This is a genomic window from Streptomyces akebiae (genome assembly GCF_019599145.1).
GTDB classification, from domain to species: Bacteria; Actinomycetota; Actinomycetes; order Streptomycetales; family Streptomycetaceae; genus Streptomyces; species Streptomyces akebiae.
In genome coordinates this window covers 9,803,792-9,917,116 of record NZ_CP080647.1, presented here as the reverse complement: position 1 = coordinate 9,917,116, position 113,325 = coordinate 9,803,792, and the positions used below count along the sequence as shown (strand labels likewise).

Genomic DNA, 113,325 nt, shown 5'->3' with positions numbered 1-113,325 from the left:
TAGGGGCCTCGCGCGGCGTGGAGTTCGTCGTGGGTACCGCTCTCGACCACACGGCCGGCGTCCATGACGACGACGCGGTCGGCGGTGGCGGCCTGGCTGAGGCGGTGGGCGACGATCAGCGCGGTCCGGCCGTCGACGGCGCGGGCGACCGCCTTCTCCAGGGTGCGGGCGCCGGCGCTGCCCGCCTCCGCGGTGGCCTCGTCGAGGATCACCAGGGGCGGGTCGGCGAGGATCAGCCGGGCCAGTGCGAGGGCCTGGGTCCGCTCGCCGCTGAGCCGGTGGCCGCCGTCGCCGACGACCGTGGCGAGCCCGTCGGGCAGGGCCTCGGCCCAGGCGAGGGCGTCGACACGGTCGAGCGCGGCGCGCAGTTCGTCGTCGGTGGCGTCGGGCTTGGCGAGGCGCAGGTCGTCGGCGAGGGGGCCCGCGAAGACATGGGTCTCCTGGGTGATCAGGGCGATCGTGCGGGAGGCGGCGGAGCCGAGTTCGGTGGGCGGGATGCCGCCGACCAGGACGTCGCCGGTGGTGGGCGGCTGGATGCCCGCGACGAGTCGCGCCAGGGTGGTCTTGCCGGCTCCGCTGGCGCCGACGAGGGCCACGCGTTCGCCGTGGTGGATCGTCAGGTCGGTGTCGTGCAGGACGGGGTGGCCCGGCCGGTAGGCGTGGCCGAGCCCTCGGACGGTGACGTCGACACCGCCGGCCCCGACGGTGCGCGTCGGCGGCGGGGCCTCGGGTTCGTCGGTGACGCCGACGAGCCGGGCGAGGCCCGCCGTGGCCGACTGGGCGTCGTCGAGGAGGGCGAGGGCCGCGTTGACGGGGCCGAACAGGCTGTGGAAGTACAGGGCGGCGGCGGTCGCCGTACCGATGCTGGCGGAGCCGTCGCGGACCAGCCAGTAGCCGGTGACGAGGACGGCGGCGAGCCCGATGTACTCGGCGATGTGCAGTCGGCTGTAGAAGCCGAGGACGAGGCGTACGCCGCGCATGGTCAGCGCCACCACGGACCACGACCGCTCGGTGACCCGCTCGGTGTGCTCGCGGCCCAGCCGGAACGCCCGCACGGTGGAGCTGCCGCCGATGGTGTCGAGCATCTGTTGCTGTTGGGCGCCGGCGGCCACCCGCTGCTCGGCGTAGAGCGGGATGGCACGGGCGACGTACCAGCGTGCGGTGGCCGCCTGCACGGGGACCGCGAGCAGCGCGGCCAGCAGGAACCGCCAGTCGAGCAGGGCGAGGGCGCCGAAGGTCAGGACGATGGTGAGCACCGACCGTCCGAGCGCGGGCAGCGCGTTGCGCACGGCGTCGGCGATGAGGGAGACGTCGGCGGTGACCCGGGCGGTCAGGTCGCCGGCGCCGGCCTTCTCCACCCGGTCCAGGGGAAGGGCGAGGGCCCGCTCGACGAAGCGTTCGCGCAGCCGGGCCAGCGTCGTCTCACCGAGCCGGGCGATCTGTGACAGCCCGAACCCGGCGCTGACGCCCTGGGCTACGGCGACGGCCACGAGGAGCACGGCGGTGGCGGTGATGGCGTCGGCGGACCCCCGGTCGGCCGCCAGGTCGACGATCCGGCCCAGGAGGGGCTGCACGAGCAGGCCGACAGCGGTGGACCCGACCATGACGCCGAACGCGGACAGCGCCAACCGCCGCTGTGGACGCAGCAGTTCGACGACCGCGGCGCGGGTCCGGGCGGGACTGGCGACGGGCAGCAGGACGGGCCCGGCATGGTCACCGCCCCGGCTCCCGGCCTCGACGGCCTCGACGGCTTCGGTGCCTTCCGCGACCTCGACCGGCTGGGCGGCCTCGGTGACCTCGCCGGCCCGGACGGATCCGGCACCCCCTACCGCCTCGACCGGCTCGACGACCGTTCCGAAGTCCGCGACCTGACCGGGCCGGACGGCAGCCACAGACCGCGCCTCTACGTCAGACCGGACGACTCCCACGGCCCGCACCTCTTCATCCGGCCGAACGACTCCCACGTCCTTCGCCCCCACAGCAGACCGCACCGCCTCCACCACCCGGGGGGCTTCCCCAGCCTCCGCAGCCCCTACAGGCTGCGCCCCCTCCGTGGCCTCAACCGCTTCGGAGGCATCGGCGGGCTCGGCGGGCTCGGCGGCCCTGGCGTGATCGGTCATGTGAGGACCGCCGTCCGGTAGTCGGCGCGCTCGTGGACGAGGCGTTCGTGGTCGCCGGTCGCGGCGACCCGGCCTTCGTGGAGGAGGACGACGCGGTCGGTGACGGCGAGCAGAGCGGGGCTGTTGGTCACCAGGAGGGTGGTGCGTCCGCCGCGGACGTCCCTGATGCCGGCGGCGATACGCGTCTCGGTGACGGCGTCGACGGCGGTGGCCGGTTCGTGCACGACGAGGACCGGCGCGTCGGCGGCCAGGGCGCGGGCCAGGGCCACGCGCTGGCGCTGGCCGCCGGAGAGTGAACGGCCGCGTGCGGTGACGGCGGTGTGGACGCCGTCGGGCAGCGAGCGGGCGACCTCGTCGGTACCGGAGGCGACCATCGCGGCGGTGACGCCCGCCGGTGCGGCCGTACCTCCCGTCCCCGTGTCTCCCGTCCCCGCGTCGGCGACGTCCGCCGGCGCGCCCGCCGTCGCTCCCCCGGGCCCGGTGGCTCCGACCCCCGCCGTGACGTTGTCCAGGACCGTGCCCTCGAACAGGTCGGCGTCGTGTTCGGCGACGAGCATCGCCGCGCGGACGTCGTCCGGTCCGAGTGCGGTCAGTGCGGTGCCGTCGAGTTCGACGGTGCCGTCGTCGGGGTCGGCGTGGCGGCCCAGGCAGCGCAGCAGCGCCGTGGCGTCGGCGGGGTCGGTGGTGGCGATGCCGACGGTCTCACCGGGGGCGATGTCGAGGTCGACCCCGCGCAAGGGGCCGTAGGTGAGGGCGCGCAGCGTGAGCCGTCCCTCGACGCCGGCCGGCGGTACGGCTTCGGCGGAACCCTGGGCGGGCACGGCGCCGGGGGCGTCCAGCACCTCGGCGATCCGGGCGGCGGAGGCGCGGCCCTGGGCGAGTTCGGCGTTGATCCAGGCGAACTCGGAGAGCGGGCCGACGATGAACAGGGCGAGCCCGACGGAGGAGACGAGTTCACCGAGGCCGATGTCGCCGCGTGCGGCGAGGCGGCCGCCGACGAGGGCGACCAGGGCGATGAAGGCGCCGGTGAGGATGGTGACGACGCCGTTCTGCCAGGCCTCGGCGCGGGCGGCGCGCAGCGTGGCGGCGAGGGAGTCCTGGCTGACGCGCCGGTAGCGGGCGACGGCCGCCTGCTCGGCGCCGATGCCCTTGAGCACGCGCACTCCGGCGACCAGGTCGGCGGCGACGCCGGAGGCCTGTGCGGCGCGGTCCTGTTCGGTCTCGCTGCGCCGTTCGAGCGGCTTGCTCAACAGGTGTCCCAGCCACAGCAGCAGGGGGGTGCCCAGGAGGACGAGCAGGCCCAGGACGAGCGAGACGCGCAGCAGGGCGACCGCGCTGACCACAAGCCCGGCGGTGGCCGCGAAGGCGACGATGAGGGCCATGGCGACGGCACCGACCCGCTTGGCGTCCTCGGTGGCGATGTTCGTCAACTCGCCCGGCAGCCTTCCCTCTTCGGCGCCGCCCTCGGGTGCGAGGACACGTCCGACGAGGGCGGTTCTCAGGTGGTGCGCGGCGGTGACGGCGGCGCGTTCCCCCGCCCTCGCGCTGAACCGGAAGCTGAAGGAGAGCCCGACGTACACGGCGGCCAGGACGAGCAGCCACAGCAGCAGCCCGGGGATGTCGCCGTCCACGACTCCGCGCTCGATGGCCAGTCCGATGAGCACCGGCACCAGGGCCTCGCCCGTCTGGTGTCCCATCCCCAGAACCGCGCCCAGCACGACGTCCCGACGCTGTCCGTCGACCGCGCGCCACAGGACGTTCCGTCCCGGTGGGTCCGCTTTTCTCACGCAACACTCCGGACCGGTTTCGCCAACACAGGAACCGTACAAGAAAACTTAGGTAAGGCTAACTACATTTGTCTTCCTGGACCAGCCCTGAGATGTCTTCGAGACCTGAGCGACCTCCCCGAACGCTGGGACATTGGCCGAACCGACCGTCAACTGGCGGGCGGAGCAGGCCACTTCACCGATACGAGAACGCACCGGGCGCCCCGCCCCGACCGGAAGGACCTGTTCGTGCTCAGCACCAGGATCACCAACGCCCGCATCGTCACGATGGTTCAGGACCGCCCGACCGCCCGGGAACTCGGCATCTGGCGGGGTCGCGTCGTCGGCCTGGACGAGGACGTGGCGGGCCTTCCGGCGCGGCGGACCCTGGACCTGGGCGGCGCCACCGTACTGCCGGGGTTCATCGACGCCCATGTGCACCTGGCGTGGGCGGGCTTGAAGGCCAAGTCACCCAGTGTCGCGCCGAGCCGGCGCGCCGACGACGTGCTCCGCGTGGTGGCGGAGGCGGTGGCCGGGGCCCCGGTCGGCGGCTGGGTGGACTTCGGCGGCTACGACCAGCGCACCCTCGACCGCCCGCTCACGGCGAGCGACCTCGACACCGTCAGCGCCGGGCGCAAGGTGTACCTGGGCCATCTCTCCGGGCACGCCTGCCTCGTCAACTCGGCGGTGCTCGAAGGACTTCCGGCGGAGGTGGCCCGGCCGGACGGTTTCCTCGCGGAGGGCGCCATGGGGGCCGCGCTGCGGTCCCGGCCGCCGCACTCGCTCGCCGAACTGGCCTCGGCGATCGAGCACGCCGCCCGCGTCTGCCGGTCCGAGGGCATCACGGGGTGCGCCGAAGCGGGCGTCGGGGCCCGGCTGTTCGGGCACAGCCCCATCGAGGGCGCCGCGTACCAGCTCGCCCACGAGTCGGGCCGACTGCCGCTGCGGGTACGGCTGATGGTGGCCGCCGACGCGCTCCGCCCGGTCCGCGCCGACGCCGAGGACACCACGAGCCGGGCGATCGACCTCGGCCTGCGCACGGGCTTCGGTGAGGGCACGCTCTCCCTCGGCTCGCTCAAGATCTTCACCGACGGCGGCATGATGGCCCGTACGGCGGCCCTCACCAGCCCCTACCTGGGCAGTGACGGTTCCGGTCAACTCATGCACGAGCCCGAGGTCCTGGAGAGCACGATCGTCGAGGGACACCTCGCGGGCTGGCAGCTCGCCGTGCACGCGATCGGCGACCGGGCCCTCGACGTCGCGCTGGACGCGCTGGAGAAGGCCCAGAAGCTGAGCCCCCGCCCGGAGGCACGCCATCGTGTCGAGCACGCGGGCCTGGTCCGCCCCGACCAACTGCCCCGGCTGGCCGCGCTCGGTGTCACCGTCGTCGTCCAGCCGAGCTTCCTGCGCTACTACGGTGACGACTACGCCACGATCATGGGCGAGGACCGGGCCGGCTGGCTGTACCGGGGCCGGGGCTTCCTCGACCACGGTGTCCGGGTCGCCGGCAGCTCGGACCGTCCGGTCGCGAACGGCGCCCCGCTGCGGGCGATCCAGTTCATGGTGGAGCGGGCCTCGGAGTCCGGCCGCCTCATCGGCCCCGCCGAGGCGATCACGGTCGAGGAGGCGCTGCGCGCGTACACCGTCGAGGCCGCCCGCGCCTGCCACTGGGACGGTGACGCCGGCAGCGTCACTCCCGGCAGGCGGGCCGATCTCGTCGTACTGGGAGACGATCCGCGCCGGGTGGACGTGTCCCGGATCGGGGACATCGAGGTGGTGCGGACGTTCGTCGAGGGCGAGGACGCGTTCTGACGGTCAGACCGGCGGGCGCCGAGCCGGGATGGTGCGCAGGAAGTCCGCCGACGGCACGAAGAACATGGTTCCGGTCACGGCCCGGGAGAAGTCCAGGATCGGGTCGTGACCGTTCGGCGGTTCGCCGAGGAACATCTTCCGCAGCATCGCCTCGGGGACCGAGGGGTCGCGGGCGTAGGCGATGAAGTACGTGCCGAACTCGCCCTGTCCGGGCCTGCCGAACGGCATGGCGGCGCGCAGTATGCGCTGCTCCGTGCCGTCGGGGCCGAGGAGGGTGTTGACGTCGACGTGCGAACCCTCCACGTCCAGTTCGAGGTTGGTCAGCTTGGTCCGGCCGATGACCTTCTCCTGGGCCTCGACGGGGAGTTTCTCCCAGGACTCCACGTCATGCAGGTACTTCTGCACGAGCACGTAGCTGCCGCCCCGGAAGTCCGGGTCCTCGTCACCGACCAGCACCGCTTCGGCCGCCACGCGCCCGACCGGGTTCTCGGTGCCGTCGACGAAGCCGAGCAGGTTGCGGGAGTCGAAGTACGCGAAGGCCTGGACCTCGTCCTCCAGGGTGACCGCGCCGCGCAGTTGCCGCATGATCTCGGCGGCCAGTGCGAAGCAGAGGTCCACGCGGGTCGCCCGGATGTGGAAGAGCAGGTCGCCCGGGGTGGACACGGCCCGGTGCCGGGCCCCGTCCAGCTGCGGGAAAGGGTGCAGGGCGGCGGGGCGGGGCGGACCGAAGAGGCGGTCCCAGGCCTCGGCGCCGATCCCGGCCACACAGCCCAGGGCGCCGTCGGGGCTGGAGAAGCCCACCGCCCGTTCCAGACCGGCGAGTCCTGCCAGCACCCCGCGCGCCGTCGACTCACCGCCGGGGACGACGCCGACGACCAGGAAGAGGGCGGCGGGCGTCAGCGGGCTCAGCATCGGCTGCGACAGAACGTCCTCGGGCACGACCGGCGGCACCATGGCTCCCCCTCTTCTCGCACCACACGTGTGCGGCACGCGTGGTGCGACATTCACAGAACGGCTCGGGGGCGGCGCCGCGGGCAGACGCACGACCCCGTCGTCGCGCACCGCCTGCCCCGGTCATGTTCCGCCCCCCTCACCATGCCCGGTCGGCGCGAGGACGATACTCGTCGGACCGCACTCCCCCTCAAACAATGATGAACACCACAATCCCCCACGCCACAAGGGCGGTTGGCGAAGTGCGGTCCTCGTTGTGTACGCGGCGACCCGCACGCCCAATACTGTGCGCAGACGTCACCAGGGGGGCTCGATGAAGTGGTTCCGACGCGACCGTGCGCAGCGACAGGCCCCTGTGGTGCCTCCTCCCGAGGTCGGCAAGAGCGACGAACCGCCCCGGCAGGCGCCACCGGTGCTCACCGCGGGCGACCCGGCACTCCAGCGGATCGGTGGCGACGGCGACAAGGTCGCCCGGCTGACGACCGGGACGGATCCGGTCATCCTCGACATCACCCACTCGGGGAACGGGCACTTCGTCGTGGACGCCCTGGACGGGAGGCTGCACTCGCAGAGCCAACTCGTCTACACCGACGGCCCCTTCTCGTGCCGTGCCCTGGTCAACGCCGACGACCGGCCGGTGCGGGCCCTCCGCGTCCAGGCGGACGGACCGTGGACGGTCGACGTGAGCCCGCTGTCGAGCGCGCTGCCCTGCGAGGGCCACACGCGACGTCCCGCCTCGGACGTGCTGCGCCACACCGGGGGTCCCGGGATCGCGACGCTCCGGTACGAGGGCGATCCGCGCTCCGACGACGGTGGGTACTTCCTCGTCGACACCTTCGAACCGGACGGCACCGGTTTCCTCGACGAACTGGCCAACCACGTGGGTCCCTGGCACGGCGAAGCCCCCGTCACCGGCCCCTGTCTCCTCTACGCCCGCTCCGACGGCCCCTGGTCGATCGTGGTCCGGCTCCTGGATCCGCCCACCTCGCCCTGACCCGACCACCGACTCGCCCCGCCTCGCCACCGCCTCGGCCCGACCGCGCCCCGGCGCGCGCCCTGGCCCCTCTCCACCGCCTGCCGCAGCCGACGGGCCACCTCCGTTACGGGGCTGCGCGCCCAGGCACGGCTGCTCGGCGGTGACGCCGCCGGGTGCCGGAAGACCCTGCCGGCGGGCATGGGCGACGAGCGGCCGCCCTGGTGCGCCGGTTCTCCCGGCCCTTCCTCCTCGCCCCGCCGACCACGGCCACACCGGCGTGCTCCAGGCGGAGGAGACACCAGGTCCGGACGGGCGGCGGCTGCGGGCGGCCGAGGACGCGCTGCCCGCCGGGGAGCCGGGACCCCGACAGGGCCCACCGTCCGGTGCAGGCCGCCGAGGCGCGGGGCGGCCGCGCGCGGGAGCCCACGCACTCACCGACAGCCGGGCCGCCCGGTCAAGCGGCGGAAGCAGGCGCCTCCACCGTGCCCGGGTCCCGCTCCTCCGCGCCCTGGCCCGGATCGGAGGTGGCCCGCGCGCCGGGGATGAACACGGCGACCGCCGCGGCGACCAGCGCGGCCCCGCAGCCGATCATCGGCGCGAGCGCCGACTGGACGAGGAGCGGGAGGGCAACGTCCGTACACTCGCCATGGTCCTGGAGGGCTGGTCCGACGAGGGCATCGCCGGGTTCGCCGACTATCTGAAGCGCCTCAACACGAGCATCGAGCGGTTGGCCGGAAAGCCGTGGCCGCGCCCGTAGCCGGGGTCCTGGAGGCGGGTAGCCTCGGGGGCATGCGGATCTCCGTCTCCTCGGACATGGACGAGCCCGTCGCACGTCTCCTCCTCGCGGAGTTGCGCGGCCGGGGCCACGACGTCGTCACGCACGGCGCGCTGCGCGCCGGGGACGACCCCCGCTGGGCCGTCTGCTCGGAGGCGGCGGCGCGCGAGGTCGCCTCCGGCGCGTCCGACCAGGCCGTCGTGTGCTGCTGGACCGGCACGGGCGCGTCGATCGCCGCGAACAAGGTTCCGGGCGTTCGCGCGGCGCTGTGCACGGACGCCTACACGGCCGACGGCGCTCGCCGGTGGAACGACGCCAATGTGCTGGCGCTCGGGCTGAGGCTGACCTCCGAGCCGCTGCTCAAGGAGATCCTTGACGCCTGGTTCGCCGCCGAGGCCGGTTCGGACGCCGACGACCGGGAGAACGTGGCCCACATCGCGCGGCTCGACGTCAGCCGGGGTGACGGCCGGACCGGATGAACACGGGTTCGGCCCATCGGGGCGGCTCGGGCGGGGCCTCGGTCGGTCCGGACGCGGTCGGCGTGACCGCCCGGGTCGGTGCGTGCCCCGGCGGGAAGCCCCGAGCCGTCCCGGCCGCCCGGAGCGCCGCCACGAAGGAGAGGCACGAGTCGTACCGGTCGTCCGGGGACTTGGCCAGCGCCGTCGCCATGACGTGGTCCACCGCGGGGGGCAGATCGGGGCGCACGCCGGTCAGCGGGGGCGGCTGGTCGTACTGGTGGGCCCACAACAGGGCCATGTCGTCGTCCCGCTGGAACGGCGGCCGGCCGACGAGTGTCTCGTGGACGACGCAGGCGAGGCTGTAGACGTCGCAGCGGCCGTCGACCGGCTTGCCCGAGATCTGCTCCGGCGCCACGTAGTCGAGCGTCCCCACGAACTGGCCGACGGTGGTGAAGCCGGTCAGGGACAGCGACTTCTTCGTCAGGCCGAAGTCGGTGAGATAGACGTGCTCGGGGTGGTCGCTGTCCGTGCCCTGCGCGACCAGGATGTTGCCGGGCTTCACGTCCCGGTGCACCAGGCCGTGGTCGTGCGCCGCGTCGAGCGCGGAGGCGACCTGGGCGGCGATCCGCGTCGCGGTCGTGACTGGCAGCGGGCCCTCCCGGTCCAGGAGATGCCGCAGATCGCTGCCGGCGACGTAGCGCATGGCGATGTAGAGGACGCCGTCCGTCTCGCCGGCCTCGAAGACCGGCACGATGTGGGGGTGGTCGATCGCGGCGGCCACCCGTGACTCGTGGGTGAAGCGGCGCCGGAACGTGTCGTTGCGGGCCAGTTCCGGGGCGAGCAGCTTCAGCGCGACCGTCCGCTCCAGCCGCAGATCCCTGGCCTGGTACACGACGGCCATGCCGCCCCGGCCGATCTCGCGCTCCACGCGGTAGCCGGCGATCTGCCGTCCGACCGGCTCGGAGGGGCGCCCCGCGTACGGCTGCGTGTCACTCATCGCGGGTCACCGGCGGGACCATGCGCGTGGGCTCGTCCTCGCTCGGCCCGTGGTCCGCCGGGCGGGGGGCGGTCGGCCTGGTGTCGGGAGGCCTGGTACCGGGGGGTCGACGGTCGGTCGGCCCGGAGTCGGGCGGGCTCCGGTCCGCCGGTTCGCGTACCGGGGCCCCCACGACCCTCGTGGGTTCCGGTGGCGCGGCGGGAGCGGCGGCCGGGGCGAAGCGGGGGACGGCCGGGGTCTCGCGCGGTTCGTCCACAGCGGCGAACGTGCTCAGCCGCGCCCCGTCGCAGTACACCCACCGCTCGTGCGCCGCGTCGAACAGCCACAGCGACTCGCCGTCGACGACGACCCCGATCCGCAGCCCCTTCGTACGCTCGCGGAAGGACTCGCCGTCGCGGTGCCCGGCGGCCAGGGCCTCCGCCTCGGTGCGGTAGCGCGTCAGGGCCTCCTCGGCCCGGGCCAGCAGCGGACGCGGGTCGGCCGTACGGGCGGGTGCCACGCCGGCGGCGGGCGGGTCCTGCGGTACGGCGACGAGGAGGCGGCCGTCGACCCAGGCGGACCAGCCGTTGGCGCACAGGACATGGCCCCAGTCGCCGCGCCGCTCCAGCAGCTGGACCGGCAGCAGCGCGTCGAGGGCCACGGTCGGATGGGCCGGGTCGGGGCTCTCCCAGGCGGACAGGCCGCCCGGAGGGACGACGTGGGTGGGCCGAAAGCCGGTGGTCGTCATGGCGGCTACTTCCGCATCACGGCGGGCTCACGGCGGCGCAGCAGCCGGGCGACGGCCCAGCCGCAGAGCAGCGAGAGGACGACGAGCATCCCCAGGTCGAGCAGCCACACGCCCGCCGAGTGCGCGAACAGCGGGTCCGAGGTGTCGGGGACGATCCGTTCCAGGTCGATCGTGCCGGCCATCGCGGCGAACGCCCACCGCGACGGCACCAGCCAGGCCAGCTGTTCGAGGACGATCGTGCCCCGCACATCCAGCAGGGCGCCGCAGAACACGACCTGGACGATCGCGAGGAGCACCAGCAGCGGCATGGTGACCTCCTCCTTGCGGACCAGCGCGGAGACGACCAGGCCCAGCATCATCGCGGTGAACGCGAGCAGTGCCACGGCGACCGTGATCTCGACCAGGGGCGGCATCAACACGCCTTCACCACCGGGGGCGTTGAGGTCTACGCCGAGCAGGGCGACCAGGGTGAGGACGATCGCCTGGAGGACGGTGACCGTGCCGAGGACGACGACCTTGGACATCAGATACGCGGATCTCGACAGGCCCACAGCCCGTTCGCGTCGGTAGATGACGCGTTCCTTGACCAGTTCGCGCACGGCGTTCGCCGCACCTGTCAGCACACCGCCCACACACAGGATGAGCAGCGCGTTCATGGCCGTCTCGCGGTCCAGGGTGCTGCCCGCCAGCGCCCTGGCCATCGCGCCCATCACGAACGGCAGCGCGATCATGATGGCGAGGAAGGTGCGGTCGGCGCCGAGCGCGGCCGCGTACCGGCGGACCAGTGTGCCGAGTTGGGCGCCCCAGCTCTGCGGCTTGGGCGGCGGCGCCACGGTGACCGGCTCCGGGGCGGCCTGGTAGGGCCGGCCCATGGCGGCGGTGACGTACTGGTGCCGTTGGGGCGAGTCGCGGTACTCCCCCGCCCAGTCCCGCTCCCCGTCCCGTTCGAAGGCCTCGAACGCCTCCGGCCACTGCTCGAAGCCGAAGAAGGCGAGGGTGTCCTCGGGCGGCCCGTAGTAGGCGACCTTGCCGCCGGGCGCGAGGACGAGGAGACGGTCGCAGACGTCGAGACTGAGAACGCTGTGGGTGACGACGATGACCGTGCGTCCGTCGTCGGCGAGGCCGCGCAGCATGTGCATCACGGAGCGGTCCATGCCGGGGTCGAGCCCGGAGGTCGGTTCGTCCAGGAAGAGCAGGGAGGGTTTGGTCAGGAGTTCCAGGGCCACGCTGACCCGTTTGCGCTGGCCGCCGGAGAGGCTGTGGATGGGCTGGCCGGCGCGCTGTTCGAGGCCCAGTTCGCGGATCACCTCGTCGACGCGGGCCTGCCGCTCGGCCTTCGCGGTGTCCTGCGGGAAGCGGAGTTCGGCGGCGTAGGACAGGGCTCTGCGCACGGTCAGCTGGGCGTGCAGGATGTCGTCCTGCGGGACCAGGCCGATGCGCTGGCGCAGTTCGGCGTAGTCGCGGTAGAGGTCGCGGCCGTCGTAGAGGACGGTGCCGCTGTCGGCGGGGCGCTGCCCGGTGAGGGCGTTCAGCAGGGTGGACTTGCCCGCGCCGCTCGGGCCGACGACGGCGAGGAGGCATTTCTCGCCGACCGGAAACGACACACCGTCCAGAAGCGTCTTCCGGCCGCGGTCGACGGCGACGGTGAGTTCCTGGACGTCGAGGGAGACCTCTCCGGTGTCGACGTACTCCTGGAGTTCGTCGCCGACCAGGCAGAACGCGGAGTGACCGATGCCGACGATGTCACCGGGAGTGACCGGTGCCCGGTCGACGGGGGCGCCGTTGAGGTAGGTGCCGTTGTGGCTGCCGAGGTCGACGATCTCGTACGTGCCCTCCGGACTCGCCCGGAGCTCGGCGTGCCGGCGGGAGACGACGAGGTCGTCGATGACCAGGTCGTTGTCCGCGGCCCGGCCGATGCGGACGGTCCGCTCGGGCAGCGGGTGGACGCTGGTGGGCTGCCGGAAGGTGCCGGTGGAGGCGGGGCGGTGGATACGGGAGAGTTGCTCGGGGGCGAGGCCGGTGAGCACCGCGCGGGGGCCGTCGGGGAGGCTCCCGAAGTGGATGACCGTGCCGGGGCCGACGTCCCACTCGTGGACGCGGTGACCGTCGGCGTACGTGCCGTTGGTGCTGTTCTCGTCCTCGATGGTCCAGTGGCCGGCCTGGGCCCGGAGCACCGCGTGGTGCCACGAGACCCGGTCGTCGTCGAGGACGACGTCGCTGAGCGGGTCGCGTCCCACGTGGTAGGCGTGGGACGGGGCCAGCACGGTGGAGCCCGACTCGGTCTCCAGCACGAGTGCGGGCGCAGTCGGCGCGATCGACCGCTCTGCCATACCGAAAATTCTACCGATCGGTCCCGATATGCGCGCCCGACCGCTTCGGCGTCGCCCCAGGAGGCGGGTGGACCGGGGGTCAGGCGGCGGGGGCGGCGATCCTCTGGGCGATGCGCTGCATGCGTACGGCGTCGACGGACTCCGCGAGCAGTTCGTACTCCGTGGTGTCGTCGTTGGTGGCGATCCGGACGAGATTCCCGGCGGCCAACTCCTCGGCGACCAGATCCTGTTGCGCGTCGTCGGCGGACCAGGCGCGCAGCTGGCTCGGCACGTCCGGTACGGTGTCGGCGACCGGAACGACCGCGTTCGGGGGGAAGTTCGGGTTCTCGGGTCGCGGGTCGAGGCGTTCGGCGATCCATAACGCGCGGTCGCGCATCCACCACAGCGCCAGCGCCAGGGTGGGGGCGCGATAGGTACCGAGGGGCACGCCGACGCGCTGACCGCCGCACCAGCCGTACGCGGTGACATGGCACAGGAATTCGTCGTGCACGCTTCGCTCCCCCGTTCGCACCGCCGAACCCGCCCGGCCCCACTCGCCGCGCGGACTTGCTCTCGCCTCGCAGACTTGCTGGTCGTGCGCATCCGGCGACAAGACCGTCACGCACGGTGACGTGAAGAGCGCGCATGGGTGCGCGTTCGTTCATGACTCAATCGCCCTGCCAGTTGAGTATCGCCACTCCTGACGCTCTGTCACCATGCCAATTCAGCCAGTCTCCTGGCATATGCGAGAGCGCGATTGGCTGAAACGCTGCGCAGGGCCCTGCGACCGGGCCTTCTCCAGAAGGAGGAGTGCGTGCGGGTGACGGCCCTGGGGCCGGTCCACATCTTCTACGCATGTCCCCGACGGAGCGTTCAACGATCAAGCCCGCGGTCCGGGACCGCCATCTGGAGTCGGACGCCGTCCGGCTGCCGTTCCCGGCCCACCCCGTCGGCGAGGAGACACGGTGGTTCCTGGGCCGCGACGTCCTCCTGCGCGACGACGAGGGCGCGACCGTCCGGGCTCGTGGCCGCACGGCGGGGTACCTCGACCGCGTCCGAGATCTGATCTCCGGCGACCGGCTCGACGACTGCCGCCGGCCGCGCCCCTCCTCGCCCGGCCCACCGCTCGCGATGAGTTTCCGCGCTCCCCGCGGTCTCCTGTTCGTAGCGCACCACCGGGAGCGGAGGAGACATCGTGAGCACGCTCGACGAGCAGTTCACCGCGGAGCTGCGGAAGAGCCCCGCCAAGGGCGGCTGGACCTATCTCGTGTGGCCCGGGTCCACCGACTTCTTCGGCACCCGCGGCCTGGTCAAGGTCCGCGGCACGATCGACGGCCACCCTTTCCGCAGCTCCTTCATGGCCCTGGGCGACGGCACCCACAAGCTGCCGGTCAAGGCCGATGTGCGCAAGGCGATCGGGAAGGAGGCGGGCCAGTCGGTGACCGTCCGCCTGGAGGAGCGGATCGAGGGCTAGGGCTGGGCCGGGGCCCTTCTTGCCCGGAGCCGATCCGGGCCCGGTCCGGTCCTGGCCTGGCCTGGCCTGGCCTGGCCTGGCCGGTGCGGGCCTGGCCGGTGCGGGCCTGGCCGGTGCGGGCCTGGCCGGTGCGGGCCTGGCCGGTGCGGGCCTGGCCGGTGCGGGCCGCACGTACCAGCCCCGTGCCCTCGATACCGAGGGCTAGCCCTTGCCCTCGATGATGGCGTCGATGCGGGCCAGCTCGTCCGCCTCGAAGTCGAGATGGGCGATGGCGCCCACGCTGTCCTCGATCTGTCGGGCGCTGCTCGCGCCGACGAGGGCGGAGGTGACCCGGCCACCCCGCAGCGTCCAGGCCAGGGCGAGCTGGGCCAGCGTCTGGCCGCGGGACTTGGCGACCTCGTCCAGCGCGCGCAGCCTGCCCACCAGGTCCTCGGTGACGGCGTCCGACCGCAGGAAGGGGCTGTCGCTCGCCGCGCGGGAGCCCTCCGGGATGCCGTCGAGGTAGCGGGAGCTCAGCAGCCCCTGCTCCAGCGGGGAGAAGACGATGGAGCCGACCTGCAGCTCGTCGAGGGCGTCGAGCAGGCCCTCGCTCTCGGGGCGCCGGTCGAGCATCGAGTAACGGGGCTGGTGGACGAGGAGCGGAGTGCCCAGCTCGCCCAGGATGCGGGCGGCCTCGCGGGTCTGCTCGGCCGAGTAGTTGGAGACACCGACGTACAGCGCCTTGCCCTGCTGGACCGCCGAGTGCAGCGCGCCCATCGTCTCCTCCAGCGGAGTCTCCGGGTCGGGACGGTGCGAGTAGAAGATGTCGACGTAGTCGAGGCCCATGCGCTGCAGGCTCTGGTCGAGCGAGGAGAGCACGTACTTGCGGGAGCCCCACTCGCCGTACGGGCCGGGCCACATCAGATAGCCGGCCTTGGTGGAGATGACGAGCTCGTCGCGGTACGGGGCGAAGTCGTCCTTGAGCGCCTCGCCGAGCGCGGACTCGGCGGCGCCGGGCGGCGGGCCGTAGTTGTTGGCCAGGTCGAAGTGGGTGACACCCAGGTCGAAGGCGCGGCGCAGGATCGCGCGCTGCGTCTCGACGGAACGGTCGGGGCCGAAGTTGTGCCACAGGCCGAGCGAGAGCGCGGGAAGTTTCAGGCCGCTGCGTCCGGTGCGCCGGTAGGGCATGTCCGCGTAGCGGTCGGGGTGTGCGGTGTACAACGCGACTCCAGAGAGGTTGGCACGGGGGGACGGGGTCCCTGAGAACCGGTGTCCACTCTTTCGCGACCTGGGGGCATTGGTCCAACAGAAGAATCCGATGGGATTCAGCGCCTACGCTTCTCAGTCATGGAACTCCGTCATCTCCAGCACTTCGTCGCGGTCGCCGAGGAGGAGCACTTCACCCGGGCCGCCGAACGGCTGCTGGTCTCCCAGTCGGGCCTGTCCGCCTCCGTCCGGGCCCTGGAGCGCGAGCTGCAGACACCGCTGTTCGTGCGGACGACCCGCCGGGTGATGCTCACACCCGCCGGGCGGGCGCTGCTGACCGAGGCGGAGCGGATCCTCGCGCAGGTGCGGTCGGCGCGGGAGGCGGTGGCTGCCGTGCAGGGAGTACTGCGGGGCATGCTGGCGGTGGGGTCCGAGCAGTGTGTGGCGGGGCTGCACGTGGCGGGGCTGCTGGCCTCGTTCCGGCGCCGCCATCCGGATGTGGAGATCTGTCTGCGACAGGCGGGCTCGGGCGCGCTGGCCGAGGAGGTCGCGGGCGGCCGCCTCGATCTGGCGTTCGCCGTGCGGGCGGAGCAGGAGGACACCGACCAGCTGCGCGTCGTACCGCTGTCCAGCGAGCCGATGACCGTCCTGTGCCATCCCAGCCATCACCTCGCCGCCACCGGCGCCGCGGTGACCCCGGAGGAGCTGGGCGGCGAGGTCTTCGTCGACTTCCACCCGGACTGGGGCCCGCGCCGGACCACCGACGCGGTGTTCGCCGCCGCCGGCGTCCGCCGGACGGTCGCCCTGGAGGTCAACGACGTGCACAGCCTGCTGGAACTCGTCGAGGAGAACCTCTGTGTCGCCGTCGTCCCGCGCCACTTCCGGCACAAGCGTGACTCGCTCGTCGCGCTCGCCGTCAAGGACACCGGCGAGACCGTGTACGAGACGGTCGCCCTGCTCCCGCCCCCGCAGGCCATGAGCCCGGCGGCGCGCGCCCTGATGGAGCTCCTGGACCCGCCGGTGGAGTGTGCTGAGGTCAGCCCGTGACGGGCGCCCACCGGCGGTTCATGGTGTCGTACTCGTAGCGCGGCAGGCCCTTGATCCCGGTCGTGCGGAACGGGCGGCCGTCGTCGTCGATCCGGACCGTCCCGGTACGGCCCTCGGAGGACCACTCCAGTTCCAGGTACCAGCTGCAGTCACAGGTCTCGGTCTCGGCGGAGATCATCAGCACCTCCGGGTCGTCGGCCGACACCCGGTACGGCAGGCGCACGGCCGGTATCCGTACGTCCAGGTCGGCGCCGTCGACCGGGCGGGCGATCGGCCGGTCCTTGTCCAGGTCCACGTCGAAGTACCGGGGGGTGACCCGTCCTCCGCAGCCCTGGTCCATCGCGTAGGCGTTGCCCTCGGCGGGCGCCGCGCGTCCGACGACACGGACCCGCAGCGCGGTCAGGACGACGGCCGTGGACTTCCGCCCCTGCACCGTGACCTCCACGATCGTGTTCCGGCCGTGCACCCCCCGCTGCGTCGCGGCCCAGACACCCGCGTCCTGCGGCGCCGGCGGCGGGGGCACCTCCTTCGGCGGCTTGGCGACGACGTAGTCGTGACCGCAGCCGAGGGCCCAGAGCTGGGAGTTCGCCGTCCAGGTGAGGGGCGCCCCGGTGGCCGGGGGCCGCCGCTCGGCGGTGTCGTCGTCCTTCGTGGGACTGCTTTCCGGCTCGGTGGGCGAGGGCGAGGGTGTGCCCGAAGGGCTCTTCGTGCCGCCGGCGCCCGGTGCGGGGGACGGGCTCGTGGGGGCGGTCGACGGACGCTGGGCCGCCGAGGTCGTACGGGACGGTCTCGGCTCACCGCCCTGGGCGCCGCCGTCGGCCGGAGGACCGCCTGACGGCAGCGCGGCGAGGCTGCCCGCGGTGGCGATGAGCACGGCGGCGACGGCCGCGCCGACGAGGGTGCGTCGGCGACGGTGCCAGGGGCGGCGGGTCGAGGGCGCCTGCGCCGACGCCGGCCCAGCGACCGGCTCGACCGGCTCCACCGGCTCAGCGGCAGCCCCGCCGGACGGCTCGGCGGGCTCGACCGCGGTCGGCTCTGTCCGCTCTGTCCGCTCGGTCGGCTCTGTCTGCCCGGTCGGCCCCGGTGACGGAGAGCCACTCGTCCCTCCCCCACCCGTACGTGCCCGCTGCCGTGCCGCCACGGCCGGCAGCCACAGCCGGTGCAGTTCGAGCCGCTCCGCGCCGGTCGCTCCGCAGAGCGCGGCGAAGCGCTCGACGGGCGCGAAGTCGAGCGGGACGGTGTCGCCCGCGCAATAGCGGTGCAGGGTCGAGGTGTTCATGTCGAGGCGACGGGCCAGCTGCCCGTAACTGCGGTCCGTGCGTTCCTTGAGACGCGTGAGCGCCGCCGCGAACTCCCGCACGTCGTCCGGTGCTGCCGACACTGTTCTCCACGTCCTCCCCGTCCCGGGACGGCATCCCAGGCACTCCATAGAGATGCACGTCAGAAGGACTGGGATGGTTCCAGGGCCACGGATCGGGCGTCGGCCGTTGCCCTCACGCCCGGTGACGGCCGATGCTCTCGGTGTCGCACCGACCAGGGCCGGACGGACCATCCGGCGTCAGCGGCGGAGCGGCAGCACTCCACTCATCCACGTACTCGTTCAGTACTCGTTCACGGGGGACACTCATGCCCAAGCACATTCGAGCCCGCACGCTCACCGCACTGGTCGTGGCGGGCCTCACCGCAGGCTCCGCACTCGCCGCCGGCGCCGTCCCGGCCGCCGCCGCGAAGGCGAGCGGCGCGCCGAAGTACCTGTCGGCCTCCGAGCTCCCGCCGCACCCCTCGTCCTCCTGGACGGCGGGCGGGATCGAGGACGGCGTCCCCGAAGAGCTCCAGTACTGCCTGGGCGACGCACTCCTCGCGTACGACATCAACCACCGCTCGTTCCGTACGGACCTGGAGACCAGTGCCAGGCAGCTGGTCGTCGTCACCGGCAGCGACAGCAAGGCCAAGGCGCTCGCCACGCGGCTGAACAAGGACTTCCGGGACTGTGTGAGCGACTCCTCCGACCCGGACATCGAAGCCGAGTACCGGGACCTCGGGGCACTGCCCGTCGAGGAGGGCGCCCGCGTCCACGGCGTGGCCACGGTCACGTCCTGGGGGGCCATGGACATTCGGCTCCTGTCGGTGGGCCGGGACGGCCGGACCGTCACCGTCGTGGACTGGGGGCAGATGGGCGGCTTCAAGGACGCGCCGGTCAAGGCCTTCAAGAAGACGACGACCACGGCCGTCAACAAGCTCCACTAGGGGTGGCTCACGGGGCCGGCGCCGCGGGGCGGGGACGGTGCGGGCACGGCCCCGATGCTCGATGGTGGACGTATGGATGTGAAGGACGTTCTCATCGACGCGTACGGCCGGATCAAGGAGGAGGTGCACGCCGCCGTGGACGGGCTGTCCCCGGCGGAGCTCCACTCCCGCCCCGCGCCCGACGCCAACTCCGTCGCCTGGCTGGTCTGGCACCTCACCCGCATCCAGGACGACCATGTGGCCGACGCCGCCGGACTCGACCAGGTCTGGCTGTGCCAGGGCTGGGAGCAGCGCTTCGGACTCGCGCTGCCGTCCCGGGACACGGGCTACGGGCACGGTGCGGCGCAGGTCGCCGCGGTGCGGGTCGACTCGGGTGACCTGCTGACGGGTTACTTCGACGCCGTGCACACGCGGACACTGGAGTATGTGCGCGGGCTCGGCCCCGACGACCTGGACCGCGTCGTGGACGAGCGGTGGACCCCGGCCGTCACCCTCGGCGTACGCCTGGTCAGTGTCCTGGCCGACGATCTCCAGCACGTCGGCCAGGCGGCGTACGTACGAGGGCTGCTCCGACACTAGGACGGCGAGGTGCCCGCCCCTCGTGACGCTCATGCCTGTCCCTGGCCTCGGACCGTCTGCGAGGCAATGGAGATCGTGGGTGCCACCCAGTCATTCAGGCACGCGAAGCGGGCATGCACTGCGGCAAGGGCGAAGTGCGCCCCGGCGGCTCCGTCCGGCTCCCCGTCGGCCACCCCCTTCGTCACACCCACAGTGCGCTTCTCGACGCGCAGGTAGAAACGTTATTCCTTCCTTTCGCGCATCATGATCGCCTCACGTTTCATTTTCGAGAACCGCGTGAGCCGCAGTGCGGATCTCTGGCCACCCGAGAACTTGGCATACGATCCCATTTTCTCTCGCGGTCTTGCTGCGGCATTCACCTGTGCACATAGCAGGTCGGCAGTGAACCGGCCTCCGGTTCCCAGCCGACCAGGGGCGGTCGTGCCACCGCATGTGAGGAGAAGTCATGAAGAAGGCCTACGAAGCGCCGACGCTGCTCCGCCTCGGGACGTTCCGGAAGAAGACCGGGCTCTTGCAGAGCTCCGGCAACGACCGTCTCATCCTGAGCAAGAACTGACGAGCGACGGTTCCTGAACCGACGTCATGACTGAACTGCACGAGAGTGCGGGGACGGGCCCCGGCGACGCGCACTTCACGGTCTTCACCGACCGGGAGGACGCGGCCGCCGTGGCCCGCTCCTTCGCCCGCCCCGGAACGCGAATCCTGCAGCACGCTTCGGGCCGGCCCTGGCTGGTGGGGCAGTGGCACGACCAGGAGATCGTCACCGCGCGCGCCGGCCGCACGGCCCTCGCCGTCATCGGCTGCTGTCCGATCGACGCCGCAGAGCTCGAGCGCCGGGCCGGGCGGTTACGTGATCTCGCCGAACTCGACGCACTGGCCCGTTCTCTCCCCGGTAGTTTCCATCTCGTCGCCGCGCTCGACGGGCGGCTCAGGGTGCAGGGCACCGCCTCCGGGCTCCGGCTGGTTTTCTGTGCCCTCGTCGACGGGACACAGGTGGCTGCCAGCCGCGCCGACGTACTCGCCGACGCGCTCGGCACCGACCCGGACGAGGAGCAACTGGCCGTCCGGCTGCTGTGGCCGGTCCCCCATCCCCTCGCCCAGGCGCCCATGTGGCGCGGCGTCACCGCCGTGTCCCCGCAGGACGCGCTGATCGTCTCGCCGGACGGCCGGACCGTACGCCACTCGCGCTGGTGGACACCGCCGGAACCGGTACGGACGCTCGCCGACGGCGCCCCTCTCGTCCGCGAGGCCCTGGCCGCGGCGGTCGACGCCCGTACCCGGCAGGGTGGCGTGGTCAGCTGCGACCTGTCCGGCGGCCTGGATTCCACCTCCATCTGTTTCCTGGCGGACCGGTCGCCGGCCCGGGTGGTGGCCAGCACCTGGCCGGGGCGCGACCCCGCCGACACCGATCTGCACTGGGCCGAACAGGCCGCCCGGTCGATGCCGGACATCGACCATGTGGTCTGGGACGCCGACGCTTCACCGCTGGTCTACACCGACCTGCTCGGCATCGACGACCTGCTGGACGAACCGACCATCGGGGTCATGGACCGATCAAGGGTCCTGCACCACCTGCCCCCCTTGGCCGAGCGGGGTAGTCGGTTGCACCTGACCGGCATCGGCGGCGACCACGTGGCCTGGTGCTCCGAGGCGTACTACCACCGACTGCTCCGCACCCGCCCGCTGTTCGCGCTGCGCCGGCTGCGCGGCTTCCGGGCCCTGTGGCAGTGGCCACTTGGCGGCACGGCACGCGCACTCGCCGACGCTCGGCCGTACGGGAAGTGGTTGGCCGACTCCGGCGGCCGCCTGCGAGAACCGCTACGCGCCACCGTCAGCACCAGCCTCGGCTGGGGCATGCCCCCTCGCCTCTTCGACTGGGTCACCCCCGACGCCGAACGGATGGCGCGACGGGCGTTGCGCGAGGCCGCCGTGACCGCCGTACCTCTGCACCCGGACCGCGGCCTGCACACCGACCTCGAACAGATCCTTTCCTGCACCCGCATCATCCGCCAGTGGGACCGGATGGCCGCCCGGGCCGGCCTGCCGATGGCCTCGCCGTTCCTCGACGACCGTGTCATCGAGGCATGCCTCGCCGTGCGCCCGAGCGAGCGCGTCACGCCCTGGCAGTACAAACCGCTTCTGACCGCCGCCATGAGCGGGATCGTGCCCGATGTGTGTCTGAGGCGCACCAACAAGGCCGCCGCTTCCATGGACGCGTCCAACGGACTGCGCGAGCACCGCGCCGATCTGCTGGCGCTGTGGGAGGACTCCCGGCTGGAACAGCTCGGCCTGGTCGATGGAGCCGCCCTGCGCCCTGGAACGGCCCACCGGTGTGCCCTTCACCCGGCGCCTGGCCGCCCGTCTCGTCATGCCCCTCGCCCTCGTGCTCTCGCTCCTGCCGCCCCGCCGGATTCGCGCCGTGCTCCACCTCGCCTGTCGCGGAGCCGCACCGGCCACCGCCACACAGGCGAAGAACGCACGGGACGCCATGTGCGCGGTGAGCCTGCGCTGCGCCGGGCCGAAAGGCTGCCTGCCCCGGTCTCTGGGAGCCGCGCTGCTGTGCCGTCTGGGAGGGAGCTGGCCGACCTGGTGCACCGGGGTGCGCGTGGTGCCTCCCTTCACGGCGCACGCCTGGATCGAGGCAGACGGCCACCTTGTGGACGAGGGTGTGCCCGACGACTACTTCACCCGGCTCATCACGGTCGCTCCCGGGAGCCGATCGGGCCGATGACCGACACCCTCGTGGATCAGGCGCAGCCGGCGGTGGAGGGGGACCGCTCCACCCGGGCCGCGGTCGCCACCATGTACCGGCTGACCGCCAGGCACCGGGCTTCGGTCCTCGTCGCCACCGTGCTCACACTGGTCGGCTCCGCTCTGGGGCTCGCTCAGCCGCTCGTCGCCAGACAGGTCGTGGACGCGAGCGGACGGGGACAGGTGTTGTGGCCCTTGCTGCTGCTCCTGGCCGTCCTGTTCGTCACCGAAGCGGCAACCGGCGCGGTGGGCCGTTTCGTCCTGGAGCGCATGGGCGAGGGCGTCGTACGAGGACTTCGACACAGTCTGGTGGCACGGCTTCTCCGGCTGGAGATGAAGGAGTACGACCGGCACCGCGGCGGCGACCTGATCTCCCGGGTCACCTCCGACACCACCCTGCTCAGAGAAGTCGTCTCCCAGGCACTGGTCGATCTGGTGACGGGTGCCCTCGTCGCCGCGGGAGCGATCGTCCTCATGGTGTGGATCGACCCGCTGCTGCTGCTCCTGGTCGCGGCGACCGTGGCTGCCGCCGCCGTGATCGTCGCCTCGCTCCTCAAGGGCATCCGCGCTGCCTCCGAACGCATGCAGACCTCCGTCGGCGCGATCGCCGCCGACCTGGAACGCGCCCTCGGCGCCCTGCCGATGGTCCGGGTTCACCGAGCGGAGGACCGTGAGGCGGCCCGCATCGGAGAACGCGTCGAGGCGGCGTACAGCGCCGGCGTGCGGACCGCGAAACTCGCCTCGGTGATGAGCCCCGCGGTCGAACTCGCGGTACAGGGCTCCTTTCTGATCGTCCTGGTCATCGGCGGCCTGCGGGTCAACGGCCACGCCAACTCCCTCGGCGACCTGGTCGCCTTTCTGCTGTACGCCTCCTACCTGGTCCTTCCGCTGTCCTCGGTCTTCCGGGCGGTCGGCCTGATCCAGCGTGGAATGGGGGCCTACCAGCGCATCGAGCAGGCGCTGTCCCTGCCGGCGGAGCCCTCCCAGGAGGAGCCGGCCGTCCGGGCACGCACGCGCGAGGCGGTCGGGCGGACCGTCTCGTCCCAGGAGCCCGCTCTCGCCCTGCGGAATCTCAGCTTCGGCTACGACCCGGACCGGCCGGTGCTGCGCGGCGTCTCGTTCACTGTCCCCTACCGGCAGCAGACGGCGCTGGTCGGCCTGTCGGGTGCGGGAAAGAGCACGATCTTCGCCCTCGTGGCCAGATTCTACGAACCGGACTCCGGGACCCTGCTGTTCGACGGGCGGCCCGCCACCGCACTGAGCCGCACCGCATGCCGCGGACGCATCGCCGTCGTCGACCAGAGCGCCCACGTCGTCCACGGCACCCTCTGGGACAACATCACCTACGCCACACCCGACGCCGCCGAGGCCGAGGTGCGGCGCGTCGTCGAGCTCGCCCGGCTGGAAGGGGTCGTGCGGCGGCTGCCGGGCGGCTTGTCGGGAATGCTCGGCGAGCGCGGCGGCACCCTGTCGGCAGGAGAGCGCCAGCGCGTGGCCCTGGCCCGCGCCCTGCTCGCCCGCCCCTCGATCCTCCTGCTCGACGAGCCCACGTCACACCTCGACACCATCAATGAGACCGCGCTCACCGCAGTGATGAAGGACGTCGCCCGGGAATGCGCCCTCCTGGTCATCGCACACCGGCTCTCCACGGTCCAGCACGCCGACCAGATCGTTGTACTGGACAACGGACGCACCGCCGCCCAAGGACGTCACGAGGAACTACTCACCAGCAGCCCCGTCTACCGCGAACTTGCCGCCGGACAGATGCTCCACCCGGCCGGCGCCCGGACCTCCGCCCGCGCGACCGTACGCCCCCACCCACGCCACCCGCTGTGAACCGGAGACGGACGCGACGCCGAGAGCGCCTCATGCAGCCCGATCAGCCATCCCCTGGGCCAGGGTGACGGCGACGACCAAGCCGTTGCTCCCCGCCGTGAAGGCGTCCGGCACCACCGAGGTGATCGCCGGACACCTTCACGAGGCACACCTCGGCATCCACGTGGATCGGCGACTGACGGATGCGAGAACGACCTGCTCGATCCCCACCCCCGACGGGGACGAGGCCGAACCACAAGCTCAGTTGCCGGACGCCGCCGCGTACCCCGGGAGCACCACGTTCTCGATGAGGGCGTTGCGCTCGTCGAACGGGATGAAGGCGCTCTTGAGGGCGTTGACGGTGACCGTGCGCAGGTCGTCGAGGCTCCAGTCGGCCTCGTCGACGAGCAGGGACATCTCGCGGGTCATGGTGGTGCCCGAGACCAGACGGTTGTCGGTGTTGAGGGTGACGCGGAAGCCGAGGTCCCTCAGGGCCGTGATCGGGTGCTCGGCGATGGAGGTCGCCGCGCCGGTCTGGAGGTTGGAGGTGGGGCACATCTCCAGGGCGATCCGGCGGTCGCGCACCCAGGAGGCGAGGCGGCCCAGCTTGCCGTCGACGACGTCCTCGGTGATGCGCACACCATGGCCGATGCGCTGGGCGCCGCAGACCTGGAGGGCCTGGTGGATGCTGGGCAGTCCGTGGGCCTCGCCGGCGTGGATGGTGAAGGGGACGCTCTCTCGGCGCAGGTGCTCGAAGGCGGCCAGGTGGTCGGCGGGCGGGAAGCCGTCCTCGGCGCCCGCGATGTCGAAGCCGACGACGCCGGCGTCCCGGAAGGCCACGGCCAGGTCGGCGGCCTCACGAACGCGGTCGAACATGCGCATCCCGCACAGCAGCGTGCCGACGCGGACCGGGGTGCCCTGGGCCGCCGCCTTGGCCATGCCGGCGGCCAGACCCTCCTGCACGGTCTCGACGACCTCCGGCAGGGTCAGCCCGCCGTTGACGTTCAGCTCGGGGGCGTAGCGGACCTCGCCGTAGACGACACCGTCCGCGGCCAGGTCCAGTACGTACTCCTCGGATGCGCGCAGCAGGCCCTCGCGGGTCTGCAGCACCGCGAGGGTGTGCTCGAACGTCGCTATGTACCGCACGAGGTCACCGGAGTTGGCCGCCTCGTAGAACCAGGCGGCGAGGCCCTCCGGGTCGGTCTCCGGGAGGGTGTGGCCGACCTCCGCCGCGAGTTCCACGAGCGTGGCGGGGCGCAGGCCGCCGTCGAGGTGGTCGTGCAGGACGGCCTTGGGGAGGCGGCGGATGGTGTCGGCGTCGATGCGGGGCGCGGTCATGGGCGTTCGTTCCTCGGCAGGTGGTGCGGTGGGGTGGGGTGGGTCGAGAGGTGGGGCGGTTCAGCCGGTGGCGGGCTGGAGGAGGTCCCAGCGGTTGCCGTACAGGTCCTCGAAGACGGCGACCGAGCCGTACGGTTCGTGGCGCGGCTCCTCCAGGAACCTGACGCCCGCGGCCCGCATCCGGGCGTGGTCGCGGGCGAAGTCGTCGGTGTGCAGGAAGAACCCCACGCGTCCGCCGGTCTGGTCGCCGATCCGGCCGCGCTGTGCCTCGTCCTTGGCCCGCGCCAGCAGCAGTCCGCCGCCCTGTCCCTCGCTCCCGGGCTCGACGACCACCCAGCGGCTGCCGTCGGGCCTCGGTTCGTCCTCGACGAGCCGGAAGCCGAGTGCCCGGGTGTAGAAGCGGATGGCCTCGTCGTAGTCGTCGACCACGAGGGTGACCAGGGCAATGCGTCTCATCGGGGCCTCTCGGGTCGCTCGGGGTTCCCGGGAGGTTATACGTAACACGCATCGGACGCAAATGGCATTCTCGCCCGTACGTCCGAGAGAACCCCCGGCACGACCGAGGCCCCCTGCGCGGCAGGGGGCCTCGGCACTCGGAGGGCGTCAGCCGGCGATCACTCGCCCGGCGACACCTTGCGCAGGGCGGCGATGCAGGTGCTCAGTGCCTGCTGGAGCTCCTCCAGGCGCTCCAGCATGTCCTCCTCGTAGATGGCGTCGAGGTCGACGGCGTCGTCGAGGGTCAGCTCCTCGAAGACCTTCGTCGCCTTCTGGAGGCTGCTGTAGAACTTGGTCCGCCGCTCCTGGACCCGCAGTTCGGGGTCGGACTCGACGGTCTGGACGACGAGTTCCTTGACGGTGTCGTAGGCCTCCGTCGCCCACTCGCCGGTGTCCTCGTCGTCGTCGAGCTCGTCGATGAGGGACAGATGCCGCTCGGCCTCGGCGCGCAGCTCGGCGGTGGCGTCGATCACCTGGCCGGCCGGTGTCTTGACCTGGCCGTTCTCGACGATCTGCCGGACGTACCCGATACGGCTGGCGGCCTGGGTCTCGTTGGCGACGGCCTTCTTCAGTTCGTCGGTGCGGGCGATGTCGCGGGCCAGCTCGGTCTGGAGGGAGGGGTCCTCCTTGAGGCGGTCCAGCAGCGCGGTGCGGGCCGCCTGCGCGGTGGAGGGGTCGGCGAGGATCGCGGCGCGCAGCGCGGTGGGGTTCTCGGCGACCTCCAGCGCCTTGGTCGGGCGGATGCCCTCGGCCTCGGCCGCCGCCGTGATCGCGGTGCCCCGGTCGGAGGTCGCGCTGGACCGGGAGCTGTAGTACGACAGCCACACGTCCGAGTCCGGGAGGTCGATCTCCTCGCCGGGGGCCAGCGCCTCGAAGTGCGGGACCATGCCGTCGTCGGCCGCCTTGTCCCAGGCCTTGTAGTACCGCATGACCCGCTCCGGCGAGCATCCGGCCAGCTCGGCGAATTGCCTCGCCGACACCTTCGGCGTCTCGCCCGCCATCTCCCCGCCGGGCCGCACACTCCGCGCCACCTTCAGCGCGAAGGCCCAGCCACCGGTGCGCGCGTACACCCCGAACTCCCGTGCGTCGCGCGCGACTTGCTCGTCCACCACGTCGACCGGGGTGTCGTCGCCGTGCGCCTGCGCGGGGGTCTCGTCGCCGGACGACTGCGCGAGGACTTCGCCGGACGACTGCGCGGGGGCCTCTTCGGTCGTCGGCTGCGCGAGGTCCTCTTGCGTCGTCGGCTGCGCGAGGTCCGTCTCGCCGGAGGGCTGTGCCGGTACCTCGGCCGCGGGTGCGGCCCCGGGGGTCTGCTCCTCGGCCGCTCCGGGCTCGACCCAGAAACCCTCGTCCGGCGTCGGCGCTCCGCCGGTCGCGGGCGTCTCGTCGGCGGGCGGTACGGCCGATGCGGAGTGGGCGGTGGCTACGCTCACGGGTGACTCTCCCGGATGGTGACGAACGGCAGGGACAGAACCGGCAGCCTATATGAACCCGTTGGTGCCGCTTTGCCGGGACGCCTCGCCTCGATGGACGGCGTTCAGCCGGGCCATCTCCTCCCCCGTGAGCCGAAGGGCGCCGGCGGCGACGTTCTCGGCCAGGTGGTCCGGATTCCCGGTGCCGGGGATGGCGAGGACGTGCGGCCCCTGGTTCAGGGTCCAGGCCAGCCTGATCTGGGCGGGGGTGGCGTCGTGGGCGCGGGCGACGGCGAGCAGTTCCTCGTCGTGCGCGGTGCTCGCGCCCTGGGGTCCGGCTTCGCCCGCGATCGCGTAGAACGGCACGAACGCGAGGCCCTGCTCGCCGCAGAGTCGGAGCATCTCGTCGGCGGCCGGGTCGGGGCCGCGCAGCCCGTACTGGTTCTGCACGCAGACCACGGGGGCGATCGCCCGCGCCTCCGCGAGGTGCCGGGGTTCGACGGCGGAGACGCCGAGGTGGCGGACGAGCCCGGCCTCGCGCAGCTCGGCCAGCGCCCCGAAGTGCTCGGCGATCGAGTCCTGCCGCATCCGGCGGAGGTTGACGACATCGAGGTGGTCGCGTCCCAACTGCCGCAGGTTCTCCTCGACCTGGCCGCGCAGTTGGTCGGGGCGGGCGGCCGTACCCCACTCCCCCGAGTACTCCCGGTGCGGCCCGACCTTGGTGACGATGACCAGGTCGTCCGGGTAGGGCCCGCCCAACGCGCTGTTGATCAGTTCGTTGGCGGACCGCAGGGACGAGAAGTAGAAGGCGGCCGTGTCGATGTGGTTGACGCCCAGCTCGACCGCGCGCCGCAGCACGGCGATCGCTCCCTCACGGGTCCTCGGCGTCCCGAGGTGGAAGGCGGCGCTGCCCGTCAGCCGCATCGCACCGAGACCGACGCGGCGGACGGACAGATCGCCGAGAGTCCAACTGCCCGCGGCGGCCGCGTCGATCGTCTCGGAGGTCATCGACGCAGTCTCCCACGCCGTCGGGCGACCACGGCCGTGTCCGCGTCAGCAGTACAGATTGCCGCCCGCCGACGTGCCGAGGATCTGGACGAACCGCTGGTACGCGCTGACCCGGCTCTGCACCTGCGCGGGGTTCTTGCCGTCGCACTCCAGCGAGCCGTTGATGCTGCGGATGGTGTGCCCGAAGCCGGCGCCGGTCACCATGGCGTTGTGGCCGGTCATGGAGCCGGGGCCGGTCTGGGTATTCCAGTACCAGAGCGCGGTCTTCCAGGCGACGGCCGCGTCGTTCTGGACCAGCCAGGGGTTGCCCAGGAGGTTCAGGCCGAGCGCGTCGCCCGCGGCCTTGTAGTTGAAGTTCCAGCTGAGCTGGATGGGGCCGCGCCCGTAGTAGGCCGCCTGTCCCGCCGGACAGCCGTACGGACGGCCCCAGTCGCAGTACGTGGGGTAGTTGGCGGTGTTCTGCTCGACGATGTGGACGAGGCCGCCGGTCTCGTGGTTGACGTTGGCGAGGAACGCCGCCGCCTCCTGCTTCTTGACGGTGTCGCTGCCGGTGGTGGCGAAGGCCGGGTAGGCGCTCATGGCCGCCCGCAGGCCGCTGTAGGTGTAGAACGAGTTCCGGTTCGGGAACATCTGGTTGAACTGCGCCTCGCTCACCACGAACCCGGAGGGGTTGGTGGGGCCGTTCTCGCAGGCGTACGGCTCCCAGTACCAGGTGCTGATGGTGGGGTCGTACCCCGGGTTGTCGTGCTCGGCGATGTACGCCCTGCCGTCGGTGTAGCGCACGATGTCGCCGGTGACGTAGGACCGGCCGGCCACCCAGCTCGCGTAGCTGGAACAGGGGGCGGCGGACGCGCTCTGGGCGGGCAGCAGCAGGGGCGTGGAACCGGCGATGAACAGCGCGGTCAGCAGGGCGGATATGCGGCGCCTCGACACGGGACCAACTCCTTCGTGGAGCACGGCCGCACCCGGGCGAGGGGCCCGGAGGCATGACGGGGACGCACCTCGCGCGCACGTGCCGGCGGGGCCGGCCACGGCGTGGGGGCGGCCGTGGTGGGGGGTGTGGGTCACACTCAACCGCGTTGGTCTGTACCAGTCAAGGGTGTAGACCAGTCAACTCCCATGACGGGAGGTCAGGCCGCCCGGGGGTCGCTCCGCCGGGCGATCACCGAATGCTCGCGGACCGGTCGACGGGCGGTCGCGGACCGGTCACCGGGCACTCGCCGGGCCTGTCACCGGACCGGTCACCGCCAACTGCCGCCCCGTCAGCCGTCAGGGCAGCCGAGCCAGTACCCGAAGCCACGCCGGGTGTGGATCAGCGCGGGCGCCTCCTGGTCGGTCTTGCGCCGGAGCCGGGCCACGAGCTTCTCGATCGCGCCGTGGGCGCGGTACTCGCCCCAGACGTGCCGACCGATCTGCTCCTTGGACAGCACGCACTCCGCGTTCGCCAGCAGATGACGCAGCAGCCGGTACTCGGCGGGCGTGAGGCCGAGGGGCCTGGATCCGCGCCGCGCCTCGCAGGCAGCGTCGTCCAGGACCAGGTCGCCGTAGCAGGGCACGCCCTCGATCCGCTCGGGGCCTCCCCTCCCGCGCAGCAACGACCGTGCGCGGTGCAGGACTTCGGCGACCCGCAGGGGCTTGACGACATAGTCCTCGTCGCCGCGTCGCAGCCCGGGCACCAGGTCGTGCAGGGTGTCGCAGGCAGCCAGGAGGAGCAGCGGGGGCCGGTCCACGGACGCGCCGCGTCGGCCGCGCCCGAGACGCTCCGGGTCCGGCAGCGCGGCGTCCCAGACGACGAGGTCGTACCGGCCCTGGGCGATCCGTGTCGCCCCCTCGGCACCGGTATCGGCCGCGGCGACGCGGTATCCGGCCAACTCCATGGTGGTGGTGAGGAGTTCGGTGACAACGGGGTCGTCGGCGACCAGCAGGACGTGCTGTGCGCCGTCTCGCGGCGACATCGGTTTCCCCGTGAGCTGAGTGCGCATGACCAGACCGTTCGGGTAGGGCTCGTGGGACGGGTTCGGGCCGTGTGCGGTCAGTCGACGGGCCGCGGCGCGACGGCTGTCTCGGCGTGGTCGACGACTGTCTCGGCGTGCTCGACGAAGTCGTCGACCAACCGGCCGAAGAGTACGGCGAGTTGCCGCAGGTCGTCGGTCGGCCAATCGCCCAGCACCTCCCCGATGCACTGGCGGCTCGCCTCCCTGACGCGGTCGAAGGCGGCGAGCCCGGCCTCGGTGATCTGGACACGCTGCGCCCGACGGTCCTCCGGGTCGGGCACCCGCAGGACATGGCCGTAGCTCTCCAACTGCCGCAACTGCCGAGTGACATGGGACGCCTCCACGGACAGCCGGACGGCGAGCACGCCCGGGCGCAGCGGCTCGCTCTCGGCGATGTACCGCAGGATCGACACGGAGGCACGGTCCAGGGACACCCCGCTGCCGGACATCAGACGCTCGTGCCGACGGGCCCGCCCGGCCAGATACGTGACGCGGGTGAGCAGCCGCTCGATCTGGGTCACGTCCCTCAGGGACGCCGCTTCGGCGGGGCGTGGTGTGGACATGCGACCACCGTAGCAGATATTTGCCTAAGTCAAGCAACACCTGGGATAGCGGCCTGTTCGGCCGAGCTTCATCTGGTCCGTGCCGTGCCCGACGTGCGCCACGACCAGCCCGGCACCGGACACCTCCGCGTACTCGGCGGTGTGATGACGGAAGACGGGGCCCACCTCGGGCCCCTTGCGGGCCTCGACCGTCCAGCGCGGCTCGTCGGCAGAAGAACCAGTCCCCGAAGCGCTGCTTGACGACCTACGGGCCGACCGGCTGCTACCGGCGACCTGACAACCGGTCGGCGTGGCGCAGGTCACACGCCGTGCGAGGCAGATGGAGAACATGTGATCTTCCGGCCCGAAAGATGTGATCTCCGGGACCCGGGCCGGGGAGAATCACCCCATGACCACGTCACCGCACCCTCTCGTCGTCCAGGCGCGCGGACTCGCCGCCGAGGTCCTCGCGCCCCAGGCGGAGCGCGTCGACCAGGAGGGGGTGCCCGCGAGCAGTATCCAGGCGATCAAGCGGTCCGGGCTGCTCGGGGTGAGCGCGCCGGTGGCGTACGGCGGGGCGGGGGCGCCCAGCTCGGTGGCACGGGAGACCGCCGAGATCCTCGCGGGGGCCTGCTGCTCCACATGGTTCGTGCAGACCCAGCACCACACACCCGTACTGACCCTGGCGAAGAGCGAACTCCCGGCCCGGGAGAGCCTGTTGGGGAAGCTGGCCACCGGCGAGCTGCTGTCCGGCGTCGCGTACGCGCATCTGCGGCGGTACCCGCAGGTCCCGGTGAGGGCCGTGCCCTGGCGCGGCGGCTGGCGTTTCCACGGCACGGTCCCCTGGTACACCGGGTGGGGCCTCAACGACGTGATGCTGCTGGCCGGGGTCACGGACGCGGACGAGGTGGTGTTCGCGTTCACCGAGGCCCGTCAGCAGTCCGGGCTGCGGGCCTCGGCGCCCATGCGGCTCGCGGCGCTCACGGCCGCCCGTACGGTCTCGCTCCAGCTCGACGGGCTGTGGGTACCCGACGACGCCGTGGCCCTGCACGCGCCGTACGAGTCGTGGGCCGCGAGCGACCGCCCCAAGCCCACGAACGCCTCGCCGGCGGTGTTCGGGGTCGCCGAGTCGGCCCTCGGTCTGCTGGACCAGGACGACCCCACCACCAAGGCGCTCAGGCTGCGACTCGACAAGGTGCGGCGGCAGGCGTACGCCCTCGCCGACCATCCGGCGCCGCACGAGCACATGGAGGAACGGCTGGCCCTCAAGACGAAGGCGTTCGACCTGATGCGCACGGCGACGACCGCCGCGGTCGTCGCCGGCGGCGGGCGCGCCATCGATCTGGACAGCCGTGCCCAACGACTGGCCCGCGAGGCGCTGTTCCTCCTGGTCCAGGGCCAGACCCCCGAGGTGCGCCGCGCCCACCTCGCCTCGCTGTCGGCCGCGTACTGAACCGGCCCGGTCCGCGCCGCGCGTCAGCTCGCGAACGGCACCTGTGCCGTGGGCGCGGCCGGTCCGGCGACGGGATGACGCCACAGGCCCTGGGCGGCGAGGCGGGGCAGGACGCCCTCGCCGAACCAGTACGCCTCCTCCAGGTGGGGGTAGCCGGAGAGGACGAACTCGTCGATGCCGAGGGCGTGGTACTCCCTGATCCGCTCGGCGACCTCGTCGTGGCTGCCGACCAGGGCGGTGCCCGCCCCGCCGCGCACCAGGCCGATGCCGGCCCACAGGTTGGGGTGGATCTCCAGGCCGTCGCGGCTGCCGCCGTGCAGGGCGAGCATGCGCCGCTGGCCCTCGGACTCGCTGCGGGCGAGTCCGGCCTGCACGGACCGTACGGTCTCGACGTCGAAGCCGTCGAGCAGCCGGTTCGCCTCCGCCCACGCCTGCGCGGCGGTGTCGCGGGTGATGACGTGCAGCCGGATCCCGAAGCGGAGCGTGCGGCCCTCCTTGGCCGCCAGCCCCTTGATCCAGGCGATCTTCTCGGCGACCCTGGCCGGCGGCTCGCCCCAGGTGAGGTAGACGTCGACGTGCCGGGCGGCGATCTGCCCGGCGATCGGTGAGGAGCCGCCGAAGTACACCTCGGGCACCGGGTCGGGCAGCCGGGCCAGCCTCGCGTCCTCGACCTGGAGGTGGTCGCCGCTCAGGTCGACGGTCTTGCCCTCCCACAACCCCCGCACGATCTCCAGGAATTCGCCGGTACGGCGGTACCGGTCGTCCTTGTCGAGGAAGTCGCCGTAGGCCCGCTGTTCGTGGCTCTCGCCGCCGGTGACGACGTTGAGCAGGAGCCGTCCGCCGGTCTGCCGCTGGAAGGTGGAGGCCATCTGGGCGGCGAGCGTGGGCGAGACGAAGCCGGGGCGGAACGCGACCAGGAACTTCAGGCGTTCGGTGTGTTGGCTCACCATCGCGGTGGTCAGCCAGGCGTCCTCGCACCAGGCACCGGTGGGGGTCAGCGCGCCGGCGAAGCCGAGGTCCTCGGCGGCGCGGGCGATCTGGCTCAGGTAGGCGACCGTCGGCGGCCGGTCCCGCCCGGACTCGGTGGCGGGGGTGCCGTGACCGCCGCCGACGACGTGCCGGCTGTCGCCGTTGGTCGGCAGGAACCAGTGGAAGGTGAGGGACACGGGGGTCTCCTGTCTGAAGGGTCGCTAGAGGAGGCCGTGGCGGGGCGGCCGGGTGTCGTTCAGCGCGTACCGGCCGATGTGCTGCAGCTTCCAGCGGGTCGGGTCGTGCAGGGTGTGGGTGCGGGCGTCCCGCCAATGCCGATGCAGATTGAGCGAGTTGAGTGCCGCACGGGTGCCGGACACCTCGAACAGGGCGCTCGCCACCTCCAGGGCGGCCCCTGCCGCCTGCACCTTGGCGGCCGCCACGGCGATGGTCGCCTCGGCGGCCGAGTCGTCCGTCAGGGCGTCACGCGCCCTGTCCACCGCCCGCGCGGCCTCAAGCACCAGTGCCTCCGACGCCCGCACCTGGAGGGCGAGTTCGCCGAACCGCTGGATCAGGAGCGGATCCTCGGCCGCCGTCTCGACGCCGCTCTCGAACCACGGCCTGCTCTTCGTCCGCACGAATTCGGCGGCCTCCGCGAGGGCTCCCCCGGCGATTCCGGCGTCGATGGCGGCGTGCAGCAACTGGGCGGTGGCACCGTACAGTTGGGGACCCTCGAAGGTGAGGTGGTGCGGCAGGACCCGGTCGCCCGGCACCCGTACCCGATCCAGGCGGACGGTCCCGCTGGCCGTCGTGCGCTGGCCGAGGCCGTCCCAGTCGTCGATCACCGTGACGCCGGGGACGTCCCGGGGCACGTAGGCGACGTGCAGCGCGTCCTCCTCGGCGCGGGCCGGCACCGGGATCCAGTCGGCGAACAGGGCGCCCGTCGCGTAGTGCTTGACCCCGTCGAGGAGATAGGAACCGTCCGGCCGCGGTTCCAGCCGGGTGCGGATGTCCTGGACGTGCCGGGTGCCCGCCTCGGACTGGGCGTTGCCGAAGCGGCGCCCGGCGAGGAGCTCGGCGAAGAAGAACTCCCGCTGCCGTGCGGTCCCCTGACGGCGCAGCACGTTGACGTAGGCGGAGTGGCTCTGCGGGATCTGGGCGAGGCTCGCGTCCGCGGAGGCGAGGAGCCGGAAGATCTCCGCGAGGGTCTCCTGGCTCACGTCGGCTCCCCCGTACGCGGCGGGCACGGTGACGGCCAGCAGCCCGGAGGCGGAGAGCCGGTCCACCTCCGCGCGCGGCAGGCGCCGTTCGGCGTCCCGCTCCGAAGCCCCGGCCCGGAACTCCTCGGCGAGCACGGCGGCGACGGCCAGCGCCTCGGCGTCGTCGGCGATGACCTGCGCGGCCGGGGCGTCGTTGAGGGTGTCGGTCATGGGGTCAGCTCGCGGCGGCCAGTACCGGCGCCGGGCCGAGAGCGGTCAGGAACTGGTCGACGACCTGGCCGAGGGCCTCGGCGGTGGCTGGGGCCACCGTGACCTTGCCGTCCTCCCCCACGGTGATGTCCTTGTCGAGGGTGAACCAGCCGGGGACGATGTGCCGGGCGCCCATGGAGCTGAGGACCGGCCGCAGGGCGTAGTCGAGGGCGAGGACATGGGCGGTGGTGCCGCCGGTGGCCAGGGGAAGCACCGTCTTGCCGGTGAGGGCGTACTGCGGGAGCAGGTCGAGCAGGGCCTTGAGGACCCCGGAGTACGCGGCCTTGTAGACGGGGGTGGCGATGACGACGCCATCGGCCCGTTCGAAGAGTTCGGCGGCCTCGACGATGGCGGGGTGCGTGAAGTCCGCGCCGAGCAGGGCCTGAGCGGGGATGGTGCGGATGTCGAGCGGCACGACCTCGTGGCCCTGGGCGATCAGACGGGCGTCGAGGTGGCGTACGAGCTTCGCGGTGCGGGAGGAGACGGAGGGGCTGCCGGAGACGGACAGAACGGTGGCCATGGGTCCTCATTCTGGGAACCCGGGGTGCCCGTGCGGACGGGCACCCCGGAGGGGAGCGGTCAGGAGTACCAGGTGGGTTCGGACAGTTCGCCTTCGAGGACCCAGCGGCCGACCTCGCGGCGCTTGTAGGCGACGGGGTCGTGCAGGGTGGGGGTGCGGATGTCGCGCCAGAAGCGGTCGAGGCCTTCGGAGGTGGCGGTGGAGCGGGCGCCGGTCACCTCGAAGACGCGCGTCGCGACCTCCAGGGCCACATCGGTGGCGCGCGCCTTGACGGCGGCCACCCTGACCTCGAACTCGCCGCGGGTCCTCTCGGTGACGGCGTCGGGGTCCTCGTGCAGCCGCTGCCCCTCGGCGGCGACGGTGTCGGCGAGGGCCTCGACCGCCCAGAGCTTCGCGGTCAGATCGCCGTAGACGTCGATGACGTACGGCTCGTCGACCGCCCTCTCGTGACCGCCGTGCAGCCAGGGCCGGGACTTGGTACGGGTGTAGGTCAACCCTTGAACCAGCCCGACACGACGTTGACGGCGAAGCGGCCGTTCGACAGGTGGTCGGCGGTCGCGCCGAACTTGGCGAGCACACCGGGGTGCCACAGGCCGGGGTGGACGGCGGCGATGACCTTCAGCCGCTCGGTGGCGAGCAGCCGGGAGGCTGAAGCCGGTCGACTCGTGCTGGTACTCGGCGCCGTAGCCGGCCATGTAGCGGACCTGGCTGAGGGCGTACTCGAAGCCGTTGTTCTCGGCGAGGACGGCGAGTTCGCGGTTGTGGTCGTACCCCCAGTCGGTGCGCTGCTCGATCTTGCTGGTGACGAGTCCCCCGCTGACGTTGGGGACCCAGTAGGCGAATTTCACGGGCGCGGCGGGCATGCGGAACTCCTGTCGCGGATGTCTTCGGGCACGCTGAATTCAGTGGGCGCACGGAAATGCCGGGAACGTGCCCGGACGCCGCAACGGGCGTGCGGACACGGTGAATTCAGCGGGGAAAGCGGAAAAGCGCGGCGGATCGGGAAGGGTGATCAGGCCGCGGCGCGACAGGAGGCGCTGGAGACGCGCGCGAGGTCGACATGGCGTCGCCGCGTGAGGTCCAGTCGCATCTTCATGCCGTCGATCGTGGCAGCCGCCGTCGACGGGAGTCAAGGAGAACCCGAACGGTCTCGAATCCCGGACCATTGAATTTCACGAAGGTGTGACAGGGAAACCCTTGAACGCGCCGGAAATGGGCCCGCATTCTGCTGCCGTGCGAACGGAACAGCTGGAATACATCACGGCGGTGACCAGGCTCGGTTCGTTGCGCCGGGCCGCCGACGAACTACGGCTCTCCCAGCCCGCGTTGAGCGAGACCGTACGGAATCTGGAACGTGAACTCGGGGTCGATCTGCTGGAGCGCAAGCGGTCCGGGGCGACGATGAGCGCCTCGGGCCGGGAGCTGCTGCCGCACATCATCGGGGTGCTGGACGCGGTGGACCGGCTGCGGGCCGCGGCGGGCGAGCAGCACCGCATCAGCCGTACGGTCCGCCTGGGCACGGTGAACGCGGCGACCGTGCCGCTGCTGATCCCGGTGATCCGTGACTTCCGCGCCGCCCACCCGCTCACGCGGGTCGAGGTGGTCGGCGCACAGCAGACCGATATCCAACGGGCGCTGCTGGAGGGGGCGTTCGACCTCGGGCTCGTCAACCACCTCGACGGTGACGACGTGCCGGCCGCGTTCGAGGCCACCGAACTGCTGCAGGGCAGGCCGGTGGTGGTCGTCCGCCCGGACAGCCCGCTGGCGGCCCGGGCGGCGGTGTCGGTGGACGACCTGCTCGCCGTACCGCTGATCGGCATGCGCTCCGGGTACGTCATGCACCGCTACGTCCACCGGCTCCTCGACGGCCGCGACCCCGCCTTCGCGTACTCCACCGACGGCGCCGAGATGGGCAAACTGATGGTCGCGGAAGGGCTCGGGGCGACGGTCCTGCCGGACTTCAGCGTGATCGGCGACCCCCTGGAACGGCGCGGCACCCTCGTCCACCGGCCGATCGCCGACGACACCACCCAGGTTCTGCTGATGCTCCAGCGCCGCAGGGCGGACTCCGTGCCGCAGGCGGCGCGGGATCTGTACGAAGCGTTCGTCCGGCGGGCGCGGACGCTGGGCGCCCGGGCCGGCTCCTGACCCGCCCCGGGCGCGCTCGCGTCTCACCGGCCGGCGTGGTGGGCCACCTCGTCGCGGTCCGGGGCTGCGTGGTGGTCGACCGCCCTGCCGTGGTCGGCCGGGTCGGCCGCCTCGCCCGAACCCACCCTCCCCGGCCACCATGCGCGCTCCCCGATGTCCCGTACCAGCGCCGGCACCAGCAGCGAGCGCACCACGAGGGTGTCCAGGAGGACGCCGAAGGCCACGATGAAGGCGATCTGTGCGAGGAAGGCCAGCGGGATCACACCGAGCGCGGCGAAGGTCGCGGCGAGCACCACGCCCGCGGAGGTGATGACCCCGCCGGTGCTGACCAGCCCGCGCAGCACGCCCTGGCGTACGCCGTGCCGGAGCGACTCCTCGCGGACCCGGGACATGAGGAAGATGTTGTAGTCGACACCGAGGGCCACCAGGAACACGAACCCGTACAGCGGCACGGACGGGTCGGTACCGGTGAACCCGAACACGTGCTTGAACACGAGTGCGGAGACGCCCAGCGTGGCGAGGAAGTTCAGGGCCACCGTGGCGACCAGCAGGAGCGGCAGCAGCAGTGAACGCAGCAGGCCGATCAGGATGAGGAGGATGACGGCGAGGACGACCGGGACGATGAGCGTGCGGTCGCGTTCGGCGGTGCGCAGGGTGTCGTACTGCTGTGCGGTGTAGCCGCCGACGAGGGCGTCCGCGCCGGGCACGGCGTGCAGGGCGGTCCGCAGCCGGGCCACCGTCCGCTTCGCGGCGTCGCTGTCCGCGGCGGCGTCGAGCGTGACGTCGACCCGTACCCGTCCGTCGACGACGAGCGGCTCGCCGCCGGGGCGGCCGGACCCCCCGACGGCCGTCGCCGTGGCGACGCCGGCGGTGTCGCGGGCCGCGACGAGCACGCGCTCCAGCCGGTCCGCGTCCGCGACGACCACGGCCGGGTTGCCGGAGCCCGCGGGGAAGTGCTCGCCGAGGGCCTTCTGCGCGGCGACGGAAGGGGCGTCGTTGACGAAGGTCTCGTCGAGGGGGACGCCCTTGGAGGTGAGGGTCGGCGCGAAGGCGGCGCCGGCCAGCAGGACGACCAGGGTCACCGCCCATACCCGGCGCGGCGCGCGGTCGACCAGGTCCGCGACCCGCCGCCACACGCCCTCGCCGCTGCGCGCGGAGCCGGTTCGGGAGCCCGGGCGGGCGGGCCAGTAGGCGGCGCGGCCCAGTGCGACGAGGACGGCGGGCAGGAAGGTGAGCGTGGCGAGGACGGCACAGCCGATGCCGATGGCGCCCACCGGCCCGAGGGCCCGGTTGTTGGTGAGGTCGCTGAGCAGCAGGGCGAGCAGGCCGAGCGCGACGGTCGCCGCGCTGGCGACGATCGCGCCCCAGGACTGCCGGAGCGCGGCCCGCATGGCGGTGAAGCGGTCGGCGCGGTCGGCGAGTTCCTCACGGAAGCGGGCGGTGAGGAGGAGGGCGTAGTCGGTGGCGGCGCCGATGACGAGGATGGACAGGATGCCCTGGACCTGTCCGTCGACGCGGACGACGCCCCGGTCGGCGAGCGCGTACACGACGGCGCAGGCGAGGCCCAGGGCGAACACCGCGCCGAGGATGATCACCAGGGGCAGCAGCACGCTGCGGTAGACGAGCAGCAGGATCACCAGCACGGTGAGGAGCGCCACGGCGAGGAGCAGGCCGTCGATGCCGGCGAAGGCGTCGGCCAGATCGGCCTGGTTCGCGGCGGGGCCCGCGACATGGACGGTGGTGCCGGGCAGGCGCTCGGCGGTGGCGCGGATCCGTTCCAGGGTGTCGGGAAGTCCGTCGCCCAGGTCGGGCTTGAGCGGGACCACTCCCCGCAGCGCGTCGCCGTCCTTCGACAGGAGTGCGGGCGAGACCTGTCCCGTGACCCCGGGGGTGTCGGCGAGGGAGGCGAGGAGCCGGTCGGCCGAGGCGCGCCGCTCCGCGAGACCGTCGCCCGTCAACACGACGATCGCCGGCAGCGTCTCGTCCTGGCGGAAGGCCCGTTGCGCGGTGACGACCTCGGTGGATTCGGCGCTGCGCGGCAGGAACGCGGCCTGGTCGTTGGTGGCGACCTCGCCGAGACGCCCGGCGTACGGGCCGAGGACGCCTCCGACGACGAGCCAGACGGCGATCAGCAGGAGGGGGACGAGCCGGCGGGCGCGTCGGGTGGTGGTGGACATGGTGCTCCAGAGTCCGGGCGGAGTTGCCTCGACGAATGACCCAAGCAGATGACTCAACGAAAAACAATCTCAATGATTGAGCTACTTCGCGCCTGGTCCTAGGGGAATCCGAGAGTGGCCCGCTTCAGCGGGGGTGGTCGGCGCCCGCCCCCAGTTCCTCGTTCATCGCCGCGAGGAAGCGCAGTACGACGGCCAGTTCCTCGGCGGTGAACCGGGAGCGGGCGGCTTCGGTCGCCGCCGCGAGGGGCCGGAAGTAGGTGCGAGCGGCCCCTCGCGCGTCGGCCGCGTAGTACAGGTGGACCACACGGCGGTCGGCGCTCTCCCGGACCCGGCGGACGTGTCCGGCGCGCTCCAGCCGGTCGACGCAGGCGGTGACCGCGCCGGAGGTCAGCCCGAGGTGTTCACGCAGGCGCTTCGGCGTCATGGGCGCCTCCGCGTCCAGGATCGCCGCGAGCGCCTGGACGTCCGTCGCGTGCAGTCCGTGGTCGCCCGCGAAGGCGTGCACCAGCCGGTTGATCTCGCCGTTCATCCGGCGCAGGGCCACAGCGAAGGCGTGCAGGTCGGTCGGCGCCCCGACGGCGCCGCCCCCGTCGTCCCCCGGCTGCCGGGCGGGATCGTTCACTGTGGCCACGCGGTCAGCGTAGTCGCCGTACCGATCACCCGAACGCGCGGCGATGCTCCCCGGGCGCATCCGTGAGCGCCCTTCCGGTGGAAGTGATGTCCAGGGTCGGCCGCGACGCCGTCCCCCCGTCCCCCTCCCCGGAGTCCGTCCATGAACGTCTCGGTCGTCCTGTTCACCTCCGACCTGCGGCTGCACGACCATCCACCGCTGCGCGCGGCGCTCGACGGATCGCGGCAGGTGGTCCCGATGTTCGTGCGTGACCGGGCCGTGGCCGCGGCCGGGTTCGCCGTGCCCAACCGGCTCGCGTTCCTCGCGGACTGCCTGCGTGACCTCGACTCGGGGCTGCGTGAGCGGGGTGGCCGGCTGGTGGTGCGTTCCGGCGACGTCGTGGAGGAGGTGTGCAAGGTGGCGGCCGAGGCGGAGGCCGACGAGGTGCATCTGGCGGCCGACGCCGGCGCGTACGCCCAGCGGCGCGAGGAGCGACTGCGCCGCGCCCTGGAGGCCGCGGGCGTACGGCTGCACGTGCACGAGACGGTGACGACGGCCGTGGATCCCGGCAGGGTGACACCGGCCTCGTCGGACCACTTCTCGGTGTTCACGCCGTACTTCGGCCACTGGTCGCGGCAGCGGCTGCGGGACGCGCTGACCGCGCCGCAGACGGTACGGGTGCCGGACGGGATCGGCTCGGAGGAGCCCCCCTCGCGGGCAGGGCTGTCCGGCCTGTCCCCTGAGCTGGCAACCGGCGGTGAGACGGAGGGGCGCGCGCGGCTCACCGCCTGGCTGCGGTCCGGCATCGAGGCGTACGAGGACCGGCACGACGATCTGGCGGGCGACGCGACCTCCCGGCTCTCGCCGCATCTCCACTTCGGCACCCTCTCCCCCGTCGAGCTGGTCCACCGGGCACGCCGGGCGGGCGGGCCGGGCGCCGAGGCGTTCGTACGGCAGCTCGCGTGGCGGGACTTCAACCGCCAGGTGCTGGCCGTGCGTCCGGCGGCCGCGTCCGTGGACTACCGGGCCAGGCACGACAGTTGGCGGTCCGCTCCGGACGAGGTCGAGGCGTGGCGCGAGGGCCGCACCGGCTATCCGGTGGTCGACGCGGCCATGCGCCAGCTGCGCCACGAGGGCTGGATGCACAACCGCGGCCGTCTGCTGACCGCGAGCTTCCTGACCAAGACGCTGTACGTCGACTGGCGCGTGGGCGCCCGGCACTTCCTGGATCTCCTCGTCGACGGCGACGTGGCCAATAACCAGCTCAACTGGCAGTGGGTGGCCGGGACCGGCACGGACACCCGCCCCAACCGGGTCCTCAACCCGGTCACCCAGGCGAAGCGGTACGACCCGGAGGGGGAGTACGTACGGCGCTGGGTGCCGGAGCTGGCGGACGTCGCGGGGCCGGCGGTGCACGAGCCGTGGAAGCTGCCCGGGTTGGACCGTGCCGCGCTGGACTATCCGGAGCCGATCGTGGAGTTGGCGGAGGGACGGGAACGGTTCTTGCGAGGGCGCAAGTCCTGACGCTCCGGGTCCGAACCTCCCAGGTCCTGACGTCCCAGGTCCGGAGGCTCCAGGTCCGGAGGCACCAGGTCCTGACGCTCCGGTTCGGTCGGTCCGGCGTCGGAAGGAATCCGGTCCGGCCGGTCCACCCGTCCGTGCAGCCCCGCGAGCATCTCCACGGCGTCGCTCAGCGAGGACGGCCGGACGGTCCCGGGCGCGGGGTGTCCGTGCCAGCCGGGGCCGCCGAGCACGACGAGCGGCTGTCGGCGGGCGCCCTTCACACCCCAGCGGACAGCGGCGACATGCCGGGCGAGCGGCAGGTTCGCCGTGGAGCGGGCCTGGGCCCACAGCACGACGGCCGCCGGGCCGAGCCGGTCGACCGCCGCGGTGAGGGCCTCGGCGGGGACGGCCGCGCCGAACATCCTGGTGGGCAGGGCGCGTTCACCGAGGGCCGCGTTGAGGGCCTCCAACGGAAGGGTGTGCTGTTCGCCGGGCACACAGGCGAGCACGAACGGTCCGGGCGCGGTGGTGTCGTGGCGGGGTGCGGGGGGCCGGGCGTGGCGGCGGAGGGCGGTCGAGACGTGCCAGGACAGCAGATGCTCCACCTCGACGTAGCGGTCCCCGGACGAGGCCCACTGACGGCCCACCGCGTGCAGGGTCGGCACCATCACCTCCTGCCAGGCGACCGTGAGCCCGTACCGCTCGACGGCCTCGGCCAGCTGGTCCTCGACCGCCTGGGCGTCGAGACGTACGGCGGCGCGGGCGAGGCCACGGCACTCCCTGCGGAGATCCCCCGGCTCGGGCGGGCCGGGTGGGCGTGCCGGCCGGGGTCGCTCCCCCTCCGGCGTTCGCGTGGCTTCGGGGCCCTCCTCCGCACTCAGGGCTCCGGCCCCCTCCTTCGCCGCGCGGGCCGCCTCCGCCGGTGGCACCCCCGCCGAGGTGAGCCGGCACATCGCCTCGACCATCGTCACGTCCGTCGGGGTCCAGCGCCGGTGGCGGCCGTCGGCGCGGACCGCGGGTCCGATGCCGTAGCGGCGGTCCCAGGAACGCAGGGTGGTCGGCGACACGCCAAGCCTGCGGGCCAGCGCACCACTGGTCAGCCCTGGATCAGCAGGGTTTTCCTCCCTGTATGCACCCATGCGGGCGACTATACGACGCACAAGCGGTGCGAGCCGAGGCCCGGTCCGACGGGATCGCCGCCGCGTGCATCCGAGAGACCGGTTCCCACGGAAGTGACGAATGGGCGTGGCCGAACGACCGGACCACTGCCGGTCGAGGGCGCGGCCCCGCCCAGGCCCGTCTCCGAGGGGCGGTCGGCGCTCCTCGGAGACGGATGCCGACTCCACTCCGCTCCGACCACTACACATAAAGGGAAAATAAGCGCAGAATGAACGTACGCGGCGCTTACCGCATACCCCACCAGACGCGGTCAGGCCTGCAGAGTTCAAAGGAGTCGACTCATGGCCAACGTCTCACACAGGAGTGACATCTCCAGTCACCCTGACGCACCCGAAATGCAGGCTCGGTACGCCCGCATGCTCGGTGGTCGCGACGTGGCGCTCGTGGACGGACCGGTGTTCCTGCTCGGTCTGTACTGCGCCGTGTCCCCGTGGATACTCCACTTCACGACGAGCCAGCCCGCGCTGGTGCCCCACAACCTCATCGTGGGCATCGCGATAGGCCTGCTGGCTCTCGGCTTCACCGCAGCACCGGAGAGGATGTACGGCCTGAGCTGGGCCATGTGCGCGATAGGCGTGTGGATGATCATCTCGGCGTGGATCGTGGGCGACAGCCCGGACGCCGGTGTCGTGGTCAACAACATCATCATCGGCTGCCTGGCTCTGCTACTGGGGCTGGTGTGCGCCGGCGCCGCGGCCAAGGGCGGCACCCGTGGGGGCCGCACGCCGTAGGTGCGGACAGAAACGCCCGCGAGGGGTAACGGCGGCCGATCCGCTCAGGCGGATCGGCCGTCGCCGTTCGCCCTCGAACCCCGCCTGGGCGGCCTCCGCTCCCCCGGCCTCATCCGGTACGCGGCACCTCCCACGGCTCCTGCGGCAGCACACGGCCGGTCTCCAGCAGCGACTTGAGGTTGGACAGCACCGCGGGCCAGCCGAAGGACACCTCGGCGAGCGCGCCCTCGTCCTCCAGGTCCTCATGGGTCACGGTGAGCCGGACGATGTCGGCGTGCGCCTCGATGTCGAAGGTGACCCGCGAGCAGGTCTCCTCCCTGCCCTCGTTCTCCGGGGAGGTCCAGGTGGTGACCAGCCGGGTCGGGGGCTCGCTCACCACGACCGCGCCGACGACGTCCTCGACACCGGAGCCGTCGGTGCGGACATGGGCCCAGCGCGAACCCTGTCGCCAGTCCGACTCGTTGCGGTGCCCCCAGTAGTCGGCGGTCAGGTCGGCGCTGGTCAGCGCTTCCCAGACCTTCTCGGGCGTGCTCGCGATGTAGGTGACGTACACGAACGCGGGTTTGTCGGTCATGGCTTCCTCGGCTCGTCGTCTCACGGCCCCGAGCGCTCTCAGCCGGGGGCGCTCGAACTTGTCGATCCAGCGCTCCTGCATCTCGTGGAGCGGGACCGGATTGAGGTAGTGCAGCTTCTCCCGCCCCCGCCGCACCGTGCTGACCAGATTGGCGGCCTCCAGGACGGCCAGGTGCTGCGTCACGGACTGCCGCGCCATGTCGATCCGCGCGCACAGCTCGCCCAGCGTCTGCCCGTTGTGCTCGTGCAGCCGGTCCAGCAGCCTCCTGCGGGTCTCGTCGGCCAGCGCCTTGAAGACCTTGTCCACTCCCGGGTCGCTCTCTGATCGCACACCCCACGTTATGCAGGTAATTACCTGCATGTCAATCACCCGAGGGTCTGCGCACACTGTCGCCGTGAGTCGGACTTTCAGCGCATGGGTGACCTCGGGAGCGGAACTGCTCGGTGTCACCGGCCCGTTCCCCGTCGACGTTCCGTGGTGGGCCGAGGTCGCGCCCGTCGTGGAGCGGCTGGAACGCGCACTCGGGGTGAGGGTGTTCGTGTTGCGGATGCTGGCCGTCGACGGGGGTGAGAGCGGGCGCGACGGGCATGTGACGTACCACGTGGAGGCGCTGGACCCTCCCGGGCCCGGCAGGCTGGAGCGATGCCCCGAGGACCGCGGACCGTTGGACACGGACGACCCCCTGCGCTCCCCGTGGGCACGCGCCGACGGGCTGCGGGAACTGCTCGGCTGGGCCTCGGGGACCCTGGCCGCGCTGGGGCGGCCGGTGACGGGACCGGTCGAGCAGCGACGGACCTGGAACCTGGCGGGCCTCTTCAGGCTGCCCACCGGTCAGGGACCGGTCTGGCTCAAGGCGACACCGCGCTTCGCCACCGACGAGGCCGCCGTCATCGCCGCGTTCGCCCGGGTGGACCCGGGACTCGTCCCGACGGTCCTCGCCGCCGGTGAGCGGCGGGTGTTGCTGGAGCACATCCCCGGAGAGGACTGCTGGTCGGCCGACGCCGAGACGGTCGAGGCGGCCGTACGCCGCATGGTCGCCGCGCAGGCCGCCCTGGCCGGCCGACGGCCCCCCGGACTGCGGGACCGACGGGACCCGATCCTGGGCAGACTGGCGCACGCCCTGCTCGACGGCCGGGCCGGACTGGACATCACCGAACAGGAACGGGACAGCGCAAGGGTGTTGGCGGGCCGCTGGGACCGACTCGCGCAGTGCGGCCTCCCCGACACGCTGGTGCACGCCGACTTCCATCCGGGCAACTGGCGCAGCGACGGCCGGCCACCGGTCGTCGTGGACTTCGCCGACGCCCACTGGGGCAATCCCGTACTGGACTGTCTGCGCCTGTACGACTTCCTGCCCGAGGCGGTACGTTCCACGGCCGTCCGGGTCTGGGTCGACGCCTGGAGGGCCCACGCCCCGGAGAGCGACCCCGCTCGCGCGCTCAGCCTGGCCGAACCACTGGCACACCTCGCCTACGCCGTGCGCTACCAGGAGTTCCTCGACGGCATCGAGTCCTCGGAACGTCCTTACCACGAGGGCGACCCGGCGACGGTGATCCGCGAGGCCCTGCGCTGCGCGACGCATCCGAGCCTCGGCTCGGCGGGAGTGGCGGGCTAGATGGATCGTGCCGAGGTACTGCTCATCGGCGGTCGGGCGGGGGTCGGCAAGTCGACGGTGGGCTGGGAGATCTCCGATCGGCTGCGGCACGCCGAGGTCGCGCACGCCCTCATCGAGGGCGACTTCATGGGGCAGGTGCACCCGGCGCCCGCCGACGATCCGCACCGCGCCGCGATCGTCGAGCGCAACCTCACCGCGGTGTGGGGCACCTACGCCGCCCTCGGCCACCGGCGGCTCGTCTACACCAACACCCTGAGCGTGCTCTCCGAGACCGCGGCCACCTTCCGGCGGGCCATGGGCGCCGACGTCCGCATCGTGCGGGTGCTGCTGACCGCCTCCGACGCGACGACCGAACGGCGGCTGAGGGGGCGGGAGATCGGCTCCGAGCTGGAGAGGGAACTGGCCGGCAGCGCCCGCAAGGCACGCCTGCTGGACGAACGGGCACCGGCGGACACCGTCCGCGTCGCGACCGACGGGCGCACCGTCATGGACATCGCGGCGGAGGTGCTCGCCGTCACGGGATGGGTGCCGGAGACCTGACGGGCGCCGGGCACCTGACGGGCCGGCAGGCGCCGGACGGGTGGCGGGCCCGTGAAGAAGATGAAACGGAAACGGACTGCACTCGCGTTCGAAGGGCACTCGCACCGTTGCGGGGATCCCGACGACAAGGGGCGGAGTTCAGATGGAGATCGACGGCATCATCAGTGCCATCGTCATCGGCATTGTCATAGGCGTGCTCGGCCGGCTCGTCGTGCCGGGTCGCCAGCGCATCGGCATCCTGCTGACGATCCTCGTGGGCATCGTCGCCGCGCTGATCGGCAGCGCGCTCGCCGCGGGGATCGGTGTGGCCGACACCGGTGGCGTCGACTGGATCGAGTGGCTCATCCAGATCGCCCTGGCGGCCCTGGGCGTCGTGGCACTGGACCGAACCCGGGCCCGCCGCTGAGCGGACCCGGGGGCGACGGCGGGCGCCCGCGCCCGTCCGGAATCGCGTTGCGGACGAACGCGCCCGGCGGCTAGCGTCGCCGGGCGCCGCCGTTCGTCCGTCGACCGCCCCCGGAGCCCCGTTGTCGCCCCGCGTCACCCACCTCACGCACCTCACCGACCCCACGGTCACTCCGTCGAGCCGTCGGTCGGCCTGGCTGGCGTCCGGGGAGGACGGCACACCCCTCGGGACGGCCTTTCTGCGGCTGTTCACCAAGGAAGGGCAGGCCCACCTCGCGGAGCTGGACGTCTCCGTGCACCCGGCCGAGCGACGGCGGGGCGTCGGCACCGCGCTGCTCGACGCGGCCATCGCCTCGGCGCGCGACGAGCGGCGACGTGCCGTCATCGCCCAGGCCGACCGGGACTCCCCCGCCGACGCGTTCCTCACGGCACGCGGCTTCCGCCGGGTGCTGTCGCTGGTGTATGCCCGGCTGGAACTCGCCGGTATCGACCCGGACCACCTCACCCGGATCCTCGAACAGCCGTGCCCGGGCTACCACTTGACCCGCTGGACGGGCGTCGTACCGCCGGAGCTCGCCGACACCTACGCCGCCTCGCGCCGCGCGATGGACGACATGCCGATGGGCGACACCGACTACGGCACGGTCGTCTGGGACGTCGAGCGGGTCATGGCCGCCGCCGAGGCGATCGCCGAGCGCGGCGACGTGCTGTACACGGTGGCCGCCGTGCACACGTCGAGCGGCGCGATCGTCGGGTTCTCGGAGCTGGTCCTGCCGGGTCCGGTCCTGTCGGGTCTGGTCCTGCCGGGCGACGGCAAGGGCGAGGGGCAGCACTACGGCACGGCCGTGCTGCCCGAGCACCGAGGCCGTGGTCTGGGGCTGCGGATGAAGGCGGAGGCGATCCGCCACGCCCACGGCCTGGCCCCTGAGCTGGCCCTGCTCACCGACACCGCCGAGGAGAACCTCCCCATGCGCCGGGTCAACGACGCGCTCGGCTACCGGCCCACGCACACGGCGATCGAGTACCAGCTCGACCTGTGACCGGCGGTCAGGCGGCCGCCGTGCTCCCCACCGCGTACTCGTACGGCGTGGTCGTCGTGAGCGGCTCGAAACCCAGGCGGGCCAGGATCGGGCGGCTGCGGGCCAGCGCGTCGACCTGGACGTAGCGGTAGCCGCGGTCGGCCGCGACCCGGGCGCGGTGGGCGACCAGGGCCCGGTAGACGCCCCGGCCGCGCCAGCTCTCGACGGTGCCGCCGCCCCACAGTCCGGCGAAACGGGTGCCGGGCAGCAGCTCCATCCGGGCGGCGCTCACCGGTACGTCCCCGGCGAGCGCCACGACGGCCACGACCGTCTCGGTGTCGCCGGTGAGCTGGGCCAGCAGCTGGTGGCGCATCCGGGAGCTGTCGGTGCCGAAGGCCTTCTCGTGGACGTCGGCCACCAGATCCACGCCCGCGCGGTCGGTGACCGGCAGGATCCGCACGCCCTCGGGCGGCTCGACGTCGAGGGTCAGGTCGGCGACCTCGGCGACCATCAGCGTCTCCTCCGGAGCGGGTGTGAAACCGGCCGTACGCAGACGGTGTCCCAGGTCGACGGGGAGATCGTGGCCGTACAGCTTCCATTCGAAGTCACGTCCGAGCCCGGAGAAGTACCGGATCTGCTCGCTGATCGCCGCGTCGGCGCCCGCCTCGTCCAGGTCGGACCAGACGACGCCGCTCCAGCCCTGCTCGGAACCGACCTGGCGCACCACCCCGCCCACGCGCTCGATCCGGGCTCCGGGCCCGTCGGGGCGGGCGCCCTCTCGCATGTCCCGGTCGAACAGTGCCAGCACAGCAGCGTGATCCATGGTGCTCACTCCATCATCAGTCGTTCACCCTGGCAACGGAATTCGACCGTTCTCTCACCACTCCGGCGCGTTGCGGGCGTACGCCCGTACGGCCCTCGCCGATCCGGCCCGGCGAGGGCCGTACGAGTGTCGTCGTGGGACGCCGTGTGTGGCGGGCCCACGCCGCGGGGTGCGAGCCGGGCGAGGGGCCGGAGCCGGTCGGAAGGCGCGGGTGCTCTCGTCGACGATTCCGCGCCACATGCGTCGGTGATGTCGTCGAGGACGACTGAGACCGGCGTGACGGGGCAGGCGGTCCGGGTTCAGTCGTCGTCGTCCGGAGACTTCTCACCGATGCCCGAAGACGTGGTGCAGCACACCCGCCCCTCCCCCGCCGCCCCGCCCCACGGGGAACGGCCGCGGGCGAGGCCGACCTCGCGGGACCCGTACTTCGACAACGCGAAGTACCTCACCATCGTCCTGGTGGCCTGCGGGCACGCGTGGGAGCCGCTGACGTACGGCAGCCGGACCGTGACGGCCGCGTACCTGACCGTCTACGCCTTCCACATGCCCGCCTTCGCCCTGATCTCCGGGTACTTCTCGCGGAGCTTCGACATGGCGCCCGGCCGGCTGAAGCGGCTGCTGACGGGCGTGGCCCTGCCGTACGTCGTGTTCGAGACGGCGTACACCCTCTTCTACCGGTGGGCGCAGGACGACCCGGGCTATCCACTGAGCCTGCTGGACCCCTGGTACGTGATGTGGTTCCTGGTCGCGCTCTTCATCTGGCGGCTGACCACGCCCCTGTGGCTGATGCTGCGTCACCCGCTGCCGGTCGCACTGGGCCTGGCGACGCTGGCGGCGGTCTCACCGGATCTCGGCGGCGACGTCTCCATCCAGCGGGTGCTGGGTTTCCTGCCGTTCTTCGTCCTGGGACTGACCCTGCGGGCCGAGCACTTCGAACGGCTGCGCACCCGCCGGGTACGGCTGCTGCTGCTCCCGGTCGGTCTCGGGGCGTTCCTGGTGGCCTACCGGGTGGCTCCGTGGTTCGACGCCGGCTGGTTCTACCACCGGGGCAGCGTCACCGGCCAGGGCGTGACCCGCTGGGCCGGCCTGCTGACCACGCCCGCCCTGTTCTGTCTGGCGGTGCTGCTGACGGCGTGCTTCCTGGCCTGGGTGCCACGTCGGCACCTGTGGTTCACGGCGCTGGGCGCGGGCACGATGTACGGCTATCTGCTGCACGGCTTCGTGATCAAGTGGGCGCGCTTCAGGGACTGGTACGCCGTCGAGTGGCTGCACACCCCGCCCGGGGAACTCGCGGTCACGGCCGTGGCGATCGGCGGCATCACCCTGCTGTGCACCTCCCCCGTGCGGGCCGCGCTCCGCTGTGTCGTCGAGCCACGCATGGAGTGGGCCTTCCGGCGGGGCGACGCCGTCCCGCCCGCCGAGCCGGGCGACGCCGCTGCCTCCTCCCCGGAGAGCCGGCGCAGCGCCTCCACCGGACGTCCCGCGGAAGGCGCCTAGCCGAGTTCCAGCGTGGTGACCCCGAAGACGCGCTCCACCGCGTACGGCCGGATCGGACCGGTGTACATGCGGGCCGTCTCGAAGGAGGGCGTCAGTCCGTACTCCTCGACCAGTGCCACGGCCTCCGTGTTCGGCTCCGGCACGTCGACGGCCAGCTCTCGGCCCGCGGCCTCGGCGGCCAGTCCGGCGAACAGCGCGCGGGCGTCGTCGGCGGTGTCGGCGAACAGGGGACCGATGCGCAGGGCGTCCCGGCCGGGCCTGATGACGCCGTAGCCGGTGAGCCGCCCGTCGACGATCCGCGCGAGGGCCCGGTGTCCCTCGGCGGTCAGCCAGTGCTCCAGGAAGCGGGGGCGGTCGGCAGGGTGACAGGCCCCGTCGTACGCCGCGAGAAGCCCGGCATCGCGCACGGGCCGGACATCTGCGGGTACGGCGGGCTCCGGCACCACGCCGGAGTAGCGGAAGGTGCGGTGGGCGGGCTCGAAGCCGGACTGCCGGTAGTTGTCCTGCTGCGCGACCACGCCGTCGAGGCCCACGGTGCGGTCGCCCGCGTGGGCGAGCGCGGTCTTCCAGGTGGCGAGGCCGTGGCCCTGGCCGCGCAGGTCCGGGCGGACCAGGTAGAAGCCGAGAAAGGCGTAGTCGTCGCCGTAGGTGACGACGGAGACGGAGGAGACGGGTTCCCCGTCGAGCCGGCCGATGAAGAAGCCCTCGGCGTCCTGCGCGAAGAAGCACGCCGGGTCCGAGAGGCCCGGGTTCCAGCCCTCGTCCCCGGCCCACCGGGCGACCACCGCCCAGTCGTCGAGCGTGGCCCGGGTGACGACGAGGTCCTGATGGCCCGGAGAGGTCATCTCTGCGCTCCTTCGCTGAGGTCGCGAGTGCGCGGCCGCCGTGCGACCGCGGGCACGGTGGTCGGCCGTGCCCCGCAGCATCCTCGCCGAAGCCCGATCACGGCCGCGACGCCGGAAACGGCCGACCTCGCGGCACGCCGGGCCGGTCCGACGGCCCGGTTCACGCGTACGGGCTACCCGCGCGCCACCGGTGTACGTCCTGGACACGGCGGAGAGTACGGCACCTCCGGGCCGCCCGCCCTCCGGGAGGCGTGGCCCCGAGGGGCCGCCTATGGTGATCCGGGGGTCGTCCCCGGCCGCCCTGGCCGGGCTTCCCTGGAGGCACGCATGCGGTCAACGCACAGACGGCGCCCTCTCACCGGAGCCGCGGTCGCGGTGCTCGCCCTGCTGGGGGCCGGGCTGCCCGCCCTGACGGCGGGCGCCGACGACGACAAGGACGCCGGCCGGCCCGACCTGAGCCGCTTCTACGACCAGAAGATCAAGTGGTCGAAGTGCACGGGTATGGAGATGCCCCGGGATCTGCGCTGCGGCAAGGTCACCGTGCCGATCGACTACACACGGCCCCAGGCCGGCACCCTCGACCTGGCGATGGCCCGCTATCGGGCCACCGGCGACTCACGCGGCTCGCTGCTGCTGAACTTCGGCGGCCCCGGCGTCCCGGGAGTACCCGAACTCGCCTACGTCGGCGAGGACTTCATGGACCTCACCAAGGGCTACGACGTCGTCTCCTTCGACCCGCGCGGCGTGGGCCGTTCCTCCCCGGTCAGCTGCGGCGACGGCACCGACGAGGCGCTGGAGGCGACCGACGGCGGTGAGGACGCCGACGACCCGAAGGCCGCGCTCGAACGGCTGCGGCGGGCGGCCGCCGAATGCCAGGAGAACTCCGGCCAGGTGCTGCCGCACATAGGCACCCTCAACGCCTCCCGCGACCTCGACGTGATGCGCGCCGCCCTCGGCGACAAGAAGCTCAACTACCTCGGCTTCTCCTACGGCACCCGGCTGGGCACGGTGTACGCCGCGCAGTTCCCCGAGAAGGTGGGCCGGATGGCCCTCGACGGGGTGGACACCCTGAGCGAACCGCTGACCGAGCAGGGTCTGGTGGGTGCGCAGGGTCAGCAGACCGCGCTGGAGGACTACCTGGACGCCTGCACCGAGGAGCTGACGTGCCCGTTCGGGCAGGACTCCCGCTCGGCCCGTGAGCAGGTCGTGGCGCTGGTCGACTCGCTGGACGAGAACCCCGTGCCGTCGGACTTCGGGCCGGACTTCACGGGCCAGGACCTGGTGGGCGCCGTCAGCCACGCCCTCTACAGCGAACAGCTGTGGCCCATGCTCACCCAGGCGCTCAACATGCTCGTCCACGACGGGGACACACGAGGCGTCATGGCGCTCACGGGCGGCGGCTTCGCCCCACCGGCCACCCCCTACCGCGGCTCGGCGCCGACCCGCCCGCACGAACCCGTCGACCCCACCCCGTCCGGCAGCCCGACCCCGCACGACGGCCTGGTCGACATCGAGGAGATCCCGCTGGACAACCTCCCCGCCGCGCTCATGGCGATCAACTGCGCCGACGACCCCGACCGGCCCACCGCGAAGAAGATCACCGACAATCTGGAGGACCTGCGTGCCGCCTACGAGGACGCCTCCCCCGTGTTCGGCCGGTACCGGCTCACCCAGGTGCTGATGTGCTACGGCCGCCCCCCGGGAACCGCTTTCATCCGCGAGGAGGTGCGGGACGTCGACACCCCGAAGATGCTGCTCGTGGGCACCCGGGGCGACCCGGCCACCCCGTACCGGTGGACCGTGGAGACGGCGAAGCGGCTCGGCTCCTCGGCGGTCGTCCTCGACAACAAGGGCAAGGGGCACACCGGGTACGGGTCGTCGAAGTGCGTGCACGAGAAGGTCGACGACTTCCTGCTGTTCGGGACGCTGCCGGACGACGGGAGTTCATGCGGAGTCGACGATTGAGCATCGGGCGTGCAACACGCGCGCATCCGGCACAACCCCGGGCGCATCCCGGCCGTCACACTGGGCAGACGTCACGTTTGCGCGTGCCGTACCCGTATGTGACCGAAACTGGGGGATTCCACCGATGCGTATCCGCTCCTTGCTCACCGTCTCCACCGTCGCCACCGCCGGCGCCGCGCTCCTCCTCACCGCCGCCCCTCAGGGGCTCGCCGCACAGCCCGCCGCGAAGACCCCGGTCTGCAAGTCGAAGGTCCTCAAGCTGGGGGCCAAGCAGGCGAAGGACGCGAGGATCGTGCACATCAGCGTCAAGAACACCGGCACCCGCGCCTGCACGATCGACCGCCTTCCCGTCGTCACCTTCGGCGACCTCGACGGGGCGGCCCAGCCGGTGCCGTCGGGCGAGAGCGGCCCGTACAAGGTCGGCGCGGGGAAGACGGTGTACGCCGCGGTCCGCACGATCGCCGACCTCAAGGACCCGCAGGCGCGTCGTGTCGGCACGATCACGGTGTCGGCCAACCCCAACCTCTACGGCCGCACGTTCACGCTGAAGCAGCTGGGCGCCTCCAAGAAGGTGAAGGTCTGGGAGCCCGTGACGACCTGGTGGAAGCCGTCCAAGGCCGCCGCCGACAAGGCGCTGAAGAAGGAAGTCGGCTGACCGCCACCACAGTCCCCACGTCGATGAGCCCGTCGGCGCGCCCTCACCGGTGCGCGCCGACGGGCTCTTTCGCCGCACCCCGCCGCCCCGTGCGAGAGGCCCGCACGGGGCAGCCGATTACCCCAAATGCCCGATGCGTGAATCAGTCCTATCGTGAAGAGATGGAGCATGCCCTCAGTCCCACGACCCTGATCGAACTGCGCCGTCCGCGGCCCTACCCCGCGGTCTCGGTACTGACGCCGACGCACCGCCGGGAGCCCGACAACGCCCAGGACCCGGTCCGGCTGCGCAATGTCGTGGCCGAGGCGAAGAAGCGGCTGGAACACGATCCCGCCGTCACCCGGGAGCGGCGCAACGACGTCGTCGAGCAGCTGGACCGGGCACTGGCCGAGGTGGATCTGACGCACGCCGAGGACGGCCTGGCCATCTTCGCCGCGCCCGGGGAGCACCAGGTGTGGTCGCTGACCCGCCCGGTGCCGGAGCGTGTGGTGCTCTCGGACACCTTCCTCACCCGGAACCTGGTGGCCGCACAGGCCGCCGAGCGGCCGTTCTGGGTGCTCGCGGTCTCCGCCGACCGGGTCACCCTGTGGAACGGCGGCGGCCACCGCGTCACCGAGGCGCAGACCGGAGGGTTCCCGATGACCAGGGACCGCGACAACTTCGACGCCGAGCGGCAGGAGCGGATCGGCGATCTGCCGTCGACTTTCCGCGACGAGGACACCCGGCACTTCCTGCGCGACGCCGACACCGCGGTGGCCCGGGTGCTGCGCACCCGGCAGCGGCCCCTGTACGTCACCGGCGAGACGGCGGCGCTGTCCCTGCTCGACGAGATCGGCACGGTCACCCGGGACGCCGCCCACATTCCCCACGGCGGTCTCGCGCACGGCACCCCGGAGGCGGTGTGGCAGGCGGTCCGGCCCATGGTCGCCGCCGAGGACCGCAGGAACGTCGACACCGTGGCGCGCCGGCTCGAAGCGGCGCGCGGTCACAAGGCGTTCGCCGCCGGGGTCGACGAAGTCCGCCAGAACGCCCAGCAGGGCCGGATCCAGCTGCTGGCCGTCGAGGAGAACTTCCGGACGGCCGTCCGCGCGGACGGCGACGGCGGCGGGCATCTGGTGCCGGCCGAGAGCGGCGACCTCGACGTCCGCGAGGACATCGTGGACGAGATCGTCGAGCGGTGCCTGGACACCGGCGCGGAGGTCCGCTTCGTCCCCGACGGCGCGCTCGGCGACGCCCGGGGCATCGCGGGCGTCCTGCGCTACTGAGCCCCGCCCCGCACCCGCCGCAGCGCCGCCGCGAGGAACATCAGACACCCCGCAGGAGGGACGTCAGGCCCCGGTCGAGCGCGGGGCCCACCTCCTCGCTCCCGGCGGCTACGACGGCGTAGCTGCGCAGCAGAAAGCGCTGGAGCGCCGCCTTCTCGAACCTGAGCAGGGCCATGCCGTAGGGGGAGTGCAGCTCCACCACCGTGCGGAACCGGCCGCTGGGCCGGATGTGCACGTCACCGGCGCCCGCGGGGGTCCGTACGCCCTCCTCCAGCAGTCCACGGGAGAAGGTCCAGGTCACCATGGAACCGTTCAGCGAGATGTCGGCCGGGAAGTCGAGGTGCACGGCCAGCGGATCGTCGGAGGAATAGCGCAGGCTCGCGGGCACCGGGACCTCCCGGTCCTCGTCGGTGACGAGGAGTGCGCGGGCGGGCTGTTCCAGCGTGACGGTCATGAACGGTCTCCGTTTCGGATGAAGCTCTTCCTGCCGAGAGGTTTCGCAGGACGCGGCCTCCTGGATTCACCTCTGTGACCCATGTCACGCACCATCCCTGGGAAACGCTCGCACATATGCCCCTCGAACAGGGGAATGAATGATGTGTGAATGCGGTCGACGGTCCGTCAAGTCACGTACGATTCCTACGACTTGGACCCTCGGGATGCGTATCGACCCGCGGTGGGCGACCCCGACCGCGAGGACGCTGGCATATGCCGGAAGCACCACCGTATCGTGTCTTGCCAAATCCCTTACAGCGCGTCGCGGGCTGTGCAACAGTCGTAATCGGCCCTTACGTCAGCGTTGGTCGTACCGTCCCCCATCGGAGTACGTGATGCCGTCCCCTCTCTCTGCGGATCGCCCCGCCGCCCAGCCGCCCCGACGCGGCACGGTCGACGCGCTCATCTCGCAGACGCGACGGCTGCTGGGCGATGTGGACGCCGTACGACGTGACGCGCCCGCCGACGAAGCCGATCCCGAGATCCGCTGGCAGCGGGCGCTCTACGACCTGGCCCTGCATCAACTGAGCGATCTCGACGACCACTTGGCCCAGCTGCGGGACGGGCCCGCCCCGCCGCCCGTCCCAGCGGACACGGCCGGCGTCCCGGTCGCGCCGCCCCCGGCCCCACGGCGCGAGTCGCTGCTCAGCCGGGTCGGCAGCGCCGAGTGGAACCTCCTGACGGACGAGGCCAGCTGGTCCGGCGAGCTGTTCCAGATCCTCGGCCGCGACCCCTCCGCCCCACCGCTCACCCTGGACGAACTGCCGTCGCTGGTTCTCGACGAGGACCGTCCGCGACTGACGGCGATGGTCACGGACTGCCTCATCGACGCGCAACGCATCGACGGGGAGTTCCGGATCGTGCTCCCCGGCGGCGGAGTGCGCACCGTGCACATGATGGGCGAGCCCGTGCTCGACGACGACGGCGGTACGGCCTCCATGTGGGCCGTCCTGCGGGACGTCAGCGAACTGCGGCGCAGCCAGCGGGTGGTGAGCGAGTCCCGTGACTCGCTGCACCGCCAGCGGCACATCGCACAGACCGAGCACCGGCTCGCGGTCGAGCTGCAGGAGGCCGTGCTGCCGCCGTGGCGCGGCTCCCTGCGGCTCCCGCAGCAGGGCCCCGAGAAGCTGGACCTGGCCGCCCACTACCTGCCCTGCTCGACGAGCTCGCTGATCGGCGGCGACTGGTACGACGCCCTCGAACTGCCGGGTGGTGAGAGCCTGTTGAGCGTCGGCGACCTCACCGGGCACGGCGTCACCGTGACCTCGGGCATGGCGATGCTGATCGGCGCGCTGCGCGGCATGGCGATGTCGGGCACCGAGCCGGGCCGGCTGATGGCCTGCCTCAACCAGTTACTGGACACCACGGTGCAGCCGGCGCTCGGCAGCGCCGTCTGCTGCCGCTACCGGCCGGCGACCCGCACCCTCGTCTGGGCGCAGGCCGGACACCCCGCCCCGCTGCTGTTCCGCGACGGGACGGGGCGCGCGCTGCCCCCGCCGGACGGCGTGCTGCTCGGAGCGACCTCGGGTGCCGTCTACGGGCAGGCCGAAGTGACGCTCGAACAAGGCGATCTGCTGCTCCTGCACACCGATGGGCTGGTCCCCCGGCGGGGAGGAGAGGCAGCCGTCCAGCGGCTGTTGGACCTGGCCCCGCGGTTCGGCGAGGCGCGTACGGCCCAGGAGTGTGTACGGACAGTGCTGGAGGAGTTCGGCGAGAGGGAGCGTACGGACGACGCGTGCGTGCTCGTCGCCCGGGTCAGCTCCTGAGGAGCGGGCCCCTCACGGTCACGCCGGGGCGCCGCCGCCCTTGTTCTTCGACTGGGGCTTGGGCAGGGAGAGCTTGATCTCCTCCCGCAGGTCCTGGATCTTCGGATAGCTGGAGTACTGACCGGTGAGCCGGTACATCTCACGCAGCCGGTCCCAGGTGCGGTGGGAGGAGTTGGAGCCCATCGACGCCAGCGCCAGGCGCGCGTACCCGCTCGCCTGCTCCGGGTCGTCGCCGATGAAGCAGGCCGAGGCCATCGACAGGTAGTCGAAGATCTGCGACCTCCCCTGGGCGTTCGTCCTGAGGTCCAACGCCTTCTCCGCGTAGTGCCGGGCGTGCTGGGCCGCGGCCGGTTCGTGCTCCGCGAGGGTGCGGTAGGCCAGGGCCTGCATGCCGTACAGATCCGCCTCGTTGAACATCTGCATCCAGCTCGGCGGCGGCACGTCCCCCCGGTCGGAGACGAAGAGGTCCTCGGCCTGGCCCAGGGTGCGGCGCATGGCCTGGCCCTTGCCCATGGAGGCCTGTGCCCAGGCCTCGACCGTGTGGAGCATGGCCTTGGTGCGCGGCAGGACCTGCTCGCCGGATCCGGACTGGGCGAGTTTCATGAGGTCCAGCGCCTCGTCGGGCTTGCCGAGGTGCACCAGTTGTCGGGCCGCCCGGGAGAGGGCCTCGCCGGCGCGGGGCCGGTCACCGCCCTCCCTGGCGGCGTGGGCGGCGATGATGAAGTACTTCTGGGCGGTGGGTTCGAGGCCGATGTCGTGCGACATCCAGCCGGCGAGGACGGCGAGGTTGGCGGCGACGCCCCACAGGCGCCTCTGGAGATGTTCCGGGTGGCGGTAGGAGAGCATGCCTCCCACCTCGTTGAGCTGTCCCACGACAGCCTTGCGCTGCAGCCCGCCGCCGCGGGCCGCGTCCCAGGCCCTGAACACCTCGACCGAGCGCTCCAGTTCCTCGATCTCCTGCGACCCGATGGGGGCGGCCTCGTAACGGTCGAACCCAGCGGGGTCGGCGTGCAGGGGGTCGTCGATCTCCGGGGCGTCGGCCGCGAGGGCCGGATCGGTGTGCAGCCAGTCGTGCATGGCGCTGCTGAGTGCGGATCCCGCGGTGAGCGCGACGCCCGCACCCACCAAGCCGCGTCGGTTGAGCATGAGGTCCATTCCCGTGAATTCGGTGAGGACCGCGGCAGTCCGTTCGGGCGCCCACGGCACACCGTCGGGATGTTCCACACTCCCGCCGCCCTGCCGTTTCCCCGTACGCCCGTGCCGGACCAGACCGAGGTCCTCGATGGTCACGACACGGCCGAGACGCTCGGTGAACAGCGCCGCCAGCACCCGTGGCACGGGATCGCGCGGGACCTCTCCCATGTCGATCCACCGCCGTACCCGTGAGGTGTCGGTCGCCAGCTGGGGGTGGCCCATGGCCGCCGCCTGCCGGTTGACCAGCCTCGCGAGCTCTCCCTTGGACCAGCCGGCCAGGCCGAACAGGTCCGCGAGTCGGGTATTGGGTTGTCCGCTCACGTCAAGCCCCCAGGTTCTCGGCTGAGTTGAATGTAGCCCGCTGTCAGTTGCTCGGGGACTATTCGCCAGGCTTCGCCAGGGTGCGCTACATGGTGTGCCAGGGGCCATCCGGTGTCAGGTAGGAAAGCGCCACCCCGACCCGGTCGCCCCGACGGGCACTCCCCAGGGTGTCCCCGGTACGGCCGGGGCGGGTAGCGCGTGACATCGCCGGCACACGAAGGGATCTGTCTTCCCCCATGTACGCAGCATCGTCCTCCGTGTCCGCCCCTCCCCGGTCGCTGCACCCCCGCCAGCCGGGCAGCAGCGGCCCCTACCTCGACCCCACGCGTACGACGGCCCCGATGCTCGGTGGCGGCCGGACGCGGCGTGTGCCGGGGCTCGGCACCCAACCGCTCAGCGGGAGAATCGACTTGTCCGGCCCTCAGGGCGCGCAGCTGCGCACGGCGATCGCCTCGGTGCACCGCATCTGTCCGGAGTTCACTCCGGTCCAGGTGCTGCGCCGCAGCGGCCGCTCGGTGCTGCTCGTCGGCACGACAGGGCGCAGCACGGCCGTCGCCAAGTGTTTACTGGACCATTCCTCCATCTGGGAGGAGCGGCTCCGGCACGAAATAGCCGCATACCGCTCGTTCGTCCGGCACCGCCCACCCGTGCGGGCGCCGAGGCTGATCGCGGCGGACCCGGACAACTGCACCCTGGTCATCGAGCGGATGCCCGGCCGGGTGGCGGCCCTGCAGCGGCATCCGGTGGAGGCGCCGCCGCGCGCCGACATCCGGGCGGCGCTCGGCGCGATCTGCCGGCTGAACGCGTGGCGGCCACCGGCGGGGACGTTCGACGCCCCGCTGGACTACGCGGAGCGGATCTCCCGCTTCCATGAGCTGGGTCTGCTCACCGACCGGGACATGGGCGATCTGCAGAAGCTCCTGCACGGCATCGCGCACGCGTCGGGCCGTCAGGGCATGGGCCAGTTCTGTCACGGCGACGCCCTCCTGTCGAACATCCTGCTCTCACCGGCCGGTCCAGTGCTGGTGGACTGGGAGCACGCGGGCTGGTATTTGCCGGGCTACGACCTGGCGACGCTGTGGGCGGTGCTCGGGGACGCTCCGGTGGCGCGGCGGCAGATCAGTCAGCTGGCGCAGTCGGCGGGCCCGGCCTCCCGGGACGCGTTCCTGGTGAACCTGATGCTCGTACTGACCCGCGAGATCCGTACCTACGAGACGGCCGTGCAGCGTTCGATGCACGACTCGACCCCGGCGGCACCGGGTCAGGCCCACCCGGCTGCTGCGCCGTCCGGCGAGGAACAGCGGCTGCTGCTCAGGCGGCTGCACGACGACTGCCAGCTGGCCCGCAAGGCCGTACGGGCGGCGGTCGGAACTCGCTGAGGGGATACGAAGGTCCGCGGTGTACCTGCGCAAGGGCGCACCGCGGGCCTTCGTCATGACCCGGGGGTGGCCATGCACCCGGCAATCACCGGGGAAACAGCCTCCCGGGGGCATGATTGACGGATCGTCGGCCGACCGATAGCACTGACGCACTCTTCCACGCTCGGCTTCGCCGGCAGGAGGGGTCCATGGTCCGCCGCTCCGCCAACGCCCCACCGTTAGAGGAGGCCGCCTTGCGAGGATCCCCCACCGACCGCAGGCCCACCCCGCGTCCCGGACATGTCCGCAGAGCGGCGCTCGCCGTGGCTCCCGGCGTCCTGCTGCTGCCCCTCTTGGGGGCCGCCCCGCCGGAGAGCCGGCCTTCGGCCTCCACCGCTCTGCAGGGCGCGTTCACCGCCGCGGCCGAGAAGTACGGCGTACCGCGCAGCGTCCTGCTCGGCGTCTCGTACCTCCAGTCCCGTTGGGACGCGCACGGCGGCGCGCCCAGTGTGACCGGCGGCTACGGGCCCATGCATCTCACCGACGCGCGCACGGCCCTGGCCGAGGCCCCGCACCACAGCGAGGGCACGGAGGACGCGCGCGGCGACGAGTCCCGGCCGCTCCCGGTACCCGAGGCGAAGCTGCCTGATCCGTCCGAACTCCCGGCCCGGCTCAGGACGTTGACGAAGGCGGCCGAGCTGACCGGTCTGCCCGCGCGGACACTGCGCACGGACGCGGGGGCGAACGTGGCGGGCGGTGCGGCGCTGCTCGCCGCCGCGCAGCGCCGGCTCGGCGCGGAACCGAGCGCCGACCCGGCGGACTGGTACGGGGCGGTGGCGCGCTTCTCGGGCGCCGACGACCGGGCCACGGCGGCGGCGTACGCGAACGACGTGTTCGCGGTCATCCGGGCCGGCGCCGAGCGCGTCACGGACGCCGGCCAGCGGGTGACGCTGGTCGCCGATCCGGACCTCGCCGCCGACACCGGGCAGCTGTCCCGGGCGGGACTGCGCAAGGCCGCCACCGGTGCCCAGTGCCCGACCACCGTGTCCTGCGAGTGGATCCCGGCGCCCTACCAGGAGTTCGGCGACAACGACTACGGCAACCACGACCTGGCGGACCGGCCGAACTCGCAGCCCATCCGGTACATCGTCGTCCATGACACCGAGGGCTACTGGGACACCACCCTGGAACTGGTCCAGGACCCGACGTACGTGTCGTGGCACTATTCGCTGCGCTCCACGGACGGGCACATCGCTCAGCACATCAAGCACAAGGACGTGGGCTGGCACGCCGGCAACTGGTACGTCAACGCGGGATCGGTCGGCCTTGAGCACGAGGGGTTCCTCGCCTCGCCCGACGCCTGGTACACGGAGGCCATGTACCGGACGTCGGCGCGGCTGGTGAGGTACCTGGCCGACACGTACGACGTCCCGCTGGACCGGCAGCACATCCTGGGCCATGACACCGTGCCCGGTCCGACGACGGCGACGATCCCGGGGATGCACACCGACCCGGGCCCGTACTGGGACTGGCGGCACTACTTCGAGCTGCTGGGCAAGCCGCTCGGCGCGACCTCCGGCAGCGACAGCACCATGGTCACCGTCCTCCCGGACTACGCCGCCAACCGGCCCGCGTTCACTGGCTGCGGGTCCGGCGGCGCGACCTGCGCGGTGCACGGTTCCAGTGCCGTACGCCTCTACAGCCGGCCCGATGTGACCTCACCCCTGATCAAGGACATCGGGCTGCGGCCGGACGGCAGTCCCTCGACGATCGATGTGAACGACCTCGGTTCCCGGGTGTCGACCGGCCAGCAGTACGCGGTCGCGGAGCGGCAGGGTGACTGGACGGCGATCTGGTACCTGGGGCAGAAGGCCTGGTTCCAGAACCCCCAGGGCAAGCCGACGGCGGTCGGCGCGGCCGGGCTGGTCGTGACGCCCCGGGACGGTCTGGCGGACATCCCGGTGTACGGCCGCGCCTACCCGGAGGCGGCGGCGTACCCGGCGGGTGTGCCCGCGCAGGCGGTGTCCCCGTGGCCGTACAAGCTCCTCAAGGGCCAGAAGTACGTCACCGGGGGCCTGGTGCCCGGTGAGTACTACTACGCCGTCTCCTTCGACACGAGCGGACACCGGGTCGTGGTCGGCAAGGACCTCTACTACGAGATCCAGTTCGGCCACCGGGTGGCGTTCGTGCGGGCGGCGGATGTGCGGGTGCTGCCCGCCGCGTGAGCGCGAGGACGCGGGGAAGGGCCGGGTGCGCGCGCCCGGCCCTTCCCCGTGTTCGTCCTCTTCGTCCCTCAGGCCTGCTGGAAGAGCTCCGCGGGGAGCGGCTTGAGCAGCGCGTACAGGTCGTCGGTGATGGGGCGGTCCCAGGCGGCGATGGTCACCAGGACGTTGTCGCTGCGGTCGAACTGGACGCAGCTGATCCGGGACTCGGAGAGCTTGAGGCGGCGGACGATCAGCAGGTTGTCGCCCTGCATCACCGGCATGTCCTCGGAACCGACGACGGTGATGTCCTCCTCGTTCTCCAGCGCGACCAGCAGCTGGGCCACCTCGAAGGGGATCTCGTCGTCGCCGACCTCGCGCGCCGGGGAGCCCTCCGGGAGGTTGCCGATGATCATCGCGGGGCCGCGGCCGCCGTAGAGGTCGTAGCGCAGGAAGACGCCCTGGCAGCTGCCGTCGGGGGCGGGCAGCAGACCGGCACCGAGATTGCCCGGCCAGTCGCCCGGATCCATGGCCAGTACGTCGAAATCGGGCCCGGCGGGAGTGGCACTGCGGCGGCGGAGGAAGGACATGTCGCCATGGTACGGCGTGCCGTCCGCAGGTGGAGCCGAGGGAGCGCCGGGAACGACCGTCCCGGCTGTCAGACCGGGGTCTTCTTGTGGCGGTCGTGGTGGCGGGCCACTCGGGCCCGGTTGCCGCAGGAGGGTTTGCACCACTCCTGGCGGGGGTGCTCCTTGAGGAAGTAGCGCACGCAGCGTGGTGCGTGGCAGGCACGCAGCCGCTGTCGCTCAGGGCTCGCGAGGAAGGCGAGCGCGGCGCGGGCGAGGGCGGCGGTGAGCGGGTCCTCGCCGGTGGCGGGGCGGTGGTGCACGACGGGGTCGGCTCCGGGGCCCCAGGTGAGGACCGGGACGGTCGGGGTGAGGGCGGCGGCCTCGTTGAGGCGCGCCAGGGCCTCGGGGACGGGCAGCAGCCGGGCGGCGTCGGCGGGACTGGGCTCGCCGGGGCCGACTGCGCGGGCGAAGAGGGAGCGGACGGCGCCGCGGAGGTCGCGTACGGAGGTGAGCGTGGCCTCGTCGACGAGGGGGCCGACGGTGGCCGGCAGGTTGTCCGCGTGGGCGCGGACCCAGGTGGCGAGCCCCATGACGTCGGTCAGGTCGTCGGTGACATCGCCGCTGCCGCCGTGGCGGACGGTCAGGGCGAGATCCAGGGCGAGCCGTGCGTCCCCGCTGATCGAGTACTCCATGTCGCTAATGATAAGGGAGCCTTCATCCATTAATCCGAGTCGGGTGCCGTGCGAACGAGGAATTCCAGCGACCCGCTCCCGCTCGCGAATTGTGGACAATTGCGGGTGAATTTTGGCACGGTGAGGCGGAGCGGCCCGTAAATCGAACACGCGGCCGATTCCTTCTGGGGGTTCGCTCATGCCACCCGTCCACCTCGCACCGGATGTCGCCGCCTTCTACACCGGGCAGAGCGCGTTCACCGACCCGGGCGACCTCGCCCCGCTCTACGCCGATCTCCCGCGTGATCCGGCCCGACTCGCCCGTGTGGCACGGGATCTGATGATCCATCGGGGCGAGGGCGGGACGTTCGGCCACGCCGTGGCACCGGAGCGGCTGCACGACGACGCCGAGACGCGCTACCTCGACGACATCCTGCGGCTCGTCGTCGAGCGGAACGACGCGCCCCTGTCGCACCGCCGCGAGCCCGGGGACCGGTTCGTCGGGGTGTGCCGCGACTTCTCGCTGCTGCACTGCTCGCTCCTGCGCCACATAGGCGTGCCCGCCCGCCTGCGGTCGGGCTTCGCCACCTACTTCGGCGAGAACGGATTCCACGCCGACCACGTGGTCACCGAGTACTGGGACCCGGCGCGGGGCTGGCTGTTCGCCGACGCACAGCTGACGGAGCCGCTGGTCGCCGACGCGTGGAGCATCGACTTCGACCCGATGGACGTGCCGCGCGACCGTTTCCTGGTCGCGGGCAAGGCGTGGCGGGCGATCCGGGCGGGGGAGGCGGACCCCCGGACGTTCGGCCTGCACCCGCCGGAGGAGGGGCCGCTCAACGGTGAGTGGTTCGTGGCCGGGAACGTCCGGCTCGATCTCGCGGCCCTGAACAAGGTCGAGACACTGCTGTGGGACATCTGGGGCACCGAGACGGAGCCCGGTCGGGAACTCGTGGACCCGGTCCGCGAACTGTACGACGAGGTCGCGGTCGTGGCGGGCGACGAGGTGGGCTTCGCGGCGGCGCGCGCGTTGTTCGCGGAGCGCGAGGGGCTGCGCACACCGCGGACCGTTCTGTCGCTGGCGCCGTACAACGGCCCGCGCGAGGTCACCCTGCGCTGACCCCGCCGGTGGTGGGCGGCTCCGGCCGCCCACCGACACGGCACGTGCGGCGGCTCAGGTCAGGTCGAACTCGCCCTCACGGGCCCCCGACACGAAGGCGCCCCATTCGGCGGGGGTGAAGATCAGCGAGGGGCTCTCGGGGCTGCCGCTGTTGCGCATGGCGATGAAACCCTCGACGAAGGCGATCTGGACATCTCCCCGCCCCTGGCTGCTCGACCGCCAGTCCGCGTTGCTCAGGTCCAGTTCCGCCGGCTTGTGCCAGCCGTCGAGGGATCGCTGCTGCATGGTGGTCTCGGCCACGTCCGTGCTCCTCCCGGTTCGTCGTCCGCCCGCCAGACTAGCGATCGGCCCCCACCGCCGACAGGCCGTGTGAGGGGCGGGTTCAGGAGGCGGGCGGCTCGGCGCCCACGAGCCACATCGAGAAGAACTGCGAACCGCCGCCGTAGGCGTGCCCCAGCACCCGACGTGCGCCCTCGACCTGGTGCTCTCCGGCGAGGCCCCGCACCTGGAGCGCCGCCTCGGCGAACCGGATCATGCCGGAGGCGCCGATGGGGTTGGTGGAGAGGACCCCACCGGACATGTCGACCGGAAGATCCCCGTCCAGCTCGGTGACACCGGACTCGGTGAGTTTCCAGCCCTCCCCCTCTGCGGCGAACCCGAGGTTCTCCAGCCACATCGGCTCGTACCAGGAGAACGGCACGTACATCTCCACCGCGTCGATCTCCCGGCGTGGATCCACGATGCCGGCCTGCCGGTACACGTCGGCGGCGCAGTCCCGTCCCGCGCGCGGCGACACGCTGTCCTTGCCCGCGAACAGGGTCGGTTCGCTGCGCATCGCGCCGCCGTGCATCCACGCGACGGGCCGGGGCGCCCGCGCCGCGCCCGCCCGGTCGGTGAGGACCATCGCCACGGCCCCGTCGGAGGAGGGGCAGGTCTCCGAGTAGCGGATCGGGTCCCACAGCATGGGCGACGCCTGGACCTTCTCCAACGTGATGTCGTGCTCGTGGAGATGGGCGTACGGGTTCTTCAGCGCGTTGCGGCGGTTCTTGTACGCCACCAGGGAACCCACGGTGTCGGGGGCGCCGCTGCGCCGCATGTACGCGCGCACGTGCGGGGCGAAGAAGCCGCCCGCGCCCGCCAGCAGCGGCTGCTGGAACGGGATCGGCAGGGACAGCCCCCACATGGCGTTGGATTCGGACTGTTTCTCGAAGGCGAGGGTGAGCACCGTGCCGTGGACGCGGGCGGCGACCAGGCTCGCGGCGACCAGCGCCGTCGAGCCGCCGACCGAGCCTGCCGTGTGCACCCTCATCATGGGCTTGCCCACCGCGCCGAGCGCGTCCGCGAGGTACAGCTCGGGCATCATGACGCCCTCGAAGAAGTCGGGCGCCTTGCCGATGACCACGGCCTCGATGTCGGCCCAGCTCAACTCGGCGTCGTCGAGGGCCCGTCGGGCGGCTTCCCGGACGAGCCCGGCGATCGACACGTCCCGGCGCGCCGCCACGTGCTTGGTCTGGCCGACGCCTACGACGGCCACGGGCTCCTTGCTCATCGGGGATCCCCTTCGAGTACGGCGACCAGGTTCTGTTGCAGACACGGGCCGGAGGTGGCGTGGGCCAGCGCCCGGTCGGACTCGCCCCGGTGGATGCGGGCGGCGGCCTCGCCGATCCGGATGAGCCCGGCGGCCATGATCGGGTTGGCGGCGGACGCCCCGCCCGACGGATTGACGCACACGCTCTCGTCGAGCCCCAGCACCTTGCGCAGGATCACCTCCTGGGAGCTGAACGGGGCGTGCAACTCGGCGGTGTCGACGGGCCGTTCATGGACTCCGGCCCGCTCGGCGGCGATCCGGGTGGACGGCGAGTCGGTGAGGTCGCGTACGCCGATGCCGTGTGCCTCGACGCGGTGGTCGATGCCCCGGATCCAGGCGGGCCGGTCGCACAGTTCCCTGGCCCGCTCCCCCGCCGCGAGGACCACGGCGGCCGCCCCGTCACCGATGGGCGGGCAGTCCCCGGTGCGCAGCGGCCGTACCAGGTACTCCCCCTGCGGCACCGAACCCCGTAGCTGCGCGTGGGGGTTGGCGGCGGCGTCCGCGCGGCTGCGGGCCCCGATCGCCGCGAGTGCCGGCTCGTCCGTGGCCCCCGTGTCGATGAGCGCCTGGGCCTGGAGGGCAGCGAGGGCGACCGAGTCGGGCCACAGCGGGGCCAGGTAGTACGGGTCCAGCTGTCGGGTGAGGACGTCCCGTACCGAGCCCGGCGAGGACTTGCCGTAGGAGTACACGAGCGCGGTGTCGGCGTCCCCCGTGCGGAGTTTCACCCACGCCTCGTACAGCGCCCACGCCCCGTCCATCTCGACGTGCGACTCGGAGATCGGCGGCCAGGCACCCACGCCGTCGAGCGCGAGGGTGAAGGAGAAGGCGCGGCCGGCGAGGTAGTCGCTGGAGCCCGAGCAGGTGAAGTCGATGTCGGCCGTCTTCAGCCCGGTGCTCGCCATGACCTCGTGCAGCACCGGCATGAGCATCTCCACCTCGGAGAGCTCCTCGCTGGTGCGCCGGTGGTCGGTCTGCGCGAAGGCGACGACGGCGATGTCACGGTCCCCCGGGGCTTCTTCGCGCGTCACAGCAGCTCCTTGTACGTGTCGTAGTCCGCGTCGGGTTCGCCGGTGGGCCGGTAGTGGTCGGGGTAGCGGGCGCCTTCCGTCCACACCGGCTCCACGCGCAGCCCCATGCGCACCCGGTCGTAGGGGATGCCGGCGATCCGGCCGTGCAGGGCGAGTCCGGCGCCGTCGAGGGCGATGTGGGCGTAGACGTAGGGGACTTCGATGTCGAGGTTCTTCGCTTTGATGTTGACGATGCAGAAGGTGGTGACCGTGCCGGCCGGACCGACCTCGACCCGCTCCTCGGTGGCCACCCCGCAGGTCGGGCAGGCGCCCCGGGGCGGGACGTACACCTTGCGGCAGATCGGACAGCGTTCGCCGACGATGCGCCGGTCGCCGAGGGCCTCGATGTAGCCGGTCTGGGCGCGGCCGGGCGAGTAGGTGTAGTCGAGGCGGGCGGCGGCGACGATGCCGGTGACGGCGTCGTCGAAAGCGCCGCCGTGGCCCGCCGGTTCCGCCGGCTCGCCGTCGTACGGTTCGAAGCAGGCGATGTCCGTGATGGCGCCGGACCGCTCCTCGGCCCACCGCACGCGGACCCGCATGCCGGTGCGTACGGCGTCGGGGCCGGGCGCGTCGAGGGCGTGCAGAAGGGCCGTGTCGGCGCCGTCGAGCCGCACCAGCACCCAGGCGAAGGGACGGTCGAGGGGCTGGCCGCGGCGCGGCTCGTGGTTCCAGGCCCAGGTGGTGACGGTGCCGGTGGGCGCGACCTCGACGAGATCGCGGATCTCCTCGGCGGTGACGGGGTCGTACTCCACGGGCGGCACCAGGACCCTGCCGTCACCGGTACGCACACCGAGCACGACCCGCTCCCTGAGCCCGGTGAGAAAGGCGCTCTGGACGGGCCCGAGGGACCGGGTGAACGGGAACTCGACGGTGAGGGGGGCTTTGAGAATCGCGGACATCGGGGCTTGCCTCCTTCGAGAGGGGGGCGACAGGAGCGCCCCTTCAGGGGCGCGGGGAACTGCGCGACCAGCCACAGGCCGACCCGCAGCCGAAGCACGGCCGCCCCACGGGGTCCTACGCGCGCTTGTAGACGGGGGGCCGCTTCTCGGCGAAGGCACGAGCCCCTTCCTTCGCATCGGCCGTGTCGAAGACCGGCCACCCCCGCTTCAACTCGGCGGCCAGTCCCTCCTCTTCGGTCATCTCGGCCGTCTCGTACACGGACGCCTTCACCGCCTCCACCGCCAGCGGCCCGCACGCGTTGATCTGTTCGGCGATCTCCAGGGCTTTGGCCAGGGCGGTGCCGTCGGCCACGACATGCCCGACGAGACCGATCCCGGCGGCCTCCCGTGCGCTGTAGGGCCGCCCGGTGAGCAGCATCTCCAACGCGTGCGTCCGGGGGATCTGCCGCTGGAGGCGGACCGTGGAGCCGCCGATCGGGAAGAGCCCCCGCCTGACCTCGAAGAGGCCGAACGTCGCCGACTCGCCCGCGACGCGGATGTCCGTGCCCTGGAGGATCTCCGTACCGCCCGCGACACAGTGCCCCTCGACCGCCGCGATGACCGGTTTGCGCGGCCGGTGGTGGCGCAGCATCGCCTTCCAGTGCAGATCGGGGTCGGCCTTGAGCCGGTCCCGGTACTCCTGCCCCTCCATCCCCTTGCCCGCGAGGGCCTTCAGGTCCATCCCGGCGCAGAAGGCACCGCCGGCTCCCGTGAGGACGATCGAGCGGACCTCCTCGTCCTCGTCGGCCTGGACCCAGCCGTCGTACAGGCCGACCAGCATCGCCAGCGAGAGCGCGTTCTTGGCCTCGGGCCTGTTGAGCGTGAGTACCAGTGTGGCGCCTTCGCGTCGCACGGTGAGGTGTTCGGTGCCGACCATCCGCTGTCCTCCGTCCGCGGGAAACGAGAACAGGTTGCAGGAGTGGGGTCGGCACTTCAAGGGTTTTCTGACAGACAGTCAGATTTCTGTGCGGGAACCCTTCACAGTTGCGCCGCCCTTTGCTCTGATGACCGGCAACCGAGGGGCTGCGGGGTCAGGAGGAGTGCGGTGGAGTACAACCTTGCCGACCTGTTCGAGTCGGTCGTCGACGTGGTCCCGGACCGGGCGGCGCTCGTGTGCCTCGACATCCCCGGCACGGGCGCGGAACACCGGCTCACCTACGCGGAACTCGACGCGGCAGCCAACCGGATCGGCCACCATCTGCTCGATCGCGGGATCGAGCCCGGCGAGCACGTCGGCCTTCACCTCTACAACGGCATCGAGTATCTGCAGACCGCGCTCGGCTGCCTCAAGGCACGGATCGTGCCGGTCAACGTCAACTACCGCTATGTGGAAGAGGAGTTGGTCTACCTCTACCGGGACGCGGACCTGGCCGCGCTGGTCTTCGACGCGGAGTTCACGGGACGGGTGGCGGCCGCGCTGCCACGGACGGAGAAGCTGCGGCATCTGGTGCGGGTGGGGACCCCCGCGGCCGACACGCCCGCCCTCGACGCCGTCGCCTTCACCGAGGCGGAGGCCGCCGCGTCCGAGGGGCGGGGCTTCCCGACCCGCTCCGGCGACGACCAGTTCATCATCTACACCGGTGGCACGACGGGCATGCCGAAGGGGGTGATGTGGCGTCAGGAAGACCTGTTCTTCTCGGGGTTGGGGGGCGGCGCGCCGACCGGGGAGCCGGTGAAGTCGCCGGAGGAGCTGGCCGAGCGAGTCGCCGCCGGGGGCGACGGGATCACGTTCTTCCCCACGGCCCCGCTGATGCACGGCACGTCCACGCTCACCGCGTTCATCGGATTCAACTTCGGGCAACGGGTCGTGATCCACCGCAAGTTCGTGCCCGAGGAGGTCCTGCGCACGATCGAGCAGGAGAAGGTCACCAGTGTGTCGCTGGTCGGTGACGCGATGCTGCGTCCGCTGATCGACGCGCTGGCCGGCCCGATGAAGGGCACCGACTGCTCGTCGCTGTTCAGCGTGTCGTCCTCCGGGGCCATCATGTCGGAGACTGTCAGGCAGCAGTTCCAGGCCCTGGTGCCGAACGCGATGTTGCTGAACAACTTCGGCTCGTCGGAGTCCGGATTCAACGGCACGGCCACGCAGGACGCGGGCGCCGGCGACGGTTTCCGCATCCGCGTCCACTCCCGTACGCAGGTCGTGGACCCGGCGACGTACGAGCCGGTCCCGGTCGGCGTGCCGGGCCGGGTGGCACAGCGCGGCCATGTCCCCCTCGGCTACTACAACGACCCGAGGAAGACCGCCGAGACCTTCTTCGAGCGGGACGGCGAGCGCTGGGTGCTGCTCGGCGACATGGCGACCGTCGACGAGGAGGGCGTCGTCACGGTCCTGGGCCGGGGTTCGCAGTGCATCAACACCGGCGGCGAGAAGGTGTATCCGGAGGAGGTCGAGCAGGCGCTCAAGGCCCACCCCGACGTCTACGACGCGCTGGTCGCCGGGGTGCCGGACGTCCGGTGGGGCAACCATGTCGCCGCAGTGGTGCAGTTGCGCGAGGGGGCCGCCCGGCCGTCGCTGGAGGACATCCAGACCCACTGCCGCACCCGTCTCGCCGGCTACAAGATCCCCCGCCAGCTGGTCCTCACGGACGCCATCCAGCGTTCCCCCAGCGGCAAGGCGGACTACCGCTGGGCGCGCTCGGTGGCGGTGGCGGCGGACGCGTGAGCAGCGCACGGGTGCTGCCCACCGCGTCGCGCGTTCGCCCGGGTCGCGTCGGGGAGCCGCGGGGATCAGGGGCGCGCGAAGCGGTCCCGCAGCTCGCGCTTGAGGATCTTTCCGCTGGCGTTGCGCGGTAGTTCGTCCACGAAGAAGATCCTCTTCGGTGCCTTGAAGTGGGGGAGCTTCTCGCGGGCGTGGGCGATCAGTTCGTCCTCGGTCGCCTCGCCCCGGGGGACGACGACCGCCGCGACGGCCTCGATCCAGTGGTCGTCGGGCAGGCCGATCACCGCGACCTCGGCGACCCGGTCGTGGGTGTAGAGCGCGTCCTCGACCTGGCGGGAGGCGATCAGGACGCCACCGGAGTTGATGACGTCCTTCACCCGGTCGACGACGGTGAAGAACCCGTGGGCGTCCCGCACGGCGAGGTCCCCGGAGTGGAACCAGCCGTCACGGAAGGCCTCGGCGGTCTCCTCCGGCTTCTCCCAGTAGCCCTCGCAGAGTTGGGGCGACTGGTAGACGATCTCGCCGGGAGAGCCGTCGGGCACCTCCTCGCCGTCCTCGTCGACGACCTTGGCCTCGACGAACATGACGGGACGCCCGCAGGAATCCATCCGGCCCTTGTGCTCGTAGGGGCCGAGGACCATGGACAGCGGGCCGATCTCGCTCTGCCCGAAGCAGTTGTGGAAGGCCAGCTTCGGCAGGCGCTCCCGGAGGCGTTCGAGGACGGGCACCGGCATGATCGACGCCCCGTAGTAGGCCTTGCGCAGCCCGCCGAGGTCGCGGGTGTCGAAGTCGGGGCGGTTCGCGAGGGAGATCCACACCGTGGGCGGGGCGAAGAGGCTGTCGGCGCGGCCCTCCTCCACCAGGTCGAGGATCCGGTCGCCGTCGGGGCCGTCGAGGATCGTGTTGGTGGCGCCGACCGCGAGGTACGGCACCAGGAAGACGTGCATCTGCGCGGAGTGGTAGAGCGGCAGGGAGTGCACGGGCAGGTCGCCCGCCTGGAGGTCGAGGGCGGCGATGGCGCTGAGGTACTCGTGCACCAGCGCGCGGTGCGTCATCATCGCGCCCTTGGGGAGCGCGGTGGTGCCCGAGGTGTAGAGCAGCTGCACGAGGTCCTCGGCACGGGGCTCCTCACCCTCGTACGGCTCGGTGGCGGCGAGGCGGGCGAGGAGCGAGTCGTCCGTGTCGCGCAGCGCCAGGGTGCGGGTGCCGTCGGGGAGGTGGCCCGCGAGGTCCGGGTCGGTGAGGACGAGGCTGCTGCCGGACTGGTCGAGGATGTAGGAGAGGTCGTCGCCGGTGAGGTTCTGGTTGACGGGGACGTGGACCAGGCCCGCTCGGGCGGCGCCCAGGAAGGCGATGAGGTAGGCGTCCGAGTTGTGGCCGTAGGCGGCGACCCGGTCGCCCGGTTCGAGGCCGGTGTCGCGCAGCGCGCGGGCGGCGCGGGAGACGGCGTCGTCCAGTTCGGCGTAGGTCCAGGACCGTTCGCCGTAGTGGATCGCGACGCGGGCGGGGGTGCGCCGGGCGCTGCGCCGCAGCGTCCCGTCGACCGTCACGCTGCGACCAGCCGTCATGTCCCGCTCTCCTTCGTCCAGGGTCTGCCGCGATCCTCGTTCCGTCGCGCGAGCCAGGTCAAGCGCGGCAGCCGTACGGCCGTGTCCGGCACACATGGCGGGAAGTCGCTCAACCCGGCCTTCGAACGGTGAGTCACCTTGGGGGAAGATCCATCACCCGTATGGACTACGCAGACACGTGTCGACATGCTCAACCCTTTCTTCCGCCAACGATGTTGGGAGTCGCCATGCGCACTCGTCTGAGACAGCTGGTGGTCTCGGCCGTCGCCCTCCTCACCGCCTCGGCCGTACTGCCCTCGGCCACGGCCGCCACCGACGAGCGGGCCGGTGGGCAGCGCACGTCCCACGGCGGTCTGTCCGCCGTGATCCGCTACACGGAGTACGGCGTTCCGCACATCGTCGCCAAGGACTACGCCGACCTGGGCTTCGGCACCGGCTGGGCGCAGGCCGCCGACCAGGTCTGCGTGCTCGCCGACGGCTTCGTGACCGTGCGGGGAGAACGCTCCCGCCACTTCGGGTCCGACGCCGCCTCCGACTTCTCGCTCTCCTCCGCCTCCAGGAACCTCACGAGCGACCTGTACTTCCGGGGAGTCCGGGAGGCCGGCACCGTGCAACGGCTGCTGGAGCTGCCCGAGCCGCTGGGGCCGAGCCGCGCGGTCAAGGATCTGATGCGGGGGTGGGCGGCCGGCTACAACGCCTGGCTGAGGAAGAACCGGATCAGCGACCCCGCGTGCGAGGGCGCCGCCTGGGTGCGGCCGGTCTCCACGCTCGACGTGTTCTCGCGGGCGTACGCGCTGGCCGTGCTCGGCGGCGAGGGGCGGCTCGTGGACACCATCGCCACCGCCCGGCCGCCCGCCGCCGGCGCCCCCGACACGGCCGCCGCCCCGGACGCGAAGAGCGCCGCCCGCGCCGCGAGCGAGCTGTTCGACGCCGCGAACGCCGACATGGGCTCGAACGCCGTCGCCTTCGGCGGCACCACCACGGCCAACGGCCGGGGGCTGCTGCTGGGCAACCCGCACTACCCGTGGGCCGGTGGGCGCCGCTTCTGGCAGGCGCAGCAGACGATCCCGGGTGAGCTGAACGTCTCCGGCGGGGCGCTGCTGGGCTCGCCGATCACCCAGATCGGCTTCAACGCGACGGTGGCGTGGAGCCACACCGTCGCCACCGGCGTCCCCATGAACGTCCATCAGCTGACGCTGGACCCGGCCGACCCGACCGCGTATCTGGTGGACGGCGAGCCGGAGCGGATGACGAAGCGGACCGTCACCGTCGCGGTGAAGGACGGCTCCCCGATCACCCGCACCCAGTGGTGGACGCGGTACGGCCCGGTCGTCACCTCGCTCGGCGCCGACCTTCCGCTGCCCTGGACGGCCGGTACCGCGTACGCCGTGCACGACCCCAACGCGGCGAACATCCGCTTCACCGACACCTCGTTGGGCTTCGCCAAGGCGCGCGGCACCGCGGACATCCTCACGTCGCTCGCCCGGCACCAGGGCCTGCCCTGGGTGAACACCGTCGCGGCGGACTCCGCCGGGCACACCCTGTTCACCCAGTCGCAGACCCTCCCCCGGATCACCGACGACCTCGCGGCCCGCTGCTCGACGCCGCTGGGCCGGGCCACCTATCCGTCGGCGGGCGTCGCCGTCCTGGACGGCTCGCGGTCGGACTGCGCGCTCGGCAGCGACACCGACGCCGTGCAGCCGGGCATCTTCGGGCCCGCGAGGATGCCGACGCTCAAGGACGCGCCGTACGCGGAGAACTCCAACGACAGCGCGTGGCTCGCCAACGCGGACCGGCCGCTGACGGGGTACGAGCGCGTCTTCGGCAATGTCGGCACCCAGCGGTCGCTGCGGACGCGCGGCGCGATCGAGGACGTGGCGGCCATGGCCGACAGGGGTGGCCTGACCGTACGCGACCTCCAGCGGCAGCAGTTCGCCAACCGGGTGCCCGCGGCCGTTCTCGCGGCCGACGACGTGGCGCGGGCGTGCGCCGCGCTGCCGGGCGGGACGGCGACGGCCAGCGACGGTGAGGTGGTGGACGTCTCCGAGGCGTGCCGGGTGCTGCGGACCTGGAACCGGACCGTCGACAGCGACAGTCGGGGCGCGCTGCTCTTCGACCGGTTCTGGCGGCGGCTCAACGCCGTGGTGCCGCGCCCGCAGTTGTGGAAGGTGCCGTTCTCGGCGGCGGACCCGGTCGACACCCCCCACACGCTCAACACCGACGCGCCGGGCTTCGAGACGGCTCTGGCGGAGACGTTGACGGAACTGCGGTCGGCGGGCGTCGCGTTGGACGCCCCGCTCGGCGACCACCAGTTCGTCGTACGGAACGGCCTGCGCATCCCCGTGTCCGGCGGCACCGAGTCGCTGGGCGTGTGGAACAAGATCGAGTCGGCCTGGCGCGGGGCCGAGGGCGGTTACGCGGAGGTCTCGTCGGGTTCCAGCCATGTGCAGGCGGTCGGCTGGGACGGCGGGCGCTGCCCGGTGGCCCGCACGCTGCTGACGTACTCGCAGTCATCGAACCCGAATTCACCGCACTACCTGGACCAGACGCGGCTGTTCTCGGCGGAGAAGTGGGTGACCTCCCGTTTCTGCGAGAAGGACATCCTGTCCTCGCCGAAGCTGAAGGTGGTGCGTGTGAGCCAATGAGCGAGGGGATGTGGTGCCGTCCCGCCAGGGGCGGCACCATTCTTCTGGCAGCACCCATGCCATAGGCATATAACCGTTCCCCATGAGGAGGCCCCTCGGTGGCGCAGGACTCGTTACGTCGCGAGACGGATTCGACGACCATGATCGACACGTCGGTGCCGCACTCGGCCCGGATCTGGAACTACTGGCTGGGCGGCAAGGACAACTACCCGGTCGACCACGCGGCGGGCGACGCCTTCCGCGCGGTGTTCCCCGGCATCACCGACCTGGCCCGCGACTCGCGGGCGTTCCTCGGCCGGGCGGTCGCCTTCCTGGCCGGTGAGGCGGGGATACGCCAGTTCCTCGACATCGGCACCGGACTGCCGACGGCGGACAACACGCACGAGATCGCGCAGCGGACGGCCCCGGACTCGCGGGTCGTCTACGTGGACAACGACCCGCTGGTCCTGACCCACGCGCGGGCGCTTCTCACCAGCACGCCCGAAGGGGCGACCGACTACGTCGACTCCGATCTGCACGACCCCACGACCGTGTTGCGGGAGGCCGCGAGGACCCTCGATCTCTCCCGACCGGTCGCGCTGACGATGATGCAGGTCAGCGGCCACATCGCCGACTACGCCGAGGCGCGCGCCATCGTCGGCTCCCTGATGGACGCACTGCCCTCGGGGAGTTGGTTCGCGTTCAACGACAGCGTGGACACACACGAGGCGAACGCGGAGGCCACCCGCCGCTACAACGAGAGCGGCGCGGTCCCCTACTACCTGCGCAGCCCGGCCGAACTGGCCGGATTCTTCGATGGGTTGGAGCTGCTGCCACCGGGGGTCGTCCCGCTGAACGACTGGCGCCCCGGCCCGGCGACGCCCGTCCACGGCGAGGTCATCGCACTGGGCGGGGTCGCGCGCAAGCCCTGACTTTCCGGCCGCGAGTGGACCGGAACGGCTCGGCTCCGGATGAGCCGGGGCGGGGCGGCAGCCGGTGGGCCGACGCGCCTCGGCCGCGGACGGGTCAAGGCGTTACGGCTACCCGTGACCGAGCACCCGGCCTCGGCCGCCGGTGGCCCAGGGCGCGTCGGACACGGGCGGGACAAGGCGACCCGGCTGCCGGTGACCGGGCGCCGGACGTCAGACGGCCTTCTCGCGGCCTTCCCAGTACGGCTCCCGCAGCCGCCTCTTGTAGAGCTTGCCGTTGGGATCGCGGGGCATCGCCTCGGTGAAGTCGACGCTCCTCGGGCGCTTGTACCCGGCCAGTCGGCGGGTGCAGTGGGCGAGGATCTCCTCGGCCAGGACCGGTCCCGGGATGAAACCGGGGGCCGGTTCGACCACGGCCTTGACCTCCTCGCCCCAGTCGTCGTGCGGGATGCCGAAGGCGGCGGCGTCGGCGACGGCGGGATGGGTGAGCAGGGCGGCCTCGATCTCGGCGGGGTAGATGTTGACTCCGCCGGAGATGATCAGGTCGATCTTGCGGTCGCGGAGGAAGAGATAGCCGTCCTCGTCGAGGAGGCCGAGGTCGCCTACGGTGAAGAAGTCCCCGACGCGGTTCTTGCGCGTCTTGTCCTCGTCCTTGTGGTACGAGAAGCCGCCGGTGCTCATCTTCATGTAGACGGTGCCGAGTTCACCGGGCGGCAGCCGGTTGCCGTCGTCGTCGAAGACCGCGAGTTCGCTGATGGGCCAGGCCTTGCCGACCGTGCCGGGCTTCTTCAGCCAGTCCTCGGCGGTGGCGAAGGCGCCGCCGCCCTCGCTGGCCGCGTAGTACTCCTCGACGCACTCGCCCCACCACTCGATCATGGCGCGCTTCACATGGTCGGGACAGGGCGCGGCCCCGTGGATGGCGTGCCGCATGGACGACACGTCGTAACGGGTGCGCACCTCCTCGGGGAGCGCGAGGAGGCGGTGGAACTGGGTCGGCACCATATGGGTGTGGGTGCAGCGGTGGGCGTCGATGGCGCGGAGCATCCCCTCGGGCGTCCACTTGTCCATCAGCACCAGACGGTGCCCGATGTGCAGGGACGCGCCGGCGAACTGCAGGACGGCCGTGTGGTAGAGCGGCGAACAGACCAGGTGGACGTTGTCGTCGAACGGCCGGATGCCGAAGATGCCGAGGAAGCCGCCGAGATAGGACTCCTCGGGAAGCTTGCCGGGCAGGGGGCGTCGGATGCCCCGGGGGCGGCCCGTGGTGCCCGAGGTGTAGTTCATGACCCAGCCGAGGGTGCGCTCCGCGGGCGGCGACACGCGTTGGCCGTCCGGGAGTTCGGCGTACGGCCGGAAGCCCTCGACCGTGCCGACGGCGTACCGGCGGTTCTCGGGGAGCTTCGCCTCGTCGGCCGCGTTCCGGGCCGCCTCGGCGAACCGCTCGTGCGCGATGAGCACCTTGGCGCCCGAGTCGGAGACGATCCACGCGATCTCGGGTCCCACGAGGTGGTGGTTGACGGGCACGAGGTAGAAACCGGCCTGCGTGGCGGCCAGGTACGCGACGAGGAACTCGACTCCGTTGGGCAGGACCACCGCGAAGGCGTCGCCGCGTTCGAGTCCGGCCGCGCGCAGTCCGTGGACCAGCCGGTTGGTCTCGGCGTGCAACCGTCCGGCGGTCCATCCCTCGCCGTCGGGCGCGATGAGCACCGTCCGGTCGGGGTCCGTGGTGGCCTGGGCCCAGAAACCCTGGGGAGACGAGCCCTGAGGAGACGAGCCCTGGGGAGAGGGGGCTTGAGGAGAGGGGGCTTGGCTCACTGTTCCGCGCTCCTTCCGGCGATCCGGTCGAGGCGGTCCACGGCCTTCTCGAAGCCTCGGGTGAGGTCGTCGAAGACGGCCTGGACGCTGCGTTCGCTGTTCATCCGGCCGACGATCTGCCCGACCGGGGTGCCGAGCAGCGGCTCCACCTCGTACTTCTGGATGCGGGACACCGCCTCGGCGACGAGCAGGCCCTGGAGGGGCATGGGGAGGGTGCCCGGTCCGGCCGGGTCGTCCCAGACGTCGGTCCATTCCGTACGGAGCTGGCGGGCGGGTTTGCCGGTGAGCGCACGGGAGCGGACGGTGTCACCGGAACCGGCGGCGAGCAGCTTCTCGATCAGCCGGGGCGAGGGCAGTTCGGCCTCGGTGGTGGTCAGCCAGAGCGAGCCGAGCCAGACGCCCTGGGCGCCCAGCGCGAGGGCGGCGGCCACCTGCTGTCCGCTGCCGATGCCGCCGGCGGCGAGCACCGGCAACGGGTCGACGGCGTCGACGACTTCGGGGGTCAGCACCATCGAGGCGATCTCGCCGGTGTGGCCGCCGGCCTCGTAGCCCTGGGCCACGACGATGTCGATACCGGCGTCCGCGTGCTTACGGGCGTGGCGGGCGCTGCCGGCGAGTGCGGCGACGAGGACACCCTGCGCGTGCGCGCGGTCGATGACGTCGGCGGGCGGGGACCCGAGGGCGTTGGCGAGCAGCTTGATCGGATAGTCGAAGGCGACGTCGAGCTGGCTGCGGGCGACCTGTTCCATCCAGCCGGTGATGCGCCAGCCGGAGGACTCCCCCTCGGCGAGTTCGGGCACGCCGTACTTGGCGAGGGTGTCCTGCACGAACTGCCGGTGCGACTCGGGGATCATCGCCTCGACGTCGGCCTCCGTCACGCCCTCGACCTTCTTGGCCGGCATCACGACGTCCAGTCCGTACGGCATGCCGTCGACGTGGGCCTCGATCCAGTCGAGGTCGCGTTTGAGGTCGTCTGGGGCCGTGTAGCGGACCGCGCCGAGCACCCCGAAGCCGCCGGCCCGGCTGATGGCCGCCGCGACCGCGGGGAACGGCGTGAAGCCGAAGACGGCGTACTGGACTCCGAGTGTGTTGCTCAGCTCCGTCTGCATGGTGCGCAGGATGCCGCAGTCCTCCGGACGAGGGAAGGGTTTTTCTGATGCTCCGTCAGATTTGGCTGGGCACGGGGGTCAAGGGGCGCCTGGGCTGTGCCCCTGACAGGGCGCGGCCCTGCTGATCGCGGGCAATCAGCAGGGCCTTCCCCCGTGAACGGCCCCCCGTCGCCGCTCGCACCATCGATTTCAGCGCACGCCGCATTGTTTGGCAGGGGTGCTCGGGCGACCGGACAATGGTCGCGGCCCGGCGGCCGGGCGGCCGGGGTGCTGCCGCAGACCGCCCCCGCCCTCACTCCCCGAGGACCGCCATGGCTGCGTTGTGCCCGGGCACCCCGCTCACCCCGCCGCCGCGCACCGCGCCCGCGCCGCAGAGCAGGACGTTGGCGTGGCGGGTCTCCACGCCCCAGCGGCCGACGTCCTCCCGGGCATAGGGCCAGGCGAGGTCACGGTGGAAGATGTTGCCGCCGGGGAGACCCAGGTCGCGTTCCAGGTCGAGGGGGGTTCTGGCCTCGATGCAGGGGCGACCGTCGGCGTCGGTGGCCAGGCAGTCGGCGAGGGGCTCGGCGAGGTGGGCGTCCAGCTGGGCGAGGGTCGACTCCAGGAGTTCCTCGCGTACGCCGTCGTTGTCGGCCTCGAACAGCCGCGCGGGCGCGTGCAGGCCGAACAGGGTGAGCGTCTGACAGCCGCGCTCGACCAGGTCCGCTCCGAGGATGGTCGGGTCGGTGAGGGAGTGGCAGTAGATCTCGGAGGGCGGGGCCTCGGGGAGTGCGCCGGAGGCGGCCTGGGCGTAGGAGGCCGCCAGTTGGTCGTACCCCTCGGCGATGTGGAAGGTCCCGGCGAAGGCCTCGTGCGGATCGACGGAGTCGTCGCGGAGCCTCGGGAGCCGCTTGAGCAGCATGTTCACCTTGAGCTGGGCGCCCTCGGCCGGCGCGGGCGGTTCGTCGCCGGTCAAGGCGGCCAGTTCCTGCGGCGAGGCGTTGACCAGGACGTGCCGGGCGGCGACCGTGCCCTCCGTGTCGGCGGTCCGGAACGTGATCTCGGCGGACCGTCCGTCCGTGGCGATCCGCCGGACCTCGTGCCCTGTGGCGATCACGGCACCGGCGTCGCGCGCGGCCCTGGCCAGCGCGTCCGTGAGGGCGCCCATACCGCCGACGGGCACGTCCCAGGCGCCCGTGCCGCCGCCGATCACGTGGTAGAGGAAGCAGCGGTTCTGACGCAGCGAGGGGTCGTGGGCGTCCGCGAAGGTACCGATGAGCGCGTCGGTGAGGACGACGCCGCGTACGAGGTCGTCGGTGAACGTCGACTCGACGGCGGCGCCGATCGGCTCCTCGAAGAGGATCCGCCACGCCTCCTCGTCGTCGACGCGCCGGCGCAGATCGTCCCGGGTGGGGAGGGGCTCGGTGAGCGTCGGGAACACCCGTTCGGCGACATGGCCCGTCATCCCGTAGAACCGCTGCCAGGCCTCGTACTCGCGGCCCGAACCGGTCAACCGTTCGAAGGCTTCGCGGGTGCGTCGCTCGCCGCCGCCGACCAGCAGACCGGTGGGGTGGCCGTCGCGTTCGACGGGGGTGTACGAGGAGATCGTGCGGCCGCGGACCCGGAAGTCGAGGTCCAGGTCCCGCACGATCTTCCTGGGCAGCAGGCTGACCAGGTAGGAGTACCGCGACAGCCGGGCGTCGACCCCGGCGAAGGGGCGTGTGGACACGGCGGCTCCGCCGGTGTGGTCCAGCCGCTCCAGCACGAGGACGGAACGGCCCGCGCGCGCGAGATAGGCGGCGGCGACCAGACCGTTGTGACCGCCGCCGACGATCACGGCGTCGTACGAGTCGTGCGGCCGGGGCCCGCTCGGGCGGCCGGGCCGTGCTGAGGGTGCGGGGGTGGCAGGCATGGCTCTTGGTAACACGCCATGATCGAGGTCGGCCAGGGGGGCGTGCCAGGTGGATCAACGGGCCGCGACCGGGCTCCGGCCCCCGCCGCGGGCCGCGGCGGGGGCGGGCGCGCCGGGCTGGGGGCCGCGGTGGGGGCGTGCGCCGGCCGGGGGCGGGACCGCCGGGCGTGCGCGGGCCGGGGACAGGACCGCCGGGCGTGCGCGGGCCGGGGCGGGATTCGGGGTCCTGGCGGGCGGGAAAGACTGGGGACTCACGGGGGCACCACATGTGGGCACGTGGGCACCTGGTCCGAGAGCTGGGACCGCCGGGGCAGTGCGCGGGCGCCGACGGCAACACCGGGGCCGACAGGGGGCGCGCCGCACGCCCGGGGGCCGATATCCGAAGCCGGAGGGGCGCGGGGCCGGGGCCCGGCATCAGGGCCGCCGGGGTGCGCGCCGGGGTGCGCGGGGCGGGGGCTGCTGTTCACGACGGGCGATGTGGCGCCCGGCGCGTGGGTGGGCACCGTTCCCGGGTCCCGGGCCGAGGGCTCAGCGGTGGCCGGTCGCCCCTTGCCGGCGTAACGCCGCCACGCGTCGGTACAGCTCCACCGCCTCCTGGCCACGGCCGAGTTGTTCCAGGCAGTGGGCCTCGTCGTTGCGGCTGCTGAGGGCGTCGGGGTGGTCGGGGCCGAGGACCCGTTCGCGTGCGTCGGCCACCCGGCGGTACTCGGTGAAGGCGTCGGCCCAGCGGCCGAGCCAGCCGAGGCCGACGGCGACCTCACGGCGGCTGACGAGGGTGTCGGGGTGGTCCGGCCCGAGGACGCGCTCGCGCAGGGCGCACACGTCACGGGACTCGGCGAGGGCCTCCTCCCAGCGGCCCAGACGGCCGAGGTTGACGCCGAGGCCGTGGCGGGCGCGGAGTGTCTCGGTGTGGGCGGGGCCGTGGACGCGGATGCGGTCGTCGACGAGCGCGCGGTAGAGGGTGAGCGCGTCGGCGCTGCGACCGAGCCTGCCGAGGCTGATGCCGACCTCGTGGCGGGCGGCGAGCGTGTCGGGGTGGTCGGGGCCGAGGGCCTGGGCCCGGGCGTCGGCGACCCCCTCGTAGGTGCGCAGCGCCTCGGGCCAGCGCCCCAACTGACCGAGGGCGTAGGCGACTTCGTACCGGGTGACGAGGGTGTCGGGATGGTTGGCGCCGAGCACACGGGCGCGAGCGGCCGCCACTTCGTTCGCCAGGCGGTACGAGTCCTCCAGACGGCCGAGCCTGCTGAGGTTGTAGGCGAGGTTGTGGCGGCAGCGCAGGGTGTCCGGATGGTCGGGGCCGGCGAGGCGCTCTCGGACGGCGAGGACCGAGGTGTAGGCCTGATGGGCTTCGAAGTGACGGCCCAACTGGCCCAGCACGTACGCCAACTCCTGTCGGGCGGCGAGGGTTTCGGGGTGTTCGGGGCCGAGGACGTGCTCGCGGGCGCGGGCCACGTGGGCGAACTCGCGCAGCGCGTCGGCGGGGCGGCCGGTGCGGCTGAGGGTGAAGCCGACCTCGTAGCGGCTGGAGAGGGTGTCCGGGTGGTCGGGACCGAGGGCGTGCTCGCGTTCGGCGGCGACCGCGCGGTGCACCTCGCCGGCCTCCGTCCAGCGGCCGAGGCGGCCGAGGCTCAGGCCCGCGTTGTGCCGGCCGACCAGAGTGGTGAGCAACTCCGGCGGTGGGGCGGGGCGTTCGTCCTGTGCGGGGTGTTCGACGCCGCCGGTGGCGGGGCGGGCGATCCACTCTCCGGTGAGCCCGGCCGAGGCGTCCGGCGGAGTGAGGCCCGGTCCGGTTCCGGTGGCCTTGTGGCCGGTGGTCATGCCCCGGGTCCACGAGGGCAGCCGGGGTTCACGCGACGGCGGCCCTCCGGGGCGCGTCCGGGGCCGGAGCACGCCGGGAACGGCCTCTGAGGTGACCGGGGGCGGGACGACGGCCGGAACGTGGACGCGGACCGCTGCCGAAGCCGTCGCCGCCCGCCCCTCGTCGACCCTGCGGCCCAGTTCGCGGGCGTCGTGGGGGCGTTCCTCCGGCTCCTTGGCGAGCAGGTCGAGGATGATCCGGTCGAGGTACTCGGGCACCTCGGCGCGGTGGCTGCGCGGGGGTGTCGGTGCGGTGTCGCGGTGGCCCATGAGCACCGCCCAGGCGTCGTCGAGGTCGAAGGGCGGCACCCCGGTGGCGATCTCGTAGAGCACACAGCCGAACGAGTAGAGGTCGCTGCGCCGATCGACCTGCCCACCGACGATCTGTTCCGGCGACATGTAGTGCGGGGTGCCCATCGCGATGCCGGTGCCGGTGAGACGGGAGGTGAAGGTGACGTCACGGCCCAGGCGCGCTATGCCGAAGTCGCAGATCTTCACGGTGCCGTCGGTGAGCAGCATGATGTTGGCGGGCTTCAGGTCACGGTGCACGATGCCCTGGTGATGGGTGTAGGCGAGGGCGGAGGCCACCTGGTCGGCGATCTCCACGACCGCGGGGACGGCCAGCGGATGGTGTCTGTTGTCCTCCAGGAGCTGGCTGAGGTTACGGCCCTCCAGTAACTCCATGACGAGGAACAGCACCCCGTCGGACTCGCCGAAGTCGTGGACGACGGTCACCCCCCGGTGCTGGAGGGCCGCCGCGACGCGCGCCTCGCGCCGGAACCGCTCCCGCAGGACACGGGTGAAGGACTGGTCGGGCTGGGTGTCGAGGGGTTTCAGGCACTTGACCGCGACCTGCCGCCCCAGTGACTCGTCCCTCGCCCGCCAGACCTCGCCCATCCCCCCGCGCCCGATCAGATCGAGCAGCCGATAACGGCCCTGGATCAGCCTGGTGTCCCCCATCGCCGACGATCGCCCCCGTATCCGAACGGACCCGCCCACCCCTGGCCCGTCCAGTATGGCGGCCTATCTGCCGGCTTTGTACGGTGCCGGGCGGGAGCCGGGGCCGAGCCGTGACATGGCGCGAAGGATGTGTTTGGGCGGGAGTTGCCAGCGCAGACGTGCGGGGACGGCGCGAAGAAAGGTTCCGGTGAGCCGCAGGCGACGGGTGACCACGGCGGGTGCGGGGCCCGGTCTGCCGTACAACTCGTGGGCGTACGGCGGCAGGGAGGCGTACGCCAGGTTCGCCACGCGCCGCCACAGTGCTTCACGTGCCGGTACGAGCAACGGGTGGGTGGGCGGCCGTCGCAGGAAGTCGTCGACCTCCCGGGCCTCGGGGCCGGCCGCCAGCTCGGGCCGCACCCTCTTGAAGTAGGCCGCCAACTCCGCCGCGTTCCCGGGTACTTCGGCGGGGTCGAGACCGACCAGGCGGGCGCTGACGCGGTGTTCGTCGACGTACCGGTCGGCGGCGGCCTCGGTGAGGGGGTAGCCGGAGCGACGCAGGATGTGGAGATACGAGTCGATCTCCGCGCAGTGCACCCACAGCAGCAGCTCCGGCTCGTCGACGCCGTACCGCTCCCCCGTGTCCGGATCGGTGGCCGAGAGCAGGCTGTGCATCTTCCGGACGCGGGCACCCGCGTGCTCGGCTGCCTCGGTGGTGCCGTACGTCGTCGTGCCGACGAAACTCGCCGTGCGCATCAGTCGGCGCCAGGCGTCCTCGCGGAAGTCGGAGTTCTGCATGACGCCGCGCACCGCGCGCGGGTGCAGGGCCTGGAGGTACAGCGCGCGGACCCCGGCGATCCACATCATGGGGTCGCCATGGGCCTGCCAGGTCACGGAGGTCGGTCCGAACAGGCCGGGGTCGCCCGTGACGGGGTGACGGGGGGCATCCATTCCGTCAGTGTGACCAGGTTCGCCGGTCGGCACCAGCCAACGTTCGTGGCCTGCTGGGGCGACCGTCGCAGACCACTGTCCCGCGTACCGGCCGTGGCGTGTCATGTATCCGCGACCCGAAGCAGGCCCGCCGCACGGCGGAGCCTGTCCGAGCGGCTCCCGGACTCCGGCGCGCGGGAGTCGCCGGGTACGAGGGCGTCGCCCCGCCCTCACACGAGGACCGACGAAACTCTTGCGGGCGTGGACGAACACTGCCGCCGGGTCCACGACGTCTACCCAGACGTCGCCGGACTCTTCGAGACCGACCGCCCCGTGTACCACGCCCGTGTACGCCCGATTCCCGGCCTCGTCCCAGCCCTGCGTGCGCGCGGTCCACACGCCCTGATCCCGATCGCCACACTGACCTTCCTCGGCATGGCCACAGCCCTGGGAACCGGATCGGCGCCGTGTTCGCCCTCGTCGCCCCCTCGTACCCGCCGACCAAGTCGGATCGGTCACCGGCATCGTCGGCGCCGCCTGCGGACCGGGCGGCTTCTTCCAGCCCCTGCCTGGCATCAGGGCCTCCACAAATCTCAGTACAGCTCAATATCGACCAGATCCTGCCCTACGTGCCCGAAGCAGGAGAACCAGAAGTCCGTGAGGCGTTCGGCCTCACCGGCAAGGCGCGGACTCTCGGCCAGGAGGCACGGGAAGTGGCCGACCGCTGGTTCTTCGAGACGGTCGTCCGCGTGCACCGCGCCGGGGAAGGCGCTCCCTTCACGGGGCTCAAGCCGGCTGGGCTCGATGTCGGACCGGTGATACCGGCTGCCGAGCGAGCCCTCGACGCCGGCTCGGCGGACGAACTGACCGACATACTCTGCGGGATCGTCCGTGAACAGGTAGCGGAGCGTCACGGCAGCGCCATGGCGCTCAAGGAGCATGCCGCTGAGGGCGTGGCCGACGCTCGCGCATACGTGGAGGCCAGCCTCGGTCTGGAGGTGTGGGCACACCACCTGTACAAGCAGGCAACCGCTGCTCCGCATGCGCCAACCCGGCGCTCATGAAGCAACGGCGTCCGAGTGTCACCCCGATGAGCGCCCAGCGGTGGGCAGTCAGGGCACTGCCGTGCCGCGCTTACTCCGCCGGGGCGGGGGCCCGGGCAGCTGTCGAGTCCTCCCTCAGACCCGGCTCTCGACAACCTGCGAACAGCCCGGCATTGACGGAGCGCGATCACGTCCCCTCCGACTGGCAGCAAGCAGCACGCCTTGGTGACATCGCCGATGAAGCGGGCCACTGCCGGTCAAGGCCCAGATGCGTACGGAGACGGCCGGGTCACTGGGCGGATGTCAGTACGCTCGGCGGGCCGGCGGTGACACCGCCGTCCAGGACGAACTCCACGCCGGTCGAGAAGGTGGCGTCGGTGGCGATGAACAGCACCATACGGGCGACCTCCTCGGGCTCACCGAACCGAGGGAGCGGCTGTCCGGCTGTGAAGGAGTCGTCGAAGCCGGCCGTCATCGCGGTGCGCACCGCGCCCGGGTGGACCGAACAGACACGGATTCCGTCCGGGGCCAGTTCCAGAGCGGCGGCCTTGGTCAGCCCGCGCAGTGCCCACTTGCTGGCCACATACCCTCCTATCCCGGCATAGCCGGTGATCCCGGCGATCGAGGAGACGTTCACGATCACGCCTCCGCCGGCCCGGCGAAGCGACGGTGCCGCCGTACGTATACCCAGCCAGGCGCCCTGGACGTTGACGTCGATGACCCGCCGGAAGGATTCGAGGCTCTGCCCCTCAATGGTCCCCCACTCGAGAATCCCTGCGTTGTTGACCAGCACCGAGACAGGGCCCAGTTCCCGCTCCGTCTCCGCCACCACCGTGCGCCAGCAGTCCTCGGTACTGACGTCCAGGCGCGCGTAGCGGGCCGGGCCGCCGAGTTCCGCCGCCAGCTTCTCCCCCTCGGCGTCGAGGACATCGGCGATGACCACGGCCGCGCCCTCGGCCGCGAACAAACGTGCCACAGCGGCGCCGATCCCTCTGGCTCCACCGGTGATGATCGCCACCCGCTCGTTCAGACGTCCCATCACGACCTCCTGAACCCATGCCTCGACAAAAATCCGTAAGAGCGGCTCGGCCGCGCCTGCGGCACGACACGTCCGGTCACAGAGTCGCGGGCCGACGGCCGACGAGTCGGTCAGGGGGCCGCGCAGATGACCTCGACGAAATGTCCCACTTGGTCCTCGGGGAGATGGCGTGCGAGATCGGCCTCGCTGATCATGCCGACGAGGCGGTGGTCGTCGATGACCGGCAGCCGCCGGATCTTGTGTTCTTCCATGGCCCGGAGCACCTGACCGGCGTCGGCGTCGATCGTGACCGGCTTGCCCTGTTCGAGCTGGCCCGCGGACACGGTCCTGGGGTCCTTGCCCTTGGCCAGGCACTTCACCACGATGTCGCGGTCGGTGATGACCCCGTGGAGACGGTCGTCCTCCCCGCAGATCGGGAGGGCTCCTACGTCCAGCTCCTTCATCCTGCGTGCTGCGGCCTCCAGTGTCTCGTTCTCCTGGATGCAGGTGGCACCGGAGTGCATGATCTCCCGGGCAGTGGTCATGGTCGTCTCCCTTCGAGCGTCGCTGCCGCCCGGGGAGAGCCCATGGAGTCTGGCCCACCCCGGCCGGTACTCCTCCAGACCAGTGTGAGTTCCTCTCCTCCCGTGCGCATGCCGGCGCAGGGGCGACCACGTCACCTATGCCACATCGCCCTGCAAGGGCGGCAGAGCCCGGTCACGAAGGCCGATACCCCTCACCGGTCATGTCTGCGGATCGACCGCGATCGGGCACGGCGCGTGACGCAGCACCATGAGAGACACGGCGAAGCGGAGTGAGACCGCGCACCGTGCAATTCGGGTCGCAAGAAGCGGGCGGCCCTCGGCTCCATGAACGCCGGCAGCGACTGCCGCCCGTCCCCTGAGGCCCGTGCCTGTCCGGCGGTAATGCGACCGAAGCCGGGCTCGGCGACCCTGGAGATCAGGGGACAGTGCCGGGAGGAGCCCCATGCCCTGGGACACATCCACAAGGACACCGCGCCGGTCGTCCCACCCCGTCTCGCCGACTACGACCGGGCCCGCTCCGCCTTCACCTGGGCGCGGGCGCGCACCGCGTTGACCGGGCTGCCCGGCGGCGGGCTCAACATGGTTCACGAGGCGGTCGACCGGCACACGGCCTCGGACCACGCGGACAAAGTCGCGCTGCGCTGCGTCGCCCGGGACAACTCCGTCTCGGCCCGGGACAACTCCGTCTCGACCGTCACGTACGCGGAACTGGCTCGCCGTACGTCCCGTTTCGCGAACGTGCTCAGGTCGCTGGGTGTCGGCCCCGGCGACCGGGTGTTCACCCTGCTCGGCCGCTGCCCCGAGCTGTACACCACGGTGCTGGGCACGCTGAAGAACACCAGCGTGCTCTGCCCGCTCTTCACCGCGCGACGAGATCCTCAACAACGCCGCCACCCTGCTGCACATGTCCGGCGGGGCCAGTTGCCCGTACCGCTGGTCATCCGCATGACCACGGGCGCAGGACGGCAACTCGCCGCGCAGCACTCCCACAGCCTCGAAGGCTGGTACGCCCACATCCCCGGCATCCGTGTCCTCGCCCCCGCCACCCTTGAGGACGCACGCCACATGCTCACCCCCGCGCTCGCCGACCCCGACCCCGTACTGATCTTCGAGCACGGAAGCCTCTACAACGTCTCCGGCGAACTCCTTCCGCCGACAGCCTCCGTGGACCTGGACCACGCCGCGATCCGCAGACCCGGCACCGACATCTCCCTGATCACATAAGGCGGTTCGCTGTCCAAGGCCCTCGCGGCGGCGGACGAGCCGGCCGCCGAGGGCATCAGTGCCGAGGTGATCGACCTGCGCACGCTGCGTCCCCTCGACGACGCGGCCATCACGGCGTCCGTGGCCGGGACCGTCACTCGCCTCCTGCAGAACCCGGAGCAGCTGTGAACATGAACCGAACCGAAGCGCTGGACATGGTCAGGGAGTCGATCGCCTCCGTCATCCCGCGGTTGGGATTCCTCGGCATCACCGACGCGTGTCCGTCTGCTGTTCGTTTCGGGCTCGACGGCCTTTTCAGTCGGTTTCCGTCTCGTCGATCACATCGACCACGTCGTCGACGTCCCGCACCGATGCGAGCAACTCCGGGACAAGGGCCTTGTCCAGTCGCCCCGCCACCGTCACCACCCCTTTCTCCACGGTGACCTCGACAGCTCGCGGATCCAGCAGATGCTGACCGACCAGGGACTCGACCTGGGCCCGGATCTCGGCGTCGTCCCGGATCATCGCCCGCAGCAGATCTCGCCGACTCACCACACCGACCAGCCGACCGCGATGGTCGGTCACGGGCAGCCGCTTCAGCCGCGCGTGAGCGGCGGTCCACGCGGCATCCGCCACGCGCTCCGCCGGGTGGACGGTGATCGGTGGGAAGGTCATCAAGGTGGACGCCGTGTCGCCATGGCTCTTCTCGTACAGGCGGTGCTGCCGCAGCCTGCCGACAGGCCCGTGCCGGTGCGGTTCCACCATGACGGCTGCCTTGGCCAGAAGATCAGACTCCGAGACGACACCGATCACGTGGTCGTCACCGTCGACCACCGGTACGGCGCTCAACTGCTCGCGGGCGAGGGTGTGGGCCACGTCCAGGAACGGCATGTCACCGGGGACGGAGACCGCCGGAACCTGCATGACGTCCCGCACGTGGAGTACGACCGGTACCTGAGCGGAGGGCGCATGCGCGGCCGTGGCCGACGGCTCGGCCCTTTCCTTTCCGGCAGCGGGCTCGGACTCCTCGGTGCTCCTTGCCGACGCGGTGGAGGCGACCGCTGCGAGGTAGCGGCGCAGCGCGTCCTGGCGCGGTTCTTCCTGTGGTGTCCAGGGACGGCCCGGCGTGGTGCGGCGGGCCTCCTTCTCAGCGGAGCTGTGCCCGAAGTCGCTCACGGCTGCCTCCCAGGGGACGCCGTCCACCTACGGGGTAAGTCTCGCATCGATCCAGTGGTGTCGCCTCCGGCCGAACGACCCCCGGTGCGGGAGCAGGTGGCCCAGTGCGACGCGACAGGTTTCCCTCCACCATGGAGACTGGGAAGCGCTCCACGGGGAGAGTGGAAGCAGGGTCTTGGACCGACCTGGAGGAGAGTTCGTGGCGGGTTTCCGGGACTTTCTGACACGGTTCCGACCGGCGGCCTCGCCCGGCCGAGCCGCACCGGGCGGTGTCCCCGCGGACCGCTCCGCCGAACTCCGTGCGGAACTCGCACCACCCCTTGCCCTGCTCGAACAGGTGGAGGCGGAAGCCCGGTCCATACGTGAGCGGGCGGCCGACACCGCCGTGTCACGCCGACAGGAAGCCGAACGGCAGGAGGAGGCCATCGTGGCCGAGGCGCGTGAGGAGGCCCGTCGGGTACGGGCGCGCGCGGCCGAGCGGGTGCTGCGTGCCGCCGAGGGCGAGGCGGCGGAACTGCGCGCTGCGGCCGAGCGGGAGGCAACCGCCGTACGCGAACGTGCCCGGACCCGGATGTCCCCGCTCGCCGACCGTGTGCTCGCACAGGTGTGGGAGGACCTCGCGGCGGAGGAGCGACCGTCACCCGCACCGGCGCCTCACCGGTCTCCGGGCTGCGGAAGGCCCCGGGAGGGTGACCCCTGATGGGCGCCGGATGGGTGGCCGGTGTGACCCGGGCGCGGGCTCTGCGGACCAGGTGCCTGGGCGCGGACGGCGTCCGGAACGTGGCCGGGTCCCCGACGCTGGATGACGCCTTGCGCTACTTGGCGGCCACCGCGTACCGGCACGACGTCACCCCCGGCGCCACCCCGGCCGAGGCCCAGCGGGCGGTCTCGGCGACTCTGCTGTGGCATCTGCGGGTCCTCGCCGGCTGGCAACCGGCCACCGGCACCGATGCCGTCCGGGCACTCGCCGCCGGATTCGAGATCTCCAACACCGAGCACCATCTGCGCTCCCTCTCGGCCGGAACTCCCGGCCCCGCCCCAGTCGAACCGCGACATGCGGGCGTGGAACGCCTCCGCCCCCCGCCCTACCGCCTGGGCGCGCTGGCGATCGCCTGGACGCAACTCGCCCGCACCCGTACGCCGTCGGAGCTGCGTTCCACGCTGGCGGCCTCCGCATGGGGCGACCCCGGGGGCGACTCCCCGGCCGCGGTCGCCACCGGCATGCGGGTCTCCGTCGCCCTACGGCTCGCGACCGCCGTTCCCGACGCGGCGCGCTGGGCGGCGGCCCGGCTCGCCCTGCTGTTCGTCCGTGAGGTGTTTGTCATAGGCCGCCGGATACCGGATGTCTCCGCCGGCCGGGCGGCCCGCCTGCTCGGCCCCCGAGCGGTAGGGGCGGGGTCGTACGCCGACTTCCGGCAGGCGCTGCCGACCACGGCGCAGTGGCTGCTGAAGGACATCGACGAGGCGGCGGACCTGTGGCGGGCGGAGGCACGATGGTGGGACGCGGTCGAGCGGGACGGCCGGGAACTGCTGCGCCGCTCCCACTTCGGGCCGCAGCCGGTGGTGGGGGCCGTGGCGCTGCTGTCCGCAGATGCGTGGCGGACCCGCGGAGCGCTGGAACTGGCCGCCCGGGGCGGCGCCCCCGGGGACTGGCCCGCGGAGGTGCTCGATGCTCCGGGCTGAAGCGGCGGTACCGGTCCGGATGCGCAGGGTGGCCGTCGTGGTCCCCGAGCAGGCGCTGCGGGAGAGCCTGGTGCGGATCGCAGAGGCGGGCTGCGTCGAGATCGACCTGGCCGGGGACGGAGGGGCGGATGTCCGCGGGCCGGCGGCGACCCACCTGCAGCGGCTGCGCGCCGAGCCGGCACAACCCGTTCTCAGCGAGGCTGCGCCCGATCTGGATGCCCTGGAGCGCGAGGGCCGGACGGACCTGCTGGCGGGCGAGGCGCAGTTGGAGGAATGCCTCGGCAGCGCGGTCCGGCACGGTGCGATCGCGGCACTGGCCGGCTGGTGCCCCGAGACGGAGGTGGGCCCTACGGCGGCGCGCATCGCCGGTGCCGGGGGCGCACTCGTGCCGCTGCGGACCCCGCGCGGTGTCGACCCGCCGACCCTGTTGACCGGAGCGGGCACGGCGCCCCCGGGGCATGCGGCGACAACTGTGCGGCGTTCCTTCACGCCCCTGGTCACGACGTACGGAACCGTGCCCTACGCCGACCTCGACCCCACGATGGCGGCCGGGATCGTCTACGTGGTGATGTTCGGCCTGATGTTCGGCGACGCCGGGCACGGGCTGCTGCTGGTCGCCATCGCGCTCTTGCTTCGGGCGGGGCTGCCCCGTCGGCTCGCGGCGCTGCGTCCGCTGTGGCCCTTCGTCGCCGGCGCCGGGCTGGCCGCCACCCTGGCCGGTGTGGCATACGGCGAATTCTTCGGCCCGACCGGTGTGCTTCCCGTGCTGTGGCTGGAACCGCTGGAGGAGCCCATGCGGTTGCTGGCCGCCGCCGTCGGGCTCGGAGCTGTGCTGCTCGCCGTCGCCTACGCCGCGGGGATCGTGAACCGGTGGCGGGAGGGCGGACCGGTGGCGGCTCTGTACGCGACGACCGGCATCGCCGGGGCTGCGCTCTACCTCGGTCTCGCCGTCATCGCCGGGTATGTGTGGCTCGGCCAGGCGGCGTACTGCGTCGTGGGAGCCGTGATCGCCGTCGTCGGCCTGGGCCTGGCCGGGGTGGGGCTGTACGCGACCACGGCGGGCGGTCCGGGCGGTGCCGTGCAGACCGGCATCCAGCTCTTCGACGCGGTGGTCCGGATCGGCTCCAACGTCGTGTCCTTCGCACGGCTCGCGGCCTTCGGCCTGACTCATGCGGCGCTCGGCGCGATCGTCTGGGACGCCACGGCGGCGCTGGCCGGCCGGGGTCCGGTGGCCGTCGTCGCGGCGGTGCTCGTATTCCTGCTCGGCAATGCCCTGGCCTTCTCGCTGGAGGCGCTGGTGGCGGGTGTCCAGGCGCTGCGGCTGGAGTTCTACGAACTGTTCTCCCGGCTCTTCGAGGGCGAGGGCCGACCCTTCAGGCCCTGGCACCTGCCCGTGGAGCACATCGCGGGTTCAGCCACCGCCGCGGGGCCGCCCGTAACAGCGAAGCCCGTCCGACAAGGCCCGGCGAGGGAGGAGTAATCGTGATCGCCTGGTTCTTGGCCCTGCCCGTCATCGTCGCGGGATTCGTCGCCGTACGCCTGGTACTGCGGCGCTCGGGCCGCGCGGCCCTGTGGTGGATGATCGCCGCCGACGCCGTGCTCCTGGTGGCCGCCACCGTGGCCCTGGCCCTGGCGCTCAGCGGCGGATCCGCGCAGGCCGCGACCACGACGGCACAGGAGTCCGGCTCCGGCTCCGCCGCCCTCATCGGCGCCGCGATCGCGGTGGCCGGGGCGACGATCGGGGCGGGCATCGCCGTCGCCTACACCGGCGCGGCGGCCCTCGCGGCGCTCAGCGAACGGCCCGAACTCTTCGGCCGGGCCATGGTCATCGTCGGCCTGGCCGAAGGCATCGCCATCTACGGGCTGGTCGTCGCGGTCATCCTCATCGGGAAGGCGTGACCATGGGCACCGTCGCCGCCATCGGAGAACGGGCCCGTGTGGTCGGCCTGGCCCTGGCCGGAGTGGCCGTCCTCGTCGCCGACGGCCCCGACGACGTACGCCGGGTCTGGCGGAGCCTGCCGGACGGCGTCGACCTGGTGATCCTCACCCCTGCGGCGGCCGAGGCACTGGAGTCGGACTCCGCGATGCCCGGCGGCCACCGCCCGCTGACCGCCGTGATGACGCCATGACGACCCCGGCCCCCCACCAGACGACGGACGCGCTCCGGCCCGTCCGGCATGAGCTGCTGCGGGCCGCCCACGCCGACGCTGACGCGCTGCTGGCCGACGCCGAGCGGGAGGCGGCCACCCTGCTCGGCCGCGCCCGCTCCGAGGCCCGGGCGATCCTCGACGAGGCCGCGCGGGAGGGTGAGGCCGACGGCGCGGACGCCGCCCGCGACCTTCTCGTCCGGGCCCGGAGGGAGGCCAGGTCCCGCACGCTCGCCGCGCGCCGGGAGTTGTACGACGAGCTGCGCCGGAAGGCCGCGGAACGCGTACGGGAGTTGCGCGGGACCGATGACTTCGCGTCCCTGCGGGAGCGGCTGGAACACCGGGCCCGTCTCCTCCTCGGTGCCGGCGCCGAGTTGAGCGAGCACGCCGACGGGGGTGTGGTGGCCCGGGTGCCGGGGAGGAGGGTCGACTTGTCACTGACCGTGCTGGCCGACCGCGCGCTGGACCATATGGGAGCGGAGGTGCGGAGCCTGTGGGAGCCGTGACGGAAGCCGCCGAGACGCGTCGACGGCCGGCTGACCGGCAGTCGGCCCCGCGGATCCTGCGCGTCACCGGACCGCTGATCGAGATGGAGTACACGGGCGGCATCGCGATGTACGACCTGGTCTCGATAGGTCCCGCCGGACTGCCCGGCGAGGTCGTGGCCATCAGCGGTGACGTGGTCACCGTCCAGGCGTACGAGTACACCGGCGGCCTCGCACCGGGGCAGACGGCGATGCCCCAGGGCCGTCCGCTGTCGGTGCGGCTCGGTCCGGAGCTGCTCGGCGGGATCTTCGACGGCCTGCTGCGCCCCCTGTCCGGGGCCGGCGACTGGCTGCTGCCCGGCGCGCAGCGGGCCGCCGCCGAGGAACGCCGCTGGTCCTTCTCCCCCTTGGTGGCGCAGGGCGAGCAGGTGGCCGAGGGACAGGCGCTCGGGGAGATCCAGGACGCCGGGCCGGTGCCGGTGAAGGTCCTCGTGCCGCCCGGCTGCGGGGGCGCGGTCGAGGAGATCGCCGTCGCCGGGGACCATGCGCGCGACGCGGTGGTGGCCGTGGTGGGCGGCACCGAGGTGACGGTCGGCGCCTTGTGGCCGGTGCGCCTGCCGCGCCCGGTGCGGGAGCGCGTCGACAGCCACGAGGCCCTGAACACCGGCCAGCGGGTGATCGACCTGCTCTTCCCCGTGGCCCGGGGCAGCACGGTGGCGGTGCCCGGTGGCTTCGGCACCGGCAAGACGGTGCTGCTGCAGCAGATCGCCAAGTGGTGCGACGCGGAGGTCATCGTCTACGTCGGCTGCGGGGAGCGCGGCAACGAGATGGCCGACGTCATCACCGAACTGGCGGAACTCCAGGACCCGCGCACAGGTGGACGCCTCGCGGACCGCACCGTGACGATCGCCAACACCTCCAACATGCCGATGATGGCCCGTGAGGCGAGCGTGTACACGGGGGTGACGGTCGCCGAGTACTTCCGGGACATGGGCCTGGACGTGGTCGTCATAGCCGACTCGACCTCCCGGTGGGCCGAGGCGCTGCGCGAGTTCGCCTCCCGTACCGGCGCGCTGCCCGCCGAGGAGGGTTACCCGGCCGGACTGGCCTCCGCCATCGCGGCCTTCTACGAGCGGGCCGCCGCCGTGACCACTCTCGGCGGCGTCCGGGGCTCGGTGACCGTGATCGGCGCGGTGTCCCCGCCGGGCGGGGACATGACCGAACCGGTGACCGCGCACACCGAACGCTTCGTCCGCTGCCTGTGGACCCTCGACCGCGACCTCGCCTACGCCCGCCACTACCCGGCGGTCTCCTGGGCCGGGTCCTTCTCCCGGGACGTACCCGTCCTGGCCGCCGGGCACCGGGCGGCCGGCGATCCGGCGTGGAACCGGCGCCGCGACCGGGTGGGAGCGGTGCTGGCGGAGGCCGACCGGCTGGCCGATCTCGTGGATCTGATCGGGATCGCTGCCCTGCCCGCGCGGGAGCGGATCAGCGTGCTCGCGGGGAGGCTGATCCGGGAGGGCGTGCTGCAGCAGAGCGCACTGTCGGAGCGGGACGCTTATTGCGGTGCGGAGAAGACGGCCGCGCTGGCCGACGCCGTCCTGGCGGCCGCCGATCGCTGCCGCGAACTGGTGGACTCCGGTGTCCCGGCGGCCTCGGTCGAGGAGGTCGACTTCGGTCCGCTGCTGCGCGCCCGCGAGGACACCGGTCCGCACGACACCGCCGGGGTGGCGGCGCGGCGGGACACCATGCTGGCCGGGCTGGGGGCGGTGCGCCCATGAACCCGTCGGGATCCCTGAGCCTGTCCGGTGGGATCGAGTACACGGCGGTGCGTGAGCTCCGGGGACCACTGGCGATCGTCGCAGGCGTCTCGGGGATCGGCTGGGACGAGTACGTGCGCATCACCCTCGCGTCGGGCGCACGGCGCCACGGCGTGGTGCTGGACGCCGACCGCGACCTGGCGGTCGTCCAGGTGCTGGAGGGCACCGCGGGCATGGATCCGGAGGGCGTCCGCGCGGCGTTCTCGGGCAGCCCGCTGCGCGTCCCGGTCGGGACGGACTGGCTCGGCCGGGTCTGCAACGGCCGGGGCGAGCCCCTCGACGGCGGCCCGCCCGTATTCGGATCCCACGCCGCCGAGGTGGGCGGCGCTCCCATCAACCCGGTGCGGCGCGAGCCCCCGTCCGAGCCCGTGCTCACCGGCGTCGGGGTCATCGATGCCCTGACCACGCTGGTACGCGGACAGAAACTGCCGGTGTTCTCCGTGGCCGGACTGCCGCACCTGGAACTGGCCGCCCAGATCGCCGCCCAGGCCACCGCCGCCGGAGAGGCGTTCAGCGTCGTCTTCGCGGGCATGGGTCTCACCCACGCCGACGCCTCCTTCGTACGTGACGCCCTGGAGGAACGGTCCGCGGCCGGAGAACTCGTCCTGCTGCTGAACACCGCCGACAACCCGGTGATCGAGCGGATCCTCACCCCGCGCATCGCGCTCACCGTCGCCGAGCACCTCGCCTTCACCGAGGGACGGCACGTCCTCGTGGTGATGACCGACATGACCACATACGCCGAAGCCCTGCGCGAGGTCTCCGCCGCCCGCGGGGAGATCCCCGCCCGCCGTGCCTACCCCGGCTACCTCTACAGCGACCTTGCCTCTCTGTACGAACGCTGCGGACGTATCAAGGGCCGTCCCGGCTCGGTCACCGTGCTGCCGGTGCTCACCATGCCGGCGGGCGACATCACCCACCCCGTGCCCGACCTGACCGGCTACATCACCGAGGGCCAGATCGTGCTCTCGCCCGAGACACACGCGCGAGGCGTCTACCCGCCGCTGGACGCCCTGTCCTCCCTCTCCCGGCTGATGCGCAAGGGCGCAGGGCCCGGCCGTACCCGCGACGACCACCTCGACGTCGCGGCCCAGCTGCTGGCGGCCCTGGCCCGCGCGCGGCAGGTGCGCGATCTCGCGGACCTGGTCGGTCAGACGGCGTTGAGCCCCACCGACCGCCGCTACCTGGACTACGAGGAGACGTTCCTGCGGGACTTCGCCGACCAGCGCAGCGACGAACCGCGCGACCTCGACACCTCGCTGGACCGCGGCTGGCGGGCGCTGCTCACCCTGCCCCGCAGTCAGCTCTCCATGCTTCCCGCCTCCCTACTCGATGCCCACGCAGGGAAGGACACCCCGGGCGCGGAGGCGTCCCGATGACCGGCGCACGCCGTACGCCGCCCGGCCGTGCCGGACGCCTGCGCCTACGGCACAGCCTTGATGTCGCCGAACGCGGAGCCGACCTGCTGGAGCAGAAGCTGCGCATCCTGCGCTCCGAGCACCAGCGGCTGCTGCACGCGGAGGAAGCGGCTGTGCGGGCCTGGCACGAGTTGCTGTCCGAGGCCGAGGAATGGCTGCTGCGGGGCCTGCTCCTGGGCGGGGAACAAGCCCTCGACTCGGCCACGGCGGGCATCGGCCCCGCCGAGGTCACTGTGCACTGGACCGTCTCCATGGGGGTACGTCACCCGGCGGGGGTCGCTACGTCCGTACCCGCCCGTCCGCCCACCGCCGCCGCCCCCTCCAACACGGCTCTCGTGCACGCCGAGGCGGCCTACGGCCGTGCCGTGCGCGCCGCCGCCGAGTACGCGGCGGCCCACGCCGCCGCCGAACGTGTGGGCGCGGAAGTCATCAGCACACGGCACCGGGCCCGTGCCCTGCGGCGCCACTGGATCCCCCGCCTGCGGGAGGCACTGGACCGGAGCGACCTCGCCTTGGAACAGGCCGAGCACGAGGACAGCGTCCGGCGGCGCTGGGCTGCCCGGCACTAGCCACGAGATGTCCAGGCCGTCTGGCTGCCCGCCGAGATGACCGGCGACAGACCCCACACTCCGCTCGGCCCCGTGCCGGTCGTCACTACGAACGGCCGTCCACCGTCAGATCGAGGTCGTCCCGGCCTGCACTGCGGCAGTGATCACCGAGACCGTCGTACGCCGTGACTTCCAAGGCCACGACGCCCTGCTCGCGCTGCGGCTGACGGACGCCACACCAGTTGCCGCCACGACAGACCCTCCTTGCCGACACACGAGGCCGGCCTGCGCGTCGTGGGCCTACGGCTCGTGCACGCCTTCGGATGGCCGTCGATGCACGTACCGCACGGCGGCCCCCGTGGAATCCGGCCGCCGCGGGGATGCGTGAGCGGATGGACGGCACACTCATCGAGGCCGAGCAGCGCGCCCGCGAGCCGCGCCACACGTGGAGGCGACGCGAGAGGTCACCGTGGTACCTCTGCGGCCTCCGACATCGCCGAGGGGACCCACGCACACCACTTCAGCACGATAAACAGTCCACCGAAAGCAGCAGGTCAGAGCCAGTAGGCACACACGGAGAGACTCGGCGCCGATCAGACGGAGCCGCCGTCGTCAGTGCCAACGAGTTGACCTCGGACGACGTCACCGCACGTCCTCTACTGCGTCGCCTCCGCGCGGGCCTCGCTCGGGGTGAGGCCGAACCTGGAGCGGAAGAGTCGGGCGAAGTGGGCCTGGCTGGAGAACCCCCACCGGTGCGCGACGTCGGCGATCCTGGTCTCCCGCGCCCCGGGTCCGGTGAGTTCCCGGCGCGCCCCGGCCAGGCGCCGTTCCATGATGTGCCGCGCCGGAGACCTGCCGGTCGACTCGAAGATCCGCCCCAGGTGCCGTACCGAGATGCCCAGAACGCCGGCCACCTGCGCGGCCCCGAGACCGGGGTCGTGCAGATGCCGGTCGATGTAGTCCTCCGCCACGATGAGCTGCGAGCGGTAGGCGTCGGGCCCCGGCCGCCCTCCCGTGCGCTCCTCGGCGAGTTGCCCGAGCAGGTCGAGCACGTTCTCCTCGGCGTCGGCGAGACCGTCCGGGCCGCCACGCAACGAGGCCACTGTGCCGAGCAGGGTACTCAGCGCTGCCACGAGCGCGCCCTCCCGTGCCGTGCCCCGCCCGAACAGCATCGGCCCGGGCAACCCGCTTCCCACGCACGCCTGCGTGAACAGCTCACGCGGCACGTCCACCAGGATCTGCCGCATCGAGGAGGAGAACCCGAACAGATACGGCCTGCGCGTGTCGTAGAGGCACAGCTCGCCCGCCGTGGCCGCGAGGCAGCCGTTCTCGTGCAGGAACACCGCCTCCCCGGTGAGCAGGAGGCTCGCGAACACCGAGTCCTTGGGCGTCGACCTGACCGTCTGCGGGCTGCGCTCGATGGCGTGGGCGTTGCCGGAGATGTCGGCGAGGCGCAGCTTGCCCAGCTCGATGTTGGTCTGCCTGGCCAGCAGACCCTGCTCGGAGTAGGAGGTGCAGGACAGGCCCACCAGGGCCCGGCGGTTGTAGTCCTCCCAGTAGTGGATGCGCTCGGGGGGTTCGACGTGCTCGGTGGTTGCCCGGGAGATCACGGAGAGGGGGGACATGTGACCTCCTCGTGCTGTATGCGTGTCGGGGGCTCAGCGTAGGTGACGGTCACACGGCCAGGTAGCCCCCGTCCACGGGGACTACCGCGCCAGTGACGTACGAGGCCGCCGCCGAGCACAGGAACGCCACCACCGAGGCGACCTCGTGCGGCTGCCCGAGCCGCCCGGCCGGGACGCGGGCCAGCACCTGTGCCGTGGCCTCGGGGTCGTCGAGGACCCCCCGGGCCAGCGGGGTGACCACGAAGCCGGGGGCGACGGCGTTGACCCTGATGCCGTCGGCGGCGTACTCGGCGGCCAGCGACTTCGTCAGCTGGGACACGCCGCCCTTGCTCGCACTGTAGGCGGGCCGGTCCCTGCTGCCGAAGAAGGCGAACATGGACGAGACGTTCACGACGGCGCCGCCACGTGCGGCCAGGGCCGGACGGGCGGCCTGGCAGGCGACCATGGTGGCGGTGAGGTTGATCTCGATGACCCGCTGCCAGCGGACGAGGTCGTACTCCCCGCGGTCGTGGCTGACCCCGGCGCAGTTCACCAGCACGTCCAGCGACCGCTCCGCGGACAGCAGACCGGTCAGCCCGGCACGGTCCAGCACGTCGTGCTCCACGATGTGGACGCCGGGGTGGTCGGGCAGGTCGGCGGGATCGGCGGGTGGCAGACCGAGCGCGGTCACATCGGCGCCCAGCTCGGCGAGGAGGACGGCCGTGGCCGCGCCGATCCCCGAGGTGCCACCCGTCACGAACGCCCGCCGCCCCGCGAACTCGCCGCTCACGGACGCTGCCCTCCTGGTCGTACCAGCACCTTGACCTGCTCCTCTCCGCGCAGCAGCGCCTCGAATCCGTCACGCACGACGTGCTCCAGAGGGATCGTGGACGTGACGATCCCCGCCAGGTCCACGCCCTCCTCGTCCACCAGGCGGATCAGCTCGGGATGGACGTCGCGGTATCCCACGCTCGTGATGATCGTCTGTTCGTTGTTGACCAGGGCGAAGGCGTCCAGGGAGACCGTGCCGGTCAGGCCGAGGAACATCACCCGCCCGCCGCGCCGGGTGGCGGCCAGGCAGGCGCGCAAAGTGCCCTCCGAGCCGACCGCCTCGAACACGACGTCCGCTCCCTCGCCGCCGACCACGTCTGAGAGGTCCGCGCCGGCCTCGGTGGCTCCCAGGCGCAGCGCCAACTCGCGGCGGACCGGAGACCGGTCGGCGGCGACGATGCGCCCGGCGCCGTACAGGGCCGCGAGCTGTGTCACGAGCAGCCCGATCGGGCCCAGTCCGAGGACGGCGACGGTCTCGCCGGGGTGGATCCCGGCCCGCCGCACCGCGTGCAGCGCCACGGCGGCCGGCTCGAACACCGCAGCCTGCTCCAGAGAGACCCGTTCGGGCAGCCTGTGCAGCATGTACGCGGGTACGGTGGCGCGCTCGGCCAGCCCGCCGTGCCCCATGAGCCCGGCGAACCCGAAGTGCCGGCAGATGTTGTAGTCCCCCGCGAGGCACCGAGGGCAACTACCGCACCGGTAATGCGGCTCCACCGCGACCCGGTCCCCCGCGGCGACCTCGGTGACACCGTCGCCCACCTCGGTGACGGTGCCGCAGAACTCGTGCCCCAGGACGAGCGGAGCGGCCACGCCGGACTCCGGGTGCGGGTCGCCCACGGGGATGGCGTGCGGCCCGTCGGCGTACTCGTGCAGATCGCTGCCGCAGATCCCGCAGTAGGCGACCTCGATCGTCACCTCGCCGGGCCCGGGCGGCGCCGTCGGCACGTCCTCGACGCGGACATCTTTGGCCCCGTACCAGATTGCCGCCTTCATACGGCCCCCTCGTGCCTGGTGTGCGGCGCGACGACGGTTTCCGTCATGGCGCTCAGCGGAACAGGGAGTTGACGTAGTCGGCGCCGATTCCGACCTGCTCGTAGTGCTCGCGGCACATCTTGATGTAGTCGTGCACGTCGAAGAAGCCGTCGGGCTCACCGTTCTCGTCCAGCCAGATGAGCGGGCCCTTGACGATGAAGAACGCCTTCATCGGCTCGCCGCTGTCGTAGGCGACCAGCGTGTGGCCCTCGCCCGGGGCCTCGTAGACGAAGTCGCCGGCGGTCGCCGTCCAGGGCCGCTCCAGGTAGCCCCACTTGCCGGAGATCGTGTACGCGAACACCTCGTGCGGGTGGTAGTGCCGGTTGACCAGCCCCGCCTCCTTGGCCCGCAGGATGTCGGCCCAGCTGTTGTCCTTGACGTTGATCCACAGCGGGCGGGAGCCGACGGTCTCGGTGAACGGCACGTAGTAGCGGTCGTCGTCCGTGGCGACCTTGGACAGGTAGACCTCGGGGAGGGCGTCGGGGCGGAGGGAGTTCTCGATCGGCTTGAGGTCCTTCCAGAACTCACCGGCGGGCACGTCGGGCATGCGGGGGCCTCCTTCGTCGCGGGTTTCCCGGAGTGAATCCCGGAGAGACCCGTGTCGTCTTTCCCACGGCAGACCTGACCGCTTGCAGATTCCGGACATACACCGATGGCCGGCACGGCCGGACTCGCGCCCGCCCGGAACGGCCGCGGCGCTCGGGCAGGCCGGCATCGAGGCCGCCGACCGGTCCTGGCCGACCGGCGCGTCAAGGAAGTCGGCGGCTGCCCGCGTCTCGACGCCCGAGGAGTGACAGCCCGCAACGGGGCTGTGCTGCGGGGCGCAACGCCTCTGCGGCGGTCCTGACCGCCTCCCGCGCATCGTGGCCGCCGACCTCGCCGACCACCACCGGAAGCTCCACGAGGAGCAACTGACCTGCCAGGTGCGCGGAAGCCGACCTCCGCCATCGTCATGAAGCAGATCGCCGAGGCGCGCCCACTCCCCGCCTGGCCTGACGACGCCCGCCCACCCGGCTCGGCACCGGGCCGATTCCGGGATGCCGAGCGGGACGCTCGGACCGCAAGATCACCCCCGGCCCTCGCGGCGCTCATCCGGATCGCACCCCCATGCGACTGCTGGTGCGTCCGACAAGGGGGACGGGGAGGGACGCGCTCCGTCAGCCGGCGGTCTCGCCCCCCTCAGGTGCGATGCCGGACGTCGAAGTGCGCGGAGTGCGTGGTCAGCTTGCCGAGCAGCTCGATGAGGGTCCGCTGCTCGTCTTCGCCTAGGGCGCCCGCCCACTCCTGTTCACGGGCGTTGTGTGCCTGGAAGGCCGTGGTGATCGCCTGCAGACCGGCTTCGGTGAGGCCGAGCTGGACCGCGCGCCCGTCGTAGGAGGCACGTTCCTTGCTCACCAGGCCGTCCCGCTCCAATGTGTTCACCAGCGCCGACACGGCCGCCCGGCTCATACCGGACAGCTCCGCGACCTTCTTCGCCTCGACCGGGCCCGACAGCCAGATGGCGAACAGCACGCGGAAGCCGGGCCACGACCAGCCGCGAGGTCGGTGCACGGCGGATTCGAGGTCGTACACGAGCATGTTGGCCGCGCGGTGGAGGGTGAGCACGAGCCGCATGGCGAGCGGGTCGATGCCGGGAAGTTCTCGGGAGGCCCGGTCGACGGCGTGGTCGATGAACGACCAGAAGTGCAGCTGGTCGGCATCCGGCGGCTCTGGTTCATGGGTCACAGTCGGAGTCTAGGTGGGGCGGTGTCAGGGACCGCAGCCAGGAGTCAGCCGCACGCCGGCGCCGCCGCCAGGTTTCCGGATCATTGAAAAACCTCGCCCGAGGGCTTCCCCAGACATGCCGACAGGGGTACGGTCCCCAATTAATCAAAGCATTGATTGCATGCTCTGAGCAGTAGTCGTCCTGTTTTGTCCCCGGAGTCTGTCAGGGGACAGGTCTGGTCTCCTCCTGGCTGTGCGTCCCCGTGCGCGGCCGGGTGGCCCTGGCCGTTCCCCCCTCTCGACGGGGTTGGTGCGGCGGGGGATCGATCCCTGAGGAACCTCTTATGCCCGAAGCACTCGCTCCCCCCGGCCCCGGCGCGCTGCGAGCCTGTATGTCCCGTTTCGCCACAGGCGTCACGGTGGTGTCGTACGCGACCGACAACGGTCCGCGGGGCGCCACCATGAACTCCTTCACGTCCGTGTCCACCGATCCGCCGCTGGTTCTGGTCAGCGTCGCCCGCCGGGCCCGCTGCCACGACCAGCTGACCGACGGCTCCTTCTGCGTGAACATCCTCGGTGCCGAACAGGAGCAGGTGGCCCGGCTGTTCGCCGGAGCCCCGAGCACCGCGGAGCCCCGCTGGGCGGAGGGGGCGCGGGTTCCCCGGCTGGCCGACCCGCTCGCCTGGGTGGAGTGCGAGCCCTGGCGCTCGTACGACGGCGGCGACCACACGCTGGTCCTCGGCCGCGTCACCGAGCTCGGTCATCGCGACGGTGACGCCCTGACCTACGCCTGGAGCCGTTTCGGATCCATGACCGAGTCCACCGACGGCATCGAGCACCTCTTCTGACGCCCTTCCGTCCGTCCCGTCCCCCTCATCACGCCCCACTGCCCAGGAGAACGACCATGGCCGCACGCACCGGCAAGGAATTCCTCGAGCGCCTCTCCCAGTCCCGTCCCACCGTGCACATCCAGGGCGAGACGCTCACCGGAGGAATCCAGGAACACCCCGCCTTCCGCAACGTGGTGCAGACCTACGCCGAGCTGTACGACCTCCAGCACAGCGACGAACACAAGGACATCCTCACGTACGTCTCCCCCACCTCCGGGGAGCCGGTCGGCACGTCCTTCCTCACTCCGCGCACAGCGGACGACCTCGTCAAGCGCCGCCAGGCGTTCAAGGTGTGGGCCGACCACAGCAACGGCATGCTCGGCCGCACCGGCGACTACATGAACAGCTCGCTGATGGCACTCGCCTCGGCCGCCGACTGGTTCGCCCAGGCCGATCCCGCCTTCGGCGAGAACATCCGCCGCTACTACGAGAAGGCCCGCGAGGAGGACCTGCTGTGCACGCACACGCTGATCCCGCCGCAGGTCAACCGGGCCGTGGCCGGTACCCAGCAGGCCGGCGGCAAGCTCGCGGCCCGCATCGTGAAGGAGGACGACAACGGCGTGGTGATCCGCGGGGCGCGCATGCTCGCCACCATCGCCCCCTTCGCCGACGAGATGCTCGTCTTCCCGTCCACGGTGCTGCGCGGCACGCCGGAGGACAAGCCGTACTCGTACGCCTTCGCCGTCCCCAACGACACCCCCGGCCTGCGCTACATCGCCCGCGAGCCCCTCGACTACGACCGTCCGCGCCACGACCACCCCCTCGCCTCCCGCTTCGAGGAGTCGGACTGTGTGGTCGTCTTCGACGACGTGCACGTCCCCTTCGAGCGCTGCTTCGCCCTCGGTGACGCCGAACTGTGCAACGGCTTCTACTCGCAGACGTCCTCCGTGGTGCACATGACCCACCAGGTCGTCACCCGCACCACCGCCAAGACCGAGTACGTCCTCGGACTGGTGAGCCTGCTCACGGAGGCCATCGGGATCGAGCAGTTCCCACACGTCCAGGAGGACATCGCCGAGATCATCACCACGCTGGAGACCCTGCGCGCCTTCCTGCGCGCGGCGGAGGCGGACGCCGAGGTCAACGAGTACGGGGTGCTGACCCCGGCCTGGGCCCCGCTCAACGCCGCCCGCAACCTCTACCCCAAGCTCTACCAGCGCTTCCCGCAGATCCTGCGCAAGCTCGGCGCCTCCGGCCTGATGGCCACCCCCACCGAACTCGACATCAACGGCCCGGCGGCCGCCGACATCGAGGCCTACCTCCAGTCGGCCACCCTCACCGGCGCCGAGCGCGTGAAGCTGTTCCGTCTGGTCTGGGACACCTGCGTCTCGGCGTTCTCCAGCCGCCAGGCGCTGTACGAGTACTACTTCTTCGGCGACCCCGTCCGGATGGCCGGCGCCTACGTGAAGTCGTACGACCGCGAGCCGTACAAGGCGAAGGTCCAGGCCTTCCTGAACCAGCACAGCCTGGATCAGCACAGCCGGGAGCGCTCCTGATGACGCACCCCCTGGGCAACCCCCCGTCGAAGATCATCGCTGTCCATCTCAACTACCCCAGCCGGGCGAAGGAGCGCGGCCGGATCCCGGCCCAGCCCTCCTACTTCCTCAAGCCCCCCTCGTCGCTGGCCGGCACCAAGGAGGCCGTCGTCCGCCCGGAGGGGTGTGAACTTCTCGGGTTCGAGGGCGAGATCGCCCTGGTCATCGGCGGTCGGGCCCAGCGGGTGCGGCCGGAGGACGGCTGGGCGCACGTGCGGTGGGTGACCGCCGCGAACGACGCCGGGGTCTACGACCTGCGCTATGCCGACCGCGGCTCCAACCTCCGCTCCAAGGGCGCCGACGGCTTCACCCCGATCGGGCCGCGGCTGCTGGATGCCCGCGAACTCGACCCGAACGCACTCCGGTTGCGCACCTGGGTCAACGGCGAACTCGTGCAGGACGACACCACCGACACCCTCCTCTTCCCCTTCGGGCAACTCGTCGCCGATCTGTCGAGACTGGTCACGCTGGAGCCCGGGGACGTGATCCTTACGGGCACTCCGGCCGGCGCGTCCGTCGTCTCCCCCGGCGACACGGTGGAGGTCGAGGTCACCGGCAACGGGCAGTCCACCGGGCGGCTGCGCAACCCCATCGCCTCCGGGCCCGCCCTGGAGACGTACGGAGCGATGCCGAGGACGGACGCGGCCGAACGCGAGGCCGCCCACGGCCCCGCGTTCACACCCGGCCCGCTCCTCGACGAACGCATCGAGGAAGGACTGCGTTCGGTCGCGGTCGCCACACTCAGCGCGCAGTTGCGCGGGCGCGGGCTGCCGCACATGTCCATCGACGGGATACGTCCGACACGGCCGGACACGAAGATGGTCGGCGTCGCCCACACGCTGCGTTACCTGCCGCTGCGCGAGGACCTGTTCAAGCGGTACGGCAATGGCATGAACGCCCAGAAGCGGGCCGTCGAGCAGTTGCGCCCCGGCCATGTGCTGGTCATGGACGCCCGCCGGGACACCTCGGCCGGCACCCTCGGGGACATCCTCGCCCTGCGCGCCCAACAGCGCGGCGCGGCCGGGGTGGTCACCGACGGAGGCCTGCGGGACAGCGCCGCCGTCACCGAACTCGGGCTGCCCGTCTACCACGGCGGAGCCCACCCCTCCGTCCTCGGCCGCCGTCATGTGCCGTGGGACACGGGTGTGCCGATCGCCTGCGGCGGAGCCCTCGTGCAGCCCGGTGACCTGTTGGTCGGAGACGCGGACGGCGTGGTCGTCGTACCACCCGAGCTGGCCGGGGAGCTGATCACCGACTGCCGGGAGCAGGAACGGCGGGAGCGCTTCATCACCGAGCAGGTGCGCGCCGGGCACGGCATCGACGGCCTTTATCCCCTCGGTCCCGACTGGCACGAGCTGTACGAGCGGTGGCGCAAGCAGCAAAGCACACAAGGAGAGCCCACATGAAGTTCCGCAGCGACCCGTCCGCCATCCGCGGATCCATCGCCCCCGCCATCACCCCCTTCACCACGGACGGAGCCGTCGACCACGACAGCCTGCGCTCACTGATCCGCTTCCAGCTGGAGTCCGGTTCGCACGGCATCTCGCTGGGCGGCTCCACCGGCGAGCCCAGCGCGCAGAGCGTCGCCGAGCGGATCGCGGGCATGCGGACGGCGGTCGACGAGATCGGCGACCGCGTCCCGTTCCTGCCCGGCACCGGCTCCCACAAGCTCGACGAGACGCTAGAACTCACCGCCGCGGCGGCGGAGCTGGGCGCCGACGCCGCTCTCGTCATCACGCCGTACTACGCGCGCCCCACACAGGAGGCGCTGTACCAGTGGTACGCGACCGTCGCACGGGAGTTCCCTGACCTGCCGATCGTCGCCTACAACGTGCCCTCGCGCACCGCCGTCGACATCGCGCCCGAGACGGTCAAGCGGCTGTTCACGGACTTCGAGAACTTCGTCGGGGTGAAGGAGACGACGAAGGACTTCGAGCACTTCTCCCGGGTCCTGCACGCCTGCGGGCGGTCGCTGCTGGTGTGGTCCGGCATCGAGCTGCTCTGCCTGCCGCTGCTCGCGCTCGGCGGCGCGGGCTTCGTCTCGGCCGTCGCCAATCTGGCGCCCGGTGCGGTGGCGCGCATGTACGAGCTGTGGGAGGCCGGCGATTTCGACGGAGCCCGCGATCTGCACTACCGCCTCCACCCGCTCGTCGACCTGCTGTTCGTCGAGACGAACCCGGCGCCGGCGAAGTGGGTGCTGCACGAGCAGGGACGTATCGCGTCACCCCATGTCCGCCCGCCGCTCACCTCTCCCACCGACGCGGGCCTGGCGAAGATCCGCGCGTTGCTCCGCGAAGGCGGAGACCTCACCCAGCAGATCGGAGCCGCCCAGTGAGCACCACCCCTGAAAACCTTCCCACCGTCATCCCGCACTGGATCGGCGGTGCCCTCGTCGACGCCGCGGACGGACGCACCTTCGACGTCGCCGACCCGGTCTCCAACACGGCCTACGCACAGGCCGCACGTGGCTCCGCGGCCGACGTGGACCGGGCGGTGACGGCTGCCCGTGCCGCGTTCCCCGAGTGGGCCGGGCTGTCCAACCGGGCACGCGCGGATGTCCTGTACCGGATCGCCGACGCCATGGAGTCCCGCCACGAGCGGCTCGCGCGGCTGGAGACCTACGACACCGGTCTGCCGATCACCCAGGCCCGGGGCCAGGCGCGGCGCGCGGCCGAGAATTTCCGCTACTTCGCGGACGTCGTCGTGGCACTGGGCGAAGAGGCGTTCCGGCAGGGCGGCGACCAGTTCAGCTACGTCGTACGCGCCCCGGTCGGGGTGGCCGGGCTGATCACGCCCTGGAACACCCCGTTCATGCTGGAGAGCTGGAAGCTCGCCCCGGCGCTCGCGTCCGGCTGCACACTGGTTCTCAAGCCCGCCGAGTGGACCCCGCTGTCCGCGAGTCTGTGGCCGGAGATCTTCGCGGAGGCCGGGGTCCCGGCGGGCGTGGTGAACATCGTGCACGGCATCGGCGAGGAGGCCGGCCAGGCGCTGGTCGACCACCCGGACGTGCCGCTGATCTCCTTCACCGGTTCCACCGACACCGGTCGGCACATCATCCGCTCCTCGGCCCAGCACCTGAAGACGATCTCGATGGAGCTCGGCGGCAAGTCCCCGGCGATCGTCTTCGCCGACGCCGATCTCGAAGCCGCCCTGGACTCGGTCGTCTTCGGTGTCTTCTCCCTCAACGGCGAGCGCTGTACGGCCGGTTCGCGCGTGCTGGTCGAGCGGCCGCTGTACGAGGAGTTCACGCGTCGACTCGCGGAACGGGCCGCGAACGTGCGTGTCGGCCTGCCGTCCGACCCCGCCACCGAGGTCGGCGCGCTGGTCCACCCGGAGCACTACGCACGGGTCCTGAACTACGTCGAGATCGGCAAGAAGGAGGCCCGACTCGTCGCGGGCGGCGAACGGCCCGCGCACCTGGCCGACGGCAACTACCTCCAGCCGACCGTCTTCGCCGACGTCGACCGCGACGCCCGCATCTTCCAGGAGGAGATCTTCGGCCCCGTGGTCGCCGTCGCACCCTTCGACGACGAGGCCGAGGCGATCGAGCTCGCCAACGCCACCCAGTTCGGCCTGGCCGCCTACATCTGGACCTCGAACCTCAAGCGCGGCCACCGCATCGCCCACGCCGTCGACTCCGGGATGATCTGGCTCAACTCCCACAACGTCCGCGACCTGCGCACGCCCTTCGGCGGGGTCAAGGCCTCCGGCGTCGGCCGCGAGGGCGGCGCCCACTCCATCGACTTCTACACCGAATCGAAGATCGTCCACGTCGCCCTCGGTGACGTCCACACTCCCCGCTTCGGAGCCACGTCATGACCACCTCGAACGCCCCCGACGTCATCCGGTCCGCCTACGCCCAGCTGGCCGTCACCGATCTCGGCGCCGCCCGCTGGTTCTGGGTCGACATGCTCGGCTTCCACGTGCAGTACGAGGACAAGGAGTCGCTGTACCTGCGCGGCACGGACGAACTCACCCACCACTCCCTGGTCCTGCGCAAGGGCGACCTCGCGGCCCTCGACCACATCTCCTACCGGGTCCGCACGCCGGAGGACGTCGACAAGGCGGAGAAGTTCTTCACCGACCTCGGCCGCCCGGTCAGGAGGCTGAAGAAGGGCGAGGGCGCGCACGGTGTCGGCGACGCCGTCCGCGTCATCGACCCGCTCGGCTTCCCCGTCGAGTTCTTCCACGAGATCGAGCGCGCCGAGCGCCTCATCCAGCGTTACGACATCCGCCACGGCGCCGAGATCGCCCGTCTGGACCACTTCAACATCTGCACCCCCGACATCCCCGCCGCCTACGCCCACTACCAGTCCCTCGGCTTCGGCTGCTCGGAGACCATCGAGGGACAGAGCGAGGACGGCGAGCACGAGCTGTACGCCGCCTGGATGTACCGCAAGCAGACCGTCCACGACGTCGCCTTCACCGGCGGGGCGGGGCCGCGCCTGCACCATCTCGGGGTGGCCACCCACGAGTCCCACCAGGTCCTGCGGGCGGCCGACATCTTCGGCGCGCTGCACAAGGAGCACCACATCGAACGAGGCCCGGGTCGGCACGGCGTCTCCAACGCCTTCTACCTGTATCTCCGAGACCCCGACGGTCACCGCGTGGAGATCTACACCTCGGACTACTACACCGGTGACCCGGACCACGAGACGTACCGCTGGAACGTGCGCGACGACCGCCGCCGCGACTTCTGGGGCAACGCCGTCATCGAGTCCTGGTACAAGGAGGCCACCCCGGTCCTCGACCTCGACGGGCACCCGCAGCCCGTCACCGACACCGTCCTCGACGAGTCCGCCGTCCAGGTCGGCGCGGACGGCCTCGGCTGATGCCACGGGCGAGGGAGGGGCCCGGCGGTGTCTCGCGCCCCTTCCGGGACCGCCGCCCTCTCCCTCGCGCCCTCGACGCGTACGCGATCTTCCCATACAACCCATTCATCGCACTTTGTGAAAACCGGATACGACGATTAGTATCCGGCGGCACGCCCCCCGGGCGCCTTGCCGCAGGGCCCGCAGAGGAGACCCATGCCCTCGATGACGACTCCGTCGGACGCGACCTCCGCAGGACGCTTCGAGTTCTGGCGGGACATGGTCGGCCGGAGTTTCGTGCCGCTGGAAGCACTGCCGCGCGAGGTGCCCGACTTCCACGCCGCCCTGCACACCGCCCAGCTCGGCGCGGTGCAGGTGTCGGTCGTGGCCGCCGATCCGCACGGCATCGCCCACACCCGGAGGCACATCGCCTCCGACCCGGCCGACTTCGTCAAGGTGAGTCTTCAGCTGGCCGGACGGTGCATGCTGACCCAGGCGGACCGCCAGGCCCTGCTCAAGCCGGGTGAGCTGGCCATCTACGACACCCGGCATCCGTACACACTCGACTTCGACCAGCAGTACCGCACACTCGTGCTGATGTTCCCGCGGGTCATGCTCCGCCTGCCCGAGCGTGACCTGACCCGCGTGATCGCGACAACCGTGTCGTGCGACGACGGGCTGGGGCCCGTGGTGCATCCGTTCCTGCGCGGACTGGCCGAGCAGGTGCAGCAACTGGACGCTCTCGGCACCCGCCGGCTCGCGGACAGCGTGGTCGACCTGGTCGGCGCCATGCTCGCGGACCGGTGCGCGGCGCACGTGGCACAGCAGGACGACGGGCGGGAGCTACTGGCCCAGCGGATCCTCACGTACATGGAGCAGCGGCTCTCCGACCCGGGGCTCGGCCCCGACCGGATCGCGGCCGCCCACCACATCTCGCGGCGCTTCCTCTACAAACTGCTGGCCGAGCGGGGATACACGGTCTCGGGCTGGCTCCGGGAGCGTCGCCTCGCCGGGTGCCTGCGCGACCTCGCCGATCCCACGCTCGCCCATATGCCCGTCGCCGCCGTCGGAAGCCGCTGGGGCTTTCCCGACCCCGCCCACTTCAGCCACGCCTTCAAGGACACCTACGGCATGAGTCCGTCGGAGGCGCGCGGAGCCGGGCGTACGGCGCTGGGCGCCTAGCGGGCCTCTCAGCCGCGGACGCACGGTTCGCGTCTGTCGCCGTCTGTCGCCGTAGTACACCCGAACACGGCGGATCCGCCGATCGTGCCCGCCGCAGCAAGGGCCGGTGCACCGCTACGCAAGCCGGAGCGACCTGACGAGGTGCACCCTCCGGTCGTGAGAGAGAGCCGCACCCCACTCACGGGCGCCTGCCTCCGCGGACGGCGGTGAGCGGCTTCCGCAGGAACATCCACAGACACGGAACGGGCTGACGCCTCGGCCTTCCCCAGGGCCGAAGGGCACCCCGCACTGGTCGACAACCCCGTGCTGTCCCAACTCCCCATGGCACCGCTGTTCCTGCCTCTCCGGCTCCCCGCTCTTCCGACGAATGAGGCATTCATGCTGAGAAAGCGATCCGCCGCGTCCCCTCCACTCGGCGTCTTCACTCCCGACGCGCGCCGCTACGAGAACAAGCTGCTCGTCATCCTGTTCCTGGGCTTCGGCCTCGTCTTCTTCGACCGGCAGGCACTGCTCTTCCTCGTCCCTTTCATCAGTGAGGACATCCCCCTCTCGAACACCGCCCTGGGCACACTCTCCGGAGTCCTCGCCCTGACGTGGGCCCTGTCCGGAATGATCTCCGGGCACCTGTCCGACCGGCTCGGCCGACGCAAGCCCGTGATCATCATCGCGGTGGTGCTCTTCTCCTGCTTCTCGGCGTCGAGCGGACTGGTCGCCGGGTTCGGCGCACTGCTGGCGGCCAGGGCGCTGATGGGTCTCGCGGAAGGTGCCGTACTGCCGGTGTCGCAGTCCCTGATGGTGGAAGCCTCCCAGGAGCACCGGCGCGGTCTGAACATGGGTCTGTTGCAGGGATCGTCGGCCGGACTGCTGGGCGGCATCCTCTGCCCGCTCGCGGTGGTGTGGATCGCCACGCAGTACAGCTGGCGACTGGCGTTCGTCATCACCATCGTCCCGGGGCTGCTGATCGCCCTGTGGATCTGGCGGTCGGTGCGGGAGGAGCCGCCGGGCGGCCGTGTGATGACGGAGCCCGCGGCGGCGTCCGGGGACGACGCGGCCAAGCCGACCATCGGCGGCATCCTCCGGCAGCGCAACATCATCCTCTGCGTACTGATCGCCTGCGCGTACATGACCTGGTTCTTCGTCATCATCACGTTCGCGCCTGTCTACATGACCTCGGTCAAGGGCTTCTCACCCGCGACGATGAGCGGCGTCATGACCTGCCTCGGAGTGGCGTGGGTGCTGTGGGGCTTCGTCACACCGGGAATCTCGGACCGGTTCGGGCGCAAGAGCACGCTGATCGTCTTCACCGTGATGGCCGCGCTCTGCCCCCTGGCCGTGGTGTACGTGAGCAGCCCTCTGATGCTCGGCGCAGTCGTCGTGCTCACGTATACGGGCCTTGGCTGCTTCACCCTGTTCATGGCGACCATCCCCGCGGAGACGGTCCCACGTGGGGCGCTGGCGACCGCCCTCGGCCTGGTCATGGGCATCGGAGAGCTCGCCGGCGGTTTCCTCGCTCCCGTGATCGCCGGATGGGCCTCCGACCAGTGGGGGCTTCAGACGGCCATGTACATCTCTGCCGGGGGCGCCGCGCTGGTCGTTCTGCTCGCCCTCGGGCTGCGGGAGACGGCTCCCGCCGTGCTGCGCAGGAGGGCCGCGGCAACGGCCGGCGACGGCGCCGCGGACCGCGTGACGAGCGAATCCGCCGTCTCCTGACACACCCCTTTCCCGCAGCTCACGCGACGGCCAGGACCACCGAGGTGGTCCTGGCCGTCGTGCCGCCTCGGGCGAACCGTGTGCCCGCGGTCGCTTCCGCCAGGCGACTCTCCGCAGCCGTGGGGCCGACCACCGGCCTGTCCGGGTGAGGCTCGACCAGCCGTCGGGCCGGTTCGACGGGCCGGTCCGACGGCCGCACCCGACCGTGCGCGACCGTTCGTGCCCGCCTCCGCAAGACACCGTGCACCGCGGCACAAGCCGGGAGCCCGTCCGCCTGTAACCCTCCCGTCATGCGAGCCATACACACCCTTTACGACCACATCGTGGTGGGCGCCGGCTCCGCCGGCTGTGCCCTCACGCGCAGACTCGTGGACGCCGGCCGGACCGTCCTGCTGATCGAGGTGGGCGACCGGGACGACAACCCGGCCATCCACGACCCGGGGCGCCTGTGGGAGCTGTGGAACTCCCCGCAGGACCACGCGTACACCACCGAACCCCAACGGCACGCCTCCGGTACCCAGGTGTTCTGGCCGCGCGGCAAGGTCCTCGGCGGCTCCAGCGCCCTCAACGGCATGATCTACGTCCGCG

Annotated in this window: 102 protein-coding genes and 3 pseudogenes (2 of these 105 only partly in view); 53 read left to right on the top strand and 52 right to left on the bottom strand. The window is 72.0% G+C overall.

Annotated elements, in window-relative coordinates; translation table 11 throughout:
* Positions 1-1,604, bottom strand: partial view of an ABC transporter ATP-binding protein gene (locus tag K1J60_RS42995; protein WP_259408378.1) — the 5' portion only. Its footprint begins 124 nt before the window's first position; only the first 1,604 of its 1,728 coding nucleotides appear in the window; its start codon is at positions 1,602-1,604; the stop codon falls past the left edge of the window.
* 512 nt (positions 1,605-2,116) lie between these two features.
* A complete protein-coding gene (locus K1J60_RS42990) occupies positions 2,117-3,907 on the bottom strand; it encodes an ABC transporter transmembrane domain-containing protein (RefSeq protein ID WP_220650960.1) in 1,791 nt (596 codons plus the stop codon).
* Positions 3,908-4,135: 228 nt separating this feature from the next.
* Between K1J60_RS42990 and K1J60_RS42985 the strand changes: the two genes are divergently transcribed.
* A complete protein-coding gene (locus K1J60_RS42985) occupies positions 4,136-5,698 on the top strand; it encodes an amidohydrolase (RefSeq protein ID WP_220650959.1) in 1,563 nt (520 codons plus the stop codon).
* A gap of 3 nt (positions 5,699-5,701) precedes the next feature.
* Here the strand turns inward: K1J60_RS42985 and K1J60_RS42980 are convergent, their stop codons facing one another.
* On the bottom strand, positions 5,702-6,652 hold the full coding sequence (locus tag K1J60_RS42980; protein WP_220650958.1) for a Dyp-type peroxidase: 951 nt from the start codon (positions 6,650-6,652) through the stop codon (positions 5,702-5,704).
* Between the two features lie 310 nt (positions 6,653-6,962).
* Between K1J60_RS42980 and K1J60_RS42975 the strand changes: the two genes are divergently transcribed.
* From K1J60_RS42975 to K1J60_RS42965, 3 genes are all read left to right on the top strand, one after another.
* Positions 6,963-7,643, top strand: coding sequence for a hypothetical protein (locus K1J60_RS42975; RefSeq protein WP_220650957.1), 681 nt, complete (start codon positions 6,963-6,965; stop codon positions 7,641-7,643).
* A 259-nt stretch (positions 7,644-7,902) separates the two neighbouring features.
* Complete coding sequence (locus K1J60_RS46525; RefSeq protein ID WP_259408176.1) at positions 7,903-8,382, top strand: hypothetical protein; 480 nt, start codon at positions 7,903-7,905, stop codon at positions 8,380-8,382.
* Between the two features lie 32 nt (positions 8,383-8,414).
* Positions 8,415-8,879: an RpiB/LacA/LacB family sugar-phosphate isomerase gene (locus K1J60_RS42965; RefSeq protein ID WP_220650956.1), complete on the top strand. Its 465-nt coding sequence runs from the start codon at positions 8,415-8,417 to the stop codon at positions 8,877-8,879.
* Here the strand turns inward: K1J60_RS42965 and K1J60_RS42960 are convergent.
* The 5 genes from K1J60_RS42960 to K1J60_RS42940 all read right to left on the bottom strand — a co-directional run bounded on the left by K1J60_RS42960 (position 8,851) and on the right by K1J60_RS42940 (position 14,085).
* Positions 8,851-9,855, bottom strand: a complete 1,005-nt coding sequence (locus K1J60_RS42960) for a serine/threonine-protein kinase (protein WP_220650955.1) — start codon at positions 9,853-9,855, stop codon at positions 8,851-8,853. The two genes, K1J60_RS42965 and K1J60_RS42960, sit on opposite strands and share 29 nt — an antisense overlap.
* The gene (locus K1J60_RS42955) at positions 9,848-10,582 is read right to left on the bottom strand and encodes a thioredoxin domain-containing protein (RefSeq protein WP_220650954.1); all 735 of its coding nucleotides are present in this window, start codon (positions 10,580-10,582) and stop codon (positions 9,848-9,850) included. The genes K1J60_RS42960 and K1J60_RS42955 overlap by 8 nt, the downstream gene beginning before the upstream one ends.
* Positions 10,583-10,587: 5 nt before the next feature.
* Positions 10,588-12,912: an FHA domain-containing protein gene (locus K1J60_RS42950; RefSeq protein WP_220650953.1), complete on the bottom strand. Its 2,325-nt coding sequence runs from the start codon at positions 12,910-12,912 to the stop codon at positions 10,588-10,590.
* A gap of 79 nt (positions 12,913-12,991) precedes the next feature.
* On the bottom strand, positions 12,992-13,402 hold the full coding sequence (locus K1J60_RS42945) for a hypothetical protein (protein ID WP_220650952.1): 411 nt from the start codon (positions 13,400-13,402) through the stop codon (positions 12,992-12,994).
* A gap of 362 nt (positions 13,403-13,764) precedes the next feature.
* The gene (locus K1J60_RS42940; RefSeq protein WP_220650951.1) at positions 13,765-14,085 is read right to left on the bottom strand and encodes a hypothetical protein; all 321 of its coding nucleotides are present in this window, start codon (positions 14,083-14,085) and stop codon (positions 13,765-13,767) included.
* A 1-nt stretch (position 14,086) separates the two neighbouring features.
* Here K1J60_RS42940 and K1J60_RS42935 point away from each other — a divergent pair, with 1 nt between their 5' ends.
* Both K1J60_RS42935 and K1J60_RS42930 read left to right on the top strand, forming a co-directional pair.
* The gene (locus K1J60_RS42935; RefSeq protein WP_220650950.1) at positions 14,087-14,365 is read left to right on the top strand and encodes a DUF1905 domain-containing protein; all 279 of its coding nucleotides are present in this window, start codon (positions 14,087-14,089) and stop codon (positions 14,363-14,365) included.
* Positions 14,366-14,384: 19 nt separating this feature from the next.
* A complete protein-coding gene (locus K1J60_RS42930; protein WP_220650949.1) occupies positions 14,385-14,570 on the top strand; it encodes a hypothetical protein in 186 nt (61 codons plus the stop codon).
* On the opposite strand, the gene mgrA is transcribed toward K1J60_RS42930, so the two are convergent.
* On the bottom strand, positions 14,567-15,565 hold the full coding sequence (gene mgrA / locus K1J60_RS42925) for an L-glyceraldehyde 3-phosphate reductase (protein WP_220650948.1): 999 nt from the start codon (positions 15,563-15,565) through the stop codon (positions 14,567-14,569). The two genes, K1J60_RS42930 and mgrA, sit on opposite strands and share 4 nt — an antisense overlap.
* Before the next feature lie 126 nt (positions 15,566-15,691).
* Here mgrA and K1J60_RS42920 point away from each other — a divergent pair, with 126 nt between their 5' ends.
* Positions 15,692-16,597, top strand: a complete 906-nt coding sequence (locus K1J60_RS42920) for a LysR family transcriptional regulator (RefSeq protein WP_220650947.1) — start codon at positions 15,692-15,694, stop codon at positions 16,595-16,597.
* On the opposite strand, the gene K1J60_RS42915 is transcribed toward K1J60_RS42920, so the two are convergent.
* Positions 16,587-17,978 (bottom strand): helix-turn-helix domain-containing protein, encoded by a 1,392-nt coding sequence (locus K1J60_RS42915; protein ID WP_259408175.1) that lies wholly within the window; start codon positions 17,976-17,978, stop codon positions 16,587-16,589. The two genes, K1J60_RS42920 and K1J60_RS42915, sit on opposite strands and share 11 nt — an antisense overlap.
* A 245-nt stretch (positions 17,979-18,223) precedes the next feature.
* Between K1J60_RS42915 and K1J60_RS42910 the strand changes: the two genes are divergently transcribed.
* From K1J60_RS42910 to K1J60_RS42885, 6 genes and pseudogenes are all read left to right on the top strand, one after another.
* Positions 18,224-18,844, top strand: a complete 621-nt coding sequence (locus K1J60_RS42910) for a hypothetical protein (RefSeq protein WP_220650945.1) — start codon at positions 18,224-18,226, stop codon at positions 18,842-18,844.
* A gap of 72 nt (positions 18,845-18,916) precedes the next feature.
* Positions 18,917-19,423, top strand: coding sequence for a mycothiol transferase (locus K1J60_RS42905; protein ID WP_220650944.1), 507 nt, complete (start codon positions 18,917-18,919; stop codon positions 19,421-19,423).
* A gap of 445 nt (positions 19,424-19,868) precedes the next feature.
* Positions 19,869-19,979, top strand: a complete 111-nt coding sequence (locus K1J60_RS42900) for a keywimysin-related RiPP (RefSeq protein WP_125193975.1) — start codon at positions 19,869-19,871, stop codon at positions 19,977-19,979.
* 26 nt (positions 19,980-20,005) lie between these two features.
* Positions 20,006-21,778 (top strand): annotated as a pseudogene (locus K1J60_RS42895) (lasso peptide isopeptide bond-forming cyclase); the annotation flags it as partial.
* Complete coding sequence (locus K1J60_RS42890) at positions 21,720-22,154, top strand: lasso peptide biosynthesis B2 protein (protein ID WP_220651967.1); 435 nt, start codon at positions 21,720-21,722, stop codon at positions 22,152-22,154. The pseudogene K1J60_RS42895 and the gene K1J60_RS42890, both read left to right, overlap by 59 nt.
* A complete protein-coding gene (locus K1J60_RS42885) occupies positions 22,151-24,010 on the top strand; it encodes an ABC transporter ATP-binding protein (RefSeq protein WP_220651966.1) in 1,860 nt (619 codons plus the stop codon). The genes K1J60_RS42890 and K1J60_RS42885 overlap by 4 nt, the downstream gene beginning before the upstream one ends.
* 240 nt (positions 24,011-24,250) lie before the next feature.
* On the opposite strand, the gene K1J60_RS42880 is transcribed toward K1J60_RS42885, so the two are convergent.
* From K1J60_RS42880 to K1J60_RS42850, 7 genes are all read right to left on the bottom strand, one after another.
* A complete protein-coding gene (locus K1J60_RS42880; RefSeq protein ID WP_220650943.1) occupies positions 24,251-25,327 on the bottom strand; it encodes an adenosine deaminase in 1,077 nt (358 codons plus the stop codon).
* A gap of 60 nt (positions 25,328-25,387) precedes the next feature.
* Positions 25,388-25,783 (bottom strand): VOC family protein, encoded by a 396-nt coding sequence (locus K1J60_RS42875; protein ID WP_220650942.1) that lies wholly within the window; start codon positions 25,781-25,783, stop codon positions 25,388-25,390.
* Positions 25,784-25,941: 158 nt separating this feature from the next.
* Positions 25,942-27,255, bottom strand: coding sequence for a hypothetical protein (locus K1J60_RS42870; RefSeq protein WP_220650941.1), 1,314 nt, complete (start codon positions 27,253-27,255; stop codon positions 25,942-25,944).
* A 48-nt stretch (positions 27,256-27,303) separates the two neighbouring features.
* Positions 27,304-28,242 (bottom strand): aldo/keto reductase, encoded by a 939-nt coding sequence (locus K1J60_RS42865; protein WP_220650940.1) that lies wholly within the window; start codon positions 28,240-28,242, stop codon positions 27,304-27,306.
* Positions 28,243-28,287: 45 nt separating this feature from the next.
* Positions 28,288-29,175 (bottom strand): glycoside hydrolase family 19 protein, encoded by an 888-nt coding sequence (locus tag K1J60_RS42860; RefSeq protein WP_220650939.1) that lies wholly within the window; start codon positions 29,173-29,175, stop codon positions 28,288-28,290.
* 329 nt (positions 29,176-29,504) lie between these two features.
* Positions 29,505-30,224 (bottom strand): response regulator transcription factor, encoded by a 720-nt coding sequence (locus tag K1J60_RS42855; protein ID WP_220650938.1) that lies wholly within the window; start codon positions 30,222-30,224, stop codon positions 29,505-29,507.
* 50 nt (positions 30,225-30,274) lie between these two features.
* On the bottom strand, positions 30,275-30,799 hold the full coding sequence (locus K1J60_RS42850; protein WP_220650937.1) for a MarR family winged helix-turn-helix transcriptional regulator: 525 nt from the start codon (positions 30,797-30,799) through the stop codon (positions 30,275-30,277).
* Between the two features lie 388 nt (positions 30,800-31,187).
* Here K1J60_RS42850 and K1J60_RS42845 point away from each other — a divergent pair, with 388 nt between their 5' ends.
* Positions 31,188-32,231, top strand: a complete 1,044-nt coding sequence (locus K1J60_RS42845) for an acyl-CoA dehydrogenase family protein (protein WP_220650936.1) — start codon at positions 31,188-31,190, stop codon at positions 32,229-32,231.
* A gap of 23 nt (positions 32,232-32,254) precedes the next feature.
* Here the strand turns inward: K1J60_RS42845 and K1J60_RS42840 are convergent, their stop codons facing one another.
* The 6 genes and pseudogenes from K1J60_RS42840 to K1J60_RS47330 form a co-directional block, all read right to left on the bottom strand.
* The gene (locus K1J60_RS42840) at positions 32,255-33,397 is read right to left on the bottom strand and encodes an LLM class flavin-dependent oxidoreductase (protein ID WP_220650935.1); all 1,143 of its coding nucleotides are present in this window, start codon (positions 33,395-33,397) and stop codon (positions 32,255-32,257) included.
* A 24-nt stretch (positions 33,398-33,421) separates the two neighbouring features.
* Positions 33,422-34,630, bottom strand: a complete 1,209-nt coding sequence (locus K1J60_RS42835; RefSeq protein ID WP_220650934.1) for an SfnB family sulfur acquisition oxidoreductase — start codon at positions 34,628-34,630, stop codon at positions 33,422-33,424.
* Between the two features lie 4 nt (positions 34,631-34,634).
* On the bottom strand, positions 34,635-35,189 hold the full coding sequence (ssuE, locus tag K1J60_RS42830) for an NADPH-dependent FMN reductase (protein WP_220650933.1): 555 nt from the start codon (positions 35,187-35,189) through the stop codon (positions 34,635-34,637).
* Positions 35,190-35,248: 59 nt separating this feature from the next.
* Positions 35,249-35,695: pseudogene (locus K1J60_RS42825) on the bottom strand (acyl-CoA dehydrogenase family protein); the annotation flags it as partial.
* Positions 35,683-36,052 (bottom strand): annotated as a pseudogene (locus tag K1J60_RS42820) (LLM class flavin-dependent oxidoreductase); the annotation flags it as partial. The pseudogenes K1J60_RS42825 and K1J60_RS42820, both read right to left, overlap by 13 nt.
* 149 nt (positions 36,053-36,201) lie before the next feature.
* Positions 36,202-36,279 carry a putative leader peptide gene (locus K1J60_RS47330; RefSeq protein ID WP_351405193.1) on the bottom strand — a complete coding sequence of 26 codons (78 nt, stop codon included), beginning with the start codon at positions 36,277-36,279 and terminating at the stop codon, positions 36,202-36,204.
* A gap of 143 nt (positions 36,280-36,422) precedes the next feature.
* Between K1J60_RS47330 and K1J60_RS42815 the strand changes: the two genes are divergently transcribed.
* On the top strand, positions 36,423-37,337 hold the full coding sequence (locus K1J60_RS42815) for a LysR family transcriptional regulator (protein WP_220650932.1): 915 nt from the start codon (positions 36,423-36,425) through the stop codon (positions 37,335-37,337).
* A 23-nt stretch (positions 37,338-37,360) separates the two neighbouring features.
* Here the strand turns inward: K1J60_RS42815 and K1J60_RS42810 are convergent, their stop codons facing one another.
* Complete coding sequence (locus K1J60_RS42810) at positions 37,361-39,514, bottom strand: MMPL family transporter (protein ID WP_259408174.1); 2,154 nt, start codon at positions 39,512-39,514, stop codon at positions 37,361-37,363.
* A 124-nt stretch (positions 39,515-39,638) separates the two neighbouring features.
* Positions 39,639-40,136 (bottom strand): MarR family winged helix-turn-helix transcriptional regulator, encoded by a 498-nt coding sequence (locus tag K1J60_RS42805; protein ID WP_220651965.1) that lies wholly within the window; start codon positions 40,134-40,136, stop codon positions 39,639-39,641.
* A gap of 150 nt (positions 40,137-40,286) precedes the next feature.
* Here K1J60_RS42805 and K1J60_RS42800 point away from each other — a divergent pair, with 150 nt between their 5' ends.
* Positions 40,287-41,648 (top strand): cryptochrome/photolyase family protein, encoded by a 1,362-nt coding sequence (locus tag K1J60_RS42800; RefSeq protein ID WP_220650931.1) that lies wholly within the window; start codon positions 40,287-40,289, stop codon positions 41,646-41,648.
* On the opposite strand, the gene K1J60_RS42795 is transcribed toward K1J60_RS42800, so the two are convergent.
* Positions 41,582-42,766 carry a MerR family transcriptional regulator gene (locus tag K1J60_RS42795; RefSeq protein ID WP_220650930.1) on the bottom strand — a complete coding sequence of 395 codons (1,185 nt, stop codon included), beginning with the start codon at positions 42,764-42,766 and terminating at the stop codon, positions 41,582-41,584. The genes K1J60_RS42800 and K1J60_RS42795 overlap by 67 nt on opposite strands.
* A gap of 321 nt (positions 42,767-43,087) precedes the next feature.
* On the opposite strand from K1J60_RS42795, the gene K1J60_RS42790 reads away from it, so the two are divergent.
* Complete coding sequence (locus K1J60_RS42790) at positions 43,088-43,537, top strand: SPW repeat protein (protein WP_033526233.1); 450 nt, start codon at positions 43,088-43,090, stop codon at positions 43,535-43,537.
* Positions 43,538-43,646: 109 nt separating this feature from the next.
* On the opposite strand, the gene K1J60_RS42785 is transcribed toward K1J60_RS42790, so the two are convergent.
* A complete protein-coding gene (locus K1J60_RS42785) occupies positions 43,647-44,417 on the bottom strand; it encodes an ArsR/SmtB family transcription factor (RefSeq protein ID WP_220651964.1) in 771 nt (256 codons plus the stop codon).
* 88 nt (positions 44,418-44,505) lie between these two features.
* Here K1J60_RS42785 and K1J60_RS42780 point away from each other — a divergent pair, with 88 nt between their 5' ends.
* From K1J60_RS42780 to K1J60_RS42765, 4 genes are all read left to right on the top strand, one after another.
* On the top strand, positions 44,506-45,726 hold the full coding sequence (locus K1J60_RS42780) for an aminoglycoside phosphotransferase family protein (RefSeq protein ID WP_259408173.1): 1,221 nt from the start codon (positions 44,506-44,508) through the stop codon (positions 45,724-45,726).
* A complete protein-coding gene (locus K1J60_RS42775; protein WP_220650929.1) occupies positions 45,727-46,266 on the top strand; it encodes a hypothetical protein in 540 nt (179 codons plus the stop codon). It abuts the gene before it with no gap.
* Between the two features lie 142 nt (positions 46,267-46,408).
* A complete protein-coding gene (locus tag K1J60_RS42770) occupies positions 46,409-46,672 on the top strand; it encodes a GlsB/YeaQ/YmgE family stress response membrane protein (protein ID WP_220650928.1) in 264 nt (87 codons plus the stop codon).
* A gap of 121 nt (positions 46,673-46,793) precedes the next feature.
* A complete protein-coding gene (locus K1J60_RS42765) occupies positions 46,794-47,711 on the top strand; it encodes a GNAT family N-acetyltransferase (RefSeq protein WP_220650927.1) in 918 nt (305 codons plus the stop codon).
* 7 nt (positions 47,712-47,718) lie between these two features.
* Here the strand turns inward: K1J60_RS42765 and K1J60_RS42760 are convergent, their stop codons facing one another.
* Positions 47,719-48,513, bottom strand: a complete 795-nt coding sequence (locus K1J60_RS42760; RefSeq protein ID WP_033526239.1) for a GNAT family N-acetyltransferase — start codon at positions 48,511-48,513, stop codon at positions 47,719-47,721.
* Positions 48,514-48,843: 330 nt separating this feature from the next.
* Here K1J60_RS42760 and K1J60_RS42755 point away from each other — a divergent pair, with 330 nt between their 5' ends.
* On the top strand, positions 48,844-50,010 hold the full coding sequence (locus K1J60_RS42755; RefSeq protein ID WP_220650926.1) for an acyltransferase family protein: 1,167 nt from the start codon (positions 48,844-48,846) through the stop codon (positions 50,008-50,010).
* On the opposite strand, the gene K1J60_RS42750 is transcribed toward K1J60_RS42755, so the two are convergent.
* On the bottom strand, positions 50,007-50,855 hold the full coding sequence (locus K1J60_RS42750) for a GNAT family N-acetyltransferase (RefSeq protein WP_220650925.1): 849 nt from the start codon (positions 50,853-50,855) through the stop codon (positions 50,007-50,009). The two genes, K1J60_RS42755 and K1J60_RS42750, sit on opposite strands and share 4 nt — an antisense overlap.
* A gap of 327 nt (positions 50,856-51,182) precedes the next feature.
* On the opposite strand from K1J60_RS42750, the gene K1J60_RS42745 reads away from it, so the two are divergent.
* The 3 genes from K1J60_RS42745 to K1J60_RS42735 all read left to right on the top strand — a co-directional run bounded on the left by K1J60_RS42745 (position 51,183) and on the right by K1J60_RS42735 (position 54,740).
* Entirely contained in the window at positions 51,183-52,820 is a 1,638-nt protein-coding gene (locus K1J60_RS42745) for an alpha/beta hydrolase (RefSeq protein WP_220650924.1), read from the top strand.
* A gap of 124 nt (positions 52,821-52,944) precedes the next feature.
* Positions 52,945-53,475, top strand: coding sequence for a DUF4232 domain-containing protein (locus tag K1J60_RS42740; protein WP_220650923.1), 531 nt, complete (start codon positions 52,945-52,947; stop codon positions 53,473-53,475).
* 161 nt (positions 53,476-53,636) lie between these two features.
* Positions 53,637-54,740, top strand: coding sequence for a baeRF3 domain-containing protein (locus K1J60_RS42735; protein ID WP_220650922.1), 1,104 nt, complete (start codon positions 53,637-53,639; stop codon positions 54,738-54,740).
* Between the two features lie 40 nt (positions 54,741-54,780).
* Here the strand turns inward: K1J60_RS42735 and K1J60_RS42730 are convergent, their stop codons facing one another.
* On the bottom strand, positions 54,781-55,194 hold the full coding sequence (locus K1J60_RS42730) for an SsgA family sporulation/cell division regulator (protein ID WP_220650921.1): 414 nt from the start codon (positions 55,192-55,194) through the stop codon (positions 54,781-54,783).
* A 376-nt stretch (positions 55,195-55,570) separates the two neighbouring features.
* Between K1J60_RS42730 and K1J60_RS42725 the strand changes: the two genes are divergently transcribed.
* Positions 55,571-57,001: a PP2C family protein-serine/threonine phosphatase gene (locus K1J60_RS42725; protein WP_220650920.1), complete on the top strand. Its 1,431-nt coding sequence runs from the start codon at positions 55,571-55,573 to the stop codon at positions 56,999-57,001.
* Positions 57,002-57,019: 18 nt separating this feature from the next.
* On the opposite strand, the gene K1J60_RS42720 is transcribed toward K1J60_RS42725, so the two are convergent.
* Positions 57,020-58,516: a DNA-binding protein NsdB gene (locus K1J60_RS42720; RefSeq protein WP_220650919.1), complete on the bottom strand. Its 1,497-nt coding sequence runs from the start codon at positions 58,514-58,516 to the stop codon at positions 57,020-57,022.
* A gap of 236 nt (positions 58,517-58,752) precedes the next feature.
* Between K1J60_RS42720 and K1J60_RS42715 the strand changes: the two genes are divergently transcribed.
* Both K1J60_RS42715 and K1J60_RS42710 read left to right on the top strand, forming a co-directional pair.
* A complete protein-coding gene (locus K1J60_RS42715; protein ID WP_220650918.1) occupies positions 58,753-59,895 on the top strand; it encodes an aminoglycoside phosphotransferase family protein in 1,143 nt (380 codons plus the stop codon).
* 233 nt (positions 59,896-60,128) lie between these two features.
* Positions 60,129-62,099, top strand: coding sequence for an N-acetylmuramoyl-L-alanine amidase (locus K1J60_RS42710; protein ID WP_259408172.1), 1,971 nt, complete (start codon positions 60,129-60,131; stop codon positions 62,097-62,099).
* Positions 62,100-62,167: 68 nt separating this feature from the next.
* Here the strand turns inward: K1J60_RS42710 and K1J60_RS42705 are convergent, their stop codons facing one another.
* Positions 62,168-62,665 (bottom strand): hypothetical protein, encoded by a 498-nt coding sequence (locus K1J60_RS42705; protein ID WP_033526250.1) that lies wholly within the window; start codon positions 62,663-62,665, stop codon positions 62,168-62,170.
* Positions 62,666-62,733: 68 nt separating this feature from the next.
* On the bottom strand, positions 62,734-63,336 hold the full coding sequence (locus K1J60_RS42700) for a CGNR zinc finger domain-containing protein (RefSeq protein WP_220650916.1): 603 nt from the start codon (positions 63,334-63,336) through the stop codon (positions 62,734-62,736).
* 178 nt (positions 63,337-63,514) lie between these two features.
* On the opposite strand from K1J60_RS42700, the gene K1J60_RS42695 reads away from it, so the two are divergent.
* Positions 63,515-64,435 carry a transglutaminase-like domain-containing protein gene (locus K1J60_RS42695; protein ID WP_220650915.1) on the top strand — a complete coding sequence of 307 codons (921 nt, stop codon included), beginning with the start codon at positions 63,515-63,517 and terminating at the stop codon, positions 64,433-64,435.
* Positions 64,436-64,489: 54 nt separating this feature from the next.
* Here K1J60_RS42695 and K1J60_RS42690 read toward each other — a convergent pair whose 3' ends face one another.
* The 5 genes from K1J60_RS42690 to K1J60_RS42670 form a co-directional block, all read right to left on the bottom strand.
* On the bottom strand, positions 64,490-64,735 hold the full coding sequence (locus K1J60_RS42690; protein ID WP_033526253.1) for a DUF397 domain-containing protein: 246 nt from the start codon (positions 64,733-64,735) through the stop codon (positions 64,490-64,492).
* Positions 64,736-64,817: 82 nt separating this feature from the next.
* The gene (locus K1J60_RS42685) at positions 64,818-65,984 is read right to left on the bottom strand and encodes a thiolase domain-containing protein (protein ID WP_220650914.1); all 1,167 of its coding nucleotides are present in this window, start codon (positions 65,982-65,984) and stop codon (positions 64,818-64,820) included.
* Positions 65,981-67,051, bottom strand: a complete 1,071-nt coding sequence (locus tag K1J60_RS42680; protein ID WP_220650913.1) for a thiolase domain-containing protein — start codon at positions 67,049-67,051, stop codon at positions 65,981-65,983. Before K1J60_RS42680 ends, K1J60_RS42685 begins: the two co-directional genes overlap by 4 nt.
* Complete coding sequence (locus K1J60_RS42675) at positions 67,048-67,989, bottom strand: Zn-ribbon domain-containing OB-fold protein (RefSeq protein ID WP_220650912.1); 942 nt, start codon at positions 67,987-67,989, stop codon at positions 67,048-67,050. Before K1J60_RS42675 ends, K1J60_RS42680 begins: the two co-directional genes overlap by 4 nt.
* Positions 67,990-68,104: 115 nt before the next feature.
* Complete coding sequence (locus K1J60_RS42670) at positions 68,105-68,905, bottom strand: crotonase/enoyl-CoA hydratase family protein (RefSeq protein ID WP_220650911.1); 801 nt, start codon at positions 68,903-68,905, stop codon at positions 68,105-68,107.
* 168 nt (positions 68,906-69,073) lie between these two features.
* Between K1J60_RS42670 and K1J60_RS42665 the strand changes: the two genes are divergently transcribed.
* A complete protein-coding gene (locus K1J60_RS42665; protein ID WP_220650910.1) occupies positions 69,074-70,693 on the top strand; it encodes an acyl-CoA synthetase in 1,620 nt (539 codons plus the stop codon).
* A gap of 65 nt (positions 70,694-70,758) precedes the next feature.
* Here the strand turns inward: K1J60_RS42665 and K1J60_RS42660 are convergent, their stop codons facing one another.
* A complete protein-coding gene (locus K1J60_RS42660) occupies positions 70,759-72,258 on the bottom strand; it encodes an acyl-CoA synthetase (RefSeq protein WP_220650909.1) in 1,500 nt (499 codons plus the stop codon).
* Positions 72,259-72,485: 227 nt separating this feature from the next.
* On the opposite strand from K1J60_RS42660, the gene K1J60_RS42655 reads away from it, so the two are divergent.
* Entirely contained in the window at positions 72,486-74,903 is a 2,418-nt protein-coding gene (locus tag K1J60_RS42655; protein ID WP_220650908.1) for a penicillin acylase family protein, read from the top strand.
* 98 nt (positions 74,904-75,001) lie between these two features.
* Positions 75,002-75,814 (top strand): SAM-dependent methyltransferase, encoded by an 813-nt coding sequence (locus tag K1J60_RS42650; protein WP_398684092.1) that lies wholly within the window; start codon positions 75,002-75,004, stop codon positions 75,812-75,814.
* 210 nt (positions 75,815-76,024) lie between these two features.
* On the opposite strand, the gene K1J60_RS42645 is transcribed toward K1J60_RS42650, so the two are convergent.
* From K1J60_RS42645 to K1J60_RS42625, 5 genes are all read right to left on the bottom strand, one after another.
* On the bottom strand, positions 76,025-77,626 hold the full coding sequence (locus K1J60_RS42645) for an acyl-CoA synthetase (protein ID WP_220650906.1): 1,602 nt from the start codon (positions 77,624-77,626) through the stop codon (positions 76,025-76,027).
* Positions 77,623-78,735 carry an NAD(P)H-dependent flavin oxidoreductase gene (locus tag K1J60_RS42640; protein ID WP_220650905.1) on the bottom strand — a complete coding sequence of 371 codons (1,113 nt, stop codon included), beginning with the start codon at positions 78,733-78,735 and terminating at the stop codon, positions 77,623-77,625. The genes K1J60_RS42645 and K1J60_RS42640 overlap by 4 nt, the downstream gene beginning before the upstream one ends.
* 292 nt (positions 78,736-79,027) lie before the next feature.
* The gene (locus K1J60_RS42635) at positions 79,028-80,626 is read right to left on the bottom strand and encodes a phytoene desaturase family protein (protein WP_259408171.1); all 1,599 of its coding nucleotides are present in this window, start codon (positions 80,624-80,626) and stop codon (positions 79,028-79,030) included.
* Positions 80,627-81,154: 528 nt separating this feature from the next.
* On the bottom strand, positions 81,155-83,443 hold the full coding sequence (locus tag K1J60_RS42630; protein WP_220650904.1) for a serine/threonine-protein kinase: 2,289 nt from the start codon (positions 83,441-83,443) through the stop codon (positions 81,155-81,157).
* A 63-nt stretch (positions 83,444-83,506) separates the two neighbouring features.
* On the bottom strand, positions 83,507-84,373 hold the full coding sequence (locus K1J60_RS42625; RefSeq protein ID WP_220650903.1) for an oxygenase MpaB family protein: 867 nt from the start codon (positions 84,371-84,373) through the stop codon (positions 83,507-83,509).
* 446 nt (positions 84,374-84,819) lie between these two features.
* On the opposite strand from K1J60_RS42625, the gene K1J60_RS42620 reads away from it, so the two are divergent.
* Positions 84,820-85,416: a DUF6448 family protein gene (locus K1J60_RS42620; protein ID WP_220650902.1), complete on the top strand. Its 597-nt coding sequence runs from the start codon at positions 84,820-84,822 to the stop codon at positions 85,414-85,416.
* Positions 85,417-85,684: 268 nt separating this feature from the next.
* Here K1J60_RS42620 and K1J60_RS42615 read toward each other — a convergent pair whose 3' ends face one another.
* Positions 85,685-86,434 (bottom strand): glucose 1-dehydrogenase, encoded by a 750-nt coding sequence (locus K1J60_RS42615; protein WP_220650901.1) that lies wholly within the window; start codon positions 86,432-86,434, stop codon positions 85,685-85,687.
* Positions 86,435-86,544: 110 nt separating this feature from the next.
* A complete protein-coding gene (locus K1J60_RS42610; protein WP_220650900.1) occupies positions 86,545-86,958 on the bottom strand; it encodes a CBS domain-containing protein in 414 nt (137 codons plus the stop codon).
* A 381-nt stretch (positions 86,959-87,339) separates the two neighbouring features.
* Between K1J60_RS42610 and K1J60_RS46520 the strand changes: the two genes are divergently transcribed.
* Both K1J60_RS46520 and K1J60_RS47000 read left to right on the top strand, forming a co-directional pair.
* Positions 87,340-88,182: an AMP-binding protein gene (locus tag K1J60_RS46520; protein WP_259408170.1), complete on the top strand. Its 843-nt coding sequence runs from the start codon at positions 87,340-87,342 to the stop codon at positions 88,180-88,182.
* A 9-nt stretch (positions 88,183-88,191) separates the two neighbouring features.
* Positions 88,192-88,350 (top strand): transketolase C-terminal domain-containing protein, encoded by a 159-nt coding sequence (locus K1J60_RS47000; RefSeq protein WP_317619760.1) that lies wholly within the window; start codon positions 88,192-88,194, stop codon positions 88,348-88,350.
* 126 nt (positions 88,351-88,476) lie between these two features.
* Here the strand turns inward: K1J60_RS47000 and K1J60_RS42595 are convergent, their stop codons facing one another.
* Entirely contained in the window at positions 88,477-89,337 is an 861-nt protein-coding gene (locus K1J60_RS42595; RefSeq protein ID WP_220650899.1) for a CBS domain-containing protein, read from the bottom strand.
* 199 nt (positions 89,338-89,536) lie between these two features.
* Here K1J60_RS42595 and K1J60_RS42590 point away from each other — a divergent pair, with 199 nt between their 5' ends.
* Genes K1J60_RS42590 through K1J60_RS42550 form a run of 9 tightly spaced genes read left to right on the top strand, consistent with a single transcriptional unit; the run spans position 89,537 to position 97,459 of the window.
* A complete protein-coding gene (locus K1J60_RS42590; protein ID WP_220650898.1) occupies positions 89,537-90,037 on the top strand; it encodes a hypothetical protein in 501 nt (166 codons plus the stop codon).
* Positions 90,037-91,020 (top strand): V-type ATPase subunit, encoded by a 984-nt coding sequence (locus K1J60_RS42585; RefSeq protein WP_220650897.1) that lies wholly within the window; start codon positions 90,037-90,039, stop codon positions 91,018-91,020. The genes K1J60_RS42590 and K1J60_RS42585 overlap by 1 nt, the downstream gene beginning before the upstream one ends.
* On the top strand, positions 91,007-92,500 hold the full coding sequence (locus K1J60_RS42580; protein WP_259408169.1) for a V-type ATPase 116kDa subunit family protein: 1,494 nt from the start codon (positions 91,007-91,009) through the stop codon (positions 92,498-92,500). Before K1J60_RS42585 ends, K1J60_RS42580 begins: the two co-directional genes overlap by 14 nt.
* Positions 92,501-92,502: 2 nt before the next feature.
* On the top strand, positions 92,503-92,919 hold the full coding sequence (locus K1J60_RS42575; protein WP_220650896.1) for an ATP synthase subunit C: 417 nt from the start codon (positions 92,503-92,505) through the stop codon (positions 92,917-92,919).
* 2 nt (positions 92,920-92,921) lie between these two features.
* Complete coding sequence (locus K1J60_RS42570; protein WP_259408168.1) at positions 92,922-93,149, top strand: V-type ATP synthase subunit F; 228 nt, start codon at positions 92,922-92,924, stop codon at positions 93,147-93,149.
* Positions 93,146-93,673 carry a hypothetical protein gene (locus K1J60_RS42565; RefSeq protein WP_220652010.1) on the top strand — a complete coding sequence of 176 codons (528 nt, stop codon included), beginning with the start codon at positions 93,146-93,148 and terminating at the stop codon, positions 93,671-93,673. The genes K1J60_RS42570 and K1J60_RS42565 overlap by 4 nt, the downstream gene beginning before the upstream one ends.
* The gene (locus K1J60_RS42560) at positions 93,661-95,433 is read left to right on the top strand and encodes a V-type ATP synthase subunit A (RefSeq protein WP_220650894.1); all 1,773 of its coding nucleotides are present in this window, start codon (positions 93,661-93,663) and stop codon (positions 95,431-95,433) included. Before K1J60_RS42565 ends, K1J60_RS42560 begins: the two co-directional genes overlap by 13 nt.
* Positions 95,430-96,851, top strand: coding sequence for a V-type ATP synthase subunit B (locus K1J60_RS42555; protein ID WP_220650893.1), 1,422 nt, complete (start codon positions 95,430-95,432; stop codon positions 96,849-96,851). Before K1J60_RS42560 ends, K1J60_RS42555 begins: the two co-directional genes overlap by 4 nt.
* Positions 96,848-97,459 (top strand): V-type ATP synthase subunit D, encoded by a 612-nt coding sequence (locus K1J60_RS42550; protein ID WP_220650892.1) that lies wholly within the window; start codon positions 96,848-96,850, stop codon positions 97,457-97,459. Before K1J60_RS42555 ends, K1J60_RS42550 begins: the two co-directional genes overlap by 4 nt.
* 635 nt (positions 97,460-98,094) lie before the next feature.
* Here the strand turns inward: K1J60_RS42550 and K1J60_RS42545 are convergent.
* The 5 genes from K1J60_RS42545 to K1J60_RS42525 form a co-directional block, all read right to left on the bottom strand.
* The gene (locus K1J60_RS42545; RefSeq protein WP_220650891.1) at positions 98,095-99,063 is read right to left on the bottom strand and encodes a helix-turn-helix domain-containing protein; all 969 of its coding nucleotides are present in this window, start codon (positions 99,061-99,063) and stop codon (positions 98,095-98,097) included.
* A gap of 49 nt (positions 99,064-99,112) precedes the next feature.
* Entirely contained in the window at positions 99,113-99,832 is a 720-nt protein-coding gene (locus K1J60_RS42540) for an SDR family NAD(P)-dependent oxidoreductase (RefSeq protein WP_220650890.1), read from the bottom strand.
* Positions 99,829-100,866, bottom strand: a complete 1,038-nt coding sequence (locus K1J60_RS42535) for a 2,3-butanediol dehydrogenase (protein WP_220650889.1) — start codon at positions 100,864-100,866, stop codon at positions 99,829-99,831. Before K1J60_RS42535 ends, K1J60_RS42540 begins: the two co-directional genes overlap by 4 nt.
* Positions 100,867-100,918: 52 nt before the next feature.
* Complete coding sequence (locus K1J60_RS42530) at positions 100,919-101,452, bottom strand: 2,4'-dihydroxyacetophenone dioxygenase family protein (RefSeq protein ID WP_220650888.1); 534 nt, start codon at positions 101,450-101,452, stop codon at positions 100,919-100,921.
* A gap of 632 nt (positions 101,453-102,084) precedes the next feature.
* Positions 102,085-102,630, bottom strand: coding sequence for a MarR family winged helix-turn-helix transcriptional regulator (locus K1J60_RS42525; protein WP_259408167.1), 546 nt, complete (start codon positions 102,628-102,630; stop codon positions 102,085-102,087).
* A 323-nt stretch (positions 102,631-102,953) separates the two neighbouring features.
* Between K1J60_RS42525 and K1J60_RS42520 the strand changes: the two genes are divergently transcribed.
* From K1J60_RS42520 to K1J60_RS42480, 9 genes are all read left to right on the top strand, one after another.
* On the top strand, positions 102,954-103,457 hold the full coding sequence (locus K1J60_RS42520; RefSeq protein ID WP_220650887.1) for a flavin reductase family protein: 504 nt from the start codon (positions 102,954-102,956) through the stop codon (positions 103,455-103,457).
* A 56-nt stretch (positions 103,458-103,513) separates the two neighbouring features.
* Positions 103,514-104,995: a 4-hydroxyphenylacetate 3-monooxygenase, oxygenase component gene (gene hpaB / locus K1J60_RS42515; protein ID WP_220650886.1), complete on the top strand. Its 1,482-nt coding sequence runs from the start codon at positions 103,514-103,516 to the stop codon at positions 104,993-104,995.
* Positions 104,995-106,440 carry a fumarylacetoacetate hydrolase family protein gene (locus tag K1J60_RS42510; RefSeq protein WP_220650885.1) on the top strand — a complete coding sequence of 482 codons (1,446 nt, stop codon included), beginning with the start codon at positions 104,995-104,997 and terminating at the stop codon, positions 106,438-106,440. Before hpaB ends, K1J60_RS42510 begins: the two co-directional genes overlap by 1 nt.
* Positions 106,437-107,369 carry a 4-hydroxy-tetrahydrodipicolinate synthase gene (gene dapA / locus K1J60_RS42505; protein ID WP_220650884.1) on the top strand — a complete coding sequence of 311 codons (933 nt, stop codon included), beginning with the start codon at positions 106,437-106,439 and terminating at the stop codon, positions 107,367-107,369. The genes K1J60_RS42510 and dapA overlap by 4 nt, the downstream gene beginning before the upstream one ends.
* Positions 107,366-108,853: a 5-carboxymethyl-2-hydroxymuconate semialdehyde dehydrogenase gene (gene hpaE / locus K1J60_RS42500; protein ID WP_220650883.1), complete on the top strand. Its 1,488-nt coding sequence runs from the start codon at positions 107,366-107,368 to the stop codon at positions 108,851-108,853. The genes dapA and hpaE overlap by 4 nt, the downstream gene beginning before the upstream one ends.
* Positions 108,850-109,866, top strand: a complete 1,017-nt coding sequence (gene hpaD / locus K1J60_RS42495; RefSeq protein ID WP_220650882.1) for a 3,4-dihydroxyphenylacetate 2,3-dioxygenase — start codon at positions 108,850-108,852, stop codon at positions 109,864-109,866. Before hpaE ends, hpaD begins: the two co-directional genes overlap by 4 nt.
* A 204-nt stretch (positions 109,867-110,070) precedes the next feature.
* Positions 110,071-111,027: an AraC-like ligand-binding domain-containing protein gene (locus K1J60_RS42490; RefSeq protein WP_220650881.1), complete on the top strand. Its 957-nt coding sequence runs from the start codon at positions 110,071-110,073 to the stop codon at positions 111,025-111,027.
* A gap of 378 nt (positions 111,028-111,405) precedes the next feature.
* Entirely contained in the window at positions 111,406-112,737 is a 1,332-nt protein-coding gene (locus tag K1J60_RS42485; RefSeq protein WP_220650880.1) for an MFS transporter, read from the top strand.
* 290 nt (positions 112,738-113,027) lie between these two features.
* Positions 113,028-113,325: the 5' portion of a GMC family oxidoreductase gene (locus K1J60_RS42480; protein ID WP_220650879.1), read on the top strand. 1,235 nt of this gene lie beyond the right edge of the window; 298 of the gene's 1,533 nt are visible here — the first part of the coding sequence; it begins with the start codon at positions 113,028-113,030; the stop codon falls past the right edge of the window.

What these genes read in the sequence shown, in the direction of transcription:
- K1J60_RS42980 (WP_220650958.1), bottom strand. Translation starts at nt 6,652, where the DNA reads ATGGTGCCGCCGGTCGTGCCCGAGGACGTTCTGTCGCAGCCGATGCTG.
- K1J60_RS42975 (WP_220650957.1), top strand. Translation starts at nt 6,963, where the DNA reads ATGAAGTGGTTCCGACGCGACCGTGCGCAGCGACAGGCCCCTGTGGTG.
- K1J60_RS42965 (WP_220650956.1), top strand. Translation starts at nt 8,415, where the DNA reads ATGCGGATCTCCGTCTCCTCGGACATGGACGAGCCCGTCGCACGTCTC.
- K1J60_RS42960 (WP_220650955.1), bottom strand. Translation starts at nt 9,855, where the DNA reads ATGAGTGACACGCAGCCGTACGCGGGGCGCCCCTCCGAGCCGGTCGGA.
- K1J60_RS42955 (WP_220650954.1), bottom strand. Translation starts at nt 10,582, where the DNA reads ATGACGACCACCGGCTTTCGGCCCACCCACGTCGTCCCTCCGGGCGGC.
- K1J60_RS42950 (WP_220650953.1), bottom strand. Translation starts at nt 12,912, where the DNA reads ATGGCAGAGCGGTCGATCGCGCCGACTGCGCCCGCACTCGTGCTGGAG.
- K1J60_RS42940 (WP_220650951.1), bottom strand. Translation starts at nt 14,085, where the DNA reads ATGTCTCCTCCGCTCCCGGTGGTGCGCTACGAACAGGAGACCGCGGGG.
- K1J60_RS42920 (WP_220650947.1), top strand. Translation starts at nt 15,692, where the DNA reads ATGGAACTCCGTCATCTCCAGCACTTCGTCGCGGTCGCCGAGGAGGAG.
- K1J60_RS42910 (WP_220650945.1), top strand. Translation starts at nt 18,224, where the DNA reads ATGCCCAAGCACATTCGAGCCCGCACGCTCACCGCACTGGTCGTGGCG.
- K1J60_RS42905 (WP_220650944.1), top strand. Translation starts at nt 18,917, where the DNA reads ATGGATGTGAAGGACGTTCTCATCGACGCGTACGGCCGGATCAAGGAG.
- K1J60_RS42900 (WP_125193975.1), top strand. Translation starts at nt 19,869, where the DNA reads ATGAAGAAGGCCTACGAAGCGCCGACGCTGCTCCGCCTCGGGACGTTC.
- K1J60_RS42890 (WP_220651967.1), top strand. Translation starts at nt 21,720, where the DNA reads ATGGAGCCGCCCTGCGCCCTGGAACGGCCCACCGGTGTGCCCTTCACC.
- K1J60_RS42885 (WP_220651966.1), top strand. Translation starts at nt 22,151, where the DNA reads ATGACCGACACCCTCGTGGATCAGGCGCAGCCGGCGGTGGAGGGGGAC.
- K1J60_RS42880 (WP_220650943.1), bottom strand. Translation starts at nt 25,327, where the DNA reads ATGACCGCGCCCCGCATCGACGCCGACACCATCCGCCGCCTCCCCAAG.
- K1J60_RS42875 (WP_220650942.1), bottom strand. Translation starts at nt 25,783, where the DNA reads ATGAGACGCATTGCCCTGGTCACCCTCGTGGTCGACGACTACGACGAG.
- K1J60_RS42865 (WP_220650940.1), bottom strand. Translation starts at nt 28,242, where the DNA reads ATGACCTCCGAGACGATCGACGCGGCCGCCGCGGGCAGTTGGACTCTC.
- K1J60_RS42855 (WP_220650938.1), bottom strand. Translation starts at nt 30,224, where the DNA reads ATGCGCACTCAGCTCACGGGGAAACCGATGTCGCCGCGAGACGGCGCA.
- K1J60_RS42850 (WP_220650937.1), bottom strand. Translation starts at nt 30,799, where the DNA reads ATGTCCACACCACGCCCCGCCGAAGCGGCGTCCCTGAGGGACGTGACC.
- K1J60_RS42845 (WP_220650936.1), top strand. Translation starts at nt 31,188, where the DNA reads ATGACCACGTCACCGCACCCTCTCGTCGTCCAGGCGCGCGGACTCGCC.
- K1J60_RS42835 (WP_220650934.1), bottom strand. Translation starts at nt 34,630, where the DNA reads ATGACCGACACCCTCAACGACGCCCCGGCCGCGCAGGTCATCGCCGAC.
- ssuE (WP_220650933.1), bottom strand. Translation starts at nt 35,189, where the DNA reads ATGGCCACCGTTCTGTCCGTCTCCGGCAGCCCCTCCGTCTCCTCCCGC.
- K1J60_RS47330 (WP_351405193.1), bottom strand. Translation starts at nt 36,279, where the DNA reads ATGCGACTGGACCTCACGCGGCGACGCCATGTCGACCTCGCGCGCGTC.
- K1J60_RS42810 (WP_259408174.1), bottom strand. Translation starts at nt 39,514, where the DNA reads ATGTCCACCACCACCCGACGCGCCCGCCGGCTCGTCCCCCTCCTGCTG.
- K1J60_RS42800 (WP_220650931.1), top strand. Translation starts at nt 40,287, where the DNA reads ATGAACGTCTCGGTCGTCCTGTTCACCTCCGACCTGCGGCTGCACGAC.
- K1J60_RS42795 (WP_220650930.1), bottom strand. Translation starts at nt 42,766, where the DNA reads ATGGGTGCATACAGGGAGGAAAACCCTGCTGATCCAGGGCTGACCAGT.
- K1J60_RS42790 (WP_033526233.1), top strand. Translation starts at nt 43,088, where the DNA reads ATGGCCAACGTCTCACACAGGAGTGACATCTCCAGTCACCCTGACGCA.
- K1J60_RS42775 (WP_220650929.1), top strand. Translation starts at nt 45,727, where the DNA reads ATGGATCGTGCCGAGGTACTGCTCATCGGCGGTCGGGCGGGGGTCGGC.
- K1J60_RS42770 (WP_220650928.1), top strand. Translation starts at nt 46,409, where the DNA reads ATGGAGATCGACGGCATCATCAGTGCCATCGTCATCGGCATTGTCATA.
- K1J60_RS42760 (WP_033526239.1), bottom strand. Translation starts at nt 48,513, where the DNA reads ATGGATCACGCTGCTGTGCTGGCACTGTTCGACCGGGACATGCGAGAG.
- K1J60_RS42755 (WP_220650926.1), top strand. Translation starts at nt 48,844, where the DNA reads ATGCCCGAAGACGTGGTGCAGCACACCCGCCCCTCCCCCGCCGCCCCG.
- K1J60_RS42750 (WP_220650925.1), bottom strand. Translation starts at nt 50,855, where the DNA reads ATGACCTCTCCGGGCCATCAGGACCTCGTCGTCACCCGGGCCACGCTC.
- K1J60_RS42745 (WP_220650924.1), top strand. Translation starts at nt 51,183, where the DNA reads ATGCGGTCAACGCACAGACGGCGCCCTCTCACCGGAGCCGCGGTCGCG.
- K1J60_RS42740 (WP_220650923.1), top strand. Translation starts at nt 52,945, where the DNA reads ATGCGTATCCGCTCCTTGCTCACCGTCTCCACCGTCGCCACCGCCGGC.
- K1J60_RS42735 (WP_220650922.1), top strand. Translation starts at nt 53,637, where the DNA reads ATGGAGCATGCCCTCAGTCCCACGACCCTGATCGAACTGCGCCGTCCG.
- K1J60_RS42730 (WP_220650921.1), bottom strand. Translation starts at nt 55,194, where the DNA reads ATGACCGTCACGCTGGAACAGCCCGCCCGCGCACTCCTCGTCACCGAC.
- K1J60_RS42725 (WP_220650920.1), top strand. Translation starts at nt 55,571, where the DNA reads ATGCCGTCCCCTCTCTCTGCGGATCGCCCCGCCGCCCAGCCGCCCCGA.
- K1J60_RS42715 (WP_220650918.1), top strand. Translation starts at nt 58,753, where the DNA reads ATGTACGCAGCATCGTCCTCCGTGTCCGCCCCTCCCCGGTCGCTGCAC.
- K1J60_RS42705 (WP_033526250.1), bottom strand. Translation starts at nt 62,665, where the DNA reads ATGTCCTTCCTCCGCCGCCGCAGTGCCACTCCCGCCGGGCCCGATTTC.
- K1J60_RS42700 (WP_220650916.1), bottom strand. Translation starts at nt 63,336, where the DNA reads ATGGAGTACTCGATCAGCGGGGACGCACGGCTCGCCCTGGATCTCGCC.
- K1J60_RS42695 (WP_220650915.1), top strand. Translation starts at nt 63,515, where the DNA reads ATGCCACCCGTCCACCTCGCACCGGATGTCGCCGCCTTCTACACCGGG.
- K1J60_RS42685 (WP_220650914.1), bottom strand. Translation starts at nt 65,984, where the DNA reads ATGAGCAAGGAGCCCGTGGCCGTCGTAGGCGTCGGCCAGACCAAGCAC.
- K1J60_RS42675 (WP_220650912.1), bottom strand. Translation starts at nt 67,989, where the DNA reads ATGTCCGCGATTCTCAAAGCCCCCCTCACCGTCGAGTTCCCGTTCACC.
- K1J60_RS42670 (WP_220650911.1), bottom strand. Translation starts at nt 68,905, where the DNA reads ATGGTCGGCACCGAACACCTCACCGTGCGACGCGAAGGCGCCACACTG.
- K1J60_RS42660 (WP_220650909.1), bottom strand. Translation starts at nt 72,258, where the DNA reads ATGACGGCTGGTCGCAGCGTGACGGTCGACGGGACGCTGCGGCGCAGC.
- K1J60_RS42655 (WP_220650908.1), top strand. Translation starts at nt 72,486, where the DNA reads ATGCGCACTCGTCTGAGACAGCTGGTGGTCTCGGCCGTCGCCCTCCTC.
- K1J60_RS42640 (WP_220650905.1), bottom strand. Translation starts at nt 78,735, where the DNA reads ATGCAGACGGAGCTGAGCAACACACTCGGAGTCCAGTACGCCGTCTTC.
- K1J60_RS42635 (WP_259408171.1), bottom strand. Translation starts at nt 80,626, where the DNA reads ATGCCTGCCACCCCCGCACCCTCAGCACGGCCCGGCCGCCCGAGCGGG.
- K1J60_RS42630 (WP_220650904.1), bottom strand. Translation starts at nt 83,443, where the DNA reads ATGGGGGACACCAGGCTGATCCAGGGCCGTTATCGGCTGCTCGATCTG.
- K1J60_RS42625 (WP_220650903.1), bottom strand. Translation starts at nt 84,373, where the DNA reads ATGGATGCCCCCCGTCACCCCGTCACGGGCGACCCCGGCCTGTTCGGA.
- K1J60_RS42615 (WP_220650901.1), bottom strand. Translation starts at nt 86,434, where the DNA reads ATGGGACGTCTGAACGAGCGGGTGGCGATCATCACCGGTGGAGCCAGA.
- K1J60_RS42610 (WP_220650900.1), bottom strand. Translation starts at nt 86,958, where the DNA reads ATGACCACTGCCCGGGAGATCATGCACTCCGGTGCCACCTGCATCCAG.
- K1J60_RS46520 (WP_259408170.1), top strand. Translation starts at nt 87,340, where the DNA reads ATGCGACCGAAGCCGGGCTCGGCGACCCTGGAGATCAGGGGACAGTGC.
- K1J60_RS42585 (WP_220650897.1), top strand. Translation starts at nt 90,037, where the DNA reads ATGGGCGCCGGATGGGTGGCCGGTGTGACCCGGGCGCGGGCTCTGCGG.
- K1J60_RS42580 (WP_259408169.1), top strand. Translation starts at nt 91,007, where the DNA reads ATGCTCCGGGCTGAAGCGGCGGTACCGGTCCGGATGCGCAGGGTGGCC.
- K1J60_RS42570 (WP_259408168.1), top strand. Translation starts at nt 92,922, where the DNA reads ATGGGCACCGTCGCCGCCATCGGAGAACGGGCCCGTGTGGTCGGCCTG.
- K1J60_RS42565 (WP_220652010.1), top strand. Translation starts at nt 93,146, where the DNA reads ATGACGACCCCGGCCCCCCACCAGACGACGGACGCGCTCCGGCCCGTC.
- K1J60_RS42555 (WP_220650893.1), top strand. Translation starts at nt 95,430, where the DNA reads ATGAACCCGTCGGGATCCCTGAGCCTGTCCGGTGGGATCGAGTACACG.
- K1J60_RS42550 (WP_220650892.1), top strand. Translation starts at nt 96,848, where the DNA reads ATGACCGGCGCACGCCGTACGCCGCCCGGCCGTGCCGGACGCCTGCGC.
- K1J60_RS42545 (WP_220650891.1), bottom strand. Translation starts at nt 99,063, where the DNA reads ATGTCCCCCCTCTCCGTGATCTCCCGGGCAACCACCGAGCACGTCGAA.
- K1J60_RS42535 (WP_220650889.1), bottom strand. Translation starts at nt 100,866, where the DNA reads ATGAAGGCGGCAATCTGGTACGGGGCCAAAGATGTCCGCGTCGAGGAC.
- K1J60_RS42530 (WP_220650888.1), bottom strand. Translation starts at nt 101,452, where the DNA reads ATGCCCGACGTGCCCGCCGGTGAGTTCTGGAAGGACCTCAAGCCGATC.
- K1J60_RS42520 (WP_220650887.1), top strand. Translation starts at nt 102,954, where the DNA reads ATGCCCGAAGCACTCGCTCCCCCCGGCCCCGGCGCGCTGCGAGCCTGT.
- hpaB (WP_220650886.1), top strand. Translation starts at nt 103,514, where the DNA reads ATGGCCGCACGCACCGGCAAGGAATTCCTCGAGCGCCTCTCCCAGTCC.
- K1J60_RS42510 (WP_220650885.1), top strand. Translation starts at nt 104,995, where the DNA reads ATGACGCACCCCCTGGGCAACCCCCCGTCGAAGATCATCGCTGTCCAT.
- dapA (WP_220650884.1), top strand. Translation starts at nt 106,437, where the DNA reads ATGAAGTTCCGCAGCGACCCGTCCGCCATCCGCGGATCCATCGCCCCC.
- hpaD (WP_220650882.1), top strand. Translation starts at nt 108,850, where the DNA reads ATGACCACCTCGAACGCCCCCGACGTCATCCGGTCCGCCTACGCCCAG.
- K1J60_RS42490 (WP_220650881.1), top strand. Translation starts at nt 110,071, where the DNA reads ATGACGACTCCGTCGGACGCGACCTCCGCAGGACGCTTCGAGTTCTGG.
- K1J60_RS42485 (WP_220650880.1), top strand. Translation starts at nt 111,406, where the DNA reads ATGCTGAGAAAGCGATCCGCCGCGTCCCCTCCACTCGGCGTCTTCACT.